Below are 111611 nucleotides of genomic sequence, written 5' to 3' on the forward strand. Positions count from 1 at the left end.
AGGTGGCGGCGTTCAGCCTGGTCATGCGGGACGGCGACCGCATGTGGTCGGACTACACGGCCACGGTGCCCCGGCACCGGGGGCGCGGGCTGGCCCGCCTCACGAAGCAGGTGGCCCTGCACCGGGCCGCGGCCGGCGGGGTGCGCGTCGCGTACACCTCGAACGACGAGGCGAACGCGCCCATGCTGGCGGTCAACGCCCGGCTCGGCTACCGGCCGATGGCCGCCCAGTGGTCCTGCCTGCGCGAGCTGACCTGAGCCCGGCGAAGAGGTCGTCCTCGGGCAGGCTGACCGGTGTCCGGGCCTCGGCCAGCTCGTAGTCCTCGGTCGGCCAGACCCGCCGCTCGATGTCCCGGGAGTGGCCGAAGAACGGGTGCGCCGGGTCCGTCTGCGTGGCGTGCGCGAGCAGCGCCCGGTCCCGGGTGGCGAAGTGGTCGGCGCAGACGACCCGCGTGGTGACCCGCGGCTCCGGCAGATCCTCGGGCAGCTCCCGCAACACGTCGTCCATCGTGGAGGGCAGCCCGGCCGCGCGGGTGGCGTCGTGGAGTGTCTGGAACCAGGCACGGCTGAACGCGGCCAGGTAGTAGAGCTTCGACACGGCCCAGGCCGGGTGCGCGTCGGTGTGGTCGGTCGGGTCCGCGGCCGCGTCGAAGGCGTACCGGGCCACGCGGTGGGCCTGCACGTGGTCGGGATGCGGGTATCCGCCGGTCGGGTCGTACGTCACCATGACCTGCGGACGGAACTCGCGGACCACCGCCACCAGCGGGGCCGCGGCCTCGGCGACCGGAAGCCGGGCGAACGCGTCGGCGGGCAGGTCGGCACCGTGGGCCGGCAGCCCGGAGTCGACGAAGCCGAGGAACCGCTGCCGTACGCCGAGCACCGCCGCCGCCCGAGCCATCTCCGCCCGGCGGACGCGGCCCAGGTCGGCACGCACCTCCGGCCGGTCGAGGGCGGGGTTGAGGATGTCGCCCCGCTCGCCTCCGGTGCAGGTCACCACCAGCACGTCGACGCCCTCGGCCGCGTACCGGGCCAGGGTGGCCGCGCCCTTGCTGGACTCGTCGTCGGGGTGCGCGTGCACGGCCATCAGCCGCAGGGCGTTCGCCATGTCATTCCTTCCCGAGCAGGTCGAAGGCGTGGGTCCCCGCCTCGGCGAGGATCTCGGCGACCTGCTCCTCGTCGTGCCCGGCCCGGATCAGCCGGAACGCCTCGCCGAAGAGCACCCGGTACGCCCCCGCGAGTTGCGCGGCGACCAGCCGCGCCGTCAGGTCGTTCCCCGGCGTCTCGGCGGCGAGCTGTGCGGCGAGCGCGTCCTCACGCAGCTCGAACAGCTCCCGCAGGCGGCCGCTGAGCGCGGGGCTGTCCTCCAGCAGGCGTACGAAGGGCGCGCCCGCGAAGCCGACCAGGGCCTCCCGCCGCGCCACCGCCTCGGCGTACCGCCGACGGAGCGCGTCCCGCACCGGCTCGCCGGCCGGCCGGGCCTCGGCGGCGCGGGCCAGCATCGCGACGAACTCCTCGGCGATGTCGAGGACGAGGTCCTCCTTGCGCGGGAAGTAGTTCGTCACCGTCATCTTCGCCACCCCGGCCGCCGCCGCGATCTCCGCGATCGTCACCGGCTCGTAGCCACGCTCCAGGAACAGCCGAGTCGCCACGTCCGAGATGGACTGTCGGGTCTGCCGCTTCTTGCGTGCGCGAAGGCCGCCGTCGGTACCCACTCCGACAGCATACATGGGTTGGACCTAAAAATAGGCTTGTCCTAAGAATTTGCCGCCCATAGCCTCATCACCGAGTGAAGGGAGGACAGCATGAACCTGCGCATCACCCGGTGACGGGAGCGCGTCCCGGTCCGTCTCGCACCAGCCGTGCGGGCGGGCCGGGCTCAGCCCGACGCGGCGACCCGCTCGGCGATCGCGTACGTGTCGGCGCCGAAGAGCACGAGACGCGTCTCGGTGACCCGCGCCGGGGTGGCCGCACGCAGCACCGCCAGCGCCTGGCGTACGGCGTCCTCGACCGGCCAGCCGTAGACGCCGGCCGAGATCAGCGGGAAGGCGACGCTTCCGGCGCCCAGCTCGTCGGCGACCGCGAGGCTGTTCGCGTAGCAGTCGCGCAGCAGCGGCGAGCGGTCCTCGTTGGCCGACCAGACCGGGCCGACGGTGTGGACCACCCAGCGCGCCGGCAGCCGGCCGGCCGTGGTGGCGACGGCCTGGCCGGTGGGCAGGCCCCCGCCGTACCGGGACGCGCGCAGCGCCCGGCACTCGGCCAGGATCTCCGGCCCGCCCCTGCGGTGGATCGCGCCGTCGACGCCACCGCCGCCGAGCAGCGACGAGTTGGCGGCGTTGACCACGACGTCGACCCGCTGGGCCGTGATGTCCCCCTCGATCAGGCTGACCCGCACGTCACCGCTCCTCGACGGACTGCCCGAGCGACCGTCGGGCCAGCAGGGTGGCACCGGCCACCGCGGCCGGCATGACGAGCACCGCCCCGAGCGGGATCAGGAAGCAGACGAAGACCGCCACGCCGAAGCCGAGCGCCGTGGGCCGGTCCGCCCTGAGCAGCGCGCGGCGCTCCGGCAGTCGCATCCCGCGCCGGTAGAAGGGGGCGCCCACGAGTTCCACGGCGAGGAACCAGCCGCCCACCGCCGCCCCGATCACCGGGACCACGGTCTGGCCGACCACCGGGATGAGGCCGGCGAAGAACAGGGGGATGGCGACGAGCGCGGACAGCGCCACGAGACGTACGGAGTCGGCGAGGCTGCGGCGCAGCGACGACCAGAACGGCACGTCCACCGCGTCCGGGGTGCCGCCCAGCCGCTCCTCCACCCGCTCGGAGATCGTCTCGTAGAACGGGTCCCCGATGACGAGGGTGACCGCCGTGAAGGTGACCACGCCGAGCAGCCCGCCGAGCCCCAGGATGGCCAGACCGGCGACCACCCGCAGGAGGCTGCGCCACGTCGCCGACCAGTCGTCGGCGAACGGGGTGACCAGCGCCGCGAGATCGTCGACGAACCAGGCGAGGAGGGCGAACGCGGCGAGGAAGACCGCGCCGCAGATCAGCGCCGGGAGGATGCCGAGCAGCATGAGCTTCGGGCTGCGCACGTACAGGCCGATGCCGCGCAGCAGCAGCCCGGCGCCCGAGAAGAAGCGGGTGGCGGCCCCGGTCACCGGGCGGGCCATGCTGGTCACGTCCACGACCGCAGAGCCTAGTGGCTGTCGGCGCATCAACCGGTTGGTGGACCGCAACGATCATCCCCGGGCGGCCCGGATCGTCCCCGGCCGGTCGATGCTCCGCCAGGCCTGTGCCACGACCCTGAGGAGGTACGAACCCACGGGGGAAGGACGGTGCGATGCCGGTCATCGAGGTGACCAACCTGCACAAGCGGTACGGCGATCTGGTGGCCGTGGAGGACGTGTCCTTCGCGGTCGAGGCCGGGGAGATCTTCGGCGTCCTCGGCCCGAACGGCGCCGGCAAGACGACCACCGTGGAGTGCGTGGCCGGGCTCCGCGTCCCCGACGGGGGCGGGGTGTCGGTCCTCGGGCTCGACCCCCGCCGGGACGGGGCCGGCCTCCGCGAGCGCGTCGGCGTGCAGCTCCAGGAGAGCCAGTTGCCGGACCGGCTGCGGGTGGGCGAGGCGCTGGACCTCTACGCCTCGTTCTACCGCGATCCGGCCGACCCGGCCCGCCTCGTCGAGGAGTTGGGGCTCGGCGACAAGCGGAACACGGCGTACAAGAACCTGTCCGGTGGCCAGAAGCAGCGGCTCTCCGTCGCGCTGGCGCTCGTCGGCAACCCGGAGATCGCCATCCTCGACGAGCTGACCACCGGGCTCGATCCGCAGGCCCGCCGGGACGCGTGGGGCCTCATCGAACGGGTCCGGGACCGCGGGGTGACGATCGTGCTGGTCACCCACTTCATGGAGGAGGCCGAGCGGCTCTGCGACCGGGTGGCGGTCATCGACGGGGGCCGCGTCGTCGCGCTGGACAGCCCGGCCAGCCTCGTGTCGCGTGTCGTGCCCGAGCAGCGGATCCGGTTCCGGCCGTCCACGCCGGTGCAGGACCACCTCTTCACCGACCTGCCCGAGGTGAGCGCCGTGAGCCGCAGCGGCGGGCAGGTGGTGGTGACCGGCACCGGCGACCTGCTGCACGCGGTCACGGCGGTCCTCGCCCGCCACCAGATCGTCGCCGCCGACCTGCGGCTGGAGCAGTCCACCCTCGACGACGCCTTCGTCGAGCTGACCGGGCAGCGACCCGCCGACTGAGAGGAAGACCATGCGTGCCTTCGGCCAGATCCTGAAGATCGAGACGAGGCTCTACCTCCGGGACCCGACGACGCTGCTGTCCACCATCGCGCTGCCGACGGTGGTGCTGGTGGTGCTCGGGGTCATCCCCGCGGCCCGGCGACCCGACCCGCAGTTCGACGGGCAGAGCTTCATCGCGTACTTCGCACCGTCGCTGCTCGTGGTCACGCTCGCGATGGTGGGGGTGAACGTGCTGCCAACCGTGCTGGCCACCTACCGGGAACGGGGGGTGCTGCGCCGGCTCAGGACCACTCCGGCGAGCCCCGCGGCGCTGCTCGCGGCCCAGCTCGTGCTCGCCCTCGGCGGCATCGTGGTCAGCGCGCTCCTCGTCGTCGTGCTGGCCCGGGTCGCGTTCGGGGTGCCGCTGCCCGCGCGGCCGCTGGGCTTCGCGGCGGCGTTCGTGCTCGGCACGGCGGCGCTGCTGGCGCTCGGCCTGCTGGTGGCCGCCGTCGCCCGGACCACGAAGGCCGCCCAGGGGCTGGCCGTGCCCGTGTTCCTCGTGACGATGTTCTTCGGCGGGGTCTACGTGCCCCGGTTCATCCTGCCCGACCTGCTGGTGCGGATCGGGGACTACACCCCACCCGGTGTGCAGGCGCTGCTCGACGCCTGGACCGGGACCACCCCGCAGGCGTCGCACCTGGCGATAATGGCGCTGGTCGCGGTGACCGCCGGCGCGGCCGCCGCGAAACTGTTCCGTTGGGAGTGAGCAGCGACCCGATGAGCACCGCCGAGCAGGTCGACCGGCTGGCCGCGTGGGAGGCGCGCGAGGCGAGCCTCTACCGGGCCATGCCGTACGTCGGCCTGCTCGTGGCGACGCTGCTGGCCGCCTTCACGCCGAGCCCGCGTGGGCTGCCCCTGCCGGTCACCCTGTCCGTCGCGGTGGGAGCCGCCTGCTGGGTCACCTGGTTCGTCATGCTGCACCCGCACTGGGTCTCGCGGCGGGCGTTGATGGCGTTCTACTACGTCGGGCTGCTCGCGGCCGCGGCCGTGCTGGTCGTGGGCAGCCCGTGGTACGGCTTCTTCGCCTGGATCGGGTTCCTGCACGCGTTCCTCGTGCTCTCCGGCCGGTGGCGGTTCGTCGGGGTGGCCGCCACCGGCATCCTGGTCGCCACGGCGCAGAGCGCCGGCCCACCCGCATCGCCGGAACACTGGCTGCTGTGGTCGGTGCTGGTGCTCTTCAACGCGGGCGCGGCCGGCGTGGTGAGCTGGTTCGGCACCATCACCGAGCGGCAGAACGCCAACCGCAAGCGGCTCGTGGCGGAGCTGGCCGAGAGCAACCGGAAACTCGCCGAGGCGGCGCGCGAGAACGAGGGTCTGCACGCGCAACTGCTCACGCAGGCCCGGGAGGCCGGGGTGACCGACGAGCGGCAGCGGATGGCCCGGGAGATCCACGACACCCTGGCCCAGGGCCTCACCGGCATCATCACCCAGTTGGAGGCCGCCGGGCAGGCGCGCGACCGGCGGGCCGACTGGCAGCGGCACGTGGACACGGCGGTCGCCCTGGCCCGGGAGAGCCTGACCGAGGCACGCCGCTCGGTGCGGGCGGTCCGGCCCGAGGCGCTGGAGACGGCCCGGTTGCCCGACGCCCTCGCCGAGCTGACGCGGCGCTGGTCGGGGATCAACGAGGTACGCGCCGACGTGCGCGTGACCGGGGACGCCCGCCCGCTGCACCCGGAGGTCGAGGTCACCCTGCTCCGGGCCGCCCAGGAGGCGCTGGCCAACGTGGTCCGGCACGCCGGGGCGTCCCGGGTCGGGCTGACCCTGTCGTACATGGAGGACGTGGTCACGCTGGACGTCCGTGACGACGGGGTTGGCTTCGACCCGGCCGGCCGACCGGCGCCCCGGCAGACCGAGGGCGGGTACGGCCTCACCGCCATGCGGCAGCGGGTGGTCGGGGTCGGTGGCGAGCTAACCGTCGAGTCCGAGCCGGGCGGCGGCACCGCCATCTCGGCGTCCGTACCCGCGCTTCCCGGAGGTGCCGGTTGACCGACCCCGTACGGCTGCTCATCGTCGACGACCACCCGGTGGTGCGGGACGGGCTGCGCGGCATGTTCGCCGGTGATCCGGGCTTCGAGGTGGTCGGTGAGGCGGCGGACGGCGCCGAGGCGCTCGCGCTGGCGGCGCACCTGCACCCGGACGTCGTGCTCATGGACCTGCGGATGCCGGGGATGGACGGGGTCACCGCCATCGATCGGCTGGCCCGCTCCGGCAGCACCGCCAAGATCCTCGTGTTGACCACGTACGACACGGACGCCGACGTGCTCCCGGCCATCGAGGCCGGAGCCACCGGTTACCTGCTCAAGGACGCGCCCCGGGACGACCTCGTCCGCGCGGTGCGCGGGGCGGCCCGGGGCGAGCCGGTGCTGTCGCCCAGTGTGGCGGGCCGGCTGATGGGGCGGCTGCGTACGCCCGCCGAGGAGCCCCTCAGCCAACGCGAACTCGAGGTGCTGACCCTGGTGGCGCGCGGCTCGTCGAACCGGGAGACCGCGGCCCGGCTGTTCATCAGCGAGGCCACGGTCAAGACCCATCTGCTGCACGTCTACGCGAAGCTCGGCGTCAACGACCGGGCGGCCGCCGTGGCCGCCGCGTACGACCGGGGGCTGCTCACTCCCGGCGGGCGGTGACCGGGGCAGGATGGACCGGTGCGGGCCTCCCGGTTGATCTCGTTGCTGCTGCTGCTCCAGTCGCGGGAGACGATGACCGCGGGCGAGCTGGCCCGGGAGCTTGAGGTCTCCGAGCGGACCATCTACCGGGACGTGCTGGCCCTCTCGGCCGCCGGGGTGCCCGTCTACGCCGACCGGGGCCGGGCGGGCGGCTACCGCCTGCTGGGTGGCTACCGGACCCGCCTCACCGGGCTGACCCGGGACGAGGCCGAGGCGCTCTTCCTCGCGGGGCTCCCCGGGCCGGCCGGCGACATGGGTCTCGCCGACGCGGTCGCGTCCGCCGAACTCAAGGTGCTCGCCGCGCTCCCGCCGGCGCTGCGCGACGCGCCCGCCCGCGCGGGTCAGCGGTTCCACCTTGACGTGCCGGGCTGGTTCCGCGAGGTCGGCCCGCCGGCGTGGCTCGCCGAGCTGGCCGGCGCGGTGTGGCGGGACCGGACGGTCCGGCTGCGTTACCGGCGCGGCGAGCGGGAGGTCACCCGGGAGCTGTCGCCGTACGGCCTGGTGCTCAAGAGCGGGACCTGGTATCTGGTGGCCCGGGTCGGGGACGGTTTCCGGACGTACCGGGTGGACCGGGTCGTCGACGTCGAGGTCGGCGCCGGGACCTTCGAGCGGGACGAGGGGTTCGACCTGGCCGGGTACTGGCGCGAGCAGGCCGAAGAGTTCCTGCGGAGCATGCTGCCGGCCGAGGTCACGCTCCGGCTGAGCGCCGCCGGCCTGCGCCGGCTCCGCCACCTCGTCGACGGCCCCTTCGTGTACGACGAGGCGGTCGCCGCCGCCGCGGGGCCCGACGGGCAGGGCAGGGTGGTGCTGCGCCTGCCCGTCGAGTCCGTCGAGGTGGCATACAGCCAGCTGCTCACGCTCGGTCCCGAGGTGGAGGTGCTCGACCCCCCGGAGCTGCGGGCGCTGATGGCCGACGCGGCGACCCGCGCCGCCGCCCTCTACTCCCCCGGCGAGCCGGATCAGCGGTAGCCGGTCACGTCGGCCGGTTTCCCCGCGTCCTGCACCTCGACGAGGTACCGCCAGGCGTCCGGTTGGCTGCCGTCCAGGTCGGTGAAGCCGTACACCCGCGCCAGTTCCCCGCTGGAGACGGACTTCCCGCTCCACCGGCCCCGGTCCTCGTCGGCGGCCAGCGCGGCGACCGCGCGCCCCACGAACGCCGGCGTCTCCGAGATGGCGAAGTGCGGCTGCGCGTCGAGCGCGTCCCGCCAGTTCTCCTCGGTCACCCCGAAGATCTCCAGCATCAGCTCCGACCGCAGCCAACCCGGGGTGAGCGCGACAGCCGTGCAGCCGTACGGCTTCAACTCCTCGGCCTGGCTGAACGCCAGCCGGTTCACGGACGCCTTGGCGAGGTCGTAGAAGAGCGAGAGCCGGTAGTTGGCGTCGTTGTACGTCTTCGTGCCGTCACCGATCTCGACGACGAGCCCCCCGGGCCGGCGGATCAGCAGGGGCAGCGCGAAGTGGCTCGTGATGATGTGTGTGTCGATCGCCAGCCGCAGGGTCCGCAGGCCGTCGTCGAGCGGCTGCTCCCAGACCGGCTTGTTCCAGGTGACCAGCTTCTCGGCGCCCCAGATGTCGTTGACCAGCACGTCCAGCCGGCCCTGCTCGGCGTCGATCCGGGCCACCAGATCCCGCACCTGCTCCGGCACGAGGTGGTCGACCCGGACCGCGATGCCCTCGCCCCCGGCCGCGGTGACCAGCTCGGCGGTCTCCTCGATGGTCTCTGGCCGGTCCATCTCGGAGCGGCCGGCCCGGCTGCTGCGGCCGGTGGCGTAGACGGTGGCTCCGGCCGCGCCGAGCTGTACGGCGATCTGCCGGCCGGCACCGCGGCTGGCCCCGGCCACCAGCGCGATCTTCCCTGTCAACGGTTTCGTCATGCCCCGAGGCTGTCACCGATACCTGACAGCGGAGGTCCGATTTCCGGCCGTCTCAGCCGGGCGCGGCTCGCCGAGGCGCCGCGACGCCGGGGCGCCGCCCGCCGACCGACCGCCGCACCGGGCCGTGACGTGTGGGTTTGCCGTCCTGTCGAGCTGCCCCATTTCTGAGCACACCGGCGCGGCCCTCTGCGGATCCCGGACCCACCGGCGGGAGCGGGAGTGCCCCCGTTCCGGCCCTCGGGAGCGGGAGTGCCCCATTTCCGGGGCAGCTCGACAGGCGCCCCGACGACATCCGCCGCCGGCGCGGGCCGGCGAGCGCCGGACCCGCGGGTCACTGCACGTCGAACTCGTTGCCCTCGGGGTCGGCCATCGTGGTGTGCCGGCTGCCGTGCTCGTCCACCTCGCGCAGCACGGTCGCGCCGAGCGCCGTCAACCGCTTCACCGTCACCTCGCGCGCGGCCGGGCCGGCGTGCAGGTCGATGTGCAGGCGGTTCTTGCCCTGCTTGGGCTCCGGAACCGCCTGGAAGAGCAGCCGACGGCCGAGCCCGGTCCCGCTGGCCGGGTCGACGGGGTCGTCCGGGTGGCGCACCGCCGCGAGCTGGCGGAAGGCGCGGCGGCCGTCGATCTCGACGTACGTCTCCGGCCCGATCGCGCCGGCCTCGACCAACCGGTCGACGAGGACGCTGTTGTCCTCCAGCTCGTAGTCGAGCGCCGCGGCCCAGAACCGGGCCAACGGGATCGGGTCCGCGCAGTCGACGACGAGCTTCCAGTTCAGGGCCATGCCGCCACTCCTTCGCCGGAGGGCCCACCCGGTGCGGATCGGCCGTGTAACTCTGAGTCAGTCCGCGAGCCGGATGCGGACCCGCCGGTTGGCGCGGCCCTTGCTCTCCACCTTGAGCACCTGTACCTTGCCGATCTGGGCCGTGGAGGCCACGTGGGTCCCGCCGTCGGCCTGCACGTCCAACCCGACGATGTCCACGATCCGCACCTCCTGCTCGTCCGGCGGGATGAGGTTGGACTGGGTACGGATGATGTCCGGCAGCGCGAGCGCCTCGGCGCGGGGCAGCACCCGGACCGCGACCGACCGGTCGGCGGTCACCTCGGCGTTGACCAGCTCCTCGATCCGGGCCTTGAAGTCCGTGGGGACCTCGGGGAGATTGAAGTCCATGCGGGCCTCACCGGGCTCCATGTTGCCGCCGGTGACCAGCGCGCCGAAGTCGCGGAACACCACACCGCAGAGCACGTGCAGGCCGGAGTGCGTCCGCATCAGCCGCGTACGCCGCTCGTCCTCGATTGCGCCCGTCACCGTGGTGCCGGCCGGAGGCAGTGGGTCGCCCTCGGCGGGGATCAGCCAGAGGTCGTCACCCTTGCGCGTGCCCACGATCCGCGTCTGGACGCCCTGCCAGAGCAGCACGCCGTGGTCCGGCGGCTGCCCGCCACCGCCCGGATAGAAGGCCGAGCGGTCGAGCACGATGCCCTGCTCCGGGTCGGCGTGCAGCACCGTGCACTGCCACTCCCGCAGGGTCGGGTCGGCGAGATCGAGCCGGTGCGTGCGGCCGTGATGTGTGACACCCATGTCAGGGCACGTTACTCGTTGAGGAACCCGGAGATCCGCTCCCGCAGGTCGGCGCGTTCGGTCCACAGCACACCCGGCCGGTCGTACACGTGCAGGGTGGCCGCCGGCAGCGCGGCCGCGAGCTGCTCGGCCACCTCGACCGGGTGGAGGTCGTCGCCGGCACATCCGATCACCAGCGCGGGCGCGGTGACCGCGCCCAGCGCGGTGGCGGCCGGCAACGCGACCTGCTCCGGCAGACTCGCGAGCCCCGGGGCGAGCCCGTCGCGCAGCAGCTGGTCGAGGCGTTGCCGCAGGTACGCCCAGCCGGCCGGGGTGTTGCGGACGGCGGCGGGCAGCTCGACGCTCACCACCTCCGCGACGGCCGACGCGTCACCGCTCTCCACCGCGTCCAGCAGCGCGGTCAGCCGCTGCCGGGCCACCTCGCCGCGCGGCCGGTCGAGCACCGCCGGCAGGAAGAACACGAGGCGCGCGAAGCGGTCCGGGCTCTCGGCCAGCAGCGCGCAGAGCGCGCCAGCGCCAAGGCTCGCGCCGAAGGCGCGGGTGGCGCCGCCCAGGTCGGCGATCGCCCGCAGGTCGCGGGCCAGGTCGGAGTAGCTCCACGGCCCGGGTGGCGCGTCCGAGCGGCCGTGCCCGCGGAACTGGAAGAAGACCTTGCGGCCGGCGACCCCGCTGCCGAACGGCCGGGTGGTGGCGATGCCGTTGCCCAGGCCGTGGGCGAACACGGTGACCGGGTCACCGGCGCCGGTGACCAGGCGTTCCAGCCGCACGCCGTGCGGCGTGGCGATCAGGTCCGTCTCTGGCTCGGGCAACGCCGGCCGGCCGGTCCGCGGGCCCCCGGGCCCGGGCCCCCAGGTGCGAGGCCCGCCGTCGGGCGGGGGCGGCCAGCGGAAACCTCTCACCAGAACCCTCGGCCGTCGCTGAGGTCACGGAGCCCGACGCGCACGTCCAGGAGGTAGATGAGCGCGGCCGCGATGCCGATCAGTCCGAAGAGGCTGATCGGGCCGAAGCCCAGCAGGGTGAGCACCAGGCAGACGGCCAGGATCGCGATCCAGCCGCCCTTGGGGAGGGTGCCGATGGCGTTGAAGGCGTCGGACCGCTGGGTGATGGCGTGCACCAGCGCGACCCCTTGAATGATCAGCGCGAAGACGAGCAGGACGAGCTCGATCACGTAGCGGACTTCGAAGGCGAAGATCGGCGCGGCGTAGGCCATGACGGCAAGCTTATGTCGGCGACCCCGGATACGTCCGACAAGGACGCCTCCGGGGTCGCCGGCGTAGGGGATTACTCGGCGGCCGGGCGGGTCCGCTTGGTGGCCCGGGGGAGCTTCGCCGACGGGGTGTCGGCCGGCACGGCCGCCTTGGCGGCCTTCGTGGCCCGGGGAGCGCGGGCCTTGCGCACGGCCGCCGGCTTGGCCTCGGCGATCTCGGCCACCTCGGCCGGGGTCGGCACCTCGGTCGTGGCGGTCGCCTCGGCCGGCGTCGCGGCCCGGACCGGCACGGTCTCCGCGCCCGTCGCCTCCATGTCGGCGTTCACGGTCTCGGCGGCCTCCAGCACGCCGGCGCCGACGACGCGCTCGCCGCGGGCGACAAGCGCGCCGTACGCGGCCAGCGCCCGCTCCTGGGCGGCCTGCGCGCCCGCCACCACGACGGCGGCGTTGCGGGTGGCCGCCGCGCGCAGCTTGTCCAGGTCGGCCACCTCGCGCACCCGGTTCAGGTCCGCCGCCGCGCGCAGCCGGTCCAGGTCGGCCATCTCGCGCAGCGTCTTCAGGTCGAGGTCGCCCGCGGCGGCCTTCTCCCGCAGCGCGCCGGCGGTCTGGTTGGCGGCGCGCAGCGTCTCGTTGGCCTTCTCGCGCAGCTCGAAGCCGGTCACCACGGCCTTGCCGCCGAGGTCGGCGACGACCCGGGTGCCGAGGCCGCTCACCACGGCGGGAAGCTTGCGCAACTGCTGGAGAGCAAGCTCGCCGGCGCCGGCGGCGGCGTAGATCGGGGCCGGAATGCGGTTGGTCTTCGGCTCGGTCATGACGTTTCCTCCTCGGCCGACTCCGCGGCCTTCGGGGCCGCCGTGCCGGCGGCCGTCTTCTCGGGGGTCGTGCTGCTGGGCGGGGCGGGCGCCGGGCCGGCCTCGGTGACGGCCACAGACTCGAGGACCGCCTCGGTGGGCGTTCCGTCCGAAGTGGTGGGTCCGGTGGCGGCCGGGTTGACGAGCCCCGCCGATTCGGTCGGGGTGGCGGGCCGGCCGGTCGCGGTCGCCGTAGCGCCCTCGCCCGCGGCCGCCGTGGCGGTGTCCTGCGCCGCGTTCGCCGCGGCCGTCGCCTCGGTGAGCCGCGCGTTCTCGCGGCGGAACGTCTCGTAGATCTGGCTCAGGGACTGCTTCTGCGCCATGGTGAGGTCGGGGTCGACCGCGATGGCCGCGAGGACGCCCTGGCCCTCCTTGTCGTCGAGCAGCCCGGCCCGCAGGTACATGGCCGGGGTGGAGACCCGCAGCGCGCTGGCCAACTGCTGGAGCACCTCAGCGCTCGGCTTGCGCAGGCCACGCTCGATCTGGCTGAGGTACGGGTTGCTGACCCCCGCCTGCTCGGCGAGCTGGCGCAGCGAGATCTTCGCGTTCCGGCGCAGGTCGCGAATGAACCCGCCGATGTCGGGAAGCTCTTTACCGGTGGCCATGGATCCGACGGTAGCCCGGAGTGCTAGCTCTTGCAAGCAGAACGCTAGCGGGAGTTAGCGACGTCTCACTCACGGCCTTGCGTGCCCGCCCGTCCCCTGCGTACGGTCCTTCGATGAGCAAGATCGAAGTCAACGGCACGATGCTGGCGTACGACGAGGCCGGCGAGGGCAGCCCGGTCGTGCTGCTGCACGCCGGCATCGCGGACCGACGGATGTGGCGCGAACAGGTCCCGGCACTCGCCGCACGGCACCGGGTGATCGCCCTCGACCTACGCGGCTACGGCGAGTCGGAGCTGCCGCCGGCGCCGTTCGCCCACCACGACGACGTGGTCGGCGTGCTCGACGCCCTCGGCCTGGCCCGTGCCGCGCTCGTCGGGTGCTCGTTCGGCGGCCGCGTCGCCGTGGACACCGCGCTGGCCCACCCCGACCGGATCTCCGCCCTGGCGCTCTTCGGCGCTCCCGTCTCCGGGTACGAGTGGTCCGAGGAGACCGAGCAGCTCTGGGACGAGCTGGTGGGCGAGCTGGACCCGGAGGACTTCGCGGCCACCGCCGCCGGCGAGGTGCGGTTCTGGGTGGTGGGCCCCACCCGGCGCCCGGAGGACGTCGACCCGGAGCTGATCCGCTTCGCCGAGGAGATGGACCGGCGTGCGCTCGCCGCCGAGCAGGCGCTCAGCGCCGTCGAGGTCGGCGAAGTCGACCCGCCCGCCGTCGACCGGCTCGGCGAGCTGCGTATGCCCGTGCTCGTCGGCGCCGGCGCGGACGACCTCGCGGACATCCGGCGCCTCGCCGACCGCATCGCGGACGAGGTGCCTCAGGGCGTACGCATGCCGGACGTCCCCGCCGCCGGACACCTGGCGCCGCTCGAGCGCCCGGAGCCGGTCAACGCGGCGTTGCTCGGGTTCCTGCCCTGAGACCGGGGGTCACCAGACCGGCCGGACCCCGCCGACCGGGAGACCCCCGCCGAAGAGCGGCACCTCGGCGTACTCGGTGAGGACCGGCGCGTCCACGTTGAGCCGGCGCAGCGCGGAGACCAGCACGGGCATGCGGGCGCGGGCAGCCCCGTCGTCGATCTTCAGGGCGACCGCGCCCACACCGGGCAGCGCCGCGGCGATCACGCCCTCCGCGCCGACCTTCGCGAGCAGGCCGGGGATGCCGCGCATGAGCCGGGTGTCGTCGGCCTGGGTGCCGCCGACGAGCTCCGGGTAGGCCCGCATGGCGTCGGCCACCGTCCGCGCCGGGGAGCCGACCTCCGCCGAGACCAGCCGGAGGAACGCCCCGGCCAGCCCGGTGAGCGAGACCGCGAGCACCGGGGCGCCGCACCCGTCGACGCCGACGGCGGCCACCTCCTCGCCGGTGAACTCCTCGATCGCCTCGCGCAGCCGCTGCTGCAACGGGTGTTCCGGCCGCCAGTAGCCGTCGATCGGCCACCCGGCGGCCCGGCAGGTGAGCACCATGCCGCTGTGCTTGCCGGAGCAGTTCATCTGGATCCGGGTCGGCCCGCCCCCGGCGCGCAGCACCGCGGCCCGGGCCGCCTCCCCCACCGGCAGGTCCGGCGGGCAGTGCAGCGCCGACTCGTCGAGCCCGGCACGGGCGAGCAGCTCACCGACCCGGGCCAGGTGGAAGTCCTCACCCGCGTGGCTCGCCGACACCAGCGCCAGGTCGGCCGGATCGGTCAACGACAGGCCGGAGCGGAGCATCCCGATCGCCTGCATCGGCTTGCTGGCCGACCGCGGGAAGATCGCCGACGTGACGTCACCGGCCGCGGCGACCGGCGCGCCCGAGGCGTCCAGCACCACCGCCGACCCTCGGTGCACACCCTCCACGAACTCGGACCGGACCACCTCGGCGAGCGGCGCGCCGCCCTCGTACGTCTTAGCCACGGTGTGGACGGTACCGACGGTGTGGGGACGACCGGCGGCCGGGTGACCAGGTGGTACAGAAATCAGTGACAGGAGTGGCGGACGAGGCCGCCCTTACAGGCCGAGCAACTCGCGAGCCGCGGCGGTGGTCAGCGGCGGGCGCTGGGCGAGCTGCGCGAAGCCGACCGCGCGGGCCACGAGCTGCATGTTGGACTCCACCGGCCGGCCCTTGGCGTAGGTCACCGTGTCCTCCATGCCGACCCGCAGGTGCCCACCCGTCGAGAGCGACGCGAGCAGGACCGGGATCGTGCTGCGGCCGATGCCGGTGGCCGAGAAGGTGGTGCCCTCCGGCAGGTCCCGCAGCATCTGCCGGGCCGCGACCAGCGTCTCGGTGGTGCCCGGCATGCCGCCCGGCACGCCCATCACGAAGTCGACGTGCACGTGCCCGCCGTGCGGCAGCCCGTACCTGCCGAGGAGGCGCTGGAGCGCGGTCAGGTGGCCGAGGTCGAAGATCTCGTACTCCGGCACGACGCCGCGCTCCTGCATGCGCGTGTGCAGGTCGACGATGAACTCCCAGCGGTTGAGGAAGACGTCGTCGCCGAAGTTGACGGTGCCCATCGTGCAGGAGGCCATGTCCGGCGCGGCGTCGAGCACGGCGAGCCGGTCGGCCTCCGGGTCGGTGACGGCCCCGCCCGAGGAGAGCTGGACGATCAGGTCGGTGCTCTCCCGCAGCGCGGCCACGGTCTCCCGCAGCCGGCCCTGGTCGAGGGTCGGCCGCGCTTCGTCGTCACGGATGTGGACGTGGATGACGGCGGCGCCGAGCGCCTCGCACTCCTTCGCGGTGAGCAGCAGCTCGTCGAGGGTCACCGGCAGCGCCGGGACCTCCGCCTTGGCCGACTCGGCACCGGTGGGGGCAACCGTGATCAACGTCCCTGTCGTCATGCCCGGATCCTAGACGCCGACCCTGGCGGGGTCGATCGCGCGCGAGCCCCCCGCGCCCCGCCGCGCCGACTGTTGATCAAGAGGTTTGCGTCGTTTCCGGGGCGGATTCCGACGCAAACCTCTTGATCACCGAGAGGGGTGCTGCCCGACCGGTCACTCCGGGTCGATGGCGGCGGCCGTGTCGTCGATCATGAGGCGGGCGTCCTCGGGAACGTTGCGCTTGACCACCGCGAGGGCGATCTGGCCCAGCTCGTGGTGGTGCACGGCCGTGCCCACGAACCCGACGGCCCGGCCGTCGAGGGTGACCGGCGTGCCCGCGACCGGCGGTTGGTCGGTGGTCACGCCGTCCAGGTGCAGCAGGACGAGGCGGCGCGGCGGCCGGCCCAGGTTGTGGACGCGGGCCACCGTCTCCTGGCCCCGGTAGCAGCCCTTGTCCAGGTGCACCGCGGGGCCGATGAGACCCACCTCGGCCGGGATGGTCCGGTGGTCGGTGTCGACCCCCACCCGGGGCCGGCGGGCCGCCACCCGGATCGCCTCGTACGCCCACAGCCCCGCGACCGGCACCCCGGCGCCGCGCAGCTCCGCGACGACCTGGTCCATCGTCTCCCGGGGCACCAGCAGGTCCACCCCGAGCGGCACACGGCGCGCCCAGCCGCCGCCGGGCAGGGGCTTGACCTCGTACCGCACGGTCGGTCGCGCCGGCAGCTCGCCGTGCCGGAACTTCGGGCCCGGCACCGCGACCGCGTCGGGCGTGGCCAGCCCGGTCACGCCGAGCGTCCCGAGCGCGTCGGGCGCCTCCGGCCCGACGAGGGAGAGCAGGGCGTGGTCGGCCGTCGCGTCGCGCGGCTCGACCTTGCTGAAGAAGCGCATCTTCTCGAGGTACGCCAGCAGCCCGGTGGTGGCGCCGGGCTCGGTGTCCAGCCACGTCGTCACGCCGTCCTCGGCGACCAGGGCGTGCTGCTCGATGTGCCCGTGCGGCGAGAGCACGAGCAGTTCCGTGCCCTCGCCGGCGGCTAGGTCGGCGAGGTGCTGCGAGGTGAGCGTGTGCAGCCAGCCGGCCCGTTCCTCGCCGGGCACCGCCACGACGCCCCGGTGCGACCGGTCGACCAGGCCGACGGCGGTGTCGAGGACACGCTGCTCGCGCATCGGGTCGCCGTAGTGCGCCGCGACCCCGCGCACCCCGGCGGCGACGTGCGCCGGCTCCGGCTGGTCGCGGCTGGCCTCGTCGATGCTCTCGACGGACACTGCGCCCGCGATGTCGATCATTCCTGGTCCCCGTTCTCGCAACTGCCGCAGACGCCGAAGAGTGACACGTGGCCGATGTCGACGTGGAATCCCCGCTGGGCGGCCAGCTCGTCGGCGAGCGGCCGGAGCAGCTCCGGATCGATCTCGTCGATCGCGCCGCACTGCCGGCAGACCAGGTGGACGTGCTGGTGCTCGCCCGCCGCGTGGTAGGTCGGCGAACCGTGCGACAGGTGGGTGTGCGTCACCAGGCCGAGCCGCTCCAGCAGCTCCAGCGTGCGGTAGATCGTGGTGATGTTCACACCGGCGGCCACCTCGCGCACCGCGGTGTGCACCTGCTCCGGTGTGGCGTGGCCGAGATCCAGCACCGCCTGCAGGACGAGCTGCCGCTGCGCCGTCAGCCGCAGCCCACGGGAGCGGAGCATTTCCGCGAGGGAGGATTCGGACACCATCCGATCATAGTTCGCCGTTCCGCCGGTCCCGGTTCACCTTCTGCGCCGCTACGCTCGGCGGTCATGGTGGCATCGAGGATCGCCGTGCTCGGCCGCGGCGCCGTCGCGCCCGGGGAGCCGGTGCTGCGCGGCGACGACCTGGGTGTGCTGCGCGGCGACGGGTTGTTCGAGACCATGCACCTGCGCGACGGGCAGCCGTGGCTGCGGGACGACCACCTCGCCCGGCTGGCGCGCGCCGCGGCCGCCGTCGAGCTGGCCCTGCCGCCGCAGGCGGTGCTGGTCGGGCTGCTCGACTCCGTCCGGGCCGGGTGGCCCGCCGAGGTCGAGGGCGCGCTGCGGCTGGTCTGCACCCGGGGACCGGAGGGCGGCGGGCCCCCCACCGTGTACGCCACCCTCGCCGAGGTCGCCGCGACCTCGCGCAGGGCCAGGGCGACCGGAATCACCGCGGCCACCCTGCCGCTCGGGGTGCCGGCGGCGTCCCGCGTCGAGCTGGACTGGCTGCCCGCCGGGATCAAGTCGACGTCGTACGGCGTGAGCACGGCCGCCCGACGCTGGGCCCAGCGGGCCGGCGTGGACGACGTGCTCTGGGTCTCCTCCGACGGGTACGCGCTGGAGGGGCCCAGCTCCAACCTCGTGTGGCTGGCCGGGGACACGCTCTGCACGGTGCCCGCGGCCACCACCGGCATCCTGCCCGGCACCACGGCCGCCTGGCTGCTCGCCCACGCTGGCGAACTGGGCCTCGACGCCGCCGAACGGATGGTCACCCCGGCGGAGCTGCGCGACGCCGGCGGCCTGTGGTTCACCTCGTCGGTGCGCGGCCTCGTCGAGGTCACGTGGCTGGACGGCGAGCCTCGACCACGGTCGCCGCACACCACGCCCCTGCAGAAGCTCCTCGGGTTCCCCGTCCCCGACACCCGTCAGCCGTGATCATGAGGTGGACGGCATCCCCGTCCACCTCATGATCGACGCGCGTGGGTGAGCGGTCGGGCCGGCCCGTGTCAGCCGCCGACGCGGAGCAGGCGTGCGGACAGGTGCGGGTTGAGCCCCTGACCGACCGCGGCCATCTCCTGGGCGTACAGCAGTGCGCCCTCGACGATGCCGAACAGCCGGTGCCCCGCCGTGACCTCCTTGGCCGTCGACGTCCGCACCACGGCGTCGGTGACCAACTCGACCTGGGTGCCGGTGCGCCGGCCCAGGTACAGCTCCATCACCCCGGTCGGGGTGCTCAGCAGGACCTCCAACTCGTCGGTGGCCCGGTCACCGTCGAGCACCGGACGCCACCAGCCCACCTCGCGCCCGGCCGGGCGCACCGGGCGGCTCTGCTCGTCGAGGATCCAGGCGCGCGACTCGTACAGCAGGAACGGCCGCCCGTCATGGCTGATCCGGATCTCCTGCGCGAAGTCGAAGTCCTCGATCGTCGGGTAGCCGCCCCGCCCACGGCCCCGCCACAGCCCGATGTAGGGCAGCAGGCCGTCCAGGGTCGGGTGCAGCTTGGGGCCGACGCGCAGGTCGTAGCTCTCCTCGTACGGGTACGGGTCGACCGGCGGCGCGTTCAGCCACGGCGGCGGCTGCAGCGGGTTCTCGTCCGACGGGTTCGCGCTCACCAGTTACCTCTCGTTCGCGACTGCGGGGCTCGCAAACCCGGCTCACTCCTCGCGCTCACCAGTTACCTCTCGAGATGCGTACGGCAACGTAGACCAGGCCACCGGCGAGCGCGCCCAGGCCCGCGACCAGCAGGCTGACGAACCCGATCTCGGTAACCATCGCGGCCATCCTATGCTGGCGCCATGGCGCGCACTCTCGTCGTCAAGGCCACCGCCGGAGCGGACGCTCCCGAGCGGTGCGCCCAGGCGTTCACAGTGGCTGCCACGGCGGCCGCGTCCGGGGTCGAGGTCTCGCTCTGGCTGACCGGCGAATCCACCTGGTTCGCCCTGCCGGGGCGGGCCGAGGAGTTCGAGCTGCCGCACTCCGCGCCGCTGGCCGAGCTGCTGCACGTCGTGCTCACCACGGGCACGGTCACCGCCTGCACCCAGTGCGCCGCCCGCCGGGAGATCGGCCCGGACGACGTGCTTCCGGGCGTACGGATCGCCGGGGCCGCCGTGTTCGTCGAGGAGGCGATGACCGAGGGCGCCCAGGCCCTGGTCTACTGATAGCGCCGGTCCCGCCGGTGCCGGCCCGACCGTAATGCCTGGTACGGACGGACTGCCGATACTGACCCGACCTGTCCGGTCAATGCCTACGATTCTGGTGTGACCGAGGCGATCGAGCGGTTCTTCGAATCGCTGCCGGCGCGCGCCCCCGAGGTCCTTCGCGGGCTGGTGAGCGGCGCGCTCCAGATCGAACTCTTCACCGGCGGCCACAGCGAGCACTGGCTGGTCCGCATGCGGCCCGGTTCGGTGGAGGTCGGCCGGCACCGGGGGCCCGCCGACGCCATCTGGTACAGCAGCGCGGACCTGTTCGACCGCCTCGTGACCGGCCGGGCGCAGGGCGTCTCCGCGGTGCTGCGCAACGAGAGCACGTTCAGCGGAAACGTCGTGCTGTTCCTGGCCTTCCGACGGTTCTTCCCCGACCCGCCGGGCACCCGCGATCCGCGCGAGATGGCGCGGAAGCAGACCGGGCGGCTCGCGTGAGGGACCTGGTCAGCATCCTGGACGGCAACACGTTCCTGGTCAGCGACGGGCGCGGCGACATCGAGCCCTCCTTCGACCTTCCCACCGGCCTCTTCTCCTTCGACACCCGCTACCTCTCCACCTGGCTGCTCACCCTCAACGGCGAGCGCCTCCACACGCTGTCCCTCGACGACGCGGAGTCCTACCGCACCCGGTTCTTCCTGGCCCCGGGCGAGCCCACGCACTACCTGGACGCCAAGGTGTCGGTGATCCGCAGCCGGGCGATCGGCGGCAGCTTCCAGGAGGAGCTGACCGTGCTCAACCACTCGGGCACGCCCATGGACTTCACGGTGCGCATCGACATCGGGGCGGACTTCGCCGACCTCTTCGAGATCAAGCACGCCCGGCAGAAGAAGGGACAGACCACGGCCACGGTGAGCGGCAACGAGCTGCGCCTGACGTACCGCCGGGAGGCGTTCCACCGGGAGACGGTGATCAGCACGAGCGAGCCGGGCGAGATCGACGTGGCCGGCATGACGTTCCGCATCCGGGTGGGCCGGCACGGCGAGTGGACGACCCGGCTCGCCGTGTCGACGATCGTCTACGGGGCGCGCGGCGAGGACATCCGGGCCACCCTGCCGTACGGCGGCAGCCGGGACGTGGCCGCCATCGAGGCCGAGCAGAACGAGTTGATCGAACGGGCGCCGAAGCTCGGCTGCGACCGCCAGCCGCTCGCCGGCGCCTACCGGACCAGCCTCAACGACCTCGGGGCGCTCCGCTACGAGTCGATCGCCCTCGGGGTCCGGCTGCTCGCCGCCGGGCTTCCCTGGTTCATGACGCTGTTCGGGCGGGACAGCATCTTCACCTCGCTCCAGGTGGTGCCGTTCCTCCCCGAGCTGATCCCGCCGACCCTCCAGATCCTCGGCGGCCTCCAGGGGCACCGGGTGGACGACTTCCGCGACGAGGAGCCCGGGAAGATCCTGCACGAGCTGCGGTACGGCGAGACGGCCGGCTTCGAGGAGCAGCCGCACTCCCCGTACTACGGCACGGCCGACGCGACGCCGCTCTTCGTCATCCTGCTCGACGAGTACGAGCGGTGGACCGGCGACACCCAACTCGTGCTGCTGCTCGAATCGCAGGCCCGGGCCGCGCTCGACTGGATCGACACCTACGGCGATCTGCTCGGCACCGGGTACATCTGGTACCAGTCCCGCAACACGCGCACCGGGCTGCCCAACCAGTGCTGGAAGGACTCCCTCGACTCGATCTCCTACGCCGACGGTAGGCTGCCCGGCTTCCCCCGCGCCACCTGCGAATTGCAGGGCTACGCGTACGACGCGAAGATCCGCGGCGCGCGGATGGCGCGGACGTTCTGGAACGACCCCGCGTACGCCGACCGGCTGGAGCGCGAGGCGGCCGAGCTGAAGCAGCGGTTCAACCGCGACTTCTGGATCCCGGACAAGGAGTACTACGCGCTCGCCCTCGACGCGGACGGCCGGCAGGTGGACGCCCTCGCCTCGAACATCGGTCACCTGCTGTGGAGCGGCATCGTGGACGAGACCCGGGCCGGGCGGGTCGTCGACCACCTGCTCGGGCCGCGCCTCTTCTCCGGCTGGGGTGTCCGTACGCTGGCCGACGACCAGGGCCGCTACAACCCGATCGGCTACCACGTGGGCACGGTCTGGCCGTTCGACAACTCGATCATCGCGTGGGGCCTGTGGCGGTACGGCTACCGGGAGGAGGCCGGGCGGATCTGCGACTCGATGCTCGCGGCGTCCCACTTCTTCAACGGCCGCCTGCCGGAGGCGTTCGCCGGCTACAACCGTGACCTCACCGAGTACCCGGTGCAGTACCCGACGGCGTGCAGCCCGCAGGCCTGGTCGACGGGCACCCCGCTCCTGCTGCTGCGGGTCATGCTCGGCCTCGAGCCGCAGGGCGACCACCTGATCATCGACCCGGCCGTCCCCGAGGGCATGGGCCGCGTCGAACTGCTCGACATCCCCGGCCGCTGGGGCAAGGTGGACGCCCTCGGCCGCAGCCGCACCCCGACCGACGGCCGCTGACATCACCCCCGCTCACCTCGCCCGCTCACCTCACCCCGGTGATCATGAAGATGTTGCCCGCCCGCCCGGCGTGTCGCAGCAATAACTTCATGATCACCGCGGGGAGCCAACGCGGGCGGGGAGCCAACGCGGGCGGGGAGCCAACCCGAGCGGGGGGCCAACCCGGGCGGGGGCGGGTCAGGGGCAGGGGGTTGTGGCGGCTACGTGGGGGTGGCCGGCTGCGGTGTCGGCGAGGACCACCACGGCGCCGGTGCGGTACGCGTACGCCTCGGGGGTTTCCAGCACCGGGCCGCCGGTGGCGAGCGGGGCCAGGGCGGTCGCCGCGGCGACCGCGCCACCGCCCACGGCCGCGACGGCCGTACGAGCGACGCCGCCGCCGGGACAGGACGCCGTCACCAGCTCGGGGGCGGCGTCGGCCGGCTCGCCGAGGGCCCGCAGTGCGCCGGCGAGGGCCGCGGCCTCCGCGCCGGCCGGTCCCCCGGCGGTCGCGTGGCCGGCGGGCGGGTAACCGGCTCCCAGCGGCCGGCAACCGGTCTCGACGGTGAGCCGCACCCGCCCATCGGCCGTCGGACGGCCCTCGACGGACACGAACTCACCGGCGTCGGCGCGCAGCCGTACGCCGTCCGGGGTCAGGCGGACCCCGGCGCGCCAGCTCGCCGGCAGCCGGTCGGCGATCCCCTCCAGCAGTTCCCGTTCCGCGCCCACCGCGCCGATCGCCTCCACGTCCCGGGTGAGGGTCGCCCCGCCGGCGAGCGGGGTGAGCCGGCAGTCCCGCTCGACCCGCGCCGGAACCAGTTCCAGGACCGCGGGGCCGCTCGCCGCCACCAGCTCGCCGACAGCGGCGTCGACCCGCGGGCCGGCCTCGGCGAGACTGCGCTGCTCGCGGACGGTGGGCGGGTCGTTCCGGACCGAGATCCACACCAGCAGCGCGAGCAGGAACGCCCAGGCGACCGTGGCGGCGATCAGCCAGCGACGCCGTCCGGGTGCCGACGCGTCAGGACCGGTCGGCGGGGCGCACTCCGCCTGGGCAGCACCGCTCACCCGGCCATGGTGTCACGCGGCGCCCGACCCACAGCGCCCGGCCAACCGCCGGCGCCTCGCCCCGCGCCGCCGGACGGCGCCTCGCTCCGCGCCGCCGGACGGCGCCTCGCTCCGCGCCGCCGGACGGCGTCTCGCCCCCACGCGTTGATCATGAGGTTTGCGGCGGCGGAGGAGATCGGAAACCCCGCCAACCTCATGATCAACACGGAGGTGGAGGGCGGGGAGCACGCGGTCGGGGCCGGCCACCCCGGAGGGTGACCGGCCCCGGTCGGGTGGAGCGGTGGATCAGGATCCGGCGACGGTGACGCTCACCTCGGTGATGCCCCGGCCCGCGGTCACCGCGGTGTCCCCGTTGCCGTGCCGGGACAGCGCGCGCAGCGTCCAGCTGCCCGGCGCCGCGAAGAACCGGAACTGCCCGGCCGCCGAGGTCACGACCTCGGCCGTGAACTCGCCCGTCGAGTCGAGCAGCCGGACGTACGCGCCCGGCACGGCCTCACCCTGCCCGGAGCGGACGGTGCCGGTGATGACGGTCTCCTTCTCGAGGTCCAGGCTGGCCGGCAGCGGCGCGGCCTGGTCCGGTGCCGCGCAACCTGCGGCGGTCGGAGCGGTCATGGCTCACGCCTCCCCGGGCTCGTCGCCGAGGGCGACCGGCACGCCGACGAGCGAGCCGTACTCGGTCCAGGAGCCGTCGTAGTTCTTCACGTTGCGGTGGCCGAGCAGCTCCTGGAGCACGAACCAGGTGTGCGAGGAACGCTCGCCGATCCGGCAGTACGCGATGGTCTCCTTGCCGTCGTCGAGGCCGGCGTCGGCGTAGATCCGGCGCAGCTCGTCGTCGGACTTGAACGTGCCGTCCTCGTTGGCCGCCTTCGACCACGGCACGCTGATCGCCGTGGGGACGTGCCCGGCACGCTGCGCCTGCTCCTGAGGCAGGTGCGCGGGCGCGAGGAGCCGGCCCGCGTACTCGTCGGGAGACCGGACGTCGACCAGGTTCTTCGTGCCGATCGCGGCGACCACCTCGTCGCGGAACGCGCGGATCGAGGTGTCCGGCTCCTGCGCGACGTATCGCGTGGCGGGGCGGCTCACGGTGTCCGTCACCAGCGGACGGGCGTCGAGCTCCCACTTCTTGCGGCCGCCGTCGAGCAGCTTCACGTCGCGGTGGCCGTAGAGCTTGAAGTACCAGTAGGCGTACGCCGCGAACCAGTTGTTGTTGCCGCCGTACAGGATGACGGTGTCGTCGTTGGCGATCCCCCGCTCGGAGAGCAGCGCCTCGAACTGACTCTTGTTCACGAAGTCCCGGCGCACCGGGTCCTGCAGGTCGGTCTTCCAGTCCAGTTTGACGGCCCCGGCGATGTGGCCGGTGTCGTAGGCCGAGGTGTCCTCGTCGACCTCGACGAAGACGACGCCCGGGGCGTCGAGGTTCTTCTCGGCCCACTCGGCCGAGACCAGTGCGGTGTCGCGACTCATCAGATCACTCCCTGGTGAGGATGGACGGTGAGCCAGCGCGCGGAGATCGATGTGGATGAGTGTCGCACCACGCGCGGGACCCATGGAAAGGACGGATCACGGGTTCGTGCGACGGCGCCGCTGCCGGGCGGATGGGTGGGAGCACCGGAGGGTACGCGGACCCTGCGTGCCGGATGGCCGCGTCAGGCGGCCGAGGACAGCCCCGCCGTCAGATGACGGAGCGACACAGGCAGGTGGCCACGCGGCACAGGTCGACCGCGCGCCGTTTGGTGAGGAGCGTCCCCATGAGCTCGGAGCCTACCAGTCACCATGGGGCCCGCCACCGTGCCGACCAGCATCCGGGACGCCCCTGGAGACCCCGGGCGCCCCGGACCGCGCCGGCCGGCGGGACTTCAGCCGGCCGAGTTGATCGGCACGTTGCGCGCGTCCGCCGTCACCGTCAGCCCCTCCGGCAGCGGCTGGACCTTGCGGACGGTGAGCTGGAAGGGCAGCTCCGGCAGCGGCACGTCGACCGAGATGCTCCGGGCGTAGTTGTTGAGGAGCGTGCGGGCCAGCGGCAGGTTGGGCAGCCCCTCGGCGTTCAGGTCGTTGAAGCGCAGGCCCACCTTCCCCTGCTCACTCACTGTCACGTCGGCGGTGCCGGTGACCGTGAGCTGCTGGCCGAGGATGTCCACGGGAGCGGTGACGGCGAGCTTGCCGCCCTGCTCGCTGAGCTTGAGCCCGGGCCGGTCGAGCAGCGCCGCGAGGCTGCCGTAGTCGATGGTGGCGGTGCCGTTCACCGTGTCCGCCACGACCTCACCCTGTCGGGTACGGAGGGTGTCGAGAGAGGCGCGCACGTCGTGCGCGTCGACGTCGAGCCTCGGCAGGCTGATGGCGTCGCCCTCCACCGAGCCCCGCACCTCCCGCAGCACGATGGAGATGCGCTCGTAGCGGCCGTCGAGCACCTGCGTGAGGAACGGGAAGCCGCCGACCTCGACCTCCGGCGGGGCGGACGAGGCGCTCTGCTTCGCCACCTCCTGCCGCACCTGGTCGGCGATGGCCCGCTCGGCCACTCCGACGGCCACCCGGTCGGCGACCACCAGGATCCCGGCCAACAGCAGGAGCAGCACGACGAGCACGACGAGGGCCCGCCGCCCGCGTCGCCGGGGACGTTCCTCGTACGCCGCTTGGGCCTGGGCCACGCCGCCTCCTGTTCTCCTGCGCCACCACTGCGGCGCGTCGTCACTGCCGGTGCCGCGCCGCGGCGTCACTGCCGGTTCCGCGCCGCGGCGGTCGGTTGGTACCCGACCGGAAGAGGGCTCAACCGTACGGTCAGAGGAAGAGCATGCACATCGCGTACGCCGCCGGGGCGGCCAGGGCGAAGCCGCCGAGCGGGCCCTGCATGTGGCGGGCGACCCACATGGTGGGCGGCTCGCCGGCCATGAGGCGCCCGGCCTCGGCGTAGCCCACCGCGAGGTCGGCCAGCACGGCGGCGACCGACGCGACGAGACCGATGATCGCGGCGCGGGTCGGGGTGAACGGCGTGACGAGGTAGCTGCCGAGCACCGCGCTCACGAGGGTGCCGAGCATCGCGCCGACGACCACGCCGGCCGCCCCGCGCGGGACCTGCGGCGCCAGCCGCGGCCAGGGCGCCACGGCGTCGGTCACCCGGGCCACGGTGAGCGCCACGCCGCTGGCCGTCAGGCAGACGGTGATGGCCTGCGTGCCGGCCGGGATCCGGCTCAGCACGATCAGCGTGCCGAAGGCGACCACGCCCACCACGATGAGCAGGGTGGTGCCGAGCGAGTCGGTGACGCGCACCCGGTCGACGCGTCGCACCAGTTGACCGAGTACGCCGAGGAGGAAGCCGCCGGCCGCGACGTAGCCCAGCGGCGCGAGGCCGGCGATCTGCGTCTGCACGGCGGCGACGTCGGCGGCCACGGCAACGCCGGCGCTCACCAGCGCGACGAGCAGCACGGCGGGTGGCCGCATGGCCATCGTCCAGGCCAGCACGAAGAGCAGTTGGACGCCGAAGATGACGATGGCGAAGGGCAGCCGGTGCCCCGGGCCGGAGGTCTGGGCGCCGAGCACCAGCCCCACCCCCAGCAAGGCGGAGAACCCCGCGATGGCCAGCGAGAGCGGCCGGCGCACCTCGACCGGCGGCACGGTCTCCTCGTCCGGCTCGTCCGGCTCGGCGTCGTCCGGCCGGCGGGCGGGCTCGCCGCTTCGCCGCGCCCGGCGCGGCCCGCCGCGCTTGCGGCGCTCACCGTCGTCGGCGCCGGGACCGGTGCGCGGTGCCGGCGGCTGGCCGTAGGCGGGCCCGGGGCGGGGCCCGTCGGACCACGGGTCTCGGCCGGTCTCGGGCGAGGTGGAGGGAAACACGCACTGATCGTGCCAGACCGACCGCCCCTCGCGGAGTGCCCGGCCACCCGTCCCGGGGCTTCCGGTTTCGGTGACGTTAAAACCCGAGCCGCGAAGTGGGGCCAAAGGGAACAAACGGGAATCGCCCCGGAGGCGCGGCGAGGCTCGTCAGTTACGCTCGACCCGTTACCCCGCCCGTCAGCGACGCCGGGACCACGCTATTTCTTGTCAGCGCACCCCCATCCGGAGTGCCGCTGGTCGCGCGCGGCCGGGAGGTCGCCGGGACGGAGGTGATCGTGGAGATCCTGCTGCTGGTGAGCGCCCGCGCGGGTGAGCCGTCCGCCGTGCTGCCGGCACTCGACCTGCTGCCGCACTCGGTCCGCACCGCGCCGCGCGACGTCCGCACGCTGGTCGCCGGTCCGAGCCCGGACGCGGTGCTGGTGGACGCCCGCTCCGAACTGACCGAGGCGCGGGCCACCTGCCGGATGCTGCACGCCACCGGTCTCGGCGTGCCGCTGGTCGCCGTGGTCACCGAGGCGGGGCTCATCGCGTTGAACGCCGACTGGGGCGTCGACGACGTGATCCTGGCCAGCGCCGGTCCCGCGGAGGTGGAGGCGCGGCTGCGGCTGGCCGTCGGCCGGCTCAGCAACGCGAGCGCCGGTGCGGGCAGCTCGATCCGGGCCGGGGAGCTCACCATCGACCCGGACACGTACGCCGCGAAGCTCAAGGGTCGTCCGCTCGACCTCACCTACAAGGAGTTCGAGCTGCTGAGGTTCCTGGCCCAGCACCCCGGCCGGGTCTTCACCCGCGACCAGCTCCTGCGGGAGGTGTGGGGCTACGACTACTTCGGTGGAACCCGGACGGTGGACGTGCACGTCCGGCGGCTGCGGGCCAAGCTCGGCTCCGAGTACGAGTCGATGATTGGAACGGTGCGGCAGGTCGGCTACAAGTTCGTGGTGCCGCCGTCGCGCTCGCTGCCCGAGTCGGAGTCCGCGCCGCTACCGGTCTGACCTCACCCCTTAGCAGGCTATTTCCCATACGCCCTATTTGCCCATCTCGTCGGTTCTATTCTGACTGCCGGGTTTGTTGGTGGAAGGGGCGATGGTGCGCGGGATGACCACGGGGGGTGGCCGGCGATCCGGTTGGCTGGACCGGCTGCGGGTGCTGCTGAGACCGGGCTCGACCGGTCGCGCCGCCGCCGTCGTCACCCTGGTGGTGACCCTGCTGCTCAGTTCGGCGTACGTGCTGGGCCGGAGCCTCATCCCGGACCGGCCGCGGCACGACGCCGGCGTGGCCCGTGACATGGACAACGCCCACTACGCCGACCAGCCACCCGTCGAACCGAGCGGATCGCCGGACGGTGCCGGCCCCAGCGAGGCGGGGCAGGACGGCGCGTCCGGGGACGGCGCCGACGACAGCCTCTTCGGCGCCCACGTCAGCACGGGCGACGCCCGGGTCGCCCTGACCTTCGACGACGGACCCGACCCGCAGTACACCCCGCAGGTCCTCGCCGCGCTCCGCGAGTACGGCGTCCGCGCGACCTTCTGCGTGGTCGGGGAGATGGCCCAGGACCACCCCGACCTGATCCAGGCCATCGTGGCCGACGGCCACACCCTCTGCAACCACTCCTGGAACCACGACGTCGCGCTCGGCAAGCGGTCCGCCGACGCCATCCGCGCCGACCTGCTGCGCACCAACCAGGCGATCCGGGCAGCGGCGCCCGCGGCGCCGATCGTCTGGTACCGCCAGCCTGGTGGGGCATGGACGTACCCGGTGGTGTCGGTGGCGCACGGGCTCGGCATGACGCCGCTGCACTGGAACGTGGACCCCGCGGACTGGGAGGCGCCGGGCGCCACGAAGATCACCTCGACGGTGCTCGCCCAGGTCGGACCGGGTTCGATCGTGCTCATGCACGACGCGGGCGGCAGCCGCCAGGGCACGGTCGACGCGCTGTACCGGATCCTTCCGGCCCTGACCTCCCGGTTCGAGCTGGAGGCCCTGCCCACCGACACGACGTGAACCGGCCGTGCACGCCGACGGTCGACACCGTGCCGTCCTGCAGGTCCGGGCTCTCGGTCACCGAGGGTGCTGACACGTTCCGTAACGGCAGTCGGGAGGCTCAGCGGTCCCCCGCTCCACGCTTTGCTCTGCACCCACCGAGGCACCACCTGGCCGACCTGCGCGTCCTTCCGCCCGATGCCGGAGTGCGCGGTCACGCGAGACCACGGAGTGTGACTGGTGCATATGGGGGTGCAGAGCAAAGGAGGCGAAGGGGTGTACGCGGGGGCGGCCTGATGGTCACGCTGGGTGTGGTGGTCCGAGGTGCGTCGCCTGCCGGACCGGATGAGCGAGACCGGACGCCGCGAGGGCGGCCAGCGGGGCGGGACCGGACGCCGGGAGGGCGGCCGGCGGGGCTCGACCGAACGCCGGGAGGGCGGCCGGCGGGCCGGGACCGGCCGGCTACGGTGGACCGGTGAGCAGCGCCGAGCCCGCCACCGACCGGGTCACCCGTGCCGACCGGCTGACCGCCGAGGAGATCGCCGACGTCCTCGCCCTGGCCCGCACGGCCGGCGACACCGACGGCGCCGACCCGCTCGACGAGCACGTCCTGCTGCGACTGCGCGACCCGGACGCTCCGGCCGTGCACCTGACGGCCCGGGCCGGCGACGGGACGCTGACCGGGTACGCCCACCTCGACACCACCGACCCGGCCGACGGGATCGGCGTGGAGCTCGTGGTGCATCCGGCGCACCGGCGGCGGGGCACCGGACGGGCCCTGGTCCGGGGCGCCATCGACGCGGCCACCGGCCCGCTACGCGCCTGGGCCCACGGCGACCATCCGTCCGCCGCCGCGCTCGCGGTCGACCTCGGCTTCACCCGCGCCCGGGTTCTCTGGCAACTGCGCCGGTCGTTGACCGCCCCGGTGCCCGAGCCCCACCTGCCCGAGGGTGTGGCGCTGCGCGCGTTCCGGCCCGGTGCGGACGACGCGGAGTGGCTGGCGCTCAACGCCCGGGCCTTCGCCGAGCACCCCGAGCAGGGCCGGTGGACGGCCGAGGATCTGCGCGTACGGCTCGCCGAGCCCTGGTTCGACCCGGCCGGCTTCCTGCTCGCCGTCGAGGAGTCGACGGGGCGGCTGCTCGGCTTCCACTGGACGAAGGTGCACGAGCGCCCGGGCTCGCCCGGCATGGGCGAGGTGTACGTGCTGGGCGTGGACCCGGCGGCGCACCGCGGCGGGTTGGGGCGCGCGCTGACCGCGGCGGGGCTCGCGTACCTGCGGGACCGGCGTGGCCTGGCCCGGGTCATGCTCTACGTCGACGAGTCGAACTCCGGCGCCGTCGCCCTCTACGAGCGGACCGGTTTCCTGCGCTGGTCGGCGCACGTGAACTACCACCGGGGCTGACAAACCACGGCGCCCGGTGAGCGGGCGCGATCCCCTACCACCCGATCACCGGCGGATCACGGGTGCGCCTCGGCGCGGTAACGCAGGATCCGAAATATAGGCATAGTTCCGACACGCGTACCCGAGTTCACGTAACGGACAACTCACCCTCAGCGTGTCGTCACCTCGTCTGCCGAACGTGTTCACGCTGCGTTCACTTGCGACGGGCGAGCCGGCTACCTGGCCCTCCTAGCTTGTGGAATCGGCCGGTCACCGCCGGTCCCCCGGGCCCCGGAACGGGGCGCCAAGTCAGACGTGAAGGGAAACCCCTCAGGTGAAGCTCCAGCGGCTCGGCGCGATTGCCTCGCTCGCTCTTACCGCGACGTTCGCTCTCAGCGCTTGCGGCTCGGACAACAACGAGCCCGCGACCGGCGCCTCCGGCTCGGCCGCCGCGGCCGACTGCGCGACCGGCACCCTCAACGCTCAGGGCTCGTCCGCCCAGAAGAACGCCATGGACGAGTGGATCAAGGCGTACCAGCAGAAGTGCCAGGGCGTCACCATCAACTACGAGCCCTCCGGCTCCGGCGCCGGCGTCCAGGCCTTCACGGCCGGCACCGCCGACTTCGCCGGCTCGGACTCCGCCCTCAAGCCGGAGGAGCAGCCGGGCGCCGACGCGAAGTGCGCCGGCGGCAAGGCCATCCACCTGCCGATGGTGATCGGCCCGGTGGCCATCGCCTACAACCTCGACGGCGTGGACAACCTCCAGCTCAAGCCGGCCACCATCGCGAAGATCTTCGCGGGCAAGGTGACCAAGTGGGACGACGCCGCGATCAAGGCCGACAACCCCGGCGCCACGCTGCCGTCGACCGCCATCAACGCGGTGCACCGCTCGGACTCCTCCGGCACCACCGACAACTTCACCGCCTTCCTCAGCAAGACCGCCGAGGCCGACTGGACCTTCGGCAAGGCCAAGGAGTGGAAGGCCCCGGGCGGCACCGGCGCCGCGAAGTCGGACGGCGTGGCCAGCGCCATCAAGGGCCAGGCCGGCACCATCGGCTACGTCGAGTGGTCGTACGCCGAGAACGGCGGCCTCAAGATGGCCAAGCTGGGCAACGGCGCCGGCGAGTTCGCCGCGCTGACCGCCGAGTCGGCCGGCAAGACCATCGCCAGCGCCAAGGTCGAGGGTCAGGGCGACGACCTGAAGATGGCGATCGACTACAACACCAAGGAGGCCGGGGCCTACCCGCTGGTCCTGGCGACCTACGAGATCGTCTGCAGCAAGGGCCTCCCCGCCGCCAAGCTGCCGCTGGTCAAGGGCTTCCTCGCCCACGCCGCCAGCAGCGAGGGCCAGGCGGCCCTGACCGAGCTGGGCTACGCCCCGCTGCCGGAGACCGTCCGCACCAAGGTCGAGGCCGCGGTCAAGAACATCTCCTGACCTGACTGACCGAACACCACACCGCAACCGAATCGAGCGAGCAGATGGGTGAATCCCCCCACCGCTCGGCCGACGCCGGCACCGGCGGGACCCGCGTGACCCAAAGTCACGAGTGGCCCGCCGGTGCCTCGGCGCATGTGGCCGAGGCACCAGTCAGCACCCGTACCCCGGGCGGCACCGGGCTGGGCGGCGGCGGCGCGCTGCCGCGGGCCCGAGCGTTCGGCGCCGAGCGGGCCTTCCGCGGCCTCACCCTGGCCGCCGGCTCCGCCGTTCTGATCATCATCGCGGCGATCGCGGTCTTCCTGGTCACCAAGGCGGTGCCGGCGCTGCGCGCCAACACCGAGAGCTTCTGGACGTTCGAGGGCTGGTTCCCGAACGACGCGCAGCCGAAGTTCGGCATCGGCGCGCTCGCGTTCGGCACCGTCCTCAGCGCCGCTCTCGCGCTGCTGGTGGCGGTGCCGGTCGCGCTGGGCATCGCGCTCTACCTCTCCCACTACGCGCCGCGCCGGGTCGGCACCACGCTCGGCTTCCTGATCGACCTGCTCGCGGCCGTACCCAGCGTGGTCTTCGGCCTCTGGGGCCGGGAGATCTTCCTGAAGCCGGTGCAGGACTTCTCGGTCTGGCTGAACAAGTACTTCAGCTGGATCCCGCTCTTCGGCGGCGACGGCCCGTTCGGCAAGTCGATCCTGCTCGGCTCGCTGGTCCTCGCCATCATGGTGCTGCCGATCATCACCTCGCTCTCCCGCGAGGTGTTCCTCCAGACGCCGACCGCCAACGAGGAGGCGGCCCTCGCCCTCGGCGCCACCCGCTGGGAGATGCTCCGCACGGCCGTCCTGCCGTACGGACGCCCCGGCATCATCGCCGCGGTGATGCTCGGTCTGGGCCGCGCGCTCGGCGAGACCATCGCGCTCGCGATGACCCTCGGCATCACCTTCAACATCTCGTTCAACCTGATCGAGAACGGCGGCAACAGCATCGCCGCGAACATCGCCAACACGTTCGGCGAGGCGAACGAGACCGGCCGGGGCGCGCTCATCGCCTCCGGCCTGGTGCTCTTCGCGATCACGCTGATCGTCAACATCACGGCGCGGGCGATCATCTACCGCCGCCGGGAGTTCACGGAGTCGGCCGCATGAGCACCGCAGTCACCACCCACCGCTCCCGCCCGGCGGCCCAACCCACCAGCCTGCGGACGAAGCGACTGCCCCGGTACGCCCCACCGGCCATCGCGGTGGCCGCCCTGCTGGTCGCCGCCGGGATCGTGTACGGCGCCGGCATCGGCGGCCCGGTGCTCGTCGTCGTGATCGGCGCGCTGCTCTACCTGGCCGGGCTCTTCGCCGCCGCCAACACGGTGGAGGGGCGCCGCGCGGCCCGCAACCGCACCTGGAGCGCCCTCATCCACTCGGCGTTCGTCCTCGCCGTGCTGCCGCTCGCGTCGGTGGTGTGGACGCTCGTGAGCAACGGCGTCGAGCGGCTCGACGGCGACTTCTTCCTCACCTCGATGAACAACATCGGGGCCCGGGACCCGAACGGCGGCGCGTACCACGCCATCGTGGGCACCCTGGAGCAGGTCGGCATCGCCACCCTCATCACCGTCCCGCTCGGCATCCTCTGCGCGATCTACGTGGTCGAGTACGGCCGCGGCCGGTTCGCCTTCACGATCCGGTTCTTCGTCGACGTGATGACGGGCATCCCGTCGATCGTCTCCGGCCTCTTCGTGCTGGCCTTCTGGGTGCTCGTCGTCTCGCCGTGGTTCAACGACGGCCGGCCGAGCTTCTCCGGCTTCGCGGCGGCCCTCGCCCTGAGCGTGCTCATGCTGCCCACGGTGGTCCGGTCCACCGAGGAGATGCTCCGGCTCGTTCCGGCGCCGCTGCGGGAGGGCGCGTACGCCCTGGGCGTACCCAAGTGGAAGACCATCCTGCGGGTCGTGCTGCCGACCGCGCTGCCCGGCATCGTCACCGGCGTCATGCTCGCCATCGCGCGGGCGGCCGGCGAGACGGCGCCGGTGCTGCTCGTCGCCGGCGGCGGCGCGGCCATCAACTTCAACGTGTTCGAGAACAACCAGTCCTCGCTCGCGCTCTTCGTCTACCAGCAGGCCGGCGACGCGTCGCGCTTCGCGCCCGCCCGGGCGTGGACCGCGGCCCTCACCCTGGTGGCCCTCGTCCTGATCCTGACGATCGCGGCGAAGCTGCTGGCCCGTCGCAACCGGCTCGGCCGATGAACCCCGGAGGTACCACCACCATGGCCAAGCGCATCGAAGCCTCGAACGTCACCGCCTACTACGGCGCCTTCAAGGCGATCGAGAACATCAACCTCACCGTGGAGCCGAAGACGGTCACCGCCCTCATCGGCCCGTCCGGCTGCGGGAAGTCGACCTTCCTGCGGTCGATCAACCGCATGCACGAGGTGCTCCCGGGCGCCCGGGTCGAGGGCAGCCTCACGATCGACGACCAGGACATCTACGACCGGGACGTGGACGTCACGGCGGTCCGGCGCATGATCGGGATGGTCTTCCAGCGCCCGAACCCGTTCCCCACGATGAGCATCTACGAGAACGTGGTGGCCGGGCTGCGGCTCAACGGCGTCCGAAAGAAGTCGATCCTCGACGAGACGGCCGAGAAGGCGCTGCGGTCGGCGAACCTGTGGGACGAGGTCAAGGACCGGCTCGGCAAGCCCGGCGCCGGCCTCTCCGGCGGCCAGCAGCAACGGCTCTGCATCGCCCGGACGATCGCCGTCGAGCCGCAGGTCGTGCTCATGGACGAGCCCTGCTCGGCGCTCGACCCGATCTCCACGCTGGCCATCGAGGACCTGATGTTCCAGCTCAAGGACAAGTTCACGATCATCATCGTGACGCACAACATGCAGCAGGCCGCCCGCGTCTCGGACCGGACGGCGTTCTTCTCGATCGACAAGACCGGTGACCCGGGCCGCCTCATCGAGTACGACAACACGCAGAAGATCTTCAGCAACCCGAGCCAGAAGAAGACCGAGGACTACATCACCGGCCGCTTCGGCTGACCCCGCGCCCTGCCCCGGTCCCCGCCGCCCCCGCCCCCGCGATCTTGCACTTTCGGCCCTCGGCCTGACCCGGTTCACCCCTTTCGTCCGGGCCACAAGTGCAAGATCGCGGGGGACTCGGGTCAGGCGAGGACGAAGCGGGGTTCGCCGTCGGCGGGGAGGTCCAGGCGCGGGGTCACCGGGGTGGCGGCGTCCCGCGTCGCGGCGGCACGGGCCACACCGGCCAGGTCGCCGGCGGCCGCCACCTGACCGAGGGTGACGAGGGTGGGCGGCAGCATGGTCAGCTCGCCCGCCGCCGCCCGCGCCCGAGCCTCCGCGGGCCGGACCCAGAGCGTGTGGTCGGCCTCGCCGGAGACGTTCCGGGTCCGCTGCCCCTCCGGCAGCAGGGCCACGAAGAAGTACGTGTCGAAGCGGCGCGGCTCGAACTCCGGGGTGATCCACCGGCTCCACGGCAGCAGCAGGTCGGAGCGGAGCGTGAGCCCGCGCTCGGCGAGCAGCTCGGCGAAGCCGCCACGGTGCTGCTCCAGGGCGACCCGGGCGGACTCCCAGTCGTCGCCGCTCACGTCGCCGACGACGCTCCCCGCGTCCGTGCCGGCGAGCAGCACGCCGGCCTCCTCGAACACCTCCCGGGCCGCGGCGCACACCACCGTCTGCGCGGCGTCCGGCGCGAGGCCGAGCCGCCGCCCCCACTCGGCCGGCGTCGGGCCGGCCCAGTCGAGGTGCGCCTGGGAGTCCGACCGGTCCACGCCACCGCCGGGGAACGCGTACATGCCGCCGAACGCCATGGCGGCGACCCGACGGATCAGGTACACCTCGAAGTCCGTGCCGGCCGGCCGGAGCAGCAGCACGGTGGCCGCCACCCGGGGCACCGCCGGCACCCCGCCCTCGGCGCGGAACCGCCGGGCGTGCTCCACCAGGGCCGGCGGCGCGGGGAAACCGTCGTGGTCGATTGTCATGCTGCGAGCCTAGAACCTGGGTCGTGGATCACCCGATCGCCTGTTCACCGGGCTGGGCTAGCGTGGCCGGCATGACTCGTTGGGGCATCCTCGCCACCGGCCAGATCGCCGGGCGGTTCGCCGAAGACCTCCGGCTCGTGCCGGGTGCGGAACTGGTCGCGGTCGGCTCGCGTACCGCCGAGAGCGCGAAGCTCTTCGCCGAGCGGCACGACGTGCCGCGGGCGTACGGATCCTGGGCGGAGCTGGCCGCGGACCCGGAGGTGGACGTGGTGTACGTGGCGACGCCGCACGCCGCACACCACGAGGCGGCCATGACCTGCCTCGCCGCCGGGCGGGCCGTGCTGCTCGAGAAGCCGTTCACGCTCGACCTGGCGACCAGCGCCGAGCTGATCGAGACCGCCCGCGCCGCCGGGGTCTTCCTCATGGAGGCCATGTGGATGCGGACCAACCCGCTGATCCTGCGCATGGTGGAGCTGGTCGCCGAGGGCGCCATCGGCACGGTGACCAGCGTGCAGGCCGATTTCGGCGTGGCCGGGCCGTTCCCGCCGGAGCACCGGATGCGCGCCCGGGTGCTCGGTGGCGGCGCCCTGCTCGACCTGGGCGTCTACCCGCTGAGCCTGGCGCACCTGCTGCTCGGCGTGCCGCGGCACATCCGGTCCTGGGCCACGATCGGCCCGGAAGGCGTGGACGAGAACACCGGGATGGTCCTCGGCTACGACTCCGGCGCGGTCGCGACGCTGAGCTGCGGCATCGTGGGAGCCACCCCGCTGGTCGCCTCCGTGACCGGCACGACCGGCCGCATCGACCTGCCGGCGCCGTTCTTCCGGCCGGAGTCGCTCACCCTGCACCGGTCGGGCGCCGAGCCGGAGACGATCGCCGCCGACCTGACCGGCGGCGGCTACCAGTACGAGGCGATCGAGGTGCAGCGGTGCCTGGCCGCCGGGCTCACCGAGAGTCCGCTGGTGCCGCACGCCACCACGCTCGAGGTGATGGCGCTGCTGGACACGATCCGCGGCCAGATCGGCGTCGACTACGCCTGACCTCCTCGCCACGCGAAGGGGCCCCCGGGTGTCACCCGGGGGCCCCTGTCCGTTCCGTGTCGGGCTCAGCCGAAGAGCGGGCGCACCAGCAGGTACGCGAGGCAGGCGATGAGCGCCGCGGCCGGGAACGTGATGATCCAGGCGATGACGATGTTGCCGGCCACGTTCCAGCGCACGGCGGAGAGCCGTTTCGTGGCGCCGACGCCCATGATCGCCGAGGTGATGGTGTGCGTGGTGGAGATCGGCGCCTTGAGCACGAGGGCGTTGAAGTAGAGCACCGCGCTGGCCACTGTCTCGGCCGCGAAGCCCTCCGGCGGCCCCAGGTCGATGATCTTGCGACCGAGGGTGCGGATGATCCGCCAGCCGCCGGCGTACGTGCCGAGGGCCAGCATGGTGGCCGAGGTCCAGAAGACCCAGCCCGGGATGTGGGTCTTGCTCTCCTGGAAGCCGCCGGTGTAGAGCGCGAGGACCACGATGCCCATGGTCTTGGCGGCGTCCTGCATGCCGTGGCCGACCGACATGGCGGCCGCCGAGGCGGTCTGCGCCCAGCGGAAGCCCCGGTTCAGCTTGCCCGGCTGGCCCTTCCGGAACATCCACAGGATCGCGAGCATCACGAGGTAGCCCAGGGTGAGGCCGACGATCGGCGAGATCACCATGGGCAGGATGACCTTCTCGACGATGTTCATCCACTGGACGACGCCGCCGGCCGCGAGCAGGGTGGCGCCGACCAGGCCGCCGAAGAGCGCGTGGGAGGAGGACGACGGCAGGCCGAAGTACCAGGTGATCAGGTTCCAGGCGATCGCGCCGAGCACCCCGGCGAAGACCACCCCCAGGCTGGCCACCCCGGTGGGGAGCGTGACCAGGCCGTCGCCGACGGTCTTCGCCACACCCGCGCCGAAGTGCGCGCCGACGAAGTTGCCGACGGCGGCCAGCAGGAGGGCGATCCGGGGGGTCAGCGCCCGTGTGGAGACGCTTGTCGCGATCGCGTTGGCGGCGTCGTGGAAGCCGTTGGTGTAGTCGAACGCCAGGGCCACCGCGATCACCGCCAGCACGGCGATGAGTTCGGGTGTCACAGGATCAGGACTCCTTGACCGCGATGGTCTCGACGGTGTTGGCCACGTGCTCGAACGCGTCGCAGGCCGCCTCCAGCTCGTCGGCGACCTCCTTCATCTTCAGCACGGTCAACGCGTCGTACTCGCCGGAGAAGAGCCGGACCAGCAGCATCCGGTACGCCTGGTCGCCGTCGTTCTCGAGCCGGTTGCACTCGATCCAGTAGTCCTCGAGGTCCTTCATCGACTTCAGCCGGGGCATCGCCTCGGCCGTCAGCTTCGCCTGCTGGTCGAGCACGTTCACGAGCTCGTGCATCTCCCGGGGCAGCGACGGCAGCTTCGTGAGGCCGTACAGGTAGAGGAGGTTCCCCACCGCCTCCAGGTGGTCCATCACGTCGTCGAGCAGCGAGCCCAGCCGGTAGATGTCCTCCCGGTCGAACGGCGTGATGAACGTGGAGTTGATCTTCTTGTACAGCTCGTGGGTGATCTGGTCGCTGTCGTGCTCCACCTCGGTGAGCCGCTCGCTGACGGACTGCACCTCGACGCCCGGCAGGGCGAGTTCGTTGAGCAGCTCGGTGCCCCGGACCAGGTTCTGCGCGGCCCTGGTGAAGAGCTCGTAGAAGGCGCCCTCGGTGGGGCGGAAGGAAAACTTCACAGCACGGACCTCGTCGTGTCGGAGGAAGGGTGGCGACGCCGTCCGGGCGCCTGCCCTGGGAATGCTAGGAAACGCCAACAGCGGGAAATCCCCGGCCCACCCCTGGCCAGCCCGCATTCACTGGTCGTTCACCTCTCGTTCACCTCGGCCGTCCCACGCGCCACCGCTCCCCCGGCCAGCAGCCGCTCGCGCTCCCACGCCACGTCGAAACCGGCTGGCGGATACCCCAGTCGAAGAGTGTCGAACGTCTCCCGGAGCAGATGGGCGACCGCCCAGTCCCGGTACCACTTCCGGTCGGCGGGCACCACGAACCACGGCGCGGCGTCCGTGCCGCACCGGCTCAGCGCCTCGGCGTACGCGGCCTGGTAGTCGTTCCACCGGGCCCGGGCGTCGACGTCGGAGGGGTTGTACTTCCAGTGCTTGCGCGGGTCGTCGAGCCGTTGGAGCAGCCGCTCGCCCTGCTCGGCGTACGAGATGTGCAGCATCACCTTCACGACGGTCACCCCGCCGTCGGTCAGCTCCCGCTCGAAGGCGTTGATCTCGTCGTACCGGGCCCGCCAGGTGGCCTCCGGCACCAGCGACTCGACCCGCGCCACGAGCACGTCCTCGTAGTGCGAGCGGTTGAAGATGCCGACGTGGCCGGGCTGCGGCAGGGCCCGGCGGATCCGCCACAGGAAGTCGTGGCGCAGCTCCTCGGGCGTCGGCGGCCCGAACGAACGGATGTCCAGGCCGAGCGGGTTCAGGGCGCCCGCCACCCGCTTGATGGCACCGTCCTTGCCCCCGGAGTCCATGGCCTGGAGCACGAGCAGCACCCGCCGCGCCGGCCCGGCCTCGGCGGCCTTCGCGGAGGCGTACAACATCTCCTGCTGGCGGGCGAGTTCCGCGCCCACCAGACGGACCTGCGCCCGGGCCCACGCCTTGCGGCGCTCCCCCGTGACAGCCGGGCCGGGCAGGCCCGGCGTCGACCTCGGGTCGACGGCGCCTAGGTCGACCGGCGCCGACACCCGCAGCAGCTTCCGCATCGACCCACCGACCGGCGGCGTGATCTCCGTCTCCCGAGGTGCGCTCATCACCGGATCATCACCCAACCGCCCCGGATCCGCCCGTCGAGCGGGCGGCACGACGCCACTGTCACGTTCGGGGCGGCGGAAACGTCCAGTGGGCGGGAGGATGTGCGCCGGGACGGCGTCGTCCGTCGGGGAGGAGCGTGCGGTGCGGGATCTGGCGACGGAGTTCGAGGCCGAACGGGGACGGCTGCGGGCCGTGGCCCACCGGATGCTGGGCAGCCGGAGCGAGGCCGAGGACGCCGTCCAGGAGACCTGGCTGCGGTACGCGAACGCGCTCGCCGACCCCGCCGCACGGGAGGAGATCCGCGACCTGCGCGGCTGGCTCACGACCACCTGCGCGCGGATCTGCCTCGACGTGCTCCGCTCCGCCCGGGTCCGCCGCGAGGCGTACGTCGGTCAGTGGCTGCCGGAGCCGGTGGTGACCCCCGTCGAGGCCCCCCGGGGCGACGGCTTCGCCCCCGACCCGGCCGAGCGGGCGGTCCGCACCGACCAGCTCGGCACGGCGCTGCTCGTGGTCCTGGAACGGCTCGCCCCGGAGCAGCGGGTCGCGTTCGTCCTGCACGACGTGTTCGCGGTGCCGTTCGCAGGTGTCGCCGAGGTGCTCGGCACCACCGAGGTCACCGCCCGGCAGCTCGCCTCCCGGGCCCGCCGGGCGGTCGCCGCTCCCGATGCGCCCCGCCACAACGCCGACCCGGCCGAGCAGCGGCGCGTCGTCGAGGCGTTCGTCGCCGCCACCGAGTCCGGCGAGCTGGACCGGCTCCTCGAGGTGCTCGCCCCCGACGTGGTCTTCGTCGGCGACAGCGGCGGGCAGTTCCCCGCCGCCCGCCGGCCGGTGGTCGGCGCGGAGGCGGTCGGCCGCTTCGCGCTGGGCCTGTTCGGCCGGGCCGGCCGCTACCGGCACCGGGTGCTGGGCCGGCCCGTGCTGGTCGACGGCGCGCTCGGCCTCCAGATCGAGACGGTGCACACCGACGGCCGCCCGCTCCGGATGATCACCGCGTTCACGGTGCACGACGGCCGGATCACCGGCGTCTTCAACCAGCTCAACCCCGACAAGCTCGCAGGGCTGCCCCCGCTCGACCCCACCGAGGAGTGGCCGCCGCGCTGGTGAGCCGGCGCCGCCGGGTCAGACCACCAGGGCCAGCCACTTGCGGTACGACGTGGCGAACGGCTCCGTGCCGTCGCCGAGCGCGCCCAGGAGCCAGCGGGCCGCCGCCTCGGCCTCGACCACCAGCTCGTCCGGGTAGCCGAAGCGCACCCGGTGCTCGGCGAACTCGTCCTCGTCGCGCAGCTCCACGGCCCCGGTGGCCCGCCGGCGCACCACGTCCAGGTCGAGGTCGAAGAGGTGGACGGTGTCGTCGGACTCCCACCGGGCCGGGCTCGCGATGTCACAGTAGACCTCGCTGGTACGCGGCGGCGGGTTGAACATGCCGGTCCACCAGGCGTGGTGCGGCACCAGCAGGACGAAGGGGATCTGCTCCACCGAGGGCCGGCCGTGGTAGACCGACTTCGTGCCGGCGGGCACGCCGAGCCAGACGCCGAGGTCGTCCTCCGTGAGCCGGCGGGCCGGGTAGTCGCGGTGGGCGCTGCCGTCGTACTTGCGGTAGATCACGCGGACCACGTCGCTCGGCATGAGTCGCACCCTAACCGATACCGCCCACTCGTCGTAGCGCCGGAGTAACCGGTCGGAACTCCGTGACCGCCACGCGGCGGATCGGCGCGGTGGGTGTCGGCGGCGGCGGGTACCGTCGCACGGTGACTCCGCCCCGTGCCGCCACCGGTTCCGCCACCCCGTCGGCCCGCACGGGGCGTCGCCGGGGCGCCCGGCCGAGCGGCGCGGAGCTGCTCGCCGCCGCCGTGGGCGCCGTTCCCGGCGGCGCCGCCCGCCCCGGCCAGCAGGAGATGGCGGCGGCCATCGAGGAGTGCGTGGCCTCCCGCGACCATTTGCTGGTCCAGGCGGGCACGGGCACCGGCAAGTCGCTGGCGTACCTCGCCCCGGCCCTCACCGTCGACGGGCCGGTGGTGGTCTCCACCGCCACCCTGGCCCTGCAGTCCCAGCTCGTCGACCACGACCTGCCCCGGCTCGCCGACGCGGTCGAGCCGCTGCTCGGCCGCCGGCCCACGTTCGCGGTGCTCAAGGGACGCCACCACTACCTGTGCCTGGCCCGGCTCGACAACTCGACCGCGGACGAGCCGGAGGACGCGCTCTTCGACGCCCCCGCCGCCCGCCCGGCCGGCGGGAAGTGGCTCGGCGAGGCGGGCCGCCTCGGCAAGCAGGTCGAGCGGCTGCGCGAGTGGGCCGAGAAGACCGAGACCGGCGACCGCGACGAGCTGGATCCGGGCGTCGACGACCAGGCGTGGCGGCTGGTGTCCATGCCCGCGCGGGAGTGCGTGGGTGCGAGCCGCTGCCCGTTCGGCGCCGAGTGCTTCGCGGAGGCGTCGCGGGCCCGCGCCCGGGAAGCCGACATCGTGGTCACCAACCACAGCCTCCTCGCCGTCGACATGCTCGCCGGGCGGCAGATCGTGCCGCCGCACAAGCTGCTCGTCGTCGACGAGGCACACGAACTCGCCGACCGGGTCTCCTCGGCCGCCCAGGCGGAGCTGGTGCCCGAGCTGATCGACAGGTCCACCCGCCGGGCCCGGCCGCTGCTGCGGCCCGAGACCGCCGAGGCGCTCACGGCCGCCGGCGACGCCCTGGCCGTCGGGCTCGCCGAGGCGCCGGCCGGGCGGATCACCGCCGGCCTCCCGGCGCCCCTGCGCGAGGCGTGCACCCTGCTCGACGCCGCCACCCGGGCCGCGCTCGACGCCATCGGCGACGTCAAGGCCGACGACCCCGATCCGGTACGCAAGCAGCAGGCCCGGGCCGCCCTCGACGAGCTGTCCACCACGGCCCAGCGGCTGCTCGAGGAGAACGAGCACGACGTGGCCTGGGTGGAGAAGCCCGACAACGGCGGCCGCCGGGCGCTCGTGGTGGCGCCGCTCTCGGTCGCCGGCACCCTCGCCACCCACCTGTACGACGAACGCACCGTCGTGGCCACCTCCGCCACCCTGACCCTGGGCGGCCGGTTCGACACGGTGGCCCGGGCGCTCGGGCTGGACGCCCCGGCCCCGTCGCCGCCGTCCCCGGCGGCCGCCGCGCTGGCCGCCTCGACCAGCCGCCCGGGCCGCGAGGCCCCCACGGGTTCGGATGAGAGCGGCGCGGCAGGGCGCTCCGGCGGCGCGACAGGGTCCTCCGGCGGCGCGACAGGCTCGCCCGGCGGCGCGACAGGCTCCTCCGGCGGCGCGACACCGGGCGGGCGGGCAGCGGCCGTCCCGGCCACCAGCGGGCCGGGCTGGCGGTCACTGGACGTCGGGTCGCCCTTCGACTACGCCCGGCAGGGCATCCTCTACGTGGCCGCGCACCTGCCCCGCCCCAGTGTCTCGGGCCTGCCCGACGCCGCGGGCGCGGAGCTGCTGTCGCTGGTCGAGGCGCTCGGTGGCCGTACGCTCGGCCTCTTCTCCTCACGGCGGGCCGCACAGCAGGCCGCGGAGCTGCTCCGCGCGCGCACCGACCTGCCGGTGCTGCTTCAGGGCGAGGAGGCGCTGCCACTGCTGGTACGCCGGTTCCGGGAGGAGCGGTCCAGCTGCCTGTTCGGGGTGATGTCGCTCTGGCAGGGCGTGGACGTGCCGGGCGACTCCTGCCAACTCGTGGTGATCGACCGGCTGCCCTTCCCCCGGCCGGACGAGCCGCTCGCGGCAGCCCGGGCGGCGGCCGTCGACGCGAGCGGCGGCTCCGGCTTCGCGGCGGTGAGCGTGCCCATCGCGGCCGTCCGGCTGGCCCAGGGCGTCGGTCGGCTCATCCGCGCCACCGGGGACCGGGGCGTGGTCGCGGTGCTCGACTCGCGGCTGGAGACGGCACGGGGCTACGGCCCGTTCCTGCGCCGGTCGCTGCCACCGTTCTGGTACACGACGCGCCGGGACGTCGTCCACGGCGCCCTGCAACGCCTCGCCGCCTCCTGACCCGGCGCCCCGCCCGGGCCGGCCCAGCCCGCGGGCTGGGCCGGGGGCGGGTTTGCGCCCGCTCGCCGCTGCGCAGGTCGCGGGCCGCGCCCGCCGAGGGCGGCAGGCTGCGCCGCCGACGCTCCCTTCGCTCCAAGATCCGCACAACTTCGGGAAAGTTGTTGCCTCCGAGCGCCGGGAGGCAACAATTTCCGGGATGTTGCGCGGATCTTGGGGGCGCTGCGCGGATCTTGGGGGCGCAGCGCCGATCTTGGGGGCGCAGCGCCGATCTTGGGGCGCAGCGCGGATCTTGAGGCTCGACGCGCGGGACAAGCGCGGGCTGCCCTCGGCGCGAGCTGCCCCGCGGGTGGGATGCGGGTCAGGGGGCCTGGGAGGCGACCACGACGGCGTCCGGTGGGGTGTCCGGCACCGTACGGGCGGCGAGCCGCCGGACCCCCGTGTTCAGTACGGCGATCAGCGGCACCGCGACCAGCGCCCCGGTGATCCCGGCCAGCACCACGCCGGCCGCGATGCCGATGATCACCGCGAGCGGGTGGATGGCCACCGCCCGGCCCATGATCAGCGGCTGCAGCACGTGCCCCTCGAGCTGCTGCACACCGATCACGGCACCGAGGATGATCAGCGCGGTGACCGGGCCGCTGTCGACGAGCGCGATGAGCACGGCCACCCCGCCGGAGAGGGCGGCACCGACGATCGGGATGAACGCGCCCAGGAAGACCAGCGCCGCCAGCGGGAAGGCGAACGGGATGTCGAAGATCACCAGGAAGATGCCGATGCCCACGGCGTCGATGAAGGCGACCAGCACGGTGGCCCGTACGTAGGCCACGAGGGTCGCCCAGGAGGCGCGGCCCGCGTCGTCGACCCGCCAGCGGGCGGCGACCGGCAGCAGCCGGACCAGGAAGCGCCAGATCTTGTTGCCGTCGCGCAGGAAGAAGAAGGTGGCGAACAGCACGAGCAGCGTCCCGGTGAGCACCTCGGCGAGCGTGGCGGCCGTGGTGGTCGCCGCGCTCGTGAACCGCTCGGTGTTGGCGCTGACCCACTGCTGGCCCTCGTCGATGTAGCGGTCGAGCTGCTTGTCCGAGACGTGCAGTGGGCCGGTCTTGAGCCAGTTCTGGATCTGCCGGACGCCCTGCGAGGACTTCTCGCTCAGCTCCGGCACCCCGCGGATGAACTCGTTCACCACGAGGGTCAGCGTGCCGACCACCGCGGCCAGGCCGCCGACCAGCACCACGGCCGTGGCGAGTGACCGCGGGAAGCGGGCACGCAGCAGCCACCCCACCGCCGGCGCGAGCAGCGCCGAGAGCAGCAGCGCGATGGCCAGCGGGATGATCACGATCCGGATGGTGCTGACGATGCGCAGGAGCGCCCAGGCCACCAGCCCGATCACGATGAGGCGCCAGGACCAGGCCGCCGCGATCCGCAGCCCGTGCGGCACCTCCGCGTCGTCCCGGCTGTTGGTGCTCGACACCGCGGGCTGCGGGGCGTTGGGATTCTCCCCGCCGACCACGGTGGCCGTGGGCGGAGCGACCGGTCCCGGTGTCGACGGTGACGCCACGCCGGCCTCCTCTGACGCGTCGTCGGATGCCGCCCGACCGGAGCGTACGGATGCCCGTCCCGACTCGTACGCGCGGCGGAGCTGCCCGCGTACCCGCTCGAAGCGGCTCAAGCGCACCTCCTGGCAAGACGACCCGTCCGCCCACGGCGACAGGTCGGACAGCTTACGCCGGCCCCCGCCACCATAGGGCAATTCCGCCACACATTGCCCCGGTCACCTCCCCGCCAACCAGGAACGGCCGGCCGGGTGCGACACGGTAGCGTCTGCGGCGTGACCGCCGACAAGAACCTGCCGATCCGCCTCCTGCACGACCGTGTGCTGGTGCAGTTGGAGGGGAGCGAGGGCGAACGCCGCTCCAGCGCCGGCATCGTGATCCCGGCTACCGCGGCGGTGGGAAAGCGCCTGGCCTGGGCCACCGCCGTGGGGGTGGGCCCGAACGTGCGCTCCATCGTCAGCGGCGACCGGGTCCTGTTCGACCCCGACGACCGGTCGGAGGTCGAGCTGCACGGCCGCGGCTACGTGCTGCTGCGCGAGCGGGACGTGCACGCCGTCGCCGCCGAGCGCGTCGAGACCGACGGCACGGGCCTCTACCTGTAGGACCGGACGCCGCCGACGTCGTTTGCACAGCCCTCCTCCGGGAAGCCAGCCGCACCACCGGCCCTGGGGAGGGACGATGCCCGAATGGATCAGGAAGCTGCTGTTCTGGGGCTTCATCGCGTTCCTGATCTACTTCATGGCGTTCCGGCCGGACGGCGCGGCGAACATCTTCAAGGCGATCGGTGCGGGCCTCGTGGCGATGTTCCAGGGGCTCGGTGACTTCCTCACGAGCCTGATGACCTGACCGCGCGCCGCCCGGTCAGGCACCGCTCGGTCAGGCATCGCCCGGTCAGGTCGCCGCTCGTCAGGCGCCGCCGGGCCAGCCCGGCCATGGACCCTGCCACCCGGGCACGGGCGGCGGCCCCACCACGTGGACGGGCGACGGGCCGCCGAGCACCACCGGGATCGGCACCACCGGCAGGTCCGGGGCGTCCACGGTGCGCTGGGAGCCGTCGGGGAACCGCAGGTGGTAGCGGTTGCCGTCCCACACGCCGATGGGCGCCTGCGGATCGCGGCCGACGAAGAAGGACCGGTACGCGCTGATCGCCTCCAGCAGTTCCCGCTCCTCGCGGGCGGTGCGCTCCCGGTCCTCGGCCTTGCGGTCGAGGCCGCGCAGCGACCCGTCACGCAGCAGCGCGAGCCGGGTGGCCGCGAACTGGTAGCCGCGCATCGCCCGCACGCCGGCGTCGCCGGCCACCCGGCGCGCCCAGGTCCGGGCTGCGTGCCGGCGGCCGAGGCTGCTCAGCGCCGCCACCTCGGGCGGGCTCAGCCAACCCGCCCGGACGTAGTCGGGCAGCCGCCGCTCGGTGAGCCGTCCCTCCCAGGCCCGGAGCCAGATCGCCAGCCCGACCATGCCGAAGAAGATGGGCACCATCACGCCGATGAACCCGTACAGCAGGATCAGCGCCTGGCCGGTCGCCTGACTCAGCGTCGGCAGCAGGTTCCACGTGCCGTGCAGCATCATGGCGAGCAGCAGGCCGGCGATCGGGGCGAGCACCCGGACGCGCCGGTCGGCGGAGCGGGCCGCGATGCCCAGCCCGACACCGGTCATCGAGGTGAAGAGCGGGTGGGCGAACCCGAACAGCAGGATACGGACGATGAAGGTGGCGATGACCTGCTGCGCCGCGGTCGCCGGCCCGAACCGCTCGGCGCCGGAGGCGAAGCCGTAGCCGCCCAGGTAGAGGATGTTCTCCACCATGGCGAAGCCGACGGCGGACAGCCCGCAGTAGACGAGCCCGTCGGTGATGCCGGACCACTCCCGGCGTCGGAAGACCAGCAGCAGGATCGGCCCGAGGGCCTTGGTGGTCTCCTCGACGAACGGCGCCACGAGCACGCCGGTGAGCGCGGACGGCAGGCCCGCGTCGGCGAACCGCCCGGCCGCGAAGTCGTTCACCGTGAGCGAGGCGGTCGTGGCGACGAACGCGCCCCAGCCGAAGCAGAAGATGAGGTACCGCAGCGGCTCCGGCTCGTACCGGTCCAGCCAGAGGAAGCAGGCGACCAGCACGGGCACCGGCAGGATGGCGGCCACCACGCCGATGAGCAGCGCCTGGAGGCCGATGTTCTCGCCGATCGTGTAGACGATGAAGACCGCGCACGCGGCGATGAAGGCCACCACCCCGGCGAACGCGAGGGGCCGCCGCCAGCGCCGACGCCGACGCGGCATCCGGGTGGCCACGAGGGGCGCGGCGCCGGGCGCCGGCGGTGCGGAAGGCACGGGCGGCGACGGCGGGGTTTCGCCGGGCGGGGTGTCGGCCATGCGGTCAGCGTAGCCAGCCGCGGCCGGGTGGTCCGGCCGCATCGGTTGCCGCTATGCTGCCGTCAGGTCACGAGCGCCAGCGTCAAGCCCCGGCTTGCTGGCCGGCAACCCTCGTCGAGGTTCGCGGTGGGGTGCCCCGGGTGATGACCGGGCCCGGCCCGATTCGTGCGCCGGGCAAGCGCGGACCCCGTCCCGACGCCGACCCGGGGTCCCTGGCCCCGGAGGTCCCGGCATGTCCGTCACCCTCGCACCCGCACAGCCCGCCCTGCTTTCCTCCCCGGCCGCCGCGCGGCCGCTCGACGTGCTCGGCGTGCCGGGCGAGATCAACCTGGACTACGCGGCCACCGCGCCGTGCGCGCGGGTAGCGGCCGACGCCGTGGCCGAGCTGCTTCCGTGGTACGCGAGCGTGCACCGGGGCGCCGGAGCGCTCTCCCGCCGCTGCACCCTCGCCTACGAGCGGGCCCGGCAGACCGTCGGCGACTTCTTCGGCGCCCGGGCCGACGACCACGTGATCTTCACGCGCAACACGACCGACGCGCTGAACCTGCTGGCGCGGGCGCTGCCCGCCGGCACCACCGTGGTGACGTTCGCCGGTGAGCACCACGCGAACCTGCTGCCCTGGCCCCGCGGCTCCGTACGGCTGCCGGTGCCCGCCGACCCGGCCGACGCGGTCCGGTCCCTGGACGCCGCCCTCGCCGAGCTGCGCCGGGCGGCCAACCCGGGCCTGCCGGTGCTGGTCGCGGTGACCGGGGCGAGCAACGTGACGGGCGAGCGCTGGCCGGTGGCCGACCTGGCCCGGGTGGCCCGCCGGCACCGGGCGCGGATCGCGCTGGACGCCGCCCAGCTGGCCCCGCACGCCCCCGTCGACCTACTTGCCCTCGACGTCGACTACCTCGCCGTCTCCGGTCACAAGCTCTACGCCCCGTTCGGCGCGGGCGCGCTCGTCGGGCGCGCCGACTGGCTGGACGCCGCGCCGCCGTACCTGGCGGGCGGCGGGGCCACGAGCCGGGTGGGGGCGGGCACCCACGACGTCGACTGGGCGGTGGGGCCGGCCCGGCACGAGGGCGGCACGCCGAACCTGCTCGGCGCCGTCGCGCTGGCCGCGGTCTGCGCCGCGCTCGCCGAGGCGGACCGGGACGCGCTGCACGAGGAGGAGCAGCGCCTGCTCGCCCGGCTGCGTGACGGGCTCGCCGCCCTCCCACACGTGGTGGAGCTGCGGACCTTCGGCCCCGACGCCCCCCGCGTGGGGATCGTGTCGTTCGCCGTGGCGGGTCGGGACTCCGCCGAGGTGGCGGTGGAGCTGGCCCGGGACCACGCGATCGGGGTGCGGGACGGTCTCTTCTGCGCCCATCCCCTGGCACGCCGGCTGCTCGCCGAGGCGGCCGCCCGCGCCGGCCGGCGGGACCTGCCGCCGACGGCGCTCCGCGCGAGCATCGGCGTCGGCAGCACGGCGGAGCACGTGGACCGGCTGCTCGCGGCCCTCGCCGCGCTCGCCTGACTCTGGCGGCGGGGTCCTCAGCCGACCGGGGGCGCCGTGGGGGGCTTCGGCGCGCCGGCCGGCTCCGGCGCCGCGCCCCGGGGCGCCTCCTGGTCGCCGAAGGACTTCCGGATCAGCCGGTTCGCCTCCTCCTGCTCGATGCCGGAGGCCACGAGGAGGTCGCTCGCGGCGGTACGGACCTGGGCGATCACGACGCTGCCCGAGAACCCCACCCCCTCGCCGTACGCCCGGCCGGCCTCGCTGACCGCGCGCAGCGACCGTTCCCGGGCCTGCTGCGGCTCGTCTCCCACGGCGAACTCGTGCTTGAGCAGGCGGACCGCCTCGGCGAGGTGGCCCACCGCGTCCGGCATGGGTTCGGGGATCGGCTCCTCGTCCTCGATGAGGGTGACCGACCGGCGGATGAGGGTGCCGCTGTTGCGCATCGCCCGGTCGATGGGGTCGGCAGCCTCCGCGTAGTGGGCCAGCTCGTCGCGGCGGTGCCAGCGCGCCGGCGACAGGGTGGTGGTCTCCTTCGCCCCCTCGATCGCCTCGGTGAAGGCGGCCAGCTCCTCCTTGTTGTTGCGGAGCCGGTCGAGGGCCCGCTGCACCTTCGTCCGGTCGCGCGCGCGCAGCCCGTCGGCGGCGGCGTCGAGCTGGTTGGCGAGCAGGTCCAGCGCCGGCCGGGCGGCACGGTTGAGCACGCGCAGCGGGTTGAGCGGAAACAGGATCGCGGTGACCAGCAGGGCGATACCACCGCCCACGAAGGCGTCGACGAACCGGGGTATCTCCAGGTTCTGGGTGGACGGGCTCAGCGTCACGATCAGCACTGCGGTGGCGGCCGCCTGGATGACGATCGCGACGCTCGCGCCCGCGAAGATGGTCAGCAGGATGGCGCCCGTGACGACCACGCCGAGCTGCCACGCGCCGGTGCCGACCAGGTAGATGAGTCCGTCGCCGAGCGCCACCCCGATCGCCACCCCGACGATCAGCTCCACCGTGCGGCGGAACCGTTGTCCCACCGAGGCGGCCAGGGTGCCGACCGCGGAGATCGGCGCGAAGACCGGCTGCGGGTTGCCGAGCAGCCGGTGCGAGACGACGTACGCGAGCGCGGCCGCGATCCCGGCCTGCACGGCCAGCCCCGCCGCCATACGGACGCGGTGCAACCGGTCGTGCAGCGTCGCCTTGCTGCGGTGGCGCACCTGCTCCATGGCGTCGGCGATGCGGGCGCTGTCGACGTCCGCCAGTCCCTCTTTCAACTTCGTGGGGCGCACACGCCGCAGTCGTCGACGCTCCCGAGCCACGGCCATGGCCGGTACTACCCGCGCCGGGCCGGGTGAATCCTTCCTCCCGCCGGGGGCGACGGTGCGGGAGACTCGGCAGGTGTCCGATCTTCTCGACCGGTGGACGGCCGCGGCCCGGGGCGCCGGGGCGACCGATCCGACCGCGGTGACCGACGCCGGAGACGAGCTGCTGCGCCGGTGGCGGGAGCCGCACCGGCACTACCACACGCTCGACCACCTGCGCGCCGTGCTCGACGTCGTCGACCGGTACGCCGGGCTGGCCCGACGGCCGGACCTGGTCCGGCTGGCCGCGTGGTGCCACGACGCGGTCTACGATCCGCGGGCGGCCGGCGACGCCAACGAGCGGGACAGCGCCGACCTGGCGGGACGCCTGCTCACCGGGATGGGGCTGCCGGCGGACGCGGTGGCCGAGGCGCGCCGGCTGGTGCTGCTCACGGCCGGGCACGCGGTCACCGCGGACGATCCCGACGGCGCGCTGCTCTGCGACGCCGACCTCGCCGTGCTCGCCGCCCCGACGCCGGGCTACGACCGGTACGCGGCGGCGGTCCGCCGGGAGTACGCGCACGTGCCCGACGCCGACTTCCGGGCCGGCCGGGCCCGGGTGCTCGACGCGCTGCTCGCCCTGCCCGCCCTGTTCCGCCTCCCGCCGCTGGCGGACCGGTGGGAGCGGCCGGCGCGGGCGAACCTGCACCGGGAGCTGGGGGCCCTGACCACCCCCTGAGCGGGCGTCGATCATGCAGTTGTGGTGGGTCGCAAAAGGCGCTTACGCGGTCGAATGAGGAACCACAACTGCATGATCGCCGGGGCGGGGCGGGTCAGGTGCTTCGGCCGGCGCAGCCCCGCCTCACGGAGCAGCCGGACCAGTTCGCGGCTGGGCACCACCCGCGCCCCGAGCCAGACGGCCATGGCGAACCGCTCGGCCGGGATGTCGTAGTGGTCCCGGTCGAAGCCGCGCCGGGGCGCGCCGAGGGCCTCGGCGAACGCGTGCAGTTCGGCGTACGAGACGTCGCTGACGAGGTGGGACCAGAGCCGGCCCCGGGACGGCCAGGCGGGCCGGTCCAGGTAGAGCATGCCCACCAACGTATCTCCACCATGTCGATCATGTTGATGATCGGCGGTCCGGCACCTAGCCTCTCCAGCATGGCCGGATCCCCCCTCATCGACGACCTGCGTGCCGCCCTCGGCGAGAGCGCCGTGCTGACCGATCCGGATCTGCTCCGGATGCACGAGCGCGACGAGGCCGACCTCTGCGCGGCCGGCACCCCGCTGGTCGTCACCCGGCCGCGCAGCACGGAGGAGGTCGTCGCCGTGGTGCGGGCGGCGGCCCGGCACGGCGTACCGGTGGTGCCGCAGGGCGCCCGCACGGGGCTCGCCGGTGCGGCGAACGCCGTGGACGGCGCCGTGGTGCTCAGCACGGTCGCCATGGACGAGATCCGGGAGATCGACCCGGTGAGCCGCATCGCGGTGGTGCAGCCCGGCGTGGTGAACGCGACCCTGGCGGCGGCCGTCGCGAAGCAGGGCCTCTGGTACCCGCCGGACCCGGGCTCCTGGGAGTCGTCCACGATCGGCGGCAACGTCGCCACGAACGCCGGCGGCATGTGCTGCGTGAAGTACGGCGTCACCACCGAGTACGTGCTGGGCCTGGAGGTGGTGCTCGCCTCGGGCGAGGTGCTGCGCACCGGCCGGCGGACCGCCAAGGGGGTGGCCGGCTACGACCTCACGCGGCTCTTCGTGGGCTCCGAGGGCACGCTCGGCGTGGTCACGGAGGTGACCGTCGCGCTGCGTCCCGCTCCGGCGGAGTCGCTCACCCTCGTGGCGGTCTTCCCGTCCACCGCGGCGGCCGGCACGGCGGTGGCCGACATCGCCGCCCGCGGGCTCAGCCCCAGCCTGCTGGAGCTGCTGGACCAGACCCACCTGCGGGCCATCGAGGCGTACCAGCCGATGGGCCTGCGTACCGACGCCCAGGCCCTGCTTCTGGCCGCGGCGGACACCGGCACCCGGGCCGCGGACGACCTGGCGGCCCTGGCCGAGGTCTGCGAGTCTGCCGGCGCCGACGAGGTCTACGCGGCCACCGACGCGATCGAGGCGGCGGCGCTGCTGCAGGCCCGCCGCCTGGCCCACCCGGCCATGGAGAAGTTCGCTGCCGACACGTACCCGGGCGGCAACGGCGGCCTCGTCATCGACGACGTGGCGGTGCCCCGCGGCGCGCTCGCCGCCCTGCTCGACGGCGTGGCCCGCATCGCGTCGGAGTGTGACGTGCCGATCGGCGTGGTGGGCCACGCCGGCGACGGCAACATGCACCCGAACATCGTGGTGGACCGGGCCGACCCGGCCAGCCTGGAGCGCGGCCGGCGGGCGTTCGACGAGATCATGCGGCTGGGTCTCGAGCTGGGCGGCACCTGCACCGGCGAGCACGGCGTGGGGCTGCTCAAGCGGGAGTGGCTGGCCCGGGAGATCGGGCCGGTGGGCGTACGCGTGCAGCAGGCCATCAAGGCGGCGCTGGACCCGACCGGCCTGCTGAACCCCGGCAAGGTGCTCTGAGCGACGGCCGGACGGCCCGGCTCAGCCCTTCAGCTCGGCCGGGGTGGCCTGCGTGAGCAGCAGCAGGATCTCCCCGGCCACCGGTGGGCGCGCGGCGCCGGGGCAGTCCTGCGAGGTGATGGGGCCGGCGGCCGTGAGCAGGCTGGAGGTCAGGGCGTCGATGCAGGTGGTCCGGTAGCGCCGGGCCGCGTCGGTCTCTCCGGCGAGCGCCGGGTCGGCGAGGAGCTGCTGGAGACGGCTCACCTGCTCCGCGTCGAGCTGGCCGGTCGAGTTGACCCCGTCACCGGCGCAGTCGAAGCACTTCCACGTGCCGTCCCGCTCGACCCGCAGGGTGCGCAGCGGACCGTCCCCACCGATCTGCTGGACCAGGCTGACCTGCCCCTCACCCACGGTGGTCGGCGCGTCCGGCCCCGGCAGCCCCGCGGCGTCGGTCGACGGGGGCAGTGTCTCGCTCGTGGCCGCGTGCCCCGACGAGCAGCCGGTCAGCGCGGCGGCCAGCACCGCGCCGAGAACGGGGACGAGCAGACGCGAACGGAAAGGGCGAACCACTCGCCGGAAGCTACAGCACCGCAGGTTGTGGCTGGTACCCCTACAGCCCGGTAGCTTACGGCGGCCGGAACGGCCAGCGGGGTCCCGCTGGTCAGGACGACAGTGTGGCCGGATCGCCGTCACCGCCCCGGTCGGCGGCGTACCCCCGGACGTCCGGGGCGCCGAGCCGGGCCGCGTCGGCCGCGACGTCGTCCGGCATCAGCTGGGACTGCCGCTCCGCCTCCACCCGGGCGCGGTAGTGCTCGACCTCCCGGGCGCGCCGCGCGGCGTCCCAGCCGAGCACCGCGCCCATCAGCTCGGCCGCGTGCTCGGCCGACTCGACGCCACGGTGGCTGGTCTCGAAGGAGATCCGGGTACGCCGGGTGAGCACGTCCTCCAGGTGCAGCGCCCCCTCGGCGCGGGCCGCGTAGGTGACCTCGGCGGCCAGGTACTCGGGGGCGCCGGCCAGCGGGATGCCGAGCAGGGGCTCGGCGTCGACGAGCGCGAGCAGGTCGAGGGTGAGCGTCCCGTACCGCTCCAGCAGGTGCTCCACCACGCCGACCGGCACACCGTGCCGGCGGGCGAGGTCGGCCCGGTCACGCCACATGGCGGCGTACCCGTCCGCACCGAGCAGCGGGAGGTCCGCCGTGCGCGACGGGCGGACGCCGCCGAGCCGGCGGGCGGCTCGGTCGACCACGTCCGAGGCCATCACCCGGTACGTCGTGTACTTCCCGCCGGCGACCAGCAGCAGGCCGAGCATCGGCTCGACGACGGCGTGCTCACGCGAGAGCTTCGAGGTCGAGTCGGCCTCCCCGGCCAGCAGCGGGCGCAGGCCCGCGTACACGCCCTCGATGTCGGCGGTGGTCAGCGGCCGGTCCAGCACGGTGTTGACCTGGTCGAGCAGGTAGTCGATGTCGCGGGCCGACGCCGCCGGGTGGGAACGGTCCAGCCGCCAGTCGGTGTCGGTGGTGCCGATGATCCAGTGACCGCCCCACGGGATGACGAAGAGCACGCTCGTGGCGGTGCGCAGGATCAGCCCGGCCTCGCCGGTGATCGCCGACCGCGGCACCACCAGGTGCACACCCTTGGAGGCCCGCACCCGCATCCCCGGGCGCAGCCCGACGTCGTTGAGCATCCGCGACATGTCGTCGCTCCACACCCCGGTGGCCGCGATGACCGTGCGGGCCTGCACCTCGAACTCGGCGTCCGGCGACCCGGCCGGCGCCTCGAGGTCGCGCACCCGGACGCCGGTCACCTCCCGCGCCTGCCGGATCAGGCCCACGGCGCGGGCGCTGCTCACCACGGTGGCGCCGAGGCTGGCCGCCGTGCGGGCCAGCGTCACCACGAGCCGGGCGTCGTCGACCTGCCCGTCGTAGTAGCGGATCGCGCCGGCGAGGGTGTCGGCCCGCAGGCTCGGGAAGATCCGCCGGGCCCCCTCGCGGGTCAGGTGCCGGTGCAGCGGCATGCCCCGACCGGTGCCGAAGAGGCCGGCGAAGATGTCGTACGTGGCCACGCCGGTGCCGTAGTAGGAGCGGCGGAACGTCCGGGCCGGGAGGTCGCGCAGCCCCCGGCCGGCGGGCAGCGGCACGAGGAACGGCACGGGGCGTACGAGGTGCGGCGCCAACCGGGTGGCGAGGAGCCCCCGCTCGGTGAGCGCCTCGTGCACCAGGTGGAACTCCAACTGCTCGAGGTAGCGCAGCCCGCCGTGGATGAGCTTGCTGGACCGGCTGGAGGTGCCGGCCGCGAAGTCCCGCGCCTCGACGAGGGCCACCTTCAGCCCGCGGGAGGCCGCGTCGAGCGCGGCGCCCGCCCCCGTCACCCCGCCGCCGATCACCAGCACGTCGAACCGCTCCGCCCGGAGCCTGCGCAGGTCGGCGGTGCGGCGATCGGGCGACAGCCGGCCGGCTACGGATCGGGACACGTTGGGGTCGCGCACCCGTCCACCGTAGCCGCCAAGACCATCCGTCGGCACGTCCGCCGCGGTGCCGCCGCGTCAGTTGCCCGGCGGTCGATCGGCGTCCCGGCCGGGCGGGTGGTGGACGTCCCGGGCCGGCGGTCGATCGGTTCCGGGCCGGGCGAGTGGTCGGTTCCGGGCCGGGCGAGTGGTCGACGTCCCGGGCCGACGTCTTGATCGACTCGGGTTCCTTGACGTCGCGGTGTCCGCGCCCGGTCGACACCGCGACGTCCCTGAAGGCGAGTCGATCATGGGCTCGGGGCCGTCGACGGTAGGGCGCTCGTCGTACTGTCTCCCCCATGCAGCCCGCACCCCCGCCGTGGGCCCACGCCCGCCCGTCGACCGACGCTCCGCCCGGGCCCTGGCCGGTGGTGGCGGCCGTGCTGACCGGCTGCTGGATCGTCGCCGTGACGGTGCCGGCGCAGGCCGGCGGCTGGCTGGTCGACCAGGTGCTGCTCGGCCTCGGCCGGGACCGGGTGGTCTGGCTCTGGCCGGCCCTGGGCCTGCTCACCGTCGTGCTTGTCGGGACACCCGCGCTGCTGCTCGCCCTGCTGCCCCGCTCCGCCGCCGTCCGGGCCACCGGCCGCGCCTGGCTGGGCGGCGTGCTGGTGCTCGGCGCGTTCGGGCTGCTCCGCGCCGTCCCGCCGGTGCACCACGAGGCGTACCTCGCGGGGCTTGCCGCGACGGCCGCCGTCGCGGCGCTCGTCCTGCGCCGGCTCGCCGGCCGGCGACGCGACGCCGCGCCCGCCGCCGGGTCGGCCAGCAGCCCCGCCGCCAGCGCGACCGGTCCGAGCGACGGCTCCGCCCCACACAACCCCACCGGGCCCGCCGCCGACGCGACCGGTTCGAGCGGCGCCTCCGTCCCGGACCGGCCGGCGGTGGGCGGCGCGTCCGGAACGGCCCGGGGCGGGCGGCCCCGGCCCGGTGCGGTCACGCTGCTCGCGGTCGCCGCCGGGCTCGCGCTCCTGCTGCCGTGGGCCTGGCTCGGGGCGCTCGGCGGCCTGCTGGAGACGGTGCTCGCCGCGCTGGCGGCCGCGGCCCTGGGCGCGGTGGCGGGCGCGCTGCTCGACCCGACGTTCTGGTCCCGGTTCGCGGCCGGCGACCCGCCCCGGCCGGCACGGCTCGTGCTGGTCGGTGGCCTGGTGGCCGGCGTGGCGCTGCTGCTGGTCACCGCCGGCGCCGGCCAGTCCGGCGCCCACCTGCCGGCCCTGCTCACGCTGCCTCCGACCGGCTTCGCCCTGGCCGCCCTGTACGCGGCCGCCCGCCGCGGGCACGCCGCCCGAGCGGTGACCGCCGCGCCGGCCCGGTGGCTGGTCGGGCTCGCCGCGTTCGGGCCGCTGGCCTTCGCCGACCCGGAGGAGGTCACGCTGCTCCTCGCGACGAGCCGGGACGTGCCCTTCTGGGTGGCGGTCGCCGCCGTCGCCGGGTTCGCCGTGGCGCTGCTGGTCGGCACGGCGTACGGGGTGCTGTTCGCCCGGCCGGCGGGTCGCGCGCCGAGTCGGCGGACGGCGGCCGCCACGGCCGCGGTGCTGCTCGTGGCGCTCGCGGCGGTCGACGTCGGTCCGGGCCAGCCGGGGCTGCACGGCGAACGGCTGTTCGTGGTGCTGCGCGAGCAGGCCGACCTGACCGGCATCACGGTCGCCGCGCCGGGCCGCGCCGGGCGCGACGTACGGGCCCGCGAGGTCTACCGGCGGCTCGTCGACACCGCCGAGCGGACCCAGGCCGGTCTCCGCCGCGACCTGGTGCGGCTGCGGCTGCACCCGACGTCGTACTACCTGGTCAACGCGATGGAGGTGGACGGCGGTCCGGCGGTGCGGGCCTGGCTGGCCCGCCGGCCCGAGGTGGCCCGGGTGCTGGTGAGCCAGCGGCTGCGCCCGCTGCCCGCGCCGGCCGGCGCCACCCGGGGCACCGAGCCCGCCCCGACCGGTCCGGAGTGGAACATCCGCCGGATCGGCGCCGACCGTGTGTGGTCGCAGCTCGGGGTGACCGGCGCGGGCGTCGTGATCGGCAGCTCGGACTCCGGAGTGGACGGCCGGCACCCGGCGCTGGCCGGCGGCTTCCGGGGCGGGGACGACTCGTGGTACGACCCGTGGGACGGCACCCGCCTCCCCACCGACGAGGGCGGGCACGGCACGCACACCCTCGGCAGCGCCGTCGGGCGCGACGGCATCGGTGTGGCGCCGGGCGCCCAGTGGGTGGGCTGCGTGAACCTGGATCGCAACCTCGGCAGCCCGGCGCACTACCTCGACTGCCTCCAGTTCATGCTGGCGCCGTTCCCGGCCGGCGGCGACCCGTTCATGGCCGGGCGTCCCGAGCGCGCGCCGGACATCCTCACGAACTCCTGGGGCTGCCCCGGCATCGAGGGCTGCGACCCGGGTGTGCTCCGGCCGGCCACGGCCGCGCTCGACGCGGCGGGCATCTTCGTGGTGGCCGCGGCCGGCAACACCGGCCCCTGGTGTGCCTCGATCGACGACCCACCGGCCCCGTACCCCGACGTGCTCACGGTGGGCGCGGTGGACGACCGGGACCGGGTGGCCGAGTTCTCCGCCCGGGGGCCGGTGGCGGGCGGCGCCGCGAAGCCCGACGTGCTGGCTCCCGGCGTGGGGGTGCGCTCGGCGATGCCGGGCGGCGGGTACGCCTCGCTGGACGGCACGTCGATGGCGACCCCGCAGGTGGCCGGCGTCGTGGCGCTCATGTGGTCGGCCAACCCGTCACTCGTGGGCGACCTGACCCGGACCCGGCAGCTCCTGCGGCAGACGGCGACACCGGCCACACCGACCTACCGCTCGGCCAGCCCGGGGGATGCCTGCGGCGGGCCGGCGAACGTCACGGGCGCCGGGCTGGTCGACGCGTACGCCGCCGTGCGGGCCGCCCGCTGACCGCGCGCTCTTGCGCCCACCCGTACCCGGTGATCTAGGGTCGGCCACCATGGACGCGGAGATCGACATCGTCGACCTGACCCCCGACTCGGCACCGGCCGCCGCGCGGCTCTGCGAGCGGGCGCTGGACCTGCCGGAGGACGCCGCCGAGGCGGCCGTGCTCGTGGATGCCCTCTGGACCCGGGCCGCCGCCGACCGGCCCGTCGTGGCTCTCGGCGCGTACCGCGGGTCGGAGCTGGTGGGTGTGCTCATCGGATCGCTGTCGGCGGTCGATCAGAAGCTGGGGCACGTCGACCTCATGGCGGTCGCGCCGGAGCACCGCCGCCGGGGCGTCGGCCGGGCGCTGCTGGCCGCGGGGGAACAGCGACTCGCGGGGCTGGGCGCGGGCGAGGTGCTGCTCGCCGGCAACCCGCCGTACTACGCCTGGCCCGGCATCGACGTCCGGTACACCCCGGCGGTCTGCGCCGCGCTCGCGCTTGGCTACCGGCAGGACCGGACGGCGTGGAACATGACGGCCGACCTGTCGTACGACGGGTCGCCCGCGCTGCGGTCGACGGAGGCCGCCGAGCGCCGCCTCGCCGGGCAGGGTGTGACCGTACGCCGGGCGGAGCCGGCGGACCTGCCGGCGCTCGCCGCGCTCGCCCGGGACACGTTCGGCGGTACGTGGGACGCCGAGCTGGCCGGCTCGGTGGGCCGAGCGGGGGCGGGCTGCCACCTGGCCGAACGCGACGGCGAGGTGATCGCCTTCGCCGCGTACGGGTCGTCGCGGCCGAGTTGGTTCGGGCCGATGGGCACCACCCCGGCGGCCGAGGGCTCCGGAATCGGCGGGGTGCTGCTGCGTCGCTGCCTGTCGGACCAGAGGGAGGCCGGGCACGATTCGGCGCAGATCGGGTGGGTGGGACCGGTACCGTTCTACTCGCGGAGCGCGGGAGCCCGGATCGAGCGGGTCTTCTTCCTGTACCGCAGGACCCTGGGAAATCAATAACGGGGCGAAAAGGATATAGACCTAGATAATGCCATTCGCCCACATGGCCCATCGACGCCCCCTACCGTTTCGGTAGAGGAGGCTGCCATGACCACGGACGACGAACAGACCGACGACGTCGCACCCGTCGCCTGGACGCCGATCGGCGATCTCTCCGGCCATTTTCCGATCGACCGGCTCGACTACGGCGACGCCGAGCAGCTGGCCGAGATGGCCGGGGCCGACGAGACGGCGACCGAGGAGCCGCTCGAGATGGTGGACGCGCCGATCCAGCTGCGCGCGCCGTACGACCCGGCGCAGAAGCGGCGTAACCAGCGCCCGCTGCCGACCTGACGGGCGGCCCCCGCGAGACCGGACGGGGGCGGCCCCGCCGCGAACACGAAACGGGGCGGACCGCATCAGCGGCCCGCCCCGTTTCCGGTCGGAACTGGACTCAGAAGTCCATGTCCCCGCCACCCGGACCAGCCGGGGCAGCCGGGGTCTTCTCCGGCTTGTCCGCCACGACGGCCTCGGTGGTGAGGAACAGCGCCGCGATCGACGACGCGTTCTGCAGCGCCGAACGGGTCACCTTGGCCGGGTCGATGATGCCCGCGGCCAGCAGGTCCACGTACTCGCCGTTGGCGGCGTTGAGGCCGTGGCCCGCCTCCAGGTTGCGGACGTGCTCGACGACGACGCCACCCTCGAGGCCGGCGTTGACGGCGATCTGCCGCAGCGGGGCGTCCAGCGCGATCTTGACGATCTGGGCGCCGGTCGCCTCGTCACCGGTCAGGTCCAGCTTGTCGAAGGCGGTCTTGCCGGCCTGCACCAGCGCGACGCCACCACCCGGGACGATGCCCTCCTCGACGGCGGCCTTCGCGTTGCGGACGGCGTCCTCGATGCGGTGCTTGCGCTCCTTCAGCTCGACCTCGGTGGCCGCGCCGACCTTGATCACCGCAACACCGCCGGCCAGCTTGGCCAGGCGCTCCTGCAGCTTCTCCCGGTCGTAGTCGGAGTCGCTCTTGTCGATCTCGGCCCGGATCTGGTTGACCCGGCCCTGGATCTGCTCGGCGTCACCGGCGCCGTCGACGATGGTGGTCTCGTCCTTGGTCACCACGACCTTGCGGGCGCGGCCCAGCATGTCGAGGCCGACGGCGTCGAGCTTGAGGCCGACCTCCTCGCTGATGACCTGGCCACCGGTGAGGATGGCGATGTCGGTGAGCATGGCCTTGCGGCGGTCACCGAAGCCCGGCGCCTTGACGGCGACCGACTTGAAGGTGCCGCGGACCTTGTTGACCACCAGGGTGGCCAGGGCCTCGCCCTCCAGGTCCTCGGCGATGATCAGCAGCGGCTTGCCCGACTGCATGACCTTCTCGAGGATCGGGAGCAGGTCCTTCACCGACGAGATCTTGCTGTTGACGATCAGGATGTACGGGTCGTCGAAGACGGCCTCCATACGCTCCGGGTCGGTCATGAAGTACGCGGAGATGTAGCCCTTGTCGAAGCGCATACCCTCGGTGAGCTCCAGCTCCAGGCCGAAGGTGTTGCTCTCCTCGACGGTGATGACGCCTTCCTTGCCGACCTTGTCCATCGCCTCGGCGATGATCTCGCCGACGCTGGTGTCACCAGCCGAGATGGAGGCGGTGGAGGCGATCTGCTCCTTGGTCTCCACGTCCTTGGCGAGCTTCAGCAGCTCCTCCGAGACGCTGGCCACGGCGGCCTCGATGCCCCGCTTCAGGGCCATCGGGTTGGCGCCGGCGGCCACGTTGCGCAGGCCCTCACGAACCAGGGCCTGAGCCAGGACGGTCGCCGTCGTCGTGCCGTCACCGGCCACGTCGTCGGTCTTCTTGGCGACCTCCTTGACCAGCTCAGCGCCGATCTTCTCGTACGGGTCCTCGAGCTCGATCTCCTTGGCGATGCTCACACCATCGTTGGTGATGGTGGGGGCACCCCACTTCTTCTCGAGCACGACGTTGCGGCCCTTGGGGCCGAGGGTCACCTTAACGGCGTCGGCGAGCTGGTTCATGCCCCGCTCGAGGCCGCGGCGCGCCTCTTCGTCGAACGCGATCATCTTGGCCATACGGCGTTGTCCTCCTGGACACTCACGGGCCACCCGAGTGTGTGTCCCGGATGGGCCGCCTGGTGTACGCACCTTGGGACGTCACCCTCTGGCGACGGCGACGTCTCCTCGGCCGGGCCGGATAGCCCGCGACGACCGGCCACGTGCCCCGTCGGCGGTTCGTCCCGCCGGCGTGGCCGCGGCCCCACCGCCCCGACCTTGGCACTCGCAGTGTGCGAGTGCCAATGACTTGTTTAGCACTCTCCCCTGCCGAGTGCAAGCACGATTGCCACCGTCAGCCGAGTTCGGTGACCAGCCCGGCGCTGTTCACCGGGCCCTCATGGGCCCGCTGCTCGGCGTACGTCACCACGAACCCCACGAGTTGCGCGACCTGGAGCGGAAGGGACAGCACGGCGCTGACCGCGACCACCACCACGGCGCCCACCGCCGTGCCCGGGGCGGCCAGCGGGTCGGCGCCGAACGGCGTGGTGGCGGCCGCCTCCAGGAAACCGACGACCATGCTGCCGGTGAGCACCACGGCCACCACGAGCGCCACCCGACCCAGCAGGAGCCCCAGCCGCTGGTGGAACATCCGGAACGACCGCCCGATCGGGTTCTGCCGTTCGAAGAGGTAGACGGGGCCGACCATGCTGAGCGCGAAGGCCAGGTAGACGCCCGGGAGGACGCAGAAGCACAGGCCGACCGCGACGATCAGGCCGCTCATGAGCGCCCAGCCCCAGAGCCCGACCATTCGGCGCACGCCGTAGCGCAGCGCCGTACCGAGATCGACCTGGGCGCCGGTGGCCTGGCGGGCGAGCACCCAGGTGCCCGCCGCCCAGCCCAGGGACTGGACCAGCCCGATCAGCACGCTGCCCACGACGGACACCAGGAAGACGGTGGCCAGGTCCTGGAAGAACGTCTCGGGGAGCGCGGACGGATTTCGGGCCATCGAGGTTTCCCAGCGCGCGCTCGGATCGACGCCCAGGGTGATCACCGAGAGGACCGCCGCCGGCAGCACCTGGGTCAGCAGGAGCAGGGGCAGCAGCACCCGCCAGCCGCGCTGGACCGCGCCGACGCAGCGCTGGTACCAGCCGCCGAGGCCGGCCCCGGGCGGGGTGACCAGGGGGTCGGCCGGGTCGAGCCCGGGCGGGTACCACCCGGCGGGCTGGCCGACGTGCCAGTGCTGACCGGGGTACGGGCCGGCGACGGGCGGTGGACCGGACGGGCTCGACCAGCCCGGGTGCGGACCGGGCGGGCTCGACCAGCCCGGGTGCGGACCGGGCGGGTCGGGCTGGCCGGGCGGTGGGACGGCCGTGGGCGGCTGGTCGGTCATGAACCCTCCTCAGCAAAGCTGGAACGGCTCACGATCTTCCTGGCTCGGGGGCCCGCGGCGCAGCCCCGTGTCGGGCCTGCCCGGTTGGACGAGCGGACGGACCGCTCAGGCGACGACGCGCACCCGCTCGGCCTGGGGGCCCTTCTGCCCCTGGGCGATCTCGAACTCCACCCGCTGGCCGTCGTCCAGCGCCTTGTAGCCGTCCATCTCGATGGCGGAGAAGTGGACGAAGACGTCCTGCCCGCCGTCGACGGCGATGAAGCCGTAGCCCTTTTCGGCGTTGAACCACTTCACGGTGCCCTGTGCCACGGTGCACTTCCTCACTCTGCGCGGCGTTTCCTACCCCGAACGCGCGGGCACGGCCGGGCGCTCGGAAATCACCGTTTCCGCGATGGCTGACCGCCGCTGAAATCCGGTGACCGAAATCGCACGCTACACGAGGCGTCACGGCGGCGCACGATCACAAATCGGGCATATGGCACCGATGAATGGTGGGAATCAATCGCCAGCCATCGCTGTGGTAGGCATGCGGGCATGACGAGCGCTCCGGACGGCCCCGATCCGAGGCGGGTGGAGATCCGGCGGGTCCGGCCCGCCGACGCCGCCCGGATGCGCGCGCTGCGCCTGGAGATGCTCGCCGACGCGCCGCTGGCCTTCCTGGAGACCGTCGCCGACGCGGCCGCCCGCCCGCACGCCGAGTACGCGGCCCGGGTCGCGGCCACCTCGGCCGGGTCGCAGACCGCGCAGTTCATCGCCGATCCGGGTGGCCGCCTGGTGGGGCACGCGGGTGGCACGGTGACGCCGACCGAGCCGGGCCTCACCGTGATCTACGCGGTCTACGTGACACCCGCCTGGCGGGGCAGCGGGCTGCTCGGCGAGCTGGTCGACGCGGTGGCCGCCTGGTCCCGGGCCTGCGGCCGCCGGAGCTCATGATGGAGGTCGTCGTCGGCAACGAGCGGGCCTACCGCGCGTACGAGAAGCTCGGCTTCGTCGACACCGGCGTCCGGGTGCCGCACCCCACCATCCCGGCGTTGACCGAGCTCCAGATGCGCCGCCCCGCCTGAGTCGCGACGGCGGCCTCCCGACCGGCCGCGGGGGCCCCGGTTGCGGAGCCCCCGCGGTGGGGCGTCAGGCGTGCCGGCGGCTCTGCACGATGCGGAACCGGTTCGCCACGTACGCGCCGTCGGTGAGCGCGGCGTTGGCCGCCGGGTTGGCGCCGCTGCCGTGGAAGTCGGAGAAGGCCGCCGACTGGTTCACGAAGACCCCGCCTGTGAGGTTGCAGGAGAGGTGCACGCCCACCTCGATCGCCACGTCCTCGGCCGCGTCGAGCACCGCCTCGTCGGTCGAGTAGACGCCCGCCGTGAGCGCGCCCTTCTCACCAACGGTCTTCCGCATGATCTCCAGGCTGTGCGCCGTGGAGTCGGTGGGGATGACGAAGGAGATCGGGCCGAACCACTCCCGGCCGTACGTCGCGGTGTCGTCGGCGGAGACCTTGACCACCGTCGGGGTGCGGACCACCGCGCCGGGGAAGGACGGGTGCTCGACCGTACGCGACTCCAGCACCGGCTCGCCCACCTTGGTCACCTCGTCGAGCCGCTCCAGCACGCCGTCGTTGACGATCGTCCCGGTCAGCTCGACCCCGCGGGCCGGGTCGGCCGTGAGCTTGCCGACCGCCGCGGCGATCCCGCCGGCCACCTCGTCGAAGCTCTTGTGCCCCTGGTCGGTCTCGATGCCGTCGCGCGGGATCAGGATGTTCTGCGAGGTGGTGCACATCTGTCCGCTGTAGAGCGTCAGCGTGAAGCCGAGGTTGCGGCACAGGCCGGCGAAGTCGTCGGTGGAGTCGACGACCACCGTGTTGAGTCCCGCCTTCTCGGTGTAGACGGCCGCCTGCCGGGCGTTCGCCTCCAGCCAGTCGCCGTACTCCGTGGAGCCGGTGAAGTCGACGACCTTGACGGCCGGGTGCAGGGCCAGCGTGGAGGCGAGCTTCTCGTCGGGCGCCTCGGCGGCGAGCAGCACCAGGTTCGGGTCGAAGCCGGCCTCGGCCAGCACCTCCCGGGCGTACCGCACGGTGATGGCCAGCGGCAGCACGGCGCGCGGGTGCGGCTTGACGACCACCGGGTTGCCGGTGACCAGCGACGCGAACAGGCCCGGGTACGAGTTCCAGGTGGGGAACGTGTTGCACCCGATCACCAGGGCCACGCCGCGCGGCACCACGTGGAACGTCTTGGTCATGCGCAGCGGCTCGCCCTTGCCGGCCGCCTTCTCCCAGCCGGCCGTCCCCGGGTGCCGGGTCATCTCGGCGTACGCGTAGGCGAGCGACTCCAGCGCCCGGTCCAGCGCGTGCGCGCCGCCGGCCTGGAACGCCATCACGAAGGCCTGGCCGCTCGTGAACTGCACCGCGTTGGCCAGCTCGAAGATGTGCTTGTGCAGCCGGTCGAGGATCTCGAGGCAGACACCGACCCGGGCCTGCGGGCCGGCGTCGCGCCAGGCCGGCAGCGCGGCGCGGGCCGCCGCCACCAGCTCGTCGGCCTCCGCGTGCGGGTAGCGCACGCCCAGCTCCACGCCGAATGGGCTGGTCTCGGTGGCGACCCGGTCGCCGGCGCCCGGCTGGTCGAGCGGGAAGTCGCCGTTCAGGTACGCCTCGAAGGCCGCCTTGCCGTCGGCCGCGGCGGTCTCGCCGTACACCCGGGGGCTCGGTGACTCGGGGTAGGCGGACCAGTACCCGCGCTCCGAGATCGCGGTCAGCGCACGGGTGAGGGTGTCGACGTGCCGGTCGTAGAGGGGGTGCGGGGTCTCCGTCATGCCCGCCATCATGCAACAGGAAGCACCAGGATCAGTAGGGCCGTGTCACATGTCAAACCGTCAGCTGCCAGTCGGTCCACCCGTCCACCGGGCGGAAGCCGAGCTGCTCGTTGATCGCGACCATGTGCGCGTTGGACGCCGCGTTGAACGTGTCGATGGCGCGTACCGCCGGCTCGTGGTCGAGCAGGTGACGCAGGTTCTCGATCTTGGTAAGCAGCCCGAGCCGGTGCCCGCGGTGCGCCGGGTCCACGATGGTGATCTGCTGGTACGCGTGCCAGTCGGCGGACGGGCCCACATCGAGCAGGGTCCACGCCACCACGCGGCCGGTCGCCTCGTGGCGGGCCGCCAGGTGGTACTGCCGCCGGCCCCGCGCGGCCAGCGCCGCCTCGGTGCCCCGGATCCGGTCGGCGTCGACCCGCTCGGCCTCCCACTCCAGGTCGCCCAGCGGCGCGTCGGTCGACAGCCGCCCGTCCAGGTAGGCGATGTCCGCGACGTACTCCTCGGGGATGCGGCCGTGCCAGCGGACCGTGCGATAGCCGGCGGCGTGGGCACGGGCGCCGGCCAGCAACACGTCCAGCGCCGCCTGGTCGACGGTGGCGGGGTCCAGCCGCCGGCGGACCTCGGCGAGCGCGGGCTGCGCGCCCATCGCGGCGGCGAACGCGGCGCCCGCCTCCGGCCGCTCCGGCCCGCCGGGCAGCGTCGACACCGCCATGCCGACCACCCGTTTGCGGCTCTGCTCCCGCAGCAGCCGCAGGCCGTGTTCGTGCAGCGCCCGGCCCACCCCACGCCGCCGGTGCGCCGGATGGACGACGAGCTCGACCGTGGCGTTCTCGGTGTTGTCGAGCTGCGGCAGGTCGAGCGCCAGGTAACCGGCGGCGACGCCGTCGAGGCGGGCCAGCGCCCAGAGCGTGACCCAGCCCGGCATCGGGTGGCGCAGCATCGCGTCGAAACGGCGGCGGCAGAACGGCGGGAAGTCGGGGAGGTCGGCGTCGTTGGCCGCCGCTCCCACCCGGTACGCCTCGTCGATCGCGGCCGGGTCGGCGGCGTCGAACGGCGCGATCGTGATGGCCATGCCCACAGGGTGCCGGCGGGACAGACGAACGGGCCAGCGAATAAATCGCTGGCCCGTTCGGACGTTGGTCGGGAGGGACGATCGCACAACGCCTCCGGCGTTGGGTCGCAAGAACTTCAAAAGTCTTCGGCGATACGCCCTCCCGCACGGAGCATCTTGCGCCGTCCGGTTCCTGCCGTCAAGTCCTTAGCGGCGGGTTTTCTGCACCCAGAGCGAAAAGCCGGTTACCCGGTGGATCCGCCGGATCCTCCGTCCGGGTGGGTCGCGCTCAGCCGAGCAGGCCGGCGTCGCGCGCGGCGCGCAGGGACGGGCGGATGCGGTGCGTCGGACCGACCTGGCCGGCCACCGCGTCGATGGTCTTCAGCCCCTCGCCGGTGTTGAAGACGACCGTCTCCGCGGCCGGGTCGAGGCGGCCCGACTCGACGAGCTTGCGCAGCACCGCCACGGTGACCCCGCCGGCCGTCTCGGCGAAGACGCCGGTGGTGCGGGCCAGCAGGCGGATGGCCGCCCGGATCTCGTCGTCGTCGGCGTAGTCCATCCAGCCGCCGCTGCGCCGGACCGCCTCCAGCGCGTACAGGCCGGCCGCCGGGTCGCCGATGTTGAGCGACTTGGCGATGCCGGTCGGCTTCACCGGGACGATCTCGTCGGTGCCGCCGTGCAGCGCCGTGGCGATCGGGTTGCAGCCGGCCGACTGGGCGCCGAAGACCTTCCAGCCGCCGGCCGGCGCCTCGACCAGCCCGATCTCCACGAGCTCGGCGAACGCCTTGTCAATCTTGGTGAGCAGCTCGCCCGAGGCCATCGGGATGACCACCTGGGCGGGGATCCGCCAGCCGAGCTGCTCGGCCACCTCGTAGCCGAGCGTCTTGGAGCCCTCCGCGTAGTACGGGCGCACGTTGACGTTCACGAACGCGGTGTCCTCGAACTCGTCGGTCTCCACGAGCTCACCACAGAGCCGGTTGACGTCGTCGTACGAGCCGTCGATGGCCACGAGGTCACCACCGTAGACGGCCGTGGTGATCGCCTTGCCCTGCTCCAGGTCGCTGGGGATGAAGACCACCGAGGGCGTCCCGGCCCGGGCCGCGTGCGCGGCCACCGAGTTGGCGAGGTTGCCGGTGGACGCGCAGGCGAACCGGGTGAAGCCGAGCGCCCGGGCCGCCGTGAGCGCCACCGACACGACCCGGTCCTTGAAGGAGTGGGTGGGGTTGGCGCTGTCGTCCTTCACCCAGAGCGGGGCGGTGATGCCCAGTTCGGCGGCGAGGTGCGGGGCCGCGACCAGCGGGGTGAGGCCGGGGTTCAGGGTGACCCGCGTTGCCGGGTCCTGGCCGGCGGGGAGCAGGGCCGCGTACCGCCACAGGTTGCGCGGGCCGGCCTCGATCTGCTCGCGGGTGACGGTGGCCAGCGCGGCCGCGTCGTAGTCGACCTCGAGCGGGCCGAAGCACTCGTAACAGGCGTGCTGCGCGGCGAGCGGGTAGCGGGCCTGACAGGCGCGGCAGACGAGGGCGCGGGCGGGGCTGGCGGTGGTGTCGATGCCGGAGGCGGCGATCGTCGACGTCATGTCGAGGATTCCTCTCATCTTTCCCCGCATCGCACCCTGCGGCGGGGACGGAATTGGCACCTGCCCCGCCGTCGCTCGTCGATGAGCGTGCGGAGTGGTTGCCGGGGCGTCGTCGGGCCGTATCCCTCAGCCCCTCTGGATGAGGTGTTCAGTTGTGCCGTCGAGTCTAAGCGCCCGCCCCGCCCCGCCTCTCCGGGGTTCCCACGCTGTGAGCCGTCAGCGGGCCACCACGGCCACCGGGTCGACGACCGCGACCGGGTCGGTGACGGCGGCCTGCTGCGGCTCGGCCGCCGGCTCGGCGGCTCCGGCCCGCGACCGGGTGACCAGGTTCGCGGCGACCAGGGCCGCGATGGTGAGCCCGGCGCCGACGAGCTCGGCGGGGCCGGGCCGGTAGCCGCGGGCGATCTGCACCACGAACGTGGTGACCGGGACCAGGTTCATGAACAGGGCGGCGTTTGCCGCGCCGAGCCGCTGCACACCGGTGTTCCAGGCCAGCACCGCGATCACGGCGGCCACGATCACCGCGTACGCCAACTGGGGCGCGATCGCCACGAGGTCGGCGGCGGCCGGCGTGTGCTGCACCCCGGCGAGGTCGGCGCCGGCGCTCGCGGCCAGCATGGCGAGGGTGCCGGCGAACGCGGTCAGGGTCGTGTACCGCAGCGGCGACCACTCGCCGAAGCGGCTCGCCCCGTGGGTGTAGACCGCCCAGCCGACCACAGCGCCGAGCATCATGAGCCCGCCGACGCCGAACTGGCCGAGCCCGGCGAGGCTGCCCCGCGTGATGACGAGGCCGACCCCGAGGAGGGCCGCGAGGGAGAGAGCCAGCAGCACCGGCCGCGGGCGTACGCCGTCACGGACCCACCGGACGAGCTGGGTGACCAGCGGCGTGGTCGCCGTGAAGAGAGCGATCTGCTGCGGCGCGGCGTGCTCCAGGGCCAGGTTGGTGAGCAGGTTGAACCCGGCGAACCCGACCACGCCGAGCACCGTCACCTCGACGGCGCGACCGCCCCAGCGCAGGCTCGCCGCACCCTCCCGGAACAGCAGCAGGGCGATCAGGACGAGGGTGGCCAGCAGGTACCGGGCGGTCGTCAGGTTGAGCGGGTCGACCCGGGTGAGGGCGCTGGCCAGGACCGGGAACATCACCCCCCAGCTCAGGACGGCGAGCAGCGGGAAGGCGGCAGCGCGGGAACGCATGGGGCGGGCTCCAATGTTCGAGTACTTTCGAACCAACGCCTCCGACCCTAGGAGCTTGTTCGTCAGACGTCGAACAACCGTTACACTGGTCACATGGAGATCCACGAACCCGAGCTGCGCGACGTCCCGGTCACGACCGTGCTCGGGGCCCTCGCCGACGACGTGCGGCTGCAGATCGTCCGCTCGCTCGCCGAGGGCGGCGAGTACGCCTGCGGCGCCTTCGAGTTCGGCGTCTCCAAGGCCACCCGCAGCCACCACCTCAAGGTGCTGCGCGAGGCGGGCCTCACCCGCACCCGGGTCGCCGGCACGAGCCGCTTCGTCAGCCTGCGCCGCGAGGAGCTGGAGCAGGTCTACCCCGGCCTGCTCGACGCGGTCCTCGCCCGCACCGGCACCGCGGCCCACCGCGCCTGAACGGCCCTCTCAGGAAGCGGCGGGAGGCGGGTTCTGGGAGAGCGGCATCGCAGTAGCGGCTTCACCGGGGCCCATGACTCGCCCTCCGCTGCGGCAGGCCGCTTCGCACGCTGTCGAGCTGCCCCAGATATGGGGCACGCCCGGCGGTCGATCCCCGGCGTCGGCGTGCGGCGGCCGGCGTGCGGCGGCCGGCGTGCGGCGGTCGACGTGCGGCGGTCGACGTGCGGCGTCGAAGTGCGGCGGTCGACGTGCAGCCGACGTCCTTGGGCGCCCGCCCGGGGTGATCGGCGGGCGGGCGCGGCGGGTCGGTCGGCGCGGGCACGTCGGGGTGATCGGCGGGCGGGCGCGGCCGGTCGGTCGGCGCGGGCACGCCGGGATGATCGGCGGGCGGGCGCGGCCGGTCGGTCGGCGCGGCCACGCCGGGATGACCGGCGGGCGGGCGCGCCGGGCCGGGTTGATCGGCGGCGGCTCTGGCGGGTGTAGGCGCGGCCTCCCCGCCGTGATGTCCGCTCTCAAGATCCGCGCAACATCCCGGATGTAGTGGCCTCCGCCGCCCGCCGAAGCCACAACTTCAGGAAAGTTGTGCGGATCTTGGGGGCAACCGCGCGGAGGCCGGGCGCGGCTGGGGGACGGCGCAGCCGCACACCTGCGGACCCTGGGGTGGGCGCGGCTGGGGGACGGCGCAGCCGCACACCTGCGGACCCTGGGGTGGGCGCGGCTCCGGGACGGCGCAGCCGCACACCTGCGGACCCTGGGGTGGGCGGGGCTCCGGGACGGCGCAGCCGCACACCTGCGGACCCTGGGGTGGGGCGCGACTCCTTGAGACGCGCCCCATATCTGGGGCAGCTCGACAGCGCGCGACCACACCCCCCCGACGCCCTCCGCCGAGGCCACTGGGCGGGCGGTGGGAGGATGCGGCGGTGACACCGCGACCCGCACGGCTCCGACTCCTGCTCACCGGCCTGCCGCTCGTCGCGGCCCTTCCCCTCGCCGCCTGCACGTCCACGGGTGAGCCGGCGAGGTCGCCCGTGGAGCGGCAGCCCGGGCCTGCGGCGACTCCCACCGAACCCGCCGCGGCGCGATGCCCGGAGCCGGGCGTGCTGATCCGTTCGACGGGCTCCGACGCCGCCATGGGGCTGCGGGCGCTCGGGCTGGAGCTGGTCAACTGCGGCACGGGTCCCTACGCGCTGAACGGCTACCCGGCGCTCGCCGTGGCCGACGAGCAGCACCAGCCGATCCGGCTCCGGGTCGTCAACGGGGCCAAGGAGATCACCTCGGGCTTCGACGCGGCGCCCCGCCCGTTCACGCTCCTCCCCGGCGAGCGGGCCACCGCGGTCGTGCTGTGGCGCAACACGTTCACCGACACGACCGGCGCGCCGGCCAACGGGGCGTACCTGGACGTCGCGCCGGCCGCCGGTCGGCCCGCCCAGGCCGTCGACCCGGACGGGCCGATCGACCTGGGCAACACGGGCCGGATCGGCGTCAGCGCGTGGAAGCGCGCCGACCCCGCGACGCCGGCCGAGCCGCCCGCCCCGTCCGCGCCGAGCGGCGCGCCCTCGGTGGCCGTCACCCCGGACAGTCGACTCTGAGGCTCCCGGTACGAGGGCGCCGGCGGGCACGGCCGCCTACGAGGTCACGTCCTTGCGGGTGAAGCGCCAGTAGGCCAGCGCCCAGAACAGCGTCGCGTAGCTGATCGAGGCGATGGCGCCGCGTACCACGTCGTCGGTCTGCACCGGCGTGGAGAGCAGGCCCAGCCAGGCCGTGCTGAAGTGGGTGGGCAGGAAGGACCGCAGCGCGCCGAGCGCGGTGATCTGGTCGAGGATGCTGGACAGGATCCAGAGGAGGACGGCCCCGCCGACCGCGCCGAGCGCCGCGTCCGTGCTCACCGACAGCAGGAACGCCAGGCCCGCCACCACCAGCAGGACGACCGCCAGGTAGCCCAGCACGGCCAGCAGCCGGAGCAGCCCCTCGCCCGGCGGCAGCTCCGCGGCGACCGTGCTGCGCAGGGGCGACCAGCCGTAGCGCAGGGTGCCGGCCAGCAGCGCGGTGCCGGCCAGCAGCAGCATCGCCAGTCCGGAGTACGCGAGCGCGACCAGCAGCTTCACGGTGAGCAGCCGGGCCCGGGGCACCGGCACGGCGAGCAGGTACCGCAGGCTGCCCCAGCTCGCCTCGCTGGCCACCGTGTCGCCGAAGAAGAGCGCCACCACCACGACCAGCAGGAACGACGCCGACACGAAGATGGTGAACAGCGTGAAGTTCAGGCCGCCGGAGGTGGCGAACTCGATGAGGCTGCCGAACTCGCCGCGTCCGTTGTCGTCGTCGCCGGAGTCGAACTGGAACGCGATCAGGATGATCAGCGGCAGCAGCACCATGAACCCGAGCGCGAGCTGCGTACGCCGACGGGCCGCCTGGCGGCGGAACTCGGCGGCGAACGGCAGCGTGGCCGACGGCCGGTAGCCGGGGGCCGCGCCCATCGTGGACGTACCCATCAGCGGTCCCCACTTCCCCGAGAGGTCTCGCCCACCAGGGCGAGGAACGCGTCCTCCAGGCGGCGCCGCGGCACCACCCGGTCCACCCCGATACCGGCCCGGACCAGCTCGGCCACCACGTCGCTGCGGGCCGTGCCGTTGGTGTCCACCACGAGCTGGCCGTCGCTCTCGGGCAGCACGCGTACGCCGTGCAGGCCGTCCAGCACGGCCCGCGCCGCGGCCGGGTCGCTCACCTCGAACAGCACGCTCGGCGACTCGCCGACGATCTCCTCGACCGGCCCGGACGCCACGATCCGGCCCTTGTTCACCACCACGGCGTGGGTGCAGGTCTGCTCCACCTCGGCGAGCAGGTGACTGGAGACCAGCACGGCGCGACCGTCGGTGGCGTACCGCTGGAGGACCCGGCGCATCTCGGCGATCTGCGGCGGGTCGAGCCCGTCCGTCGGCTCGTCGAGCACCAGCAGCTCGGGCAGGCCGAGCATGGCCTGGGCGATGGCGAGCCGTTGCCGCATCCCGTGGCTGTACGTCTTGATCTTCCGGTGCACCGAGTCGCCCAGCCCGGCGATCTCCAGCGCCTCGTCGAAGTGCGCGTCCGCGGCGGGTCGCCCGGTGGCCCGCCAGTACGCCCGCAGGTTCTCCAGGCCGCTCAGGTGCGGCAGGAAGCCGGGCCCCTCGACCAGCGCGCCGATGCGCGAGAGGACCGGGGAGCCGGGCACCAGCCGGTGCCCGAAGACGTAGATCTCACCGGCGGTCGGCTGGGTGAGCCCCATGAGCACCCGCAGCGTGGTGGTCTTGCCGGCGCCGTTCGGCCCCAGCAGGCCGACCACCTGGCCGGGGCGCACCTCGAAGTCCACGTTGGAGACGGCCACGAAGCCGTCCGCGTACTCCTTGCGGAGCTGCCGTACGGCGAGCGGGACGTCCGCGTACGCCGGATGCACGGAGCTGTCGTGGCGACGGTGCCGCCGGCGGACCAGGGCGACGACCACGACGAGCCCGAGGAGGATCCCGGCGAGCAGCCCGACCAGCACCCAGCGCCACAGGGTCGCCGCCGTGGGGATCGGTGCGCCCGGCACGTCGGGCAGCGCCACCGGCGCGTCGCCCGCCGCCACCGTGTAGACGGTGGGCTGGGCCGGCGTGGTGTACGCCTGGTCCGAGGTGGCCACCACCACCCGGAGCCGGTGCCCGGCCTCGAACCGGCGGACGATGGCCGGGAGCGTGACGGTGACCGGCCGGGCGTCGGCGATCCGCGCGGGCAACCCGGTGAGCCGCACCGGGGCGATGAGGCCGTTGGGCAGGGTGGCCGCGCCGTTCGGGTCCACGTCGTAGAGCTTCACGAAGAGCACCGCCTCGCCGGTCGGCGACGCGGCCCGCACCGACACCGTCGGCGCGCCGACGACGTCCACGGCCTCGGTCAGCGGCGCCGACTCGAACCGGGCGTGCTGGCCGGGCACGTCGCCGGCCACGCCGTCGAGCAGGCCGGACAGCCCACCCGCGAAGGGGACCGACGAGATGGCGGCCGGGTTGCCGTTCGGCGGGTTGGCAATGGTCTGCTGCGGGCCGGTCACCGCGATCTCGGTACGGCGCTCGCCGCCCGTGCCCGGGTAGTCGGCGGTGCGGTAGCCGGTCGCCACGAGGCCGCGGTCCAGCGCGTCGAAGCCGGCGATACGCGACCAGGTGAAGTCGTTGCCGGGGGCCGGGCCGTCACCCTTGACGTAGTGGTCGAGCCACTGCACGGTCAGGAACCGCACCCGGTCGGAGTCCGTCTTCGGGCCCTCACCACCGTCGTGCCCGCCCGTGAACCAGGCGACGCGGACGGGGGTGCCCGCGGCCGCGATCCCCCGCGCGTTGGCGTCGGCCTCGGCGAGCGGGAAGAGGCTGTCCGCCTCGCCCTGCACGAGCAGGGTGGGCGCGGTGATCCGGTCGAGGACGCCGGCCGGGCTGGACCGGCGCAGCAGGTCCACGGCGGCCTGGTCGGCGCGGCCCGTGGTGGCGATCCGGAGGTACGCGGCGCAGACGTCGGCGGCGAACCGGCCGCAGGACGGGTCGGCGGCGCCGCCCGGGGCGCGTCCGGGCCCGGTGCCGGGGCCCTCGCCGGGGCCGGGTGCGGGCGGTCCGGCCGAGGCGGGCGCGCCCTGCGGCTGTGCCGCCGTTACGCCGGAGAGCCCGGCCGGCCCCGAACCGACGGTGCCGCCGCCACCGAAGAAGAGACCCGCCCAGCCCTTCTTGAACACACCGGCCGTGGGCTGGCCGCCGGTGCTCTCCGGCAGGAAGCTGCGGGCCAGGTCGTTCCAGGTGATCATGGGGACGATGGCGTCCACCCGCCGGTCCTGGGCCGCGAGGAGCAGGGCCAGCCCGCCGCCGTACGAGCCGCCGACCACACCGACCCGCGGGTCCCCGTCGGCGTCGGTGCGGATCTCGGGACGGGCGGCCAGCCAGTCCAGGAGGCGCTGCGCGTCGCGTACCTCGTAGTCCGGGTGGTCGAGGTGGATCTCCCCGCCGCTGCGGCCGAAACCGCGCGCCGTCCACGTCAGGACGGCGTACCCGCGGCCCGCGAACTCCTCGGCGTCGGCCCGGACCGAGTCCTTCGTGCCGCCGAACCCGTGGGCCAGCAGCACGGCGGGCACCCGCCGCCCGGCCCCGGCCTCCTCGGGGAGGTAGAGCGTGGTGTCGAGATCCACCGGCTGCTGACCGTCGGGTCCGGAGCGGACGGTCAGCACGGCGGCCTCGGCGCGCACGTGCGGGCCGCGCGGCAGAACCGCCCAGACCACGGCGGCGGCCAGCAGCACGGCGACCACCGCGGCGGCAACCGCCCGGCGGCCGGTGGGCAGGGCACGCCGGATCGACGGGACCGACAGCGGCGATCTCATGCGGCACACGGTACGGGTCGATCCCTGAGCGTTGGCTGAGATCGGCCGTACGTCCGTCCGGTTGCGCCGATCGGCGTCCGCGGCCGTGCGACCGCCCACCGTCCAGCACATCCGAGGGGAGACGAATTCGGATCCCGTGAATTCCGATCTACCACTGGAAATCGGCCTTGATCACTGCATGTCACACCTCCCCGCAGCACCCAGCGTGCCGGCAAGACGGACGAACGGTGACATCGCTCGAAGTGACGCAAAGCTGACCGATCGGCGGCGGGATCACCGGGCCGCCCTTCGGTTAGTTTTCCGGTCCGGTACACGGGACCCGGCGGCCACCCCGGCTCCCCAGCCGCCGCTCCCCCGTCACCCCGCCCGCCTCCGCCGGAGGAGACCCACCATGAGCGTCCCCGCGTCACGGGTACGTCCACGGCCCACCGGTCGCGCGCTGCCGCTGCTGCTCGTCGTGGCGCTGCTCGCGCCGCTCGGCGTGCTGTTCCAGCAGACCTGGCGTCTCACCGACGACGACCGGAGCCACGCCGCCCGGGAACGGTCGGGCGTGGAGTACCTGCGCGCCCTCGGCCCGGTCACCGCCGCCCTCGTGGACGCACAGTCCGCCGCGGTCGCCGGCCGGTCCGCGTCCGGCACGGCGCTCACCGAAGCGGTCGAGACGGCCGCCGCCGTGGACGCCCGGATCGGCGACGAGCTGCGCAGCCGGGAGCGCTGGGCCGGGCTGCGCGCCAAGCTGGAGGCGCTGCGCGACCGCGCGCCCACCGACCCGGAGGCGGCCTTCGGGGCGTACGGGGAGGTCACCGACCTGCTGCTCGACCTGCACCGCAAGGTCCGGGAAAGCTCGGGGCTGGTCCGCGACCCGGAATCGGACTCCTTCTTCCTCCAGGACGCGGTCGGGCGGCAGCTGCCCGAGGCGATGGTGGCCGCCGGCCGGCTCACCGACCTCGCCACGCTCGCGGCCCGGCGTTCCACGGACGACCGCGCCCCCGCCCTCGCCGACCTCGCCGCCCTGCGGGTCGCGGCCCTCGGGCCGGCCGGCACCCTCGTCGACGACCTCCGCGCCGCGGTGGACAGCTCGGAGAGCACCGACCTCGGCGGCAGCGTCCTGACGCCACTGGACACCTACCAGCGGGCCGTCGAGGCGCTCGCCGCCGCGTCCGCGCCCACCCGCGCCGGCGCGGTGGACCCGGCACCGGTGGCCGGGGCCCGGCTCGACGCGCACGCGGCCGCCGAGCAGCTCCAGCCGGTCATCCTGGCCGAGCTGGACGCGCTGCTCGCCGCGCGGGTCGACCGGCTCGACCGCGACCGGTGGCTGGCGGTCGGGGCCGCCGTGGTCGCCGTCCTGCTGCTGGCGACACTTGGCTGGATGCTGGTCGCGGCCGCGCGGCGGGGACGTCGGCGGGCCGCCGAGGGGCGCCAGGCGCCGCGGGAGGACCCGCCCCGGACGGTACGAGCTGGTCACCCGGGCACGAGGGGGCACCGCCGCTTCAGCCCGTGAGCCGGGGCGGCGACCCGGACCACGCGCGGTGGAGGCACGGCGATGCTGCTCGCTAGGCTCCGGATCCGCGGCAAGCTGGCCCTGCTCGTCGTCGTACCGCTGATCAGCATGGTGGGCCTCGCGATCCCCGTGGTGGCCGACCGGGTGGCCGTCGCCCAGCGGGCCGGCGACATCGCCGACCGGGTCCGGCTCGCGAGCCGGATCGGCACCCTCGTGCAGGACCTGCAACAGGAGCGCGTCCTCTCCATCGGCCTGCTGCTCGGCCGCGTGCAGCGGGCGGAGCTGGTCCGCAAGGCGGCCACCGTGGACGACCGGGTCGCCGACCTGCGCGCCGAGCGGGGCGACTCGCTGCCACCCGAGGTCGACGACGCGCTCGCCGGCGTACGCGCGCTCACCGACCTGCGCGCCGCGGTGCTGGCCCGCACCGCCACGCCCAACCAGGTGCTCGACGCGTACGGGCCGGTCGACGTGGCGCTGATCGACTCGCTGCGGCTGGCGTTCGACGTGGACACGGACACCGCCGCCGGCCGGCAGGTGCTCGCGCTGGACGCGCTGCTCCGCGCCGACGAGGGACTGGGCCGCTGCGCCACGCTGATCGTGCTGGTGAAGGCGACCGACGATCAGGCCGTCCGCAACGCGTTCGTGGCCTGCATGGCCGCGCTCCGGGTGGACAGCGTCCGGTTCCGCGCCCTCATCACGCCCGAGCAGCGCAAGCTCAGCGAGCTGAACGACGCCGCCGTGGCGGCCCGTACCAGCGCGGACTTCCTCACCACCAGCGCCGTCAACCCGGCCGGAGCGGTCCGCAACGTGTCACTGGACGCGCTCTTCCCCTCGGCCCGGTCGATGGTCACCCTCGGTCAGTTCATCGAGAAGAAGGTCGTGGCGGACGTGCTCGCCGAGGCGACCGGGGAGCAGCGGCGGGCGCTGACCGCCGCGTACCTGGTGGCCGGGGTGGCCGCGCTCATCCTCGCCGTGGTGCTGCTCCTCAGCGCCGCGGTCGCCCGGACGGTGGCCCGCCCGCTGACCCGGCTCACCCGCTCGGCCGACCGGGTGGCCCGCGTCGCCGAGGCGGAACTGGTCCGGGTCGCCGACGACGAGTCGGAGAGCGCGGCCCCGGTGCGGCTCGACCCGGTCGACGTCCGGGCCCGCGACGAGATCGGCGACCTGGCCCGGGCGTTCGAGCGGGTGCAGGCGACCGCGGCCCGGCTGGTCGAGCGGCAGGTGGCCGGCCGGCGCAACGTGGCGCAGATGTTCGGGCACGTGGGCCGGCGTACGCAGAACCTCGTGGGCCGGCAGATCGCCCTCATCGACCGGCTCGAACAGCGGGAGACCGACCCCGGGCGGCTCGGCGACCTGTACCGGCTCGACCACATCTCCAGCCGGCTGCGCCGCAACGCCGGCAGCCTCGTGGTGCTCTCCGGCTCGCCCGGCGCCGACGCGTACGTGGCGCCCGTGCCGCTGGCCGACGTGGTCCGCCTCGCGCTCGGCGAGATCGAGGACTACACCCGGGTGGACGTCCAGGTTCCCGCCGAGATCGCGGCGGCGCCGGCCACCGTCGGTGACCTGGTGCTGGCCCTCGCCGAGCTGATGGAGAACGCGACCGTCTTCTCCCCGCCGCACACCCGCGTGCTGGTGAGTGGCGAGCGGACCGACACGGGCGCCCGGCTCACCGTCACCGACCACGGCATCGGGATGACCCGCGAGCGCCTGGCCGAGGAGAACGCCCGGCTCACCCGCCGCGAGCGGTTGGACCTGGCCCCGACCGAGGTGCTCGGGCTCTTCGTGGTGGGCCGGCTCGCCCGCCGGCACGGCTGGGCCGTGAACCTCGCCCCGACCGGTGGCGGAGGGGTGACGGCCCGGCTGGAGGTCCCGCAGGCGTCGCTGGTGCTCCGGCGTACCGAGCGGGCCGGCGCGGCCGTGGCCCGGGCCACCGTGCCGGCCCGGGAGCGGCGCGCCCCGGCCCCGACCGCCGCCGCGTCGGCCCCGACCGCCGCCGCCCCGGCCCCGACCGCCCCGGCCCCGACCGCCCCGACCGCCGCGCCCGCCGATCCACCGATCGCACCCGCCACCGGGCCGGTGCCGGTGCCGCCCGCCGGCACCACGCCGGCCGGCCTCCCCCGCCGGCCGGTGCGGCGCCGACCCGACGCGGCCGACCCGGCCGACCCCGCCGTCACCCCGCTGATCCGCCAGCGGGTGCCGGGGGCGAACCTGCCGCAGGGCGGTCCACCGCCCGTCGCCGCGGCCGGTGCCGCCGCTGACCCGACGGCGGCCCGCGCCCTCGTCGAGGCCGTCGAATCCGGGGTGCGCCGGGCGACGCTCGACCAACCGGCGACGGCGGATCCGGGCGTACGGCCGGCGCCGCCGCGGCTCAACCGGCGGGTGCCCGGCGCCAACCTCACGGCCGCGCCGCCCCGCCAGTCCCTGAGCCCGCACCCGGGTGACCCGGCCGAGGTCCGCGACCTCATCACCGAGTTCGAGGCGGGCGTCGCCCGTGCTCTGCGCGAAGTCAGTCCAGGCCGTCGCAACGAAGAGGGATCAACACGGTGACCAGTTCCTTCCTGCACGACAACGTCGACCACCCGGGCAGCCCCGCCCCCGTCGGGGACCTCAGCCCCGAGGCCCGCACGTTCAACTGGCTGCTGGACTCCTTCACGTCGGGCACCGCGGGCGTGCTGGAGGCGATCGCGGTCTCGTCGGACGGGCTGCTCATGGCCATGTCGGCGATCCGGGACCGGTCCAACGCGGAGCGCCTCGCCGCCGTGGTGTCCGGCATGACGAGCCTGGCCGGAGGCGCCGCCAGCTGGTACGCCCTCGGCGGGCTGAACCGGGTGATCGTCGACATGGCCGAGGGCTACCTCCTCATCAGCGCGATCAGCAGCGGCTCGGTGCTCGGGGTGGTCGCCGACCGGTCGGCCAACCTCGGCACCGTCGCGTACGAGATGACCCTCTTCGCCGGGCGGGCCGGCGGCGCGCTCACGCCCCGCCTCATCGCCGAACTGAAGAACGCCGTCCAGCAATGACCGAGCAGGTCCCCCGGGAGGGCCCGGATCCGGATCAGACGGTCCGGATCCGGCCCTACCTGCGCGCGCCGTCCGCCGCGGCGACGGGCGCACCGGGGACCGGGCCCGACACGGGCGCTCCGGCGGCCACGTCCGGCGGCGGGCCGTCCGGCGGCGGGTCGGCCGGGGGACCGCCGGGTCTCCGGCCGTTCGTGCTCACCGCCGGGCGGGTGGCGGGCGCCGACGCGGCGATCAGCCTGGAGACCCAGGTGACCGCCAGCCCGGCCGGCCCCGGGAGAGCGTCCACCCTGCTGGCGCCCGAACTCCAGGCGATCATCGCGCTCTGCGAGGAGCCGATCTCCGTCGCCGAGATCTCGGCCCGGACCCGGCTGCACTTCGGCGTGACCCGGGTGCTGGTGGGCGACCTGCGGGCCGCCGGCCACCTCGAGGTGCATCTCCACCACCGCGACGGCGCCTCCGACCCCGATCTCATCCTGCGAGTGATTGATGGACTCCGTGCGATCTCCTGACGGGCCGGTCGCCCCGCTCGGCGGGCTCGCCGCCAACAGCGCCGCCACCCGGTACGGCACGCCGGGCGGGACCGGCTCCGCGACCGGCCGTGCCCAACCGCCCGCGCCCGCGCCGGGGACACACCGCGCCACCGCCGCCGTACCCGCGCCGGGGCCGCTGCCGGGGCCACGCCGCGCCGACGCCCCGCCCGTACCCGTCAAGATCCTCATCGCGGGCGGCTTCGGAGTGGGCAAGACGACGACGGTCGGCGCGATCTCCGAGATCGCCCCGCTCACCACCGAGGCGGAGATGACCAGCGCCGGAATCGGCATCGACGACCCCGGGGCGCGCTCGGCCAAGACCACCACCACGGTTGCCATGGACTTCGGCTGCGTCACCATCGACCGCAGCCTGAAGCTCTACCTGTTCGGCACACCCGGCCAGGCCCGCTTCGGGTTCATGTGGGACGACCTGGCCCGGGGCGCGCTCGGCGCGCTCGTGGTGGTCGACAGTTCGCGGCTGGACGACTGCTACCCGGCCATCGACTACTTCGAGCAGTCCGGGCTGCCGTTCGTGGTGGGCGTCAACACGTTCGACGGGCGGCTGGCGCTGGACCTCGACTCGATCCGCTGGGCGCTGGCCATCGGGGACCACGTGCCGCTCGTGCAGTTCGACGCCCGGGTCCGGCTCTCGGTGCGGGACGCCCTGCTGGTCGTCCTGGACCGGGCGCTGGAACGGGCCACCCGGGACAGGGGGGCCTGAACTCCCGGGAGGTCAGACCCGTATCCACGAAGGGGTGGTCGTGTTGAGAGGTGGGTTGGACGAGACACTGGCCCGGATGGCCCGGCGCGAGGAGGCGCTGCGCCGGGCCGCGGAGGCGGCCGAGCCCGTCGGCGCGGACGCGGCCGAGCCCGCCGGCGCGGAGGCGGCCGAGCCCGTTGGCCGCGAGCCGGGCGCACACCGGCTGGACTCCGACGAGGCACCGGACGAGGACCCCGTCGAGGCGGTCGCCGAGGCGGTCCGCCGGATCGTGGCCGAGCATCCCGGGCTGGCGGTGACCGTCCGGGTGGAGCACGGCGGGCAGGCGTACCCATTGCGGGTCGCCTGGAGCGGCGGGGAGGTGACGGTCGCCGCGGAGCCGACGCCGCCGCCAGCGTGGCCGGTGTCGGGACGGCCCGTGCCCGCGTGGCCGGCCGGGCAGGACGGGCCGGGTCACGACCCGGCGGCGCGGCTCGCCGAGCTGATCCGCCGGGACCCGTCGCTGCTCACCGGCCACGACCGGCAGCGGTGACCGGGCGGGGGCGGCGATCGGCGGCTAGGGTCGGGCGGTGGCGCGATCCGACCTGACCCTGACCGCGAGCCTGCGCCCGGCGACCCTCGACGCCCGGCGCGGGGTCGTCCGGCTGCACCCGGAGGTGCTGGCCGCCCTGGGTCTGCGCCCGGGTGATCCGGTCCGGCTCGCCGGCCGGCGGGTGACCGCCGGGGTCGTGGCGCCCGCCGGGCCGGAGGCGAGCGCCGCGCTGCTCCACGCCGACGACCTGACGCTGGGCAACCTCGGCGTCCGCGACGGCGGTCAGGTGACGGTGACACCGATCCCGGTGACCGCCGCGACCCGCGTCACCCTCGCCGGGCCGGTGGAGATCGTGGCCGCCGTGAGCCCGGAGATGCTCCGGCTGGCCCTGCTCGGCAAGGTGGTCACCGCCGGGGACGAGGTGTCCCTGCTGCCCCAGGACGTGCTGCCGGACGCGTCGGTCCGCAGCCTCGTCGAGGCGGCCCGGCGCAGCCTGGCCAACCGGGTCGGGTACGCCTGGACGAGCACCCTGCTCACCGTGGTCGCCGCCGAGCCGGCGGGCGGCGCGCTGGTCACCATGGACACCCTGGTCGGGTGGGAGCACGGGCCCGTGACCCACGGCTCGGCCACCCTCGCGTCGGCGACCGCCGCCGGACCGCCGGGCGGATCGGGCGCGGGCGGCGCGGCGTCCGGCAGTGGCGCCGGTGCGGGTACGGGCGCGGCGGTCCCGTCCGGCGCCGGCACGACGGCCGGCCCCGGTGCGGGCGCGGTCGCCCTTCCCGGCGCGGGCGCCGTCGAGGCCGCGGAGCCCGTGGACGCGCCCGCGGTCGACGAGCTGCCCGGGCTGCGGGCCCAGGCCGACGAGCTGACCGAGCTGCTCGACCTCGGCTTCCATCACCGGGAGGTGCTGGGCCGGCTGGGCACGAGCGTCTCGCTCGGTGTGCTGGTCGGCGGCCCGGCCGGGTCCGGCAAGTCGGCCCTCGTCCGGGCCGTGGCCGCCCGGGTCGGGGCGCGCATCTGCGCGCTGTGGGCCCCGGAGGTCGCCGCGCTCACCAACCAGGCGGCCGCGGACCGGCTGCGCGCCGCGGCGGCCGCCGTGCGTACGGACGGGCCGGCCGTCCTGCTCGTCACCGACGTGGAGGCGCTCGCCCCGGCCGACGAGCCGGGGCCGGTCGCCACCGTGTTCCGCCAGGTGATCGCCGAGGCGGTCCGAGCCGGGGCGGCGGTGGTCTGCACGACCGGCCGGCCGGAGGCCGTCGACCCGGCACTGCGGGCGCCCGACCTGCTCTCCCTGCGGATCAGCATCCCGCTGCCCGACCCGGCGCTGCGCCGGGAACAGCTCACCGTGCTCACGCGCCAGGTGCCGCTCGCCGACGACGTCCGGCTCGACGAGATCGCCGGCCGGACGCCGGGCTTCGTGGCGGCCGACCTGGCGGCGCTGGTCCGCGAGGCCGGCGTACGGGCCGCTCTGCGGCAGAAGACGGCGTCGACGCCGACCGTGACGATGGCGGACTTCGCGGCCGCGCTGGAGGTCGTCCGGCCCACCACGATGGCCGCGTCCACCCTGGAACTCGCCACCGTGACCCTCAAGGACGTGGGTGACCTCGTCGAGGTGAAGCAGACGCTCACCGAGTCGGTGCTCTGGCCGCTGACGTACCCGGACACGTTCGCCCGGCTCGGGGTGCAGCCGCCGCGAGGGGTGTTGCTCTACGGGCCGCCCGGCTGCGGCAAGACGTACCTGGTGACCGCGCTGGCCGGCTCGGGCCGCGCCAACGTGCTGTCGGTGAAGGGCGCCGAACTGCTCTCCAAGTGGGTCGGCGAGAGCGAGCGGGCGGTGCGCGAGCTGTTCCGGCGGGCCCGGGAGGCCGCGCCCACGCTGATCTTCCTCGACGAGGTGGACGCGCTCGCCCCCGTACGCGGCCAGGCCAGCGACGGCGGTACGACGGACCGGGTGGTGGCCGCGCTCCTCACCGAGCTGGACGGGGTGGAGGCGCTGCGCAACGTGGTGGTGGTCGGCGCCACCAACCGGCCGGACCTGGTCGATCCGGCGCTGCTGCGGCCTGGGCGGCTGGAGCGGCTCGTGTACGTGCCGCCGCCGGACGGCGCGGCGCGGGCCGAGATCCTCCGGGCCGCGGCCCGCAACGTCCCGCTGGCACCCGACGTGGACCTCGCGGGGCTCGGCGCCGAGCTGGAGGGCTTCTCGGCCGCGGACTGCGCGGCGCTGGTACGCGAGGCGGCGCTGGCCGCCATGCGCGAGTCGTTGAGCGCCACGACGGTGACCGCCACCCACGTCGCCACGGCCCGCCACCGCGTCCGCCCGTCCCTGAATCCCGCCCAGCTGGCCCACCTGGCCGCCTACGCGGCAACCCACGAACCCCCTCCGATCCCGTGATCATGAAGTTATCGGCGCGACACGCCGACGAACGCGCCGATAACTTCATGATCACCGCGCCGGGCCGCGCCGGGCCGGGCCGGGCCGGGGCGGGCCGGAACGGGCGCGGAGGGGTCAGTCTGTGGGGAGGAGGGGGCCCAGGGGGCCAAGGTCCAGGTTGAGGTCCTCGGGGGCCAGACCGAAGTGCTCGCGCAGCCCCGTCATCTGCTCCTCCAGCGCCATCAGCGTCACACCGATGCGCTCGATCTGCTCGTCGGAGAGGTCCCCCAGCTCGACCCGGCGCAGGGCCTGCCGTTCCATGAGCTGGCGGAGCAGCTCGATGACGGTGAGCACGAGGCTGGCGAGCCCCCGTTCGACGGAGTCGCGGTCCACGGCGAGCCGGCGGTCCAGCGGGGTCACCCGGGGCGGGCGCCACTGCGGCGCGTCGAGCGCCGCGACCAGCTCGGCCGCCTCGAGCGGACCCTCGGCCGCGGGGGCGGGACGCTTGCCGTCCGCCCCGTCCCGACGCGCGGGCCCCGGGCCCGTTCCCCCCGCCGTCACCCGAACTCCCCGACCGGTTCGGGACCCGCGCCGGGCCCCGGCACCTCCCCCGGCTCCGGCGGTGCGAGCGCGCCGACGGACGCGATGAGGGCGCGCAGCGAGATCCGGACGAGGTCCACGTCGGCGATGGCCAGCGTGATGTCGCCGGTGACCACCACGCCCGTGGCCAGCACCCGGTCGAGCAGGTCGACCAGGGCGACCGGCCGGTAGGCCAGCGGGTCGTCCGCGCTGCTCGGGGCGAGCGAGGTGGTCACCATGTCGACCCCCACCCACCGGGCGCCGCCCGGCCCTGCCCGGCCGTCAGCACGCCGGCTCCCGGACGAGCGCGGGCTCCGCCGGCCGCTCCGCCACGAAGGAGTACGGCGGCCACGGGCCGGTCAACTCCAGGCGCAGCTCCGGATGGCGGGCGCCGAGCGCCTCCACGAGCCCCGCGAAGCCGGCCAGCGCCTCGGTGTCCACGAGGTACGCCCCGTTGAGCGCCATGGCGGTGGAGGCCCCCGAGAGCCGGCGGTCCTGCGGAGGGTGCCGGCGGGCGGCCACCGCGTGCCGGGCCAGCGCCTCGTGCACGGCGGCCGCGGCGGCAGCGGCCACCCGCTGCCCGTCCTCCCGCGCGTCGAGCTGGGCCCGGCGCCGCCGCAGGTACGCGGCGCCCGCCCCGCCCGGGCCCGCGGTCTCCTCGACCTGTGGCGTCGCACCCGGCACCACGTACCCCTTCACGCCCCACTCGCGGCGGCCGGTGAGCCGGTCGAGCAGGGCGACCAGCTCGGTGCGGCGGGCGGCGAGCGAGGCGGCCACCCGGTCGTCGTCGTGGTGCACGGTGGCCAGCCGGGCCGGCACCACGGCGCCGGCGCGGGCGAGCGCGTCCACCACCCGGTGGTGCGCCCGGGCCGCCCGCTCCAGCCAGGCGAGGTCCTCGAGGTTGCGCCGCAACGCCTCCTCGCCGTACTCGGCGAGCGGGACGCCGCTCACCACCGCCGCGAGGCCGTCCGCCCGGACCGGACGGACCGGCTCGCCGACCATCCCGGGCAGGGCCGTCAGCACCCCGAGATCCGCCTCGCGCACGACGCCGTGCAGCCAGCGGCCCGTGCCGGCCGCGACGGCGTCGCGGTCAACCGTCGAACTCATCCCACACCTCCCGTCCGGCGTCGCTCCGCTCTGCCCGGGCCGCGACCCGGGGGCGGCGTTCGGCCTCCACCTCCTCCGGGTCGCGCGGTCCGGGTTCGACGGGCGGGCGGGCCCGGGAGCTGAGCCAGGGGTCGTGCTCCCACCAGTCGATGCCGATCTGACGTGCGGTGTCGACCGAGGCGATGACCAGCCGGAGCTTCAGCGTCAGCAGCTCGATGTCGAGCAGGCTCACCCGGATGTCACCGGCGATCACGATGCCCCGGTCGAGCACCCGCTCCAGGATGTCGCCGAGGTTGGCCGGCTCGTGCCCGGCCGGCAGGACCTGGCCGGAGTTCTGCACCACCGACGGCATGCTGCTCATCAGCCCACCTCGCCCTTCCCCCGCTGGTAGCGCCGCACCCGGCGGTAGCCGAGCAGGGCGCCGTCGACGTCGAGTTGCACCTCGTAGAGACCGAGCAGGTCGGTGGAGGCGGGGATGCGGCGGTCCTCGACGACCTCCACACCGACCAGCCAGCCGTCCCGCACCGCCTTCAGCGAGGTGGTGCCGACCGGTTCACGACCGGTCAGCTCGACGATCTGCCGCAACCCCTCGCGGGCCGCCTCGGCGGCCGAGATCGGCTCGACGTACTCCTCGTCGTCGACCCACTCGTCCTCGGGCTCCGGTTCACGCCGGCGTTCCCGGTCGCCGTCGCCGCGGATCCGATCCATCGCGTACACCTCCCCCACCATTGCGTCGCCGCACCGGCTGCGCCCGCCGGGCCGGGGCCGGGCGGCCCCGACCCTCGGCGGGCGCCGGTCGTGCGGGCGCGCCGGTCAGTCGTGCCAGGACCTGCTGCTGCCGCGCGTCCCGCTCCTGCGGGGACAGCTCGCCGGCGGCCGCCGCGGCGTCCAGCTCCTCCAGCTCCCGGCGGATGTTGGTCGGGCTGTACAGCTGCGACTCGGCCTCCCGGGCGATCACCCGGACGACCGCGGTGAGCCCGCGCACCGGCGCGTAGGGCAGGGTCAGCAGCGTCCAGAGGATGTCCACCGCTCACTCCGCGAACTGGTGCGCGCTCACGAAGTCGTACGGCGCGAGCGGGCCGAGCAGCCGCATCTGGACGAGATCCCGCCGCTGCTCCGCGAACTCCTCGAGGGCGTCGACGAAGTCGTTCTCCTGGTCGGCGTCGACCAGGAAGGCGGCGTTCACCGCGTCCAGCTCGTTGCTCGGCGGCCGGGCGAGGCTGGACACGGCGAGCGGGCCGAGGGTGTCGAGCAGCGCGCGGTTCTCCGCCTCCCGCCGCAGCTCCACCGCCTGGCTGATGATCTCGCCGAGGCGGATGCGTTGCTCCCGGGTGGTCTCCTCCGGCTGCCCCCGCACCTGGTCGGCGAGGTCGGCGGCGCCCGGGTTGTCCTCCAGCACGCTCTGGATGAGCGCGGACTCCTCGTAGCGACCGTGGACGACGTACTGGACCTGCCCCTCCAGGTCGTCAAGCGCCGCGGCGAAACGGTCACCGTGCGCGTCGAGCAGGTCTTCCACCGCGTCCGGCCCGGTGACCACCGTGCCGAAGCGGACCGGCAGCACCGGCGCCACCGTGGCCGTGCCGTCGAGCAGTTCCTGGTACGCCGTGAGGTCCGCGGGCCGACCGAGCGCCCCCTCCAGCGGCACCTCGCTCACGAGGGCGGCCACCCGTCCGCGCCGGACGACGGTCACCTCGCCGGGCGGGTCGCCGACCCCGGACGCATCCGGGGTCGGCTCCACGTCGGACGGCACGATGCCGTAGATGAACAAGCCACGCTCCTCAGTCATCCGACCGCTCCTCGTCCCGGCGGCGGCGCCGGGGCCGGTCCCGATCCCGGTCGGAGCCGAGTTCGCCGACGGCGTCGCGGACCGCGCCGCCGATCGCCCCGACCGTCTTGCCCAGGCCGGAGGCCGCCTTGCCGGCGGTCACCGCTCCCGTGGCCCCCTGCACGAGGTCGGGGAGCCCCTTCTGGTTCTTGGGCGTGATGTCGAGGCGGTCGACCGCCTGCGCGAACCGCAGGTACGTCTCGACGCTCGCCACGACCACCCGTGCATTGATCTCCAACAGCTGGATGCCGACGACCGCCACCGAGACCTGGGCGTCGATGACCACGCCCTTGTCGAGCACGGTCTCCACGACGTCGGCCAGCCCCGACGACGATCCGCTCCGCTGCAGGGCGCTGCCTGCCTGGCCGTCCGTGGCCGCGATGCTCACTGCTCCGACTCCTCTCGACGACGACGGACGACGGGACGGCGCGGAGGCTGCGGCGCGCGGCGCGGCCGCGGCTCCTCACCGGCCTCCGGCTCCTCCCGGGGCCGGGCGCGGCGGGCCCGCTCCGGGGCACGTCGACGCGCGGGACGCGGCTCCTCGGGCTCCTCCGCCTCCTCCTCGTCCTCGTCGTAGCCCTCGTCGTACTCGTCCTCGTACTCGTCGTAGTCCTCGTCGGCGGGACGGCGGCGCGCCGGCCGGCGACGGGCGCGGGCGGCGGGCCGGGCCCGTTCCCGGCGGGGCTCCTCCTCGCCGGGTTCCTCCTCGGCGTGCTCCTCCGGCTCCTCCGGCTCCTCCCGGCCTCCGGTCGGCCGCTCCCGCCGCGGGCGCTCGGGCTGCTGGCGCTCCTGCTGCTCCTGCTCCTCGCGCTCCTGCTCCTCGCGTACGGCCGTGTCGTGGTCCTTGACCACCCGCGAGTCCTCGATCTCGCCGCGCCAGCCCTGCACGGAGTCCGGGTCGATGGCGGTGTGCGTCATCACGTGCCGGACGAAGTGCTTCAGTTCCAGCCGCGCGCGGCGCCCCTGGGCGCGCCACAGGTTGCCGGTGTGCTCGAAGAGGCCCTGCGGGTGGTACTCGAGGACGACGAGGATCCGCGTCAGGTTGGGAGCCACCTCGTGGAAGGTGACCGTGCCGTCTACCGAGCCCTTCTCGCCCTTCGACCGCCAGTGGATGAGTCGGTCCGGGATCTGCCGGACGATCGTCGACTCCCAGGTGCGGTGCGACCAGAAGACCTGCGCCTTCCAGGTGAGCTTCTCGTCGGACTCGGTGTCGACGTTCTCGACCTTCTTCATGAAGCTGGGGAAGTCGCCGAACTGGGTCCACTGGTCGTACGCGACCCGGACCGGCACGCCGACCTCGATCGTCTCGACGATGTTGGTCACCTTGAGCTTCTTGCCGCCGCCCTTGCCGCCCTTGCGCCTGCCGAGCGCCGACATCACCTTCTCCTTACCGCCGGCCACGCCGGCGTGGATCATCGCCTTCACCGGGGACTCGCCCTTGGCCATCCGCTGCGCGCCGGTGGCGGCGGCGATGAGGCCCGGCCCTCCGCCCTGCTTGGCGTACTCGCTGAGGCGGTCGGTCGCGCCGGTGACCTTCTCGGTGACCATCGAGGTCGCCCGCTCACCGAGCGCGCCGGCAAGGTTCTTCACCTCGTCGACGAGATGGCCACGGATCTTCTCGCCCAGCCCGCCGCTGCTCGGGTTCGGTGCCATGCTCACCGCCCCCGCCGCTGGCCGGACTCGGCCGGCTCGGCGTCCCGGTCCGACGGCTGCGCGCCGTCGTCGCCGCCGGACGACTGCCCACTGCCCCCGCCGGAGCGCCGGCGCAGGCTGTCGGCCGAGTCGCGCAGCTTGCCGCTGAGCGCGTCGATGCTGTTGCCGGCCGCGGCGGTGGCCGCCGCCTTACCGGCCATGGCCAGCGGGCCGCCGAGGCGGCCCAGGTTGGCCGCGTGGGGGGAGGACTGCAACAGCTCCGCGCCGCGCTTCAACAGCCCACCCGGGTGCATGCTGGCCCGGCCGGCGGCCACGGCCGCGGCGAGGGCGAGGGCGGTACGCAGTTTCCGGCGACGACCGATCAGATAGCCGAGACCCGCTGCGAGTCCGATTCGTGCTCCCGTGTTCATCGATTCTCCTTCGCTCCCCCGCGGTCCGGACGCCTGCTCGCCGTCGGGGCCGAGGAAGGGCCCGTGACCGACGAGCACGGGACCTTTTCTCTGGCGTCCCGTTTTGGCGGACCCGGCGGGCAGTACCCCACGGCACCATCGCGAAACCGCATCCGCAATTTCCCGGAAAGCGCGCGGCCAGCAATTCCGAAAAGCAGACGATCATCCCGCCAAAACGGACGATCGGGCATGGAGTGGCAGGCCAGGTGCCGTAAGGCGACAGCCAGAGAGGGATTTCGTGAATCGGATCAGAGGGCTGGCGGCGTCGAATCGAGACAGATTTCCGCGTGCACCTTGTCGCCCTCGTAACGCAATCTCGCGCCGCATTTTTCGAGAACGTGGACGGCGCTGGCGTTGTCCCGTGTGGTCTCCGCCACGACCGCGCGCATCCCGGCCGCCGCCGCCTCGTTCAACAGCTCGCGGAGGGCGGCACCGCCCACACCCTGCCCGCGTGCCGAACGGCCCAGCCACATGCCGGCCTCGACGGTGCCGGGCTCGTCGCGGCAGGTCATCCGGACCATCCCGACCACCTCGACACCGGTCAGGATGGCGTACATCTGGGTCCGGGTCGGGCCGGCCAGACCGCCGAAGCTCGCCCGGTGGAACTCCCGGAACGCCTCGCGGCGCGCGAGCGACCAGCCGGCGGGGGCCTCCACGGGCGGCATGACGTCGCCGGGCTCCGCCTCGGCGGCCGCTACGGAGAGCAACGGCTCGAGGTTCCGCTCGTCCACCGGCTCCAGCCGGACCGTACCCGCCACGTGCCGGAGTCTGCCGGCCCTACCGGGAGAAGTCCACCCCATCCGGCCGGTACTGGCGGTCCGTCGACAGGTACCAGCCGGTCGGTCGGGATGTGTGCCAGATCACGCTCCGTTGTCGCCCGGGTCGAACTCGCAGAGCACCACCGACGCGTCGTCCGCGCGCTTGTGCCGGCGCAGCCGGTCGGGCAGGTCCCGCTCGGCCGCCCGCACCCGGCCGATGAGCGCGCCCGGACCCTCGGCGGTCACCACGTCCACAAGACCCGCCCAGTCGAGGAGACCGAACTGTTCGACGGCGCTGGACGCGCCGTCGCTGAGCAGCACCGCGCGGCGCAGCGCACCGGGACCGCGCAGCGGCACGCTGCCGGTGACGGCGTGGTACGCCGCGTCCGGATCGGCGGCGGCCACCCAGTAGCCGTGCGTCCGGTTCATCCGCTCCCGCTGCACGGCGACGGCCTGCCGGAACCGGGTGGCCCGGTCCTCCGACGGCCCGGCCGGCACGGTCGCCACCGTACGGCGCAGGTCCGCCATCGCGGCGTCCAGCCGGTCGTCGGTGACCACGGTGATCCGGCCGCCCGCGTCCAGCACCAGGGGGCTGTCGCAGAGCACCAGGTAGTCCGCCCGGTCACCGCCCTCGCGCAAGAGGCACACCGTGCTGGACGGTGTGCCGGGATGGTCGAGGTCGCACCGGTCCGCGTGGTCGGCGCGTACCCCGAGGATCGCGGCGGCCAGGTTGCTCATGAGCGTGGCCGCCGGACGGGCCGCCTCGGCGAGACCGATCCGGGCGGCCAGGTGTCGCACGTACCACTCGGGGCCGTGCACGCACCCGGTGTCGAAACCCTCGGGCACGGTGGCGCCGTCGAGGACACCGACGAGCGGGCCGAACCGGAACACCAGGTCCTCGTTCGCGTCCCGCCCGGGTGCCGGAGCGGAGGCGGAGCGGACCCGCATCAACGGAGACCGCCCCACCGCCCGCAACGGCTCAACGCCGGAGCTCACCGGCCGCCTCGCGTGCCTGTCCCCCCACGTCGTGGGCGGCCGAACGGCCCTCCTGACCGATGGCGGACAGACCCTTCACCGCGCTCGAACCGACCGACCGGGCCGCGTCCTGCGCGAACCCGCGCATGTCCTTGCCGATGTTCTGGCCCACCTGGGTGGCCTGGTGGCGGACCTGCTGGCGAAGCTGGTCCGAGTGCCCGCCCACCATGTCGCGGGCCTGCCCGGCCAACTGCCGCTCCTGCCGGGTCGGCGGGATCAGCGAGGAGATGAGCAGCCCGGCGCCGAAGGCGATCAGACCGACCGCCAGCGGGTTGCCGTGCGCCTGCTCCCGGGACTGCTGTCCCAGCGACCGCGCCTCGTTGCGCACCGAGTCGGCCGCGGAGGACATCCGCTGGCCGGCCTGGTTACCCATGTTGCGCATCGAGTCGGTCGCCTGACCGCCCATGTGCCGCATCGAGTCGGTGGCCTGACCGCCCTTCTGCCGCATCGAGTCGGTGGCGTGCGACATCCGCTGGCCGGCGCCGTGTCCGTCCTGTCTGCCCATCACCTTCTCCTTCATCCGGCTGAACGCGCCCCGAGCCTGGTCGACCCGGTCACCGGCGAGCCGTCGCGGGTTGACCCTGTCGGTCAGCGCGTCGACGTCGCTGCTCAGCTCGTTGCGTGTCTGCTCGATCTGCTGCCGGATCTGTTCCGGATCGCTCGACATCGTCTGCTCCCTCCCGGCCCGGTCACCGGCCGCGCAAGGCGTCCGGTACCTGCCGCGCGGTCTGTTGCGTACGGGGCAGCACCCCGCGGAACTGCCGCAGCTTCTTCCGACCCATGACGGCCAGAACGGCGGTGATCACCAACCACACGGCCGCCACGATCAGTGCCGCCCAGCCCTGGTCCATCACGTTGGACAGACCCCACCAGGCCGCGTACGAGATGAAGAGCACGGTCAGGAAACCGCCCAGCGCGGCGCCGGCGAACATGCCGCCGGCCTTGCCGGCCTGGGTCGCCTCCTCGCGCAGCTCGGCCTTGGCCAGGTCGATCTCCTGGCGCACCAGCGTCGACATGTTGCGGGTCACGTCACCCACGAGGTCGCCGACCGACTGGGTGCGCTCCTTCTCCGGGGCGCTCACGGTGCCACCCCGCCCGGGACGCCCGGATCCTGCCGGTCCGGGGGCAGGTTCGTACGCGCGGCCCCACCGTACGGTGTGTCACCGCTGTACGGTGTGTCACCGCTGTACGGTGTGCCGCCGGCGTACGGCGCTTCGACCGTCCGCTCGTACGGCTGCGTCGTCGGCCGACCCATCTGGCCACCGGGCTGCTGCCCGTCGCCCGACGACTTCATGTTCCGGGTGAGTCGACCCGCCAGGAGCCCGGCCAGCGTAGCGCCGGCGAGGAACGACGCGGGATGCTGCCGCGCGTAGTCACGCACGTCGTTCAGCAGGTCGCGAGGCTCGTTCTCGTCGATCCAGCCGGCAGCCCGGTCCACCACGCCCGCGGCGCGGCGCACGACCTGACCGGCCAGCCCCGCGTCGCCGCTCTGGTCGGCCATCGAGACGAGCTGACGGCCCATGCCGCGCAGCCCCTCGGCCACCTGGTGCTTCTGCGCCCGGGCCTGGTCGCGCAGCTCCATACCGGCCTCACCCGTCAGGTGCCGCGCCTGCTGCCGCGCCTGGTCGGCCACGTGCCGGCCCTGCTCCGCAGCGGCGTGCCCGATCTGCCCGCCAGCGTGCACGGCCTGCTTTCCGACCTGGGACGCCTCCTGCCGGGCCCGCTCGGTGGTGCTGCCACCCGGCGGTCTGTTCTGGTTGATCGCCGTCATCGCGCACTCCCTTCATCGGCCCCAGGCCACGGTGCGGCCCGGAACACCACCCGCCTACCCGCCCGGTTCGGCGACATTCGTGGTCCGCGGGCTACCCGACCGCACCACGGGAACGGGATCCGGCCAGCTCGCGCGGGTCGTCGATAGGTGGCCGTGTCCGGCGCGGACCGGACGTCGGGCGGCAACCGGCAGCCGGCGGCCAGACCGGACGGACGGCAACCGGCCGAGGGCGACGGGTCCGCAGTGGTCGGCCCATACCGCCCGAACCGGCGCGTCGCGCCAGGGCCTCCGAAACGCCGCACGGTGGGCGGGCGGACGCGCCGCGGACGAAGCGAACGGAGTGTTCAGCGGCGGCGGTTGCGGGCGCGCGAGGAACGCAGCCGGCGGAGCCGGCCGACGAGCACCGGCTCGGCGGCGAGCGCGGCCGGATTGTCGAGCAGCGCGTTCAACAACTGGTAGTAGCGCGTGGCGGAGAGGCCGAACGCGTCCCGGATGGCCTGTTCCTTGGCACCGGCGTGGCGCCACCACTGCTGCTCGAAGGCGAGGATGGCCCGTTCCCGTTCGGTGAGCCCGGCGCCCGCCGCGGCCACGGGGACGGGAGCGGGAGCGGCCCCGCCGGCCGGGTCGGGCTCGCCGTCGGGCACCGCCTCGGCGGCCGGCGCGGAACGGGGCGGCGGGACCGGCCCGGCCCCGGCCCGGGCACCGCGCGCGGCGCTCGCGTCCGGCGCCGTGTCGGGGACGTCGGTGGGCGGCTCGGCGGCGGCCGGGGCGGCGTCGGCAGGCTGCATGGCGCTCCTCGGACGGGCGGCCGGCACGGCGACGCCGACCGGGGGGATCCTCAGCCTAACCAGGGCGGACGCGTGTCGCATCCGACGTCACGGCGGCATCGACGGCGGCTCGCGACGCCGCCGGGCAGCACCGCCGGGCAGCACCGCCGGACGCGCCACGGCCGGGGCGCCACCGGGTGCCCCCGGTGATCGACCCCGGCCGTCGGCCGTCGCGTCCGGACGGTCAGGAGACGTCCCGGCGGCGCATCGCCCAGAGGGCCACGCCGAGGATCAGCACGACGCCGACCCCCAGCAGCAGAGAGGAGTGCTGCCAGGTGACGTCGAACGTCGCCGGCTTGCACTCACCCGTGTAGGTGGCGTTGCACGCGTCCCAGTTCTGGAGTGTCACCTTCTTCTGCATCCAGGCCAGGGCGTACGTCGGCAACAGCCACGCCTCCACGAACTTCGCGCCCGCCATCTCGAGCAGGATGCCCAGCCCGAACTGGCCCACCACCATGACGGCGACCACGCCGCCCAGAGCCATCGCGGTGTGCCGGCCCAGCGAGGCCAAGGCGAAGCCCACCGTCGTGGCGGCGAGCACCAGCACCACCCCGCGCAGCCCGGTCAGCGCGAACGACTGCCAGACCCCCGAGGTCACCTTCTCGGTGCTGCCCCGGAACACGCCGACCGCCCAGAACCCGGCGAACCAGAGCACGGCGGCGGGCAGGGTGACCGCGAGCAGGCCGGTGAGCAGCGCCGCCAGCTTGCTCAGCAGTACGGTGAGCCGCCGGGGCCGCCACAGCAGGAGGTTCATCATCCCGCCGGTGCTCCACTCCGCGCCGACGAAGGACGCGCCCACCACGAACCCCACGAGGGCCAGGATCGCCGCGAAGGGCACCAGCGTCTCCGCGAAGCTCTCCTTGAAGTCGAACGTCGACGGCAGGAACCACTGGGACTCGAACGCCTCGCGGGGCGGGGGCTGGATCATGGCGCAGTCCGGCGGGTAGCGGTGGGTGTCGTCCGCCTTCCCCGCGGCCTTGTCCTGCTCACACGAGGCCCGCTCCTGCTGGGCGTAGCGGACCTGCTCCTCGTACTGCTGCTCGGCCTGGCGGTCCGCCTTCGCCCGTACCGTGTCGTCGATCTTCTGGTTGGTGAAGAACGTCCCCACCAGGACCGCGGCCAGCACCAGCAGACCGAGCAGCGTCATGTAGCGGGCGAAACGCCGCTTGGCCAGCCGGCGCAGCTCCGTACGGTAGAGGCTCACGCGCCCCGCCCCCCTCCGGTGGCGCCGGACTGCTCCGCCCCACCGACCTTCGTGGACTGGTCGACCTGCCGGTGCTGGCCGGGCACCGGCGCCGTGGCCGTCAACTCGAGGAAGACGCTCTCCAGGTCGACGGCGACCGGGGCCAGCTCGCTCACGTAGAGACCCTGCTCGGCGAGGAGCCGCGTCACGGCGGCCGGCTTGTCGACGCCGGCGAGCATCAGGTGGTCGGGGTGCCCGGTGACCCGGATCCCGGCGCGGGTGAGCGTGTCGGTTGCCGCCGGCAGGTCGGCGGCGGCCTCCAGACGGATCCGGACGGCGCCGGAGGAGTGCTGGGCGAGCACCTCGTCGACGGGCCCGAAGGCCACCCGCCGGCCCAGCGAGATGATCGTGACCGAGTCGCAGATCAGCTGGATCTCGCCGAGGATGTGGCTGGAGAGCACCACCGTCATGCCGGACTCGGCGAGGTTGCGCATGAGCGAACGCATCTCGCGGATGCCGCCCGGGTCGAGGCCGTTGGCCGGCTCGTCGAGGATCAGCAGCTTCGGGTTCTTGAGCAGGGCGGAGGCGACGGCGAGCCGCTGCTTCATGCCGAGCGAGTACGTCTTGACCCGCTCACCGCCCCGGTCCCGGAGCCCGACCAGCTCCAGCACCTCGTCGACCCGGGCGGCCGGCACCTCGCCGGCGGACGCCAGCAGGGACAGCGTGTCCCGGGCGGTGAAGTGCGGAAAGAACTGCGGGCTCTCCACGATGGCGCCGACCTGGCCGGCCACGGCCGGCAGCGCCGCGGGCACCTCGTTGCCGAGGATGGCCATCCGGCCGCCGTCGGGCCGGATCAGCCCGAGCAGCGTACGCAGCGTGGTGGTCTTGCCCGACCCGTTGGGGCCGAGGAAGCCGTGCACCTGGCCGGCGTCGACGCGCATGTCGAAACCGTCGAGCGCGTTGCGGGTGCCGCGTCGGCGGCTCTTGTAGGTCTTCCGTAGACCTTCGATCTCCAGGACAGCTGGCAAGCTGCACCTCCCCCGATGGTGGGCGTGACAGCGGACACCATACGCGGTATGCAGCCCCACGCAATACCCGGTATGCAGTGACGCGCCGGAGGTGTGTCTAACGGGGGTGATCGATCACGCTGTGTGAGCGTGACGCCTTGCGGCGAGCCGGTCAGGCGCAGACCACGTGCACGCCGGCCGCGCGGAACGCCTCCACCACCTCCGGGTTGGCGCCGGAGTCGGTGACCAGCGTCTCCACCCGGTCCACCGGGCAGATCCGGGCGAACGCGTGACCACCCAGTTTGGACGAGTCAGCGATGATCACGACCCGCTTGGCCCGGGCCACCATGAGGTTGTTCATGGCCGCCTCACCCTCGTGGTGGGCGGCCGCGCCGAGCTGCGGATCGATGGCGTCGACACCGAGCAGCGCGACGTCCAGCGTGACCTCGCGCAGCAGCGCCCCGCCCAGCGGGCCGACCAGCTCGAACGACTTCGGCCGGACCACCCCGCCGGCCACCACGACCTTCATCCGCGAGCGGACGAGCAGCTCGTTGGCGATGTTCAGGGCGTTCGTCACGACCGTGAGCTGGGCACCCTCGGCGCTCGTGTTCAGATCCGGACGCACCGCCAGGGCGCGCGCCACCTCCGTGCTCGTGGTGCCGCCGTTGAGGCCGACCACGGTGCCGGGCGACACCAGCGCCGCGGCGGCCGCCCCGATCCGCTGCTTCTCGGCGGAGTGCTTCGCGGTCTTGTAGCGCAGCGGGAGGTCGTACGAGACGCCGTTGGCCACGGCGCCACCGCGCGTACGCGTGATCATCTGTTGCTGGGCGAGCTGGTCGAAGTCGCGCCGGATGGTCGCCTGGGAGACGTCCAGCCGCCCGGCGGCCTCCTCCACGCTGACCCGGCCACTGTCGGTCAGCATCTCGAGCAGGGCGTTCCATCTGGCGTACCGGTCCACCTCGGGGGCCCTCCCAGCGACTGCACGATCGGTGATTGATTGCGTGCACAGTAGTGCGCGAAACTACGAGGGCGCAAAACTCTGCCCTGCTCGAACCGCCCGCCGGTTGCCACGACCACCCCGCTTCGCGCAGAATGACGCGCGAAAGACGGGTGTAACGAGCCGTATTGCGCACGGCCACCCTCTGCGAGGAGTTCTCATGGCGTACGTCGACGCGGAGATCGCGAGCCAGCCCGACTGCTGGCGCAGGGCGGCGGATCTCGTCGCCGGCGTACGCGCGGACCTGCCGGCACCGGGCGAGCGGGTCGCCGTCGTCGGGTGCGGCACGTCGTGGTTCATGGCCATGGCGTACGCGGCGCTGCGCGAGCAGGCCGGCCAGGGCGAGACGGACGCCTTCCAGGCCTCGGAGTTCCCGGCCGGCCGCCGCTACGACCGGCTGGTCGCCATCACCCGCTCGGGCACCACCACCGAGGTCGTGGAGCTGCTCGGCGCGCTGCGCGGGCAGCTGCCGACGACGGCCCTCGTGGGCGACCCCGGCTCACCGGCGGTGCGGCTGGCCGACGCCGCCGTCACCATGCCCTTCGCCGACGAGCGCTCGGTGGTGCAGACCCGCTTCGCGACCTCCGCGCTGGCCCTGCTCCGCGCCCACCTCGGCGAGAACGTCGAGGCGCTGGCCGCCGACGCGGAGGTCGCCGTCCGCGCCCCGCTGCCGATCGAGCCGACCCGGATCGAGCAGGTCACCTTCCTCGGTCGCGGGTGGACGGTCGGGCTCGCGCAGGAGGCCGCGCTGAAGTGCCGCGAGGCGGCCACCTTCTGGGCGGAGGCGTACCCCGCCATGGACTACCGGCACGGCCCCATCTCGATCGCGGCGCCGGGCCGCCTGGTGTGGGCGTTCGGCACGCTTCCCGAGGGCCTGCCGGAGGACGTGGCGGCGACCGGCGCGGCCTTCGTCCACAGTCGCACCCATGGCTGCCGTACGACGCTCGGCGACTGGTCGGCCGGCCGGACCCCGCTGGACCCGATGGCCGACCTGATCCTGGCGCAGCGGTTCGCCGTCGCACTCGCCACGAGCCGGGGCCTCGACCCGGACGCGCCCCGTCACCTGACCCGGTCCGTGGTGCTGGCGTGAGCCTGCGCACCACCGGGCACCGCAGGAGCGGCGACGTCGTCGTCGCGCTCGACGTCGGGGGCACCGGCATGAAGTGCGCCCTGGTCCGGCCGGACGGGGGCGTCGTGCACGCCGAACGCCACCCGACCGGCGCGGCACGCGGCCCCGAGGCGGTGGTCGACACCATTCTGGAGGTCGCCGAGGGGCTCGCCGGCAAGGCACGCTCCTACGGCCGCGCCCCGGTCGCCGTGGGCATCGCCGTTCCCGGGGTGGTCGACGAGGCGCGCGGCGTGGCGGTGTGGTCGGCGAACGTCGGCTTCCGGGACGTACCGCTGCGGGACCTGGTCGTGGCCCGGCTCGGCCTGCCCACGGCGCTCGGTCACGACGTACGCGCCGGCGGTCTCGCCGAGGCCCGGCTCGGCGCCGGTCGTGGCGCCCGGCACGTGCTCTTCGTGGCCATCGGCACCGGCATCGCGGCCGCGCACGTGGTCGACGGCTCGGCCAGCGTCGGCGCGCACGGGGCGGCCGGCGAGATCGGGCACATCCTGGTCCGTCCCGGCGGCCCGCGCTGCGGGTGCGGCCGCCCCGGCTGCCTGGAGGCGGTGGCGTCGGCCGCGGCGGTCGGCCGCCGCTACGCCGAGCTCGCCGGCGCTCCGGCGACCGCCGCCGAGGTGGCCGAGCGGGCCGCCGCGGGTGAGCCCCTCGCGGCGCAGGTGTGGCAGGAGACCGTCGAGGCGTTGGCCGACGGGCTCGCCAGCGGGCAGGCGCTGTTCGACGTCGACACGATCGTCGTCGGAGGCGGGCTCGCCCAGGCCGGCGCGCTGCTGCTGGACCCGCTGCGCGCGGCGCTCCACGAGCGGATGACCTTCCACCGGGAGCCGCGCCTCGTCGCGGCGGCCCTCGGCGACGAGGCCGGCTGCCTCGGCGCCGCCCTGCTGGCACTCGACGCCGCGGGTGGCGTCCGGAGTTCGATGGAGGAGCGATGACCCAGCGGGTGAACGGCAAGGTGGTGACCCCGACCGGCGTCATCCGGCAGGGCTGCGTCGAGTGGGACGGTGAGCGCATCACGGCCGTGGCGGAGTACCCGTCGGTCCGCGACGGGCACTGGATCCTGCCCGGCTTCGTGGACATGCACACCCACGGCGGCGGGGGGCACACCTTCACGACCGGTGACGCCGACGAGGCCCGCCAGGCGGCCGACTTCCACCTCCGGCACGGCACGACCACGCTCCTGGCCAGTCTGGTCAGCTCGCCGTTCGACCTGATGCGCGCGGCCACCGCCGCGTACCGCCCGCTCGTGCAGGAGGGGGTGCTGGCCGGCATCCACTTCGAGGGGCCGTACCTCTCGGCCGCCCGGTGCGGCGCGCAGAACCCGGAGTTTCTGCGCGACCCGTCCATCGAGGAGCTGACCGAGCTCGTCGAGCTGGGCGGCGGCGCGATCCGGATGGTGACGCTGGCGCCCGAGCGGGACGGCGCGCTCGAGGCGGTGAAGCTGCTGACCGCCCGCCGGGTGGTGGCCGCCGTCGGGCACACCGACGCCACGTACGACGAGACCCGCGCGGCCATCGCCGCGGGCGCGAGCGTCGGCACCCACCTGTTCAACGGGATGCGGCCGGTGCACCACCGCGAGCCGGGCCCCGTGGTGGCCCTGCTGGACGCGCCGAACGTCGTGTGCGAGCTGGTGGCCGACGGGGTGCACCTGCACGACGGGATGCTGACCTTCGCCACCTCGGTGGCCGGTCCGGAGCGGGCCGCCCTCATCACCGACGCGATGGCCGCGGCCGGCATGGCCGACGGCGAGTACGAGCTGGGCGGCCAGGCGGTGACCGTGGCCCACGGGGTGGCCCGGCTGACGGAGGGCGGCGCGATCGCCGGCAGCACGCTCACCATGGACGCGGCGCTGCGGCACGCGGTCGCCGCCGGCATCCCGATGGCGGACGCCGTCCGGATGGTGGCCACCACCCCGGCCCGGGCCATCGGGCTCGGCGACCGGGTCGGGGCCCTACAGGTCGGCCTGCGCGCCGACCTCCTGGTGCTGGACGACGACCTCAACGTGGTACGGGTGCTGCGCGGCGGCTCCTGGCAGGAGTGAGCGCGTCCCGCACCGCTCCCGGTCCTCCTCGGACTCTTCCAGGTCTTCCTCCGCCTCCGGCCCTCGCTCGGGAGCAGATCACGTCGGCGCGTCCTGTCGAGCTGCCCCAGATCTGGGGCGTCCGTCTCAGGTCGGGCGCCCCCTGCCCTGTCGAGCTGCCCAAATCTGCGGCACCCGCTCGCTCCACAGCGGACACCTCCCGCCCTGTCGAGCTGCCCCAAACCTGGGGCATGCGTTTCAGGGCGGGCGTCCCTGTCCTGTCGAGCTGCCCCAGATCTGGGGCATCCGCTTCAGGACACCTCCTGTCGGTTGCAGGTCGTTGCGCCGCACGGCCCGGCCCGCGGCGCGCCCGCGAGTGCCGGCGCCCCAGGGCGCCACAAGCCGGCGCAAGGCACCCACGGCTCGGTGCCCCATTTCTGGGGCAGCTCGACAGGGCGGCGAGTAGGTCCTTGTCCTTCAGATCTGAATCGTCTGCGTCAGCAAACTCCGACCAGGCCGCCCCGGCGCCGGAGCCTGCCCTCAGCCGGCGGCGGTGGGGATCTCGACGCCGAGCACCGCCTGCTCGTCGGGGCGGTGCACCAGCACGTCCGCGAGGTACGACTGCACGGCCGGCGCCATGCCCACGTCCCGGCCGGCGCGCTCGGAGAGCAGCCACTTGTGCTCGATGATCTGCGCGAACAGCTCCTGCGGCTCCAGCTTGCGCCGCAGGTGCGCCGGCACCGCGCGGACCACCGGCTCGAAGACCTCCGTCAACCACCGGTGCGCGGCCTGCTGCTCGTCGGTGAGGTCGCTCTCGGCCCGGTAGGCGTCCAGGTCGTTGAGCAGCTTCCGGGCCTGGTTCTCCTCGGCGTCCAGGCCGGTGAGCCGCAACAGCCGGCGGGTGTGGTACCCGGCGTCGACGACCTTCGGGCGCACCAGGTAGCGCCCGTCGTCGATGGTCGACACCGCAATCTCCGCGACGTCGAACCCGAGCTCGTTGAGCCGGCGGATGCGGCTGTCGATGTCGTGCCGCGCCTCCCGCTCGATCTGCTGCTCGTAGGTGATCTCGTGCCACAGCCGCTCGTAGCGCTGCACCACCTCCTCGCAGACCACCTCCGGGTCGATCGACTCGTGCAGCAGCCCGGCGGCCTGGAGGTCCAGCGCCTCGCCGAAGATGTTCACCCGGGCGATCTCCAGGTCCTCACCGCGCTGGCCGTTCGAGAGCGAGTTGCGCAGCGCCCCCGTCTCGGCGTCGACCAGGTACGCCGCGAACGCTCCGGCGTCCCGCCGGAACAGCGTGTTCGACAGGGAGCAGTCCCCCCAGAAGAAGCCGGTGAGGTGCATCCGGACCAGCAGCGCGGCGAGCGCGTCGAGCAGGCGGCCCATGGTCTCCGGCCGCAGCGTGTGCGAGAAGAGCGCTCGGTAGGGCAGGGAGAACTGGAGGTGCCGGGTGATGAGCACCGGGTCCAGCGGCTCGCCGTCGTCGGTCTGCCGGTCGGCGACGATCGCCACCGCCTCCACCGCCGGGAAGTCGATCCGCTCCAGTGCCCGGAGCAGGTCGTACTCCCGCTCGGCTACCCGCTCACCGGTCTCCTTGACGGCGTACACGTAGTCGCCGAGGCGGACGAAGCGGACGATGTGCCGGGAGATGCCCTGCGGCAGCGCCACCAGGTGGTGGGCAGGCCACTCCTCCAGCGGGGTCGACCAGGGCAGGTCGAGCAGCGCCGGGTCCACGAGAGCAGACGTGATCCGCACGGGGACAAGCATGACCCGTCCCCCCGGCGAAGCGCTTCCCATCGTGGCTGGGCCCACACGGGCCCCGGTAGCGTGGTCGGGTGCGAGAGACCACGGTGGTACGCGGCGCGGTGCGTCTGCGCCCGGTGCGCCCGGCCGGGTGGTGGTACGACGTCGCCCTGCTCGCCGCGCTGGTCGGGCTGACCGTGGCGCTCGCCGCCGACCAGTTGTTCGGCGTCGACCGGGCGGTGGCGGACTGGGCGGAGGACCACCGGCCGGCGGTCGCGTACTGGGTGGCCCGCGTACTGAACCTGCTCGGGCAGGGCACCCCGCTCACGCTCATCGCGGCCGGGCTCGGCGTGCTCGTGGCGGTGCGGGTGCGCTCGGTCCGGCCCGTCCTGCCGCCGGTCGTCGCCTTCGTGTTCACCACCTTCACCATCGGGCCGCTGAAGGTGTGGACCGCCCGGCCGGCGCCCAGCGCCAGCATCAAGGAGCCGTTCCTGCCTCCCGACCAGACCCTGCCCCTTTTCCAGCAGGACCTGCCGGTGCGCTTCGCCCAGTCGTACCCGTCGGGGCACGTGGCCAACGCGATCGTCTGGTACGGCGTGCTCGCGCTGCTGCTCGTGCCGCTGCTGCGCACCTACGGGCGGACCGTCCCGCCCCGGCTCGTCGTCGCCGTCCGCGTGCTGCCGCCGCTCGTGGTGCTCTGCACCACCACGTACCTGGGCTGGCACTGGCTCACCGACTCGGTGGCCGGGCTGCTGCTCGGGCTGCTGCTGGACCGGCTGCTGCACCGGGTGCCGTGGGACGACGTACCGCTGCCGGCCCGGTTGCCCGGGTCGGCCCGTACCTCGTTGTTCACCTCCGGCCCGTAGCCTGCCCCGCCGTGGATCAACTGGAGCGCCGGCTGGGCGTACCCGATGCGGTGCTCATCGGGCTGGGGTCGATGCTCGGCGCGGGCGTCTTCGTGGTCTTCGCCCCGGCCGCCGCCGCGGCCGGGGGCGCCGGGCTGCTGCCCGCCCTGGTGCTTGCCGGCTTCATCGCCTTCTGCAACGCGACCAGCTCCGCGCGGCTGGCCGCCCGCTACCCCGAGTCGGGCGGCACGTACGTCTACGGTCGGGAACGGCTGGGACCGTTCGCCGGCTTCCTGGCCGGGTGGGGCTTCGTGGTCGGCAAGACGGCGAGTTGCGCGGCGATGGCGCTGACCATCGGGGCGTACCTCTGGCCCGGGCAGGCCCGGCTCGTCGCGGTGCTCGCGGTCCTCGCGGTGACCGCCGTGAACCTGCGCGGCATCGGCAAGACGGCCACGGCCACGAAGGTGCTGGTGGCGCTGGTGCTCGCGGTACTCGCGCTGGTCGCCGTGACGGGTGCCGTCGCCGGTCCCGTGCACCTGGACCGACTGACCGATCCCGGCGGCTCCGGCCGGGGCGTGCTCACGGCTGCCGGCCTGCTCTTCTTCGCCTTCGCCGGGTACGCCCGGATCGCCACCCTCGGTGAGGAGGTCCGCGAACCGGAGCGGACCATCCCCCGCGCGGTGCCGCTCGCGCTCGGTGTGGTGCTCGCCGTCTACCTGGTCCTCGCCGTGGTCGCCCTCGGCGTGCTGGGCGCCGACCGGCTCGCCGGTTCCGCCGCGCCCCTGGCCGACGTGGTGACCGAGGCCGGGCTTCCCGGGCTGGCCTGGGTGGTGCGTGCCGGTGCCACGGTCGCGGTGACCGGTGTGCTGCTCTCCCTCGTCGCCGGTGTGGGCCGCACCCTGCTCGCGATGGCCCGCCGCCGGGACGTGCCCGGCGCACTGGCCGCCGTGCAAGCCCGCTACCGGGTGCCGCACCGGGCCGAGCTGGCCGTCGCCGCCGTGGTGATCGCCGTGGTGCTGCTCGGCGACGTCCGGCACGCCATCGGCTTCTCCAGCTGCACGGTGCTGGTCTACTACGCGATCACCAACGCTGCGGCGCTGACGCTGGGCCGCGAACCGGGCCGGCGGCTACCGGTGCAGGCGCTCGCCGTGCTCGGGCTCGTCGGGTGCCTGCTGCTCGCGGCCAACCTGCCGCTCACCAGCGTGATCGCCGGCCTCGCCGTGCTCGCGACCGGCGCCGCCGGGTACGCCGTCCGGCGCCGGCGCCTCTGACGGCGCCGGCCGGGGCGGCGCGGCCGGGCGGGCCGGCGCGGCCGCGCGGCTGGCCGGGACGGTGGTGGACGGATGCTCCGGTGCGGGCGGCGCACACTGCCGGGTGAGCACGTCGAGCCCGGCGCGGCGGGCCACCACGGTCAACCGGTCGCCCGCGAAGATCACCTGCCGGGGGTCGAGGTCCCTCCACCAGATGGTCCGCCCGCCGGCCGGCGTACGGGCGATCAGGCGGACCTGCCCGTCCCGCGAGACCACGCTGAGGGGACGCCCGTCGAGTTCCGACCCGGCGGCCACGGGCACCTCGGCGACGGGCAGCGCGTGCCGCCCGACCGGGATGGTGGCGATGACCGCCCGCTCGGTGAGAGCGCCCGTGAAGGCGGGCGCGGCCAGATAGGAGACGGACCGGGAGACGCCGATGCCGAACGTCTCCTCGACCCGCTTCGCGAAGTCGCCGTCGAACAACCGCAGCACGACCCGCAGGTCCGGCCGGAGGCCCCGGGCCGCGAGCGCCGCCTCGAGGTTGGCCACGTCGTCCGTGGAGACCACCACGAGCGCCTGGCAGTCGGCCACCGAGGCGGACTCCAGCGTCTCCGGCTGCGCGGCGTCGCCGACGATGAGCGGCACCTCGAGTTGCCGGGCCAGGGTGCCGCCGCGCGGTTCGGGGTCCTTGTCGATGGCGACGACCTCGATGTCGTACTCGCGCAGTTGAGCCATCACGCGGGTGCCGACGTTGCCGAGGCCGACCACCACCACGTGACCGGACCGGTGCGGCTGGAGCCGGCCGGTGTGCAGGGCCAGCCGCGCGTTGACGATGCCGTCCACCACGACGGCGGTGATGAGCGGAATCAGCGCCAGCCCCGCCAGGTTGAGCACCACCTGCATGACCTGGGCGTCCGGTTCCTTGGTCGTGTCCGGGTCGGCGCCGCTGAGGGTCGTGACGAGGGTGAGGTAGAGCGCCTCCGCGGGCGACACCTTCTCGGCACGTGCGATCAGCGCCCCGAGCACCACGATCACCCCGAGCACGAGCATCATCGCGATGCCGATCTTGCGGGTGGCGAAGCCCCGGGCCGCCCGCAGCAGCACCGCGACGGGCCGGCGCCGGCGCCGCGCCCGGACCAGCCGTCGGGCCGCGACCTCGGTGCCGGGCGGCTGACCTGTCGCCTCGGCGAGCACCAGGTCGGCGGTCGACGCGTCGGCCGGCAGCAGCCGCACCCGCTGCGGATCGCGCAGGTCGGCCAGCCCGCAGGCCACATCCTGCTCCCGCACGTCGGCCCGACGGGCCACGCGCAGCGTGCGGTCCCGGTGCTGGATGTGCGTCGGGTCGACCTCGCCGAGCGCCGCCGCCACGAACGCCGGCGCGGCCATCTCGGCGTCGGAGAGCACCTCGACGGGGGCCTGGAGCAGGGTGCGTACGCCGTCGGCGAGGGTGCCGTTGAACATCCGCAGCACCTGGCGGACGTGCTTGTCGACGGCCTGGGCGCAGAGCGCGGCGTGCAGGTTGCCCACGTCGTCCTGGTCGAGCAGGGCCAGGCCGGCCGCGCCCACGAGATTGGCCGCCCGGAAGGTCGCCTCGTCGAGCCGGTCGGACCGGACGACGCGTACGCCGCGCAGCGCCGCCACGTCGGAGCCGTTGGCCCGGTGCCGCTCCGGCACCACCACGGTCACCCGGGCGCCGCCGGCCGGCAACTCGGTCTCCAGCAGCGCCTTCGCCACGTAGTAGGCCAGCGAGTCGCGGCCGCAGACGACGTAGTGCGGGCGGGGGTCACCGGCGGGCCGGAGCCGCCAGTTCCACTCGACCGCCCGACGCGCCCGGTCCCGCCACGGCTCCCCCATGCCCGGATCGTAACCAGCACGACCACCGTGAGCGAGCCCGTCCGGTTCGCCCCGGACCAGGTATGCGGGCCCGGACGGCGGGTAGAGCAGCGGCATGCAGACGTTCCTCCCGTACCCGGACTTCCTGTTGAGCGCCCGGGCGCTGGACCAGAAGCGACTGGGCAAGCAGCGGGTGGAGACGATCCAGGTGCTGCGGGGGCTGACCTGGCCGACGTACGGCTGGCGCAACCATCCGGCCGTGAAGATGTGGGCGGGGTACGAGGAGGCGCTCACCCGGTACGGGCTGGACATGTGCGCGGTCTGGTGCGAGCCGGGCCGCGCGGACACCTGCGCCGGCACCATGGCCCGCGATCTCGCGGCGGCCTGCGGGATCGAGATCATCCGGACCCAGCAGGAGTTGGCGGACGTCGGTGAGCTGCCGCCCTGGCTGGGCCGGGAGGACCTGCACCTCAGCCACCGTTCGTCGCTGGTCCGCAAGGACCCCGAGCACTACCGCCCGATCTTCGGTGACGTGCCGCCCGACCTCGAGTACGTCTGGCCGTCCTCGGACCGCGAGCGCCGGTGCCTCACCTCCGCGCCGCCCGACCGTTAGGCAGGTGAGGGCCCCTCACACCCCCGGGAGTTCGCATGGCGCTGTCGCAGGTGGTCGGCCGGCTTCTCGGCGTACGGCCGCACGAGGTCGACCCGGGCGGCGGCGGCGCCTCCCGGGTGCCGGGTTCCGTTCCGGTGGTCGTGGTGGGGGGTGGGATCGCCGGCATGTCGGCGGCCGTGGTGCTCGCCGAACGCGGGGTGCGGGTGACCGTGCTGGAGGCGGCGCCGACCCTCGGCGGCCGGCTGGGCGCCTGGCCGGAGGCGCTCGCCGACGGCGTGCAGCAGGTGGAGCACGGCTTCCACGCGTTCTTCCGGCAGTACTACAACTGGCGGGCCGTCCTGCGCCGCGTCGAGCCCGGCCTCGGGTTCCTCCGGCCGGTCCCGGGCTACCCGATCCTCTCGGCGCGCTGGCCCACCGAGGAGTTCGGCGACCTGCCCGCCGCGCCGCCGCTGAACCTGCTCACGCTGCTCGCGCGCAGTCCCAGCCTGCGCCTGGCCGACCTGCGCGGGATGGACCGGAACGCCGCGCTGCCGCTGCTCACCTACGACCCGGTGCGCACCTACGCCGACCTGGACGGCACCACCGCCGACGCGCTGCTCGACTCGCTGCGGCTGCCGGACCGGGCCCGGGCGATGCTCTTCGAGGTGTTCTCGCACTCGTTCTTCAACCACGAGGCGCAGATGTCGGCCGCCGAGATGGTCGCCCAGTTCCATTTCTACCTGCTCGGCAACGGCGAGGGGCTCGCCTTCGACGCGCCTGACGAGGACTACGCCACGGCGATCTGGGGGCCGCTGGCCCGGCACGTCGAACGGCACGGCGGCCGGGTGGTGACGTGTGCCGCCGCCACCACACTGCGGCGCGGCGGCGACGGGTGGCGGGTGGTGACCGCCGACGGCGACGCGTACGACGCCCGGCACGTCGTGCTCGCGGTCGATCCGCCGGCGCTCGCCGCGCTGGTCGGGGCCTCCCCCGGGCTCGCCGACCACGCGCCGCGGCTGGTGGCCGCGATGCCCGCGTTCGGCACGCCCGGCCCGCCGTACGCGGTGGCACGCTACTGGTTCGACGGCGACGTACGCCCCGACCGGGCCGTCTTCAGCGGCGTCTCCCGCCAGTCCACGCTGGACTCGGTGACGCTCTACCACCGGCTGGAGCGGGAGCCGCGCCGCTGGGCCGAGCGCACCGGCGGCAGCGTGGTCGAGCTGCACGCGTACGCCTGCGAGCCGGGCGTGTCCGCGACGGAGCTGGCCGAGCGGATGCGCGCCGAGTTGGCGGCGCTCTGGCCGGAGGTGACCGGGTTACGGGTCCGCGAGCTGCGTGCCCGGGTGGAGGCGCGGGCGCCCGCCTTTCCGCCGGGCAGTCACGCCGGGCGGCCGGGGGTGCGCACCGACGCCGACGGGCTCTACCTGGCCGGCGACGGGATCGCGACGCCGTTTCCGAGCGCGCTCATGGAGCGGGCGGCGGCGACCGGGATCATGGCGGCCAACCACGTCCTGCGCGCGGAGGGCGGCGCGGCCGAGCCGGTCCGCTCGGTGCGCCCGCGCGGCCTGCTCGCGAAGCGAGGGTGATCTCCGTACGCCGAATCGGTCCTATCGGGGCAAATGCTGCCTTACGCTCGGCTGACCACCCATCGATCCCTACGAGGCCAGCGGGGTATGTCACCACTGCACCGGTACGACGCCGAGCGAGGACCGCTCGACGACGACGTCGGCCGGGACGACGCGTACCCGCTGATCCGTGACGAGCGGGCCTGCGTCGTCACCGCCCTCCGGCTCGGCTGGTGGATGGCCGACGCCTACCACCACGCGCAGACCGCCGACCTCGTCCCCACCACCGGCACCCGGCTGCGCGGCGCGCCCGCCAAGCTCACCAACGTCACCGAGATGTCCGGCACGCAGCGGATGCGCATGTACCTCGACGCGGTGGAGACGGCACTCATCCAGATCGCCGGGCTGACCCGGACCAGCGGCCCGGTCCCGACCACCGCCGCCGCCCGGTCGCGGCTGCCCGAGGCGTCCGAGCCGGGCCGTCCCGCCGAGACGAGCGGGACCGGTCGGGTCCGGCCACCGCGCGCCGATCCGGGCCGGGCCCGCCCTCTCCCGGCGGCCGCGGCCGAGGGGCTGCTTCTCGGGCTGGACGACCTCAACGTCGACGTCCTCCGCTGGACGATGGCCACCAACCACCGGGTGGGCCTCGCGTACCGCCTCGGCCGTTCGCTCGCCGACACCGTTCGCCAGGGTGACCCGGACCAGCTGCTGCGCCGCTTCGGCGGCCGGCAGGTGCAGATCAGCCGGTGGCTGGACGAGCTGGCCACCGTTCTGCCGCCGTACTCGGCGGTGGTCGTCCGCCGCTCGCTCGCCGACTGGGCGGCCGCGGTGTCCCGCGCGTACGTGGGCGACCCCGCCGAGGCGGGACTGGCTGATCTGGCCCGTGAGCTGCGCAACCAGGGCGACCTGTGGCGCGGTGTGCTGACCGGCGGCCTGCACCCCCGGGACCTGCTCGACGAGGAGGACTACGCGGTCGTGGCCCGGAACCTCATCATCCGGGACCGCCGGCTGGTGGCCCAGGCGGCCCGGGGCATCTTCTGGCCGGTGCTGCTCCCCCTGCTCGCGGTGCTCTTCGTGGTGGTGGGGGTCAGCGCCGTGGCGGCCGGCGGTTCGCCCACCACCCGCGCCGCGGTCGCCCTGCTCGGTCTGGGCGCCGGGCTGGCCGCCGTGTGGCGCTCGATCGCCGGACCGGCCCTGGCGGTGGCCGGCGAGGTGAACCGCCCGCTGCTGGAGAGCGAACTCGCCGTGCGGATGGCGGTCCGCCTGAGCCGCCCGCTGTCCGCCGCCCGGGCCACCGCGACCGTCGCCGGCCGGGTCGGTGGCCGCGCACGCCGGCAACGCCGCCCGGCCGACCCGGACCCTCGATCGAATTCCGTTGCCCGCCTCTCCCCGGCCGACCTACCGTGATCGCGCAAGGTCAACCGCCGCTCCGGGAGCCGTCCATGTCGATGTCGCACGTCACCGCCGTGCCGTCGTGGCTGCCCGCCGACGGTTGCCGAGCCGAAGGTCCCCGGGACGACCGGCCCGACTGACGCGCGCCCGATCCGCGTCGAGCCGCCCGTTTCCAGCCGGACCGGGCGGCTTTTCGCTGTCCGGTCCCCTACGCCCGATCGCCGCCCGTGAAATCGCCACCCGTGAAAGGAGAGCCCGGTGAACGCCGTCCTCGTCGTCAACGCCGACCTCGGCCCGCTGCACCGGGTCACCGTCCAGCACGCCATCCGGATGCTCTGCCGCCGGGTCGCCGAGATCCACGAGGCCGAGCCCGACGGGGTGATCGGGGTCTTCCCGATCCCGCGGGTGGTCCGGCTGGTCCGGTACGTGGTCACGCGCTGGCGGTTCACCGCCGGCCCGACCTGGTCCCGGGCCGGGGTCCTCCGGCGCGACGGCCACCGCTGCGCGTACTGCGGCGGGCCGGCCAGCACCATCGACCACGTCCTGCCCCGTTCGCGCGGCGGCCGGAACACCTGGAAGAACACGACCGCCGCCTGCTACGCGTGCAACCAGCGCAAGGGCGACCGGACCCCGGCCGAGGCGGGCATGCCGCTGCGCCGGGAGCCGGTGACGCCGAGCTGGGCATCGCTGGCCGGGCGGTGAGCGGACCGGCCGGCGGGAACGGGGGGCCGCGTCGGGGCACCCCGGCGCAGCACCCGCCGGCCCCACCCGCCCCCCGACTCTGTCGATCATGCAGTTGTGGTGCCCGAGACCCGGGTGATTGCCCCTTTCATCCACCGCCACAACTGCATGATCGACCGGGGCGTCAGCGGGGGCGGGACGGTCAGTCGGCGGTTGGGGGTGGGGGTTGCCAGGCGAAACTGGGGGTACGGCGCTCGCGGACCGCGGCGATGCCCTCGTGCGCCTCGCCGCTCGCCACGGTTTTCCGGTGCCACCAGGCGACGCGGGCCGGGCCGGCGCGGTCGTCGACGATCTCCTTGGCGGCCGCCACACTGAGCGGCGACCGCTGGGCGATCGCGCCCGTGATCTCCTCCACTCGGGCGGTGAGTCGCTCCTCCGGCAGCACCTCGTCGACGAGGCCCATGCGCAGGGCCCGCTCGGCGTCCACCAGCTCGGCGGTGAAGAGCAACAGCTTGGCGGCGGACGGGCCGACCAGCCGCGCCAGCCGCCGGGTGGTGGGCGCCGGGTAGACCAGGCCGAGCCGGGCCGGCGGTACGCCGAACCGGGCGTCGGCCGCCGCGATCCGCAGGTCGCACGCGACCGCGAGCTGACAGCCCCCGCCGACGCAGGCGCCGCGTACCACCGCGATGGTCGGCTTGGCGAACGCGGCCAGCCGCTCCTCGGCGGTCACCGCGATGCTCGCGTCGCCGGCCGCGAGCAGCTCGTCGAGGTCACCCAGGTCGGCCCCGGCGCAGAACGTGTCACCCGCGCCGGTGAGCACCAGCGCGCGTACCGCGGGGTCGGCCTCCAGTTCGTCGAGGAGCCGCGGAAGCTGCCGCCACATGCCCGGCGTCACGGCGTTGCGCCGTGCCGGGTTGCGGATCACCACCGTGGCCACCGGCCCGGCCACCTCGACGACGAGTTCCGCGTCCGCCACCGTCATCCTCCCTCGCCCTGGTCCGGCCGACCCTACGGCGCGCGTGACCGACCCCGCGCGTGCGGGGGCCCGTCAGAAGCGGTACTCGGCGGGCAGCCCGGTGCCGCGCAGCTCGACGGGCAGGTGCGCGACGTCGTTGAACGCGATCAGGGTGGGCGGCGTACCGGTCCGGTAGCGGATGACGGTGAGGCCGGCGTTGTGGTGGCCGAGGCCCAGCCAGCGCGCCCCGGGTGCGCCGAACGCGTCCCGCACCAGCCAGGCGATGAGGAACGTGTGCGTGACGAGCAGGTCGTGCCGGTCGCCGCTCTCGTCGGGTGGGCCGGCGAACCGCCGCACCGCCGCCGCCGTCAGCCGCGGCCCGTCGGCCCGTTCCCCGGCGTCGAACGCGGCGAGGAAGCGGGCGTACGCGGGCGGCAGCCCCGCCGGATCGGTGTCCTCGGGCAGGTGGTCACCGGCGAGGTCGGTGGCACGCACGGGTACGCCGGGCAGGGCCGCGGCGACCAGCTCCGCCGTCTGCGCGGCTCGCGGCAACGGGCCGTGGTGGATCGCGTCGAGAGGCACCGGACGCAGCCGCTCGCCGAGCAGTGCCGCCTGCTGGCGTCCCCGGTCGGAGAGCCCCGCCTCCGGCGGGTCGACGCCCGGCGGCGTCCCCACCGGCCGCTCCTGCTCGCCGTGCCGGGCCAGCCACAGCAGCCGGGTCGCCATCGGTCACCTCACACGCGTCGGGAGG

At 74.2% G+C, this 111611-nt stretch carries 112 protein-coding genes, 2 pseudogenes and 2 riboswitches (1 of these 116 only partly in view); of the genes and pseudogenes, 48 read left to right on the plus strand and 66 right to left on the minus strand.

Annotated features, from left to right (window positions below; translation table 11 throughout):
* Positions 1–257, plus strand: partial view of a GNAT family N-acetyltransferase gene (locus ACSNOA_RS30000; protein WP_436663116.1) — the 3' end only. It extends 649 nt beyond the left edge of the window; only the last 257 of its 906 coding nucleotides appear in the window; its start codon lies beyond the left edge, outside the window; its stop codon occupies positions 255–257.
* On the opposite strand, the gene mca is transcribed toward ACSNOA_RS30000, so the two are convergent.
* From mca to ACSNOA_RS30020, 4 genes are all read right to left on the minus strand, one after another.
* Complete coding sequence (gene mca, locus ACSNOA_RS30005) at positions 193–1104, minus strand: mycothiol conjugate amidase Mca (RefSeq protein WP_436663117.1); 912 nt, start codon at positions 1102–1104, stop codon at positions 193–195. The genes ACSNOA_RS30000 and mca overlap by 65 nt on opposite strands.
* A gap of 1 nt (position 1105) precedes the next feature.
* On the minus strand, positions 1106–1711 hold the full coding sequence (locus ACSNOA_RS30010) for a TetR/AcrR family transcriptional regulator (protein WP_436663118.1): 606 nt from the start codon (positions 1709–1711) through the stop codon (positions 1106–1108).
* A 164-nt stretch (positions 1712–1875) separates the two neighbouring features.
* Positions 1876–2391, minus strand: a complete 516-nt coding sequence (locus ACSNOA_RS30015; protein WP_436663119.1) for an O-acetyl-ADP-ribose deacetylase — start codon at positions 2389–2391, stop codon at positions 1876–1878.
* 1 nt (position 2392) lies between these two features.
* Positions 2393–3214, minus strand: a complete 822-nt coding sequence (locus ACSNOA_RS30020) for an EI24 domain-containing protein (RefSeq protein ID WP_436663120.1) — start codon at positions 3212–3214, stop codon at positions 2393–2395.
* 125 nt (positions 3215–3339) lie between these two features.
* On the opposite strand from ACSNOA_RS30020, the gene ACSNOA_RS30025 reads away from it, so the two are divergent.
* From ACSNOA_RS30025 to ACSNOA_RS30045, 5 genes are read left to right on the plus strand one after another with little or no spacing between them, the layout of a single operon-like run.
* A complete protein-coding gene (locus tag ACSNOA_RS30025) occupies positions 3340–4248 on the plus strand; it encodes an ABC transporter ATP-binding protein (RefSeq protein WP_436663121.1) in 909 nt (302 codons plus the stop codon).
* Positions 4249–4258: 10 nt separating this feature from the next.
* Positions 4259–4993 (plus strand): ABC transporter permease, encoded by a 735-nt coding sequence (locus ACSNOA_RS30030; protein ID WP_436663122.1) that lies wholly within the window; start codon positions 4259–4261, stop codon positions 4991–4993.
* 11 nt (positions 4994–5004) lie between these two features.
* Entirely contained in the window at positions 5005–6273 is a 1269-nt protein-coding gene (locus tag ACSNOA_RS30035) for a sensor histidine kinase (RefSeq protein WP_436663123.1), read from the plus strand.
* Entirely contained in the window at positions 6270–6911 is a 642-nt protein-coding gene (locus tag ACSNOA_RS30040; protein WP_436663124.1) for a response regulator, read from the plus strand. The genes ACSNOA_RS30035 and ACSNOA_RS30040 overlap by 4 nt, the downstream gene beginning before the upstream one ends.
* A gap of 18 nt (positions 6912–6929) precedes the next feature.
* Positions 6930–7919 carry a helix-turn-helix transcriptional regulator gene (locus ACSNOA_RS30045; protein ID WP_436663125.1) on the plus strand — a complete coding sequence of 330 codons (990 nt, stop codon included), beginning with the start codon at positions 6930–6932 and terminating at the stop codon, positions 7917–7919.
* Here ACSNOA_RS30045 and ACSNOA_RS30050 read toward each other — a convergent pair.
* The 7 genes from ACSNOA_RS30050 to ACSNOA_RS30080 all read right to left on the minus strand — a co-directional run bounded on the left by ACSNOA_RS30050 (position 7910) and on the right by ACSNOA_RS30080 (position 13063).
* The gene (locus ACSNOA_RS30050) at positions 7910–8824 is read right to left on the minus strand and encodes an SDR family oxidoreductase (RefSeq protein WP_436663126.1); all 915 of its coding nucleotides are present in this window, start codon (positions 8822–8824) and stop codon (positions 7910–7912) included. The two genes, ACSNOA_RS30045 and ACSNOA_RS30050, sit on opposite strands and share 10 nt — an antisense overlap.
* A 331-nt stretch (positions 8825–9155) precedes the next feature.
* The gene (locus ACSNOA_RS30055) at positions 9156–9605 is read right to left on the minus strand and encodes a VOC family protein (RefSeq protein ID WP_436663127.1); all 450 of its coding nucleotides are present in this window, start codon (positions 9603–9605) and stop codon (positions 9156–9158) included.
* A gap of 57 nt (positions 9606–9662) precedes the next feature.
* A complete protein-coding gene (locus ACSNOA_RS30060) occupies positions 9663–10400 on the minus strand; it encodes an alanyl-tRNA editing protein (RefSeq protein ID WP_436663128.1) in 738 nt (245 codons plus the stop codon).
* An 11-nt stretch (positions 10401–10411) separates the two neighbouring features.
* A complete protein-coding gene (locus ACSNOA_RS30065) occupies positions 10412–11299 on the minus strand; it encodes an alpha/beta fold hydrolase (RefSeq protein WP_436663129.1) in 888 nt (295 codons plus the stop codon).
* Positions 11296–11610, minus strand: a complete 315-nt coding sequence (locus tag ACSNOA_RS30070) for a DUF2516 family protein (RefSeq protein WP_436663130.1) — start codon at positions 11608–11610, stop codon at positions 11296–11298. The genes ACSNOA_RS30065 and ACSNOA_RS30070 overlap by 4 nt, the downstream gene beginning before the upstream one ends.
* 71 nt (positions 11611–11681) lie before the next feature.
* The gene (locus tag ACSNOA_RS30075) at positions 11682–12419 is read right to left on the minus strand and encodes a hypothetical protein (RefSeq protein WP_436663131.1); all 738 of its coding nucleotides are present in this window, start codon (positions 12417–12419) and stop codon (positions 11682–11684) included.
* Positions 12416–13063: a helix-turn-helix domain-containing protein gene (locus ACSNOA_RS30080; protein ID WP_436663132.1), complete on the minus strand. Its 648-nt coding sequence runs from the start codon at positions 13061–13063 to the stop codon at positions 12416–12418. Before ACSNOA_RS30080 ends, ACSNOA_RS30075 begins: the two co-directional genes overlap by 4 nt.
* Before the next feature lie 113 nt (positions 13064–13176).
* On the opposite strand from ACSNOA_RS30080, the gene ACSNOA_RS30085 reads away from it, so the two are divergent.
* A complete protein-coding gene (locus ACSNOA_RS30085) occupies positions 13177–13974 on the plus strand; it encodes an alpha/beta fold hydrolase (protein WP_436663133.1) in 798 nt (265 codons plus the stop codon).
* Positions 13975–13983: 9 nt separating this feature from the next.
* Here ACSNOA_RS30085 and ACSNOA_RS30090 read toward each other — a convergent pair whose 3' ends face one another.
* From ACSNOA_RS30090 to ACSNOA_RS30105, 4 genes are all read right to left on the minus strand, one after another.
* Positions 13984–14943, minus strand: a complete 960-nt coding sequence (locus tag ACSNOA_RS30090) for an asparaginase (RefSeq protein WP_436663134.1) — start codon at positions 14941–14943, stop codon at positions 13984–13986.
* Between the two features lie 93 nt (positions 14944–15036).
* Positions 15037–15864: a 3-keto-5-aminohexanoate cleavage protein gene (locus ACSNOA_RS30095; RefSeq protein ID WP_436663135.1), complete on the minus strand. Its 828-nt coding sequence runs from the start codon at positions 15862–15864 to the stop codon at positions 15037–15039.
* Between the two features lie 153 nt (positions 15865–16017).
* Positions 16018–17130: a CAF17-like 4Fe-4S cluster assembly/insertion protein YgfZ gene (gene ygfZ, locus ACSNOA_RS30100; RefSeq protein WP_436663136.1), complete on the minus strand. Its 1113-nt coding sequence runs from the start codon at positions 17128–17130 to the stop codon at positions 16018–16020.
* On the minus strand, positions 17127–17558 hold the full coding sequence (locus tag ACSNOA_RS30105; RefSeq protein ID WP_436663137.1) for a Fur family transcriptional regulator: 432 nt from the start codon (positions 17556–17558) through the stop codon (positions 17127–17129). The genes ygfZ and ACSNOA_RS30105 overlap by 4 nt, the downstream gene beginning before the upstream one ends.
* 63 nt (positions 17559–17621) lie before the next feature.
* Between ACSNOA_RS30105 and ACSNOA_RS30110 the strand changes: the two genes are divergently transcribed.
* Entirely contained in the window at positions 17622–18485 is an 864-nt protein-coding gene (locus ACSNOA_RS30110; protein ID WP_436663138.1) for an aminotransferase class IV, read from the plus strand.
* A 71-nt stretch (positions 18486–18556) separates the two neighbouring features.
* On the opposite strand, the gene ACSNOA_RS30115 is transcribed toward ACSNOA_RS30110, so the two are convergent.
* Positions 18557–19162 carry an FABP family protein gene (locus ACSNOA_RS30115; protein WP_436663139.1) on the minus strand — a complete coding sequence of 202 codons (606 nt, stop codon included), beginning with the start codon at positions 19160–19162 and terminating at the stop codon, positions 18557–18559.
* Positions 19163–19217: 55 nt separating this feature from the next.
* Positions 19218–19322 carry a small membrane protein MtfM gene (mtfM, locus tag ACSNOA_RS30120; protein ID WP_269456547.1) on the minus strand — a complete coding sequence of 35 codons (105 nt, stop codon included), beginning with the start codon at positions 19320–19322 and terminating at the stop codon, positions 19218–19220.
* A gap of 23 nt (positions 19323–19345) precedes the next feature.
* Here mtfM and ACSNOA_RS30125 point away from each other — a divergent pair, with 23 nt between their 5' ends.
* The 3 genes from ACSNOA_RS30125 to ACSNOA_RS30135 all read left to right on the plus strand — a co-directional run bounded on the left by ACSNOA_RS30125 (position 19346) and on the right by ACSNOA_RS30135 (position 22230).
* Positions 19346–19708 (plus strand): DsrE family protein, encoded by a 363-nt coding sequence (locus tag ACSNOA_RS30125; RefSeq protein ID WP_436663140.1) that lies wholly within the window; start codon positions 19346–19348, stop codon positions 19706–19708.
* A 99-nt stretch (positions 19709–19807) separates the two neighbouring features.
* The gene (locus tag ACSNOA_RS30130) at positions 19808–20188 is read left to right on the plus strand and encodes an SCP2 sterol-binding domain-containing protein (protein WP_436663141.1); all 381 of its coding nucleotides are present in this window, start codon (positions 19808–19810) and stop codon (positions 20186–20188) included.
* A complete protein-coding gene (locus ACSNOA_RS30135; protein WP_436663142.1) occupies positions 20185–22230 on the plus strand; it encodes an amylo-alpha-1,6-glucosidase in 2046 nt (681 codons plus the stop codon). Before ACSNOA_RS30130 ends, ACSNOA_RS30135 begins: the two co-directional genes overlap by 4 nt.
* 177 nt (positions 22231–22407) lie before the next feature.
* Here ACSNOA_RS30135 and ACSNOA_RS30140 read toward each other — a convergent pair whose 3' ends face one another.
* From ACSNOA_RS30140 to ACSNOA_RS30165, 6 genes are all read right to left on the minus strand, one after another.
* Positions 22408–23271: a hypothetical protein gene (locus ACSNOA_RS30140; protein ID WP_436663143.1), complete on the minus strand. Its 864-nt coding sequence runs from the start codon at positions 23269–23271 to the stop codon at positions 22408–22410.
* Between the two features lie 285 nt (positions 23272–23556).
* Positions 23557–23883 (minus strand): DUF1416 domain-containing protein, encoded by a 327-nt coding sequence (locus tag ACSNOA_RS30145; protein WP_436663144.1) that lies wholly within the window; start codon positions 23881–23883, stop codon positions 23557–23559.
* Positions 23884–23886: 3 nt separating this feature from the next.
* Positions 23887–24735, minus strand: coding sequence for a sulfurtransferase (locus tag ACSNOA_RS30150; protein ID WP_436663145.1), 849 nt, complete (start codon positions 24733–24735; stop codon positions 23887–23889).
* A gap of 208 nt (positions 24736–24943) precedes the next feature.
* Positions 24944–25021: an Ms5788A family Cys-rich leader peptide gene (locus tag ACSNOA_RS30155; RefSeq protein ID WP_331214547.1), complete on the minus strand. Its 78-nt coding sequence runs from the start codon at positions 25019–25021 to the stop codon at positions 24944–24946.
* Between the two features lie 106 nt (positions 25022–25127).
* Positions 25128–25916: an LmeA family phospholipid-binding protein gene (locus tag ACSNOA_RS30160; RefSeq protein ID WP_436663146.1), complete on the minus strand. Its 789-nt coding sequence runs from the start codon at positions 25914–25916 to the stop codon at positions 25128–25130.
* Between the two features lie 130 nt (positions 25917–26046).
* Entirely contained in the window at positions 26047–27096 is a 1050-nt protein-coding gene (locus ACSNOA_RS30165) for a hypothetical protein (protein WP_436663147.1), read from the minus strand.
* A 269-nt stretch (positions 27097–27365) separates the two neighbouring features.
* Between ACSNOA_RS30165 and ACSNOA_RS30170 the strand changes: the two genes are divergently transcribed.
* The 7 genes from ACSNOA_RS30170 (at position 27366) to pstB (ending at position 34907) form a co-directional block, all read left to right on the plus strand.
* Positions 27366–28085, plus strand: a complete 720-nt coding sequence (locus ACSNOA_RS30170; protein WP_436663422.1) for a winged helix-turn-helix transcriptional regulator — start codon at positions 27366–27368, stop codon at positions 28083–28085.
* A 103-nt stretch (positions 28086–28188) separates the two neighbouring features.
* The gene (locus tag ACSNOA_RS30175; RefSeq protein ID WP_436663148.1) at positions 28189–29094 is read left to right on the plus strand and encodes a polysaccharide deacetylase family protein; all 906 of its coding nucleotides are present in this window, start codon (positions 28189–28191) and stop codon (positions 29092–29094) included.
* A gap of 454 nt (positions 29095–29548) precedes the next feature.
* Complete coding sequence (mshD, locus tag ACSNOA_RS30180; protein ID WP_436663149.1) at positions 29549–30475, plus strand: mycothiol synthase; 927 nt, start codon at positions 29549–29551, stop codon at positions 30473–30475.
* A gap of 313 nt (positions 30476–30788) precedes the next feature.
* Positions 30789–31889, plus strand: a complete 1101-nt coding sequence (gene pstS / locus ACSNOA_RS30185; protein WP_436663150.1) for a phosphate ABC transporter substrate-binding protein PstS — start codon at positions 30789–30791, stop codon at positions 31887–31889.
* 44 nt (positions 31890–31933) lie between these two features.
* Positions 31934–33025, plus strand: coding sequence for a phosphate ABC transporter permease subunit PstC (gene pstC, locus ACSNOA_RS30190; protein ID WP_436663151.1), 1092 nt, complete (start codon positions 31934–31936; stop codon positions 33023–33025).
* Complete coding sequence (gene pstA, locus ACSNOA_RS30195) at positions 33022–34110, plus strand: phosphate ABC transporter permease PstA (RefSeq protein ID WP_436663152.1); 1089 nt, start codon at positions 33022–33024, stop codon at positions 34108–34110. The genes pstC and pstA overlap by 4 nt, the downstream gene beginning before the upstream one ends.
* 20 nt (positions 34111–34130) lie before the next feature.
* Positions 34131–34907, plus strand: coding sequence for a phosphate ABC transporter ATP-binding protein PstB (gene pstB / locus ACSNOA_RS30200; RefSeq protein WP_436663153.1), 777 nt, complete (start codon positions 34131–34133; stop codon positions 34905–34907).
* A 122-nt stretch (positions 34908–35029) separates the two neighbouring features.
* On the opposite strand, the gene ACSNOA_RS30205 is transcribed toward pstB, so the two are convergent.
* Positions 35030–35863, minus strand: a complete 834-nt coding sequence (locus ACSNOA_RS30205) for an NUDIX hydrolase (protein ID WP_436663154.1) — start codon at positions 35861–35863, stop codon at positions 35030–35032.
* Positions 35864–35934: 71 nt separating this feature from the next.
* Here ACSNOA_RS30205 and ACSNOA_RS30210 point away from each other — a divergent pair, with 71 nt between their 5' ends.
* A complete protein-coding gene (locus ACSNOA_RS30210) occupies positions 35935–36903 on the plus strand; it encodes a Gfo/Idh/MocA family protein (RefSeq protein WP_436663155.1) in 969 nt (322 codons plus the stop codon).
* A gap of 65 nt (positions 36904–36968) precedes the next feature.
* Here ACSNOA_RS30210 and ACSNOA_RS30215 read toward each other — a convergent pair whose 3' ends face one another.
* The 3 genes from ACSNOA_RS30215 to ACSNOA_RS30225 all read right to left on the minus strand — a co-directional run bounded on the left by ACSNOA_RS30215 (position 36969) and on the right by ACSNOA_RS30225 (position 39677).
* A complete protein-coding gene (locus ACSNOA_RS30215; protein WP_436663156.1) occupies positions 36969–37976 on the minus strand; it encodes an anion permease in 1008 nt (335 codons plus the stop codon).
* Positions 37977–37980: 4 nt separating this feature from the next.
* Positions 37981–38607 (minus strand): DUF47 domain-containing protein, encoded by a 627-nt coding sequence (locus tag ACSNOA_RS30220; protein ID WP_076466922.1) that lies wholly within the window; start codon positions 38605–38607, stop codon positions 37981–37983.
* A gap of 128 nt (positions 38608–38735) precedes the next feature.
* Positions 38736–39677, minus strand: coding sequence for a PPK2 family polyphosphate kinase (locus tag ACSNOA_RS30225; protein WP_436663157.1), 942 nt, complete (start codon positions 39675–39677; stop codon positions 38736–38738).
* Positions 39678–39819: 142 nt separating this feature from the next.
* Between ACSNOA_RS30225 and sigJ the strand changes: the two genes are divergently transcribed.
* Positions 39820–40782: an RNA polymerase sigma factor SigJ gene (gene sigJ, locus ACSNOA_RS30230; RefSeq protein WP_436663158.1), complete on the plus strand. Its 963-nt coding sequence runs from the start codon at positions 39820–39822 to the stop codon at positions 40780–40782.
* Between the two features lie 15 nt (positions 40783–40797).
* On the opposite strand, the gene ACSNOA_RS30235 is transcribed toward sigJ, so the two are convergent.
* Positions 40798–41304: a DUF402 domain-containing protein gene (locus tag ACSNOA_RS30235; protein ID WP_436663159.1), complete on the minus strand. Its 507-nt coding sequence runs from the start codon at positions 41302–41304 to the stop codon at positions 40798–40800.
* A gap of 80 nt (positions 41305–41384) precedes the next feature.
* Between ACSNOA_RS30235 and ACSNOA_RS30240 the strand changes: the two genes are divergently transcribed.
* A complete protein-coding gene (locus tag ACSNOA_RS30240) occupies positions 41385–43670 on the plus strand; it encodes an ATP-dependent DNA helicase (RefSeq protein ID WP_436663423.1) in 2286 nt (761 codons plus the stop codon).
* Between the two features lie 358 nt (positions 43671–44028).
* On the opposite strand, the gene ACSNOA_RS30245 is transcribed toward ACSNOA_RS30240, so the two are convergent.
* On the minus strand, positions 44029–45336 hold the full coding sequence (locus ACSNOA_RS30245) for an AI-2E family transporter (protein WP_436663160.1): 1308 nt from the start codon (positions 45334–45336) through the stop codon (positions 44029–44031).
* Between the two features lie 159 nt (positions 45337–45495).
* Between ACSNOA_RS30245 and ACSNOA_RS30250 the strand changes: the two genes are divergently transcribed.
* Together ACSNOA_RS30250 and ACSNOA_RS30255 are read left to right on the plus strand one after the other, a co-directional pair.
* Positions 45496–45822 (plus strand): GroES family chaperonin, encoded by a 327-nt coding sequence (locus tag ACSNOA_RS30250; protein ID WP_436663161.1) that lies wholly within the window; start codon positions 45496–45498, stop codon positions 45820–45822.
* A 76-nt stretch (positions 45823–45898) separates the two neighbouring features.
* On the plus strand, positions 45899–46066 hold the full coding sequence (locus ACSNOA_RS30255; RefSeq protein WP_165947321.1) for a hypothetical protein: 168 nt from the start codon (positions 45899–45901) through the stop codon (positions 46064–46066).
* Positions 46067–46126: 60 nt separating this feature from the next.
* Here the strand turns inward: ACSNOA_RS30255 and ACSNOA_RS30260 are convergent, their stop codons facing one another.
* Positions 46127–47620, minus strand: a complete 1494-nt coding sequence (locus ACSNOA_RS30260; protein ID WP_436663162.1) for a PrsW family intramembrane metalloprotease — start codon at positions 47618–47620, stop codon at positions 46127–46129.
* A 23-nt stretch (positions 47621–47643) separates the two neighbouring features.
* A riboswitch (SAM riboswitch) is annotated at positions 47644–47765 on the plus strand.
* Between the two features lie 45 nt (positions 47766–47810).
* Here ACSNOA_RS30260 and ACSNOA_RS30265 point away from each other — a divergent pair.
* On the plus strand, positions 47811–49076 hold the full coding sequence (locus ACSNOA_RS30265; RefSeq protein WP_436663163.1) for an aminotransferase class V-fold PLP-dependent enzyme: 1266 nt from the start codon (positions 47811–47813) through the stop codon (positions 49074–49076).
* A gap of 17 nt (positions 49077–49093) precedes the next feature.
* Here the strand turns inward: ACSNOA_RS30265 and ACSNOA_RS30270 are convergent, their stop codons facing one another.
* On the minus strand, positions 49094–50356 hold the full coding sequence (locus ACSNOA_RS30270; protein WP_436663164.1) for an FUSC family protein: 1263 nt from the start codon (positions 50354–50356) through the stop codon (positions 49094–49096).
* Between the two features lie 79 nt (positions 50357–50435).
* On the opposite strand from ACSNOA_RS30270, the gene ACSNOA_RS30275 reads away from it, so the two are divergent.
* Positions 50436–51077, plus strand: coding sequence for an HD domain-containing protein (locus ACSNOA_RS30275; protein ID WP_436663165.1), 642 nt, complete (start codon positions 50436–50438; stop codon positions 51075–51077).
* A gap of 11 nt (positions 51078–51088) precedes the next feature.
* Here ACSNOA_RS30275 and ACSNOA_RS30280 read toward each other — a convergent pair whose 3' ends face one another.
* Entirely contained in the window at positions 51089–51427 is a 339-nt protein-coding gene (locus tag ACSNOA_RS30280) for a DUF4031 domain-containing protein (protein WP_436663166.1), read from the minus strand.
* 69 nt (positions 51428–51496) lie between these two features.
* Between ACSNOA_RS30280 and ACSNOA_RS30285 the strand changes: the two genes are divergently transcribed.
* A complete protein-coding gene (locus tag ACSNOA_RS30285) occupies positions 51497–52897 on the plus strand; it encodes an FAD-binding oxidoreductase (RefSeq protein WP_436663167.1) in 1401 nt (466 codons plus the stop codon).
* A 21-nt stretch (positions 52898–52918) separates the two neighbouring features.
* Here ACSNOA_RS30285 and ACSNOA_RS30290 read toward each other — a convergent pair whose 3' ends face one another.
* Entirely contained in the window at positions 52919–53446 is a 528-nt protein-coding gene (locus tag ACSNOA_RS30290) for a hypothetical protein (protein ID WP_436663168.1), read from the minus strand.
* A gap of 91 nt (positions 53447–53537) precedes the next feature.
* Entirely contained in the window at positions 53538–55346 is a 1809-nt protein-coding gene (locus tag ACSNOA_RS30295; protein ID WP_436663424.1) for a glycerol-3-phosphate dehydrogenase/oxidase, read from the minus strand.
* Between the two features lie 332 nt (positions 55347–55678).
* Here ACSNOA_RS30295 and ACSNOA_RS30300 point away from each other — a divergent pair, with 332 nt between their 5' ends.
* The 3 genes from ACSNOA_RS30300 to ACSNOA_RS30310 all read left to right on the plus strand — a co-directional run bounded on the left by ACSNOA_RS30300 (position 55679) and on the right by ACSNOA_RS30310 (position 59576).
* The gene (locus ACSNOA_RS30300) at positions 55679–58258 is read left to right on the plus strand and encodes a S8 family serine peptidase (protein WP_436663170.1); all 2580 of its coding nucleotides are present in this window, start codon (positions 55679–55681) and stop codon (positions 58256–58258) included.
* A gap of 49 nt (positions 58259–58307) precedes the next feature.
* Positions 58308–59243 (plus strand): GNAT family N-acetyltransferase, encoded by a 936-nt coding sequence (locus tag ACSNOA_RS30305; RefSeq protein WP_436663171.1) that lies wholly within the window; start codon positions 58308–58310, stop codon positions 59241–59243.
* Positions 59244–59330: 87 nt separating this feature from the next.
* Positions 59331–59576, plus strand: a complete 246-nt coding sequence (locus tag ACSNOA_RS30310; RefSeq protein WP_436663173.1) for a hypothetical protein — start codon at positions 59331–59333, stop codon at positions 59574–59576.
* A gap of 100 nt (positions 59577–59676) precedes the next feature.
* On the opposite strand, the gene groL is transcribed toward ACSNOA_RS30310, so the two are convergent.
* The 3 genes from groL to ACSNOA_RS30325 all read right to left on the minus strand — a co-directional run bounded on the left by groL (position 59677) and on the right by ACSNOA_RS30325 (position 62920).
* On the minus strand, positions 59677–61299 hold the full coding sequence (gene groL / locus ACSNOA_RS30315) for a chaperonin GroEL (protein ID WP_302920760.1): 1623 nt from the start codon (positions 61297–61299) through the stop codon (positions 59677–59679).
* A gap of 274 nt (positions 61300–61573) precedes the next feature.
* Positions 61574–62611 carry a hypothetical protein gene (locus ACSNOA_RS30320; RefSeq protein WP_436663174.1) on the minus strand — a complete coding sequence of 346 codons (1038 nt, stop codon included), beginning with the start codon at positions 62609–62611 and terminating at the stop codon, positions 61574–61576.
* A gap of 105 nt (positions 62612–62716) precedes the next feature.
* Positions 62717–62920 carry a cold-shock protein gene (locus ACSNOA_RS30325; protein WP_007073263.1) on the minus strand — a complete coding sequence of 68 codons (204 nt, stop codon included), beginning with the start codon at positions 62918–62920 and terminating at the stop codon, positions 62717–62719.
* A 225-nt stretch (positions 62921–63145) separates the two neighbouring features.
* Between ACSNOA_RS30325 and ACSNOA_RS30330 the strand changes: the two are divergent.
* Positions 63146–63675: pseudogene (locus ACSNOA_RS30330) on the plus strand (N-acetyltransferase family protein).
* Positions 63676–63739: 64 nt separating this feature from the next.
* Here ACSNOA_RS30330 and paaN read toward each other — a convergent pair.
* The 4 genes from paaN to ACSNOA_RS30350 form a co-directional block, all read right to left on the minus strand.
* Positions 63740–65413 carry a phenylacetic acid degradation protein PaaN gene (gene paaN, locus ACSNOA_RS30335; RefSeq protein ID WP_436663176.1) on the minus strand — a complete coding sequence of 558 codons (1674 nt, stop codon included), beginning with the start codon at positions 65411–65413 and terminating at the stop codon, positions 63740–63742.
* Between the two features lie 52 nt (positions 65414–65465).
* Entirely contained in the window at positions 65466–66485 is a 1020-nt protein-coding gene (locus ACSNOA_RS30340) for a GNAT family N-acetyltransferase (protein ID WP_436663177.1), read from the minus strand.
* A 268-nt stretch (positions 66486–66753) separates the two neighbouring features.
* Positions 66754–68040 (minus strand): threonine synthase, encoded by a 1287-nt coding sequence (gene thrC / locus ACSNOA_RS30345; RefSeq protein WP_436663178.1) that lies wholly within the window; start codon positions 68038–68040, stop codon positions 66754–66756.
* Positions 68041–68051: 11 nt separating this feature from the next.
* Positions 68052–68186, minus strand: a riboswitch (SAM riboswitch).
* A 70-nt stretch (positions 68187–68256) separates the two neighbouring features.
* Entirely contained in the window at positions 68257–69234 is a 978-nt protein-coding gene (locus ACSNOA_RS30350; RefSeq protein WP_436663179.1) for a DMT family transporter, read from the minus strand.
* A 93-nt stretch (positions 69235–69327) separates the two neighbouring features.
* Between ACSNOA_RS30350 and ACSNOA_RS30355 the strand changes: the two genes are divergently transcribed.
* Together ACSNOA_RS30355 and ACSNOA_RS30360 are read left to right on the plus strand one after the other, a co-directional pair.
* Complete coding sequence (locus ACSNOA_RS30355; protein ID WP_436663181.1) at positions 69328–69645, plus strand: ArsR/SmtB family transcription factor; 318 nt, start codon at positions 69328–69330, stop codon at positions 69643–69645.
* Positions 69646–70565: 920 nt separating this feature from the next.
* Complete coding sequence (locus tag ACSNOA_RS30360) at positions 70566–71234, plus strand: DUF4232 domain-containing protein (RefSeq protein ID WP_436663182.1); 669 nt, start codon at positions 70566–70568, stop codon at positions 71232–71234.
* A 36-nt stretch (positions 71235–71270) separates the two neighbouring features.
* Here the strand turns inward: ACSNOA_RS30360 and ACSNOA_RS30365 are convergent, their stop codons facing one another.
* The gene (locus ACSNOA_RS30365) at positions 71271–72134 is read right to left on the minus strand and encodes an ABC transporter permease (protein ID WP_436663183.1); all 864 of its coding nucleotides are present in this window, start codon (positions 72132–72134) and stop codon (positions 71271–71273) included.
* Positions 72134–75001 carry an alpha/beta fold hydrolase gene (locus ACSNOA_RS30370; protein ID WP_436663184.1) on the minus strand — a complete coding sequence of 956 codons (2868 nt, stop codon included), beginning with the start codon at positions 74999–75001 and terminating at the stop codon, positions 72134–72136. The genes ACSNOA_RS30365 and ACSNOA_RS30370 overlap by 1 nt, the downstream gene beginning before the upstream one ends.
* A 391-nt stretch (positions 75002–75392) precedes the next feature.
* Here ACSNOA_RS30370 and ACSNOA_RS30375 point away from each other — a divergent pair, with 391 nt between their 5' ends.
* Genes ACSNOA_RS30375 through ACSNOA_RS30405 form a run of 7 tightly spaced genes read left to right on the plus strand, consistent with a single transcriptional unit; the run spans position 75393 to position 83694 of the window.
* Positions 75393–76502, plus strand: coding sequence for a hypothetical protein (locus tag ACSNOA_RS30375; RefSeq protein ID WP_436663185.1), 1110 nt, complete (start codon positions 75393–75395; stop codon positions 76500–76502).
* Positions 76503–76544: 42 nt separating this feature from the next.
* Positions 76545–79049, plus strand: a complete 2505-nt coding sequence (locus ACSNOA_RS30380) for a sensor histidine kinase (RefSeq protein ID WP_436663186.1) — start codon at positions 76545–76547, stop codon at positions 79047–79049.
* The gene (locus tag ACSNOA_RS30385) at positions 79046–79522 is read left to right on the plus strand and encodes a roadblock/LC7 domain-containing protein (protein WP_436663188.1); all 477 of its coding nucleotides are present in this window, start codon (positions 79046–79048) and stop codon (positions 79520–79522) included. Before ACSNOA_RS30380 ends, ACSNOA_RS30385 begins: the two co-directional genes overlap by 4 nt.
* On the plus strand, positions 79519–80031 hold the full coding sequence (locus tag ACSNOA_RS30390) for a DUF742 domain-containing protein (RefSeq protein WP_436663189.1): 513 nt from the start codon (positions 79519–79521) through the stop codon (positions 80029–80031). The genes ACSNOA_RS30385 and ACSNOA_RS30390 overlap by 4 nt, the downstream gene beginning before the upstream one ends.
* Positions 80009–80773, plus strand: coding sequence for an ATP/GTP-binding protein (locus tag ACSNOA_RS30395; protein WP_436663190.1), 765 nt, complete (start codon positions 80009–80011; stop codon positions 80771–80773). Before ACSNOA_RS30390 ends, ACSNOA_RS30395 begins: the two co-directional genes overlap by 23 nt.
* A 43-nt stretch (positions 80774–80816) precedes the next feature.
* Positions 80817–81302, plus strand: a complete 486-nt coding sequence (locus tag ACSNOA_RS30400; protein WP_436663191.1) for a hypothetical protein — start codon at positions 80817–80819, stop codon at positions 81300–81302.
* 37 nt (positions 81303–81339) lie between these two features.
* Positions 81340–83694, plus strand: coding sequence for an AAA family ATPase (locus tag ACSNOA_RS30405; RefSeq protein ID WP_436663192.1), 2355 nt, complete (start codon positions 81340–81342; stop codon positions 83692–83694).
* A gap of 114 nt (positions 83695–83808) precedes the next feature.
* Here ACSNOA_RS30405 and ACSNOA_RS30410 read toward each other — a convergent pair whose 3' ends face one another.
* From ACSNOA_RS30410 to ACSNOA_RS30500, 19 genes are all read right to left on the minus strand, one after another.
* Positions 83809–84234: a gas vesicle protein K gene (locus tag ACSNOA_RS30410; protein WP_436663193.1), complete on the minus strand. Its 426-nt coding sequence runs from the start codon at positions 84232–84234 to the stop codon at positions 83809–83811.
* Entirely contained in the window at positions 84231–84491 is a 261-nt protein-coding gene (locus ACSNOA_RS30415) for a gas vesicle protein (RefSeq protein ID WP_436663194.1), read from the minus strand. The genes ACSNOA_RS30410 and ACSNOA_RS30415 overlap by 4 nt, the downstream gene beginning before the upstream one ends.
* 43 nt (positions 84492–84534) lie before the next feature.
* Positions 84535–85359 carry a GvpL/GvpF family gas vesicle protein gene (locus ACSNOA_RS30420; RefSeq protein WP_436663195.1) on the minus strand — a complete coding sequence of 275 codons (825 nt, stop codon included), beginning with the start codon at positions 85357–85359 and terminating at the stop codon, positions 84535–84537.
* A complete protein-coding gene (locus ACSNOA_RS30425) occupies positions 85343–85720 on the minus strand; it encodes a gas vesicle protein (protein ID WP_436663196.1) in 378 nt (125 codons plus the stop codon). Before ACSNOA_RS30425 ends, ACSNOA_RS30420 begins: the two co-directional genes overlap by 17 nt.
* Positions 85720–86067 (minus strand): gas vesicle protein, encoded by a 348-nt coding sequence (locus tag ACSNOA_RS30430; protein WP_436663198.1) that lies wholly within the window; start codon positions 86065–86067, stop codon positions 85720–85722. The genes ACSNOA_RS30425 and ACSNOA_RS30430 overlap by 1 nt, the downstream gene beginning before the upstream one ends.
* Positions 86024–86386: a gas vesicle protein GvpG gene (locus ACSNOA_RS30435; RefSeq protein ID WP_436663200.1), complete on the minus strand. Its 363-nt coding sequence runs from the start codon at positions 86384–86386 to the stop codon at positions 86024–86026. Before ACSNOA_RS30435 ends, ACSNOA_RS30430 begins: the two co-directional genes overlap by 44 nt.
* Before the next feature lie 3 nt (positions 86387–86389).
* Positions 86390–87145, minus strand: a complete 756-nt coding sequence (locus ACSNOA_RS30440; RefSeq protein ID WP_436663201.1) for a GvpL/GvpF family gas vesicle protein — start codon at positions 87143–87145, stop codon at positions 86390–86392.
* Positions 87138–87572 (minus strand): gas vesicle protein GvpJ, encoded by a 435-nt coding sequence (gvpJ, locus tag ACSNOA_RS30445; RefSeq protein ID WP_436663202.1) that lies wholly within the window; start codon positions 87570–87572, stop codon positions 87138–87140. The genes ACSNOA_RS30440 and gvpJ overlap by 8 nt, the downstream gene beginning before the upstream one ends.
* Positions 87569–88837 (minus strand): SRPBCC family protein, encoded by a 1269-nt coding sequence (locus tag ACSNOA_RS30450; RefSeq protein WP_436663425.1) that lies wholly within the window; start codon positions 88835–88837, stop codon positions 87569–87571. The genes gvpJ and ACSNOA_RS30450 overlap by 4 nt, the downstream gene beginning before the upstream one ends.
* Before the next feature lie 2 nt (positions 88838–88839).
* Entirely contained in the window at positions 88840–89247 is a 408-nt protein-coding gene (locus tag ACSNOA_RS30455) for a hypothetical protein (protein ID WP_436663203.1), read from the minus strand.
* A 287-nt stretch (positions 89248–89534) separates the two neighbouring features.
* Positions 89535–90044, minus strand: coding sequence for a GNAT family N-acetyltransferase (locus tag ACSNOA_RS30460; RefSeq protein WP_436663205.1), 510 nt, complete (start codon positions 90042–90044; stop codon positions 89535–89537).
* 102 nt (positions 90045–90146) lie between these two features.
* Complete coding sequence (locus tag ACSNOA_RS30465; RefSeq protein WP_436663206.1) at positions 90147–90992, minus strand: hypothetical protein; 846 nt, start codon at positions 90990–90992, stop codon at positions 90147–90149.
* A 31-nt stretch (positions 90993–91023) separates the two neighbouring features.
* On the minus strand, positions 91024–91746 hold the full coding sequence (locus ACSNOA_RS30470; protein ID WP_436663207.1) for a DUF3618 domain-containing protein: 723 nt from the start codon (positions 91744–91746) through the stop codon (positions 91024–91026).
* Between the two features lie 22 nt (positions 91747–91768).
* On the minus strand, positions 91769–92161 hold the full coding sequence (locus ACSNOA_RS30475; RefSeq protein WP_436663208.1) for a phage holin family protein: 393 nt from the start codon (positions 92159–92161) through the stop codon (positions 91769–91771).
* The gene (locus tag ACSNOA_RS30480) at positions 92158–92850 is read right to left on the minus strand and encodes a hypothetical protein (protein WP_436663209.1); all 693 of its coding nucleotides are present in this window, start codon (positions 92848–92850) and stop codon (positions 92158–92160) included. Before ACSNOA_RS30480 ends, ACSNOA_RS30475 begins: the two co-directional genes overlap by 4 nt.
* 344 nt (positions 92851–93194) lie before the next feature.
* Positions 93195–93638: a DUF3263 domain-containing protein gene (locus tag ACSNOA_RS30485; RefSeq protein ID WP_436663210.1), complete on the minus strand. Its 444-nt coding sequence runs from the start codon at positions 93636–93638 to the stop codon at positions 93195–93197.
* 223 nt (positions 93639–93861) lie between these two features.
* Positions 93862–94881 (minus strand): ABC transporter permease subunit, encoded by a 1020-nt coding sequence (locus ACSNOA_RS30490; RefSeq protein WP_436663212.1) that lies wholly within the window; start codon positions 94879–94881, stop codon positions 93862–93864.
* Entirely contained in the window at positions 94878–95888 is a 1011-nt protein-coding gene (locus tag ACSNOA_RS30495; protein WP_436663213.1) for an ATP-binding cassette domain-containing protein, read from the minus strand. The genes ACSNOA_RS30490 and ACSNOA_RS30495 overlap by 4 nt, the downstream gene beginning before the upstream one ends.
* Before the next feature lie 151 nt (positions 95889–96039).
* On the minus strand, positions 96040–96825 hold the full coding sequence (locus ACSNOA_RS30500; RefSeq protein WP_436663214.1) for a DeoR/GlpR family DNA-binding transcription regulator: 786 nt from the start codon (positions 96823–96825) through the stop codon (positions 96040–96042).
* Between the two features lie 199 nt (positions 96826–97024).
* On the opposite strand from ACSNOA_RS30500, the gene ACSNOA_RS30505 reads away from it, so the two are divergent.
* The 3 genes from ACSNOA_RS30505 to nagA are packed head-to-tail and all read left to right on the plus strand — an operon-like array spanning position 97025 to position 100025.
* A complete protein-coding gene (locus ACSNOA_RS30505; protein ID WP_436663215.1) occupies positions 97025–97954 on the plus strand; it encodes an SIS domain-containing protein in 930 nt (309 codons plus the stop codon).
* Positions 97951–98919 (plus strand): ROK family protein, encoded by a 969-nt coding sequence (locus tag ACSNOA_RS30510; RefSeq protein ID WP_436663216.1) that lies wholly within the window; start codon positions 97951–97953, stop codon positions 98917–98919. Before ACSNOA_RS30505 ends, ACSNOA_RS30510 begins: the two co-directional genes overlap by 4 nt.
* Positions 98916–100025: an N-acetylglucosamine-6-phosphate deacetylase gene (gene nagA, locus ACSNOA_RS30515; protein ID WP_436663217.1), complete on the plus strand. Its 1110-nt coding sequence runs from the start codon at positions 98916–98918 to the stop codon at positions 100023–100025. Before ACSNOA_RS30510 ends, nagA begins: the two co-directional genes overlap by 4 nt.
* A 519-nt stretch (positions 100026–100544) precedes the next feature.
* On the opposite strand, the gene ACSNOA_RS30520 is transcribed toward nagA, so the two are convergent.
* Complete coding sequence (locus ACSNOA_RS30520; protein ID WP_436663218.1) at positions 100545–101771, minus strand: DUF4032 domain-containing protein; 1227 nt, start codon at positions 101769–101771, stop codon at positions 100545–100547.
* Between the two features lie 68 nt (positions 101772–101839).
* Here ACSNOA_RS30520 and ACSNOA_RS30525 point away from each other — a divergent pair, with 68 nt between their 5' ends.
* Both ACSNOA_RS30525 and ACSNOA_RS30530 read left to right on the plus strand, forming a co-directional pair.
* Positions 101840–102613, plus strand: a complete 774-nt coding sequence (locus tag ACSNOA_RS30525) for a phosphatase PAP2 family protein (RefSeq protein ID WP_436663219.1) — start codon at positions 101840–101842, stop codon at positions 102611–102613.
* Positions 102614–102624: 11 nt separating this feature from the next.
* On the plus strand, positions 102625–103863 hold the full coding sequence (locus ACSNOA_RS30530; RefSeq protein ID WP_436663220.1) for an APC family permease: 1239 nt from the start codon (positions 102625–102627) through the stop codon (positions 103861–103863).
* On the opposite strand, the pseudogene ACSNOA_RS30535 reads toward ACSNOA_RS30530, so the two are convergent.
* A pseudogene (locus ACSNOA_RS30535) lies at positions 103768–105696 on the minus strand (potassium channel family protein); the annotation flags it as partial. The gene ACSNOA_RS30530 and the pseudogene ACSNOA_RS30535 overlap by 96 nt on opposite strands.
* A gap of 94 nt (positions 105697–105790) precedes the next feature.
* On the opposite strand from ACSNOA_RS30535, the gene ACSNOA_RS30540 reads away from it, so the two are divergent.
* The 4 genes from ACSNOA_RS30540 to ACSNOA_RS30555 all read left to right on the plus strand — a co-directional run bounded on the left by ACSNOA_RS30540 (position 105791) and on the right by ACSNOA_RS30555 (position 109926).
* Positions 105791–106288, plus strand: a complete 498-nt coding sequence (locus ACSNOA_RS30540) for an MSMEG_6728 family protein (protein ID WP_436663221.1) — start codon at positions 105791–105793, stop codon at positions 106286–106288.
* A 35-nt stretch (positions 106289–106323) separates the two neighbouring features.
* Positions 106324–107853 carry an FAD-dependent oxidoreductase gene (locus tag ACSNOA_RS30545; RefSeq protein ID WP_436663222.1) on the plus strand — a complete coding sequence of 510 codons (1530 nt, stop codon included), beginning with the start codon at positions 106324–106326 and terminating at the stop codon, positions 107851–107853.
* An 87-nt stretch (positions 107854–107940) separates the two neighbouring features.
* A complete protein-coding gene (locus ACSNOA_RS30550; protein ID WP_436663223.1) occupies positions 107941–109239 on the plus strand; it encodes a hypothetical protein in 1299 nt (432 codons plus the stop codon).
* Positions 109240–109482: 243 nt separating this feature from the next.
* The gene (locus ACSNOA_RS30555) at positions 109483–109926 is read left to right on the plus strand and encodes an HNH endonuclease (RefSeq protein ID WP_436663224.1); all 444 of its coding nucleotides are present in this window, start codon (positions 109483–109485) and stop codon (positions 109924–109926) included.
* 181 nt (positions 109927–110107) lie between these two features.
* Here the strand turns inward: ACSNOA_RS30555 and ACSNOA_RS30560 are convergent, their stop codons facing one another.
* Complete coding sequence (locus ACSNOA_RS30560) at positions 110108–110887, minus strand: enoyl-CoA hydratase/isomerase family protein (RefSeq protein WP_436663225.1); 780 nt, start codon at positions 110885–110887, stop codon at positions 110108–110110.
* 66 nt (positions 110888–110953) lie between these two features.
* The gene (locus ACSNOA_RS30565) at positions 110954–111586 is read right to left on the minus strand and encodes a histidine phosphatase family protein (RefSeq protein WP_436663226.1); all 633 of its coding nucleotides are present in this window, start codon (positions 111584–111586) and stop codon (positions 110954–110956) included.
* Positions 111587–111611 lie beyond the last annotated feature (25 nt).

It is taken from the genome of Micromonospora sp. URMC 103, assembly GCF_051386435.1.
Lineage (GTDB): Bacteria > Actinomycetota > Actinomycetes > Mycobacteriales > Micromonosporaceae > Micromonospora.

Bases quoted from the DNA above. Each gene is read 5' to 3' on its own strand.
- ACSNOA_RS30320 (WP_436663174.1), bottom strand. From the start codon at position 62,611: ATGACCGACCAGCCGCCCACGGCCGTCCCACCGCCCGGCCAGCCCGAC.
- ACSNOA_RS30485 (WP_436663210.1), bottom strand. From the start codon at position 93,638: ATGCAGCCTGCCGACGCCGCCCCGGCCGCCGCCGAGCCGCCCACCGAC.
- ACSNOA_RS30310 (WP_436663173.1), top strand. From the start codon at position 59,331: ATGACCACGGACGACGAACAGACCGACGACGTCGCACCCGTCGCCTGG.
- ACSNOA_RS30340 (WP_436663177.1), bottom strand. From the start codon at position 66,485: ATGGCCATCACGATCGCGCCGTTCGACGCCGCCGACCCGGCCGCGATC.
- ACSNOA_RS30470 (WP_436663207.1), bottom strand. From the start codon at position 91,746: ATGTCGAGCGATCCGGAACAGATCCGGCAGCAGATCGAGCAGACACGC.
- ACSNOA_RS30085 (WP_436663133.1), top strand. From the start codon at position 13,177: ATGAGCAAGATCGAAGTCAACGGCACGATGCTGGCGTACGACGAGGCC.
- ACSNOA_RS30350 (WP_436663179.1), bottom strand. From the start codon at position 69,234: ATGCGTTCCCGCGCTGCCGCCTTCCCGCTGCTCGCCGTCCTGAGCTGG.
- ACSNOA_RS30055 (WP_436663127.1), bottom strand. From the start codon at position 9,605: ATGGCCCTGAACTGGAAGCTCGTCGTCGACTGCGCGGACCCGATCCCG.
- ACSNOA_RS30465 (WP_436663206.1), bottom strand. From the start codon at position 90,992: ATGCGGGTCCGCTCCGCCTCCGCTCCGGCACCCGGGCGGGACGCGAAC.
- ACSNOA_RS30205 (WP_436663154.1), bottom strand. From the start codon at position 35,863: ATGACAATCGACCACGACGGTTTCCCCGCGCCGCCGGCCCTGGTGGAG.
- ACSNOA_RS30145 (WP_436663144.1), bottom strand. From the start codon at position 23,883: ATGACCGCTCCGACCGCCGCAGGTTGCGCGGCACCGGACCAGGCCGCG.
- ygfZ (WP_436663136.1), bottom strand. From the start codon at position 17,130: ATGATCGACATCGCGGGCGCAGTGTCCGTCGAGAGCATCGACGAGGCC.
- ACSNOA_RS30520 (WP_436663218.1), bottom strand. From the start codon at position 101,771: ATGCTTGTCCCCGTGCGGATCACGTCTGCTCTCGTGGACCCGGCGCTG.
- ACSNOA_RS30260 (WP_436663162.1), bottom strand. From the start codon at position 47,620: ATGCGGCCGGACCACCCGGCCGCGGCTGGCTACGCTGACCGCATGGCC.
- ACSNOA_RS30390 (WP_436663189.1), top strand. From the start codon at position 79,519: ATGACCGAGCAGGTCCCCCGGGAGGGCCCGGATCCGGATCAGACGGTC.
- ACSNOA_RS30075 (WP_436663131.1), bottom strand. From the start codon at position 12,419: ATGACCGAGCCGAAGACCAACCGCATTCCGGCCCCGATCTACGCCGCC.
- ACSNOA_RS30505 (WP_436663215.1), top strand. From the start codon at position 97,025: ATGGCGTACGTCGACGCGGAGATCGCGAGCCAGCCCGACTGCTGGCGC.
- pstA (WP_436663152.1), top strand. From the start codon at position 33,022: ATGAGCACCGCAGTCACCACCCACCGCTCCCGCCCGGCGGCCCAACCC.
- ACSNOA_RS30080 (WP_436663132.1), bottom strand. From the start codon at position 13,063: ATGGCCACCGGTAAAGAGCTTCCCGACATCGGCGGGTTCATTCGCGAC.
- ACSNOA_RS30225 (WP_436663157.1), bottom strand. From the start codon at position 39,677: ATGAGCGCACCTCGGGAGACGGAGATCACGCCGCCGGTCGGTGGGTCG.
- ACSNOA_RS30235 (WP_436663159.1), bottom strand. From the start codon at position 41,304: ATGCCGAGCGACGTGGTCCGCGTGATCTACCGCAAGTACGACGGCAGC.
- mca (WP_436663117.1), bottom strand. From the start codon at position 1,104: ATGGCGAACGCCCTGCGGCTGATGGCCGTGCACGCGCACCCCGACGAC.
- ACSNOA_RS30415 (WP_436663194.1), bottom strand. From the start codon at position 84,491: ATGGTGACCACCTCGCTCGCCCCGAGCAGCGCGGACGACCCGCTGGCC.
- ACSNOA_RS30395 (WP_436663190.1), top strand. From the start codon at position 80,009: ATGGACTCCGTGCGATCTCCTGACGGGCCGGTCGCCCCGCTCGGCGGG.
- ACSNOA_RS30020 (WP_436663120.1), bottom strand. From the start codon at position 3,214: ATGCGCCGACAGCCACTAGGCTCTGCGGTCGTGGACGTGACCAGCATG.
- ACSNOA_RS30430 (WP_436663198.1), bottom strand. From the start codon at position 86,067: ATGGATCGGATCCGCGGCGACGGCGACCGGGAACGCCGGCGTGAACCG.
- ACSNOA_RS30035 (WP_436663123.1), top strand. From the start codon at position 5,005: ATGAGCACCGCCGAGCAGGTCGACCGGCTGGCCGCGTGGGAGGCGCGC.
- ACSNOA_RS30025 (WP_436663121.1), top strand. From the start codon at position 3,340: ATGCCGGTCATCGAGGTGACCAACCTGCACAAGCGGTACGGCGATCTG.
- ACSNOA_RS30550 (WP_436663223.1), top strand. From the start codon at position 107,941: ATGTCACCACTGCACCGGTACGACGCCGAGCGAGGACCGCTCGACGAC.
- paaN (WP_436663176.1), bottom strand. From the start codon at position 65,413: ATGACGGAGACCCCGCACCCCCTCTACGACCGGCACGTCGACACCCTC.
- ACSNOA_RS30355 (WP_436663181.1), top strand. From the start codon at position 69,328: ATGGAGATCCACGAACCCGAGCTGCGCGACGTCCCGGTCACGACCGTG.
- nagA (WP_436663217.1), top strand. From the start codon at position 98,916: ATGACCCAGCGGGTGAACGGCAAGGTGGTGACCCCGACCGGCGTCATC.
- ACSNOA_RS30540 (WP_436663221.1), top strand. From the start codon at position 105,791: ATGCAGACGTTCCTCCCGTACCCGGACTTCCTGTTGAGCGCCCGGGCG.
- ACSNOA_RS30150 (WP_436663145.1), bottom strand. From the start codon at position 24,735: ATGAGTCGCGACACCGCACTGGTCTCGGCCGAGTGGGCCGAGAAGAAC.
- ACSNOA_RS30565 (WP_436663226.1), bottom strand. From the start codon at position 111,586: ATGGCGACCCGGCTGCTGTGGCTGGCCCGGCACGGCGAGCAGGAGCGG.
- ACSNOA_RS30420 (WP_436663195.1), bottom strand. From the start codon at position 85,359: ATGAGTTCGACGGTTGACCGCGACGCCGTCGCGGCCGGCACGGGCCGC.
- ACSNOA_RS30305 (WP_436663171.1), top strand. From the start codon at position 58,308: ATGGACGCGGAGATCGACATCGTCGACCTGACCCCCGACTCGGCACCG.
- pstB (WP_436663153.1), top strand. From the start codon at position 34,131: ATGGCCAAGCGCATCGAAGCCTCGAACGTCACCGCCTACTACGGCGCC.
- ACSNOA_RS30425 (WP_436663196.1), bottom strand. From the start codon at position 85,720: ATGAGCAGCATGCCGTCGGTGGTGCAGAACTCCGGCCAGGTCCTGCCG.
- ACSNOA_RS30175 (WP_436663148.1), top strand. From the start codon at position 28,189: ATGACCACGGGGGGTGGCCGGCGATCCGGTTGGCTGGACCGGCTGCGG.
- ACSNOA_RS30300 (WP_436663170.1), top strand. From the start codon at position 55,679: ATGCAGCCCGCACCCCCGCCGTGGGCCCACGCCCGCCCGTCGACCGAC.
- ACSNOA_RS30450 (WP_436663425.1), bottom strand. From the start codon at position 88,837: ATGGCACCGAACCCGAGCAGCGGCGGGCTGGGCGAGAAGATCCGTGGC.
- ACSNOA_RS30050 (WP_436663126.1), bottom strand. From the start codon at position 8,824: ATGACGAAACCGTTGACAGGGAAGATCGCGCTGGTGGCCGGGGCCAGC.
- ACSNOA_RS30380 (WP_436663186.1), top strand. From the start codon at position 76,545: ATGCTGCTCGCTAGGCTCCGGATCCGCGGCAAGCTGGCCCTGCTCGTC.
- ACSNOA_RS30105 (WP_436663137.1), bottom strand. From the start codon at position 17,558: ATGGTGTCCGAATCCTCCCTCGCGGAAATGCTCCGCTCCCGTGGGCTG.
- ACSNOA_RS30095 (WP_436663135.1), bottom strand. From the start codon at position 15,864: ATGACGACAGGGACGTTGATCACGGTTGCCCCCACCGGTGCCGAGTCG.
- ACSNOA_RS30440 (WP_436663201.1), bottom strand. From the start codon at position 87,145: ATGACTGAGGAGCGTGGCTTGTTCATCTACGGCATCGTGCCGTCCGAC.
- ACSNOA_RS30210 (WP_436663155.1), top strand. From the start codon at position 35,935: ATGACTCGTTGGGGCATCCTCGCCACCGGCCAGATCGCCGGGCGGTTC.
- thrC (WP_436663178.1), bottom strand. From the start codon at position 68,040: ATGACGTCGACGATCGCCGCCTCCGGCATCGACACCACCGCCAGCCCC.
- ACSNOA_RS30265 (WP_436663163.1), top strand. From the start codon at position 47,811: ATGTCCGTCACCCTCGCACCCGCACAGCCCGCCCTGCTTTCCTCCCCG.
- ACSNOA_RS30030 (WP_436663122.1), top strand. From the start codon at position 4,259: ATGCGTGCCTTCGGCCAGATCCTGAAGATCGAGACGAGGCTCTACCTC.
- pstC (WP_436663151.1), top strand. From the start codon at position 31,934: ATGGGTGAATCCCCCCACCGCTCGGCCGACGCCGGCACCGGCGGGACC.
- ACSNOA_RS30285 (WP_436663167.1), top strand. From the start codon at position 51,497: ATGGCCGGATCCCCCCTCATCGACGACCTGCGTGCCGCCCTCGGCGAG.
- ACSNOA_RS30375 (WP_436663185.1), top strand. From the start codon at position 75,393: ATGAGCGTCCCCGCGTCACGGGTACGTCCACGGCCCACCGGTCGCGCG.
- mtfM (WP_269456547.1), bottom strand. From the start codon at position 19,322: ATGGTTACCGAGATCGGGTTCGTCAGCCTGCTGGTCGCGGGCCTGGGC.
- ACSNOA_RS30560 (WP_436663225.1), bottom strand. From the start codon at position 110,887: ATGACGGTGGCGGACGCGGAACTCGTCGTCGAGGTGGCCGGGCCGGTG.
- ACSNOA_RS30480 (WP_436663209.1), bottom strand. From the start codon at position 92,850: ATGACGGCGATCAACCAGAACAGACCGCCGGGTGGCAGCACCACCGAG.
- ACSNOA_RS30370 (WP_436663184.1), bottom strand. From the start codon at position 75,001: ATGAGATCGCCGCTGTCGGTCCCGTCGATCCGGCGTGCCCTGCCCACC.
- ACSNOA_RS30280 (WP_436663166.1), bottom strand. From the start codon at position 51,427: ATGCTCTACCTGGACCGGCCCGCCTGGCCGTCCCGGGGCCGGCTCTGG.
- ACSNOA_RS30070 (WP_436663130.1), bottom strand. From the start codon at position 11,610: ATGGCCTACGCCGCGCCGATCTTCGCCTTCGAAGTCCGCTACGTGATC.
- ACSNOA_RS30110 (WP_436663138.1), top strand. From the start codon at position 17,622: ATGGTGGCATCGAGGATCGCCGTGCTCGGCCGCGGCGCCGTCGCGCCC.
- ACSNOA_RS30125 (WP_436663140.1), top strand. From the start codon at position 19,346: ATGGCGCGCACTCTCGTCGTCAAGGCCACCGCCGGAGCGGACGCTCCC.
- ACSNOA_RS30455 (WP_436663203.1), bottom strand. From the start codon at position 89,247: ATGAACACGGGAGCACGAATCGGACTCGCAGCGGGTCTCGGCTATCTG.
- groL (WP_302920760.1), bottom strand. From the start codon at position 61,299: ATGGCCAAGATGATCGCGTTCGACGAAGAGGCGCGCCGCGGCCTCGAG.
- ACSNOA_RS30545 (WP_436663222.1), top strand. From the start codon at position 106,324: ATGGCGCTGTCGCAGGTGGTCGGCCGGCTTCTCGGCGTACGGCCGCAC.
- ACSNOA_RS30060 (WP_436663128.1), bottom strand. From the start codon at position 10,400: ATGGGTGTCACACATCACGGCCGCACGCACCGGCTCGATCTCGCCGAC.
- ACSNOA_RS30155 (WP_331214547.1), bottom strand. From the start codon at position 25,021: ATGGGGACGCTCCTCACCAAACGGCGCGCGGTCGACCTGTGCCGCGTG.
- ACSNOA_RS30255 (WP_165947321.1), top strand. From the start codon at position 45,899: ATGCCCGAATGGATCAGGAAGCTGCTGTTCTGGGGCTTCATCGCGTTC.
- ACSNOA_RS30365 (WP_436663183.1), bottom strand. From the start codon at position 72,134: ATGGGTACGTCCACGATGGGCGCGGCCCCCGGCTACCGGCCGTCGGCC.